This is a genomic window from Niallia sp. FSL W8-0951, from assembly GCF_038006525.1.
Classification (GTDB): Bacteria; Bacillota; Bacilli; order Bacillales; family Cytobacillaceae; genus Niallia; species Niallia circulans.
This window is the reverse complement of the sequence record NZ_JBBOVK010000004.1, coordinates 57672-163739: the sequence shown is the minus strand read 5'-3', so window position 1 is coordinate 163739 and position 106068 is coordinate 57672. Positions and strand designations below refer to the sequence as shown.

The 106068-nt window shown below is 35.1% G+C and carries 100 protein-coding genes, 3 pseudogenes, 1 riboswitch and 2 other annotated features (1 of these 106 cut by a window edge); of the genes and pseudogenes, 40 read left to right on the top strand and 63 right to left on the bottom strand.

Translation table 11 applies throughout. The features are described 5' to 3' along the window. Positions 1-278 precede the first annotated feature (278 nt). Entirely contained in the window at positions 279-947 is a 669-nt protein-coding gene (locus NSS71_RS25245) for a phosphatase PAP2 family protein (RefSeq protein ID WP_095320236.1), read from the bottom strand. 167 nt (positions 948-1114) lie between these two features. Between NSS71_RS25245 and NSS71_RS25240 the strand changes: the two genes are divergently transcribed. Then, positions 1115-2323: a M20 family metallopeptidase gene (locus NSS71_RS25240; protein WP_095320235.1), complete on the top strand. Its 1209-nt coding sequence runs from the start codon at positions 1115-1117 to the stop codon at positions 2321-2323. Between the two features lie 49 nt (positions 2324-2372). Here the strand turns inward: NSS71_RS25240 and NSS71_RS25235 are convergent, their stop codons facing one another. The 3 genes from NSS71_RS25235 to NSS71_RS25225 form a co-directional block, all read right to left on the bottom strand. Next, a complete protein-coding gene (locus tag NSS71_RS25235) occupies positions 2373-3092 on the bottom strand; it encodes an EcsC family protein (protein WP_341152154.1) in 720 nt (239 codons plus the stop codon). 122 nt (positions 3093-3214) lie between these two features. Continuing rightward, a complete protein-coding gene (locus NSS71_RS25230; protein WP_341152153.1) occupies positions 3215-4435 on the bottom strand; it encodes an ABC transporter permease in 1221 nt (406 codons plus the stop codon). Beyond that, on the bottom strand, positions 4428-5168 hold the full coding sequence (locus tag NSS71_RS25225) for an ABC transporter ATP-binding protein (protein WP_047943061.1): 741 nt from the start codon (positions 5166-5168) through the stop codon (positions 4428-4430). The genes NSS71_RS25230 and NSS71_RS25225 overlap by 8 nt, the downstream gene beginning before the upstream one ends. A gap of 698 nt (positions 5169-5866) precedes the next feature. Here NSS71_RS25225 and NSS71_RS25220 point away from each other — a divergent pair. From NSS71_RS25220 to NSS71_RS25195, 6 genes are all read left to right on the top strand, one after another. Continuing rightward, complete coding sequence (locus NSS71_RS25220) at positions 5867-6289, top strand: HIT family protein (RefSeq protein ID WP_061797558.1); 423 nt, start codon at positions 5867-5869, stop codon at positions 6287-6289. A gap of 310 nt (positions 6290-6599) precedes the next feature. Beyond that, positions 6600-7685 (top strand): 3-phosphoserine/phosphohydroxythreonine transaminase, encoded by a 1086-nt coding sequence (serC, locus tag NSS71_RS25215; protein ID WP_341152152.1) that lies wholly within the window; start codon positions 6600-6602, stop codon positions 7683-7685. A 90-nt stretch (positions 7686-7775) separates the two neighbouring features. Then, positions 7776-8126 (top strand): YtxH domain-containing protein, encoded by a 351-nt coding sequence (locus tag NSS71_RS25210; RefSeq protein WP_047943058.1) that lies wholly within the window; start codon positions 7776-7778, stop codon positions 8124-8126. Positions 8127-8597: 471 nt separating this feature from the next. Then, positions 8598-9167, top strand: a complete 570-nt coding sequence (locus NSS71_RS25205) for an HTH-type transcriptional regulator Hpr (protein ID WP_047943056.1) — start codon at positions 8598-8600, stop codon at positions 9165-9167. Positions 9168-9517: 350 nt separating this feature from the next. Then, the gene (locus NSS71_RS25200) at positions 9518-10072 is read left to right on the top strand and encodes a DUF3267 domain-containing protein (RefSeq protein WP_341152151.1); all 555 of its coding nucleotides are present in this window, start codon (positions 9518-9520) and stop codon (positions 10070-10072) included. Between the two features lie 218 nt (positions 10073-10290). After that, complete coding sequence (locus NSS71_RS25195) at positions 10291-10470, top strand: hypothetical protein (RefSeq protein WP_035416273.1); 180 nt, start codon at positions 10291-10293, stop codon at positions 10468-10470. Between the two features lie 104 nt (positions 10471-10574). Here the strand turns inward: NSS71_RS25195 and NSS71_RS25190 are convergent, their stop codons facing one another. The 11 genes from NSS71_RS25190 to NSS71_RS25140 form a co-directional block, all read right to left on the bottom strand. Continuing rightward, entirely contained in the window at positions 10575-10664 is a 90-nt protein-coding gene (locus NSS71_RS25190) for a YjcZ family sporulation protein (protein WP_035416274.1), read from the bottom strand. Between the two features lie 88 nt (positions 10665-10752). Beyond that, entirely contained in the window at positions 10753-10836 is an 84-nt protein-coding gene (locus NSS71_RS25185; protein ID WP_035416275.1) for a YjcZ family sporulation protein, read from the bottom strand. A 702-nt stretch (positions 10837-11538) separates the two neighbouring features. Beyond that, complete coding sequence (locus NSS71_RS25180) at positions 11539-11733, bottom strand: sporulation YhaL family protein (RefSeq protein WP_047943053.1); 195 nt, start codon at positions 11731-11733, stop codon at positions 11539-11541. A gap of 160 nt (positions 11734-11893) precedes the next feature. Continuing rightward, positions 11894-12895 carry a 3'-5' exoribonuclease YhaM gene (gene yhaM / locus NSS71_RS25175; protein ID WP_235850417.1) on the bottom strand — a complete coding sequence of 334 codons (1002 nt, stop codon included), beginning with the start codon at positions 12893-12895 and terminating at the stop codon, positions 11894-11896. Positions 12896-12897: 2 nt separating this feature from the next. Next, on the bottom strand, positions 12898-15894 hold the full coding sequence (locus NSS71_RS25170; protein WP_341152150.1) for an ATP-binding protein: 2997 nt from the start codon (positions 15892-15894) through the stop codon (positions 12898-12900). Between the two features lies 1 nt (position 15895). Next, on the bottom strand, positions 15896-17107 hold the full coding sequence (locus NSS71_RS25165; RefSeq protein WP_144581049.1) for a metallophosphoesterase family protein: 1212 nt from the start codon (positions 17105-17107) through the stop codon (positions 15896-15898). Between the two features lie 130 nt (positions 17108-17237). Then, positions 17238-18485 carry an ABC transporter permease gene (locus NSS71_RS25160; protein ID WP_047943049.1) on the bottom strand — a complete coding sequence of 416 codons (1248 nt, stop codon included), beginning with the start codon at positions 18483-18485 and terminating at the stop codon, positions 17238-17240. Continuing rightward, positions 18478-19377: an ABC transporter ATP-binding protein gene (locus tag NSS71_RS25155; RefSeq protein ID WP_047943048.1), complete on the bottom strand. Its 900-nt coding sequence runs from the start codon at positions 19375-19377 to the stop codon at positions 18478-18480. The genes NSS71_RS25160 and NSS71_RS25155 overlap by 8 nt, the downstream gene beginning before the upstream one ends. A gap of 180 nt (positions 19378-19557) precedes the next feature. Beyond that, positions 19558-20856, bottom strand: a complete 1299-nt coding sequence (locus NSS71_RS25150) for an NCS2 family permease (RefSeq protein ID WP_047943046.1) — start codon at positions 20854-20856, stop codon at positions 19558-19560. 217 nt (positions 20857-21073) lie between these two features. After that, positions 21074-22585, bottom strand: coding sequence for a coproporphyrinogen III oxidase (locus NSS71_RS25145; RefSeq protein WP_341152149.1), 1512 nt, complete (start codon positions 22583-22585; stop codon positions 21074-21076). A gap of 176 nt (positions 22586-22761) precedes the next feature. Beyond that, positions 22762-23628, bottom strand: a complete 867-nt coding sequence (locus NSS71_RS25140; RefSeq protein ID WP_047943043.1) for a Cof-type HAD-IIB family hydrolase — start codon at positions 23626-23628, stop codon at positions 22762-22764. 280 nt (positions 23629-23908) lie between these two features. On the opposite strand from NSS71_RS25140, the gene NSS71_RS25135 reads away from it, so the two are divergent. Then, positions 23909-24109, top strand: coding sequence for an alpha/beta-type small acid-soluble spore protein (locus NSS71_RS25135; protein WP_047943041.1), 201 nt, complete (start codon positions 23909-23911; stop codon positions 24107-24109). A 132-nt stretch (positions 24110-24241) separates the two neighbouring features. Here the strand turns inward: NSS71_RS25135 and NSS71_RS25130 are convergent, their stop codons facing one another. Further along, positions 24242-24598: a YlbF family regulator gene (locus tag NSS71_RS25130; RefSeq protein ID WP_047943039.1), complete on the bottom strand. Its 357-nt coding sequence runs from the start codon at positions 24596-24598 to the stop codon at positions 24242-24244. Positions 24599-24850: 252 nt separating this feature from the next. On the opposite strand from NSS71_RS25130, the gene NSS71_RS25125 reads away from it, so the two are divergent. The 7 genes from NSS71_RS25125 (at position 24851) to NSS71_RS25095 (ending at position 32595) form a co-directional block, all read left to right on the top strand. Continuing rightward, positions 24851-26239: a YheC/YheD family endospore coat-associated protein gene (locus NSS71_RS25125; protein WP_341152148.1), complete on the top strand. Its 1389-nt coding sequence runs from the start codon at positions 24851-24853 to the stop codon at positions 26237-26239. Next, positions 26232-27332 carry a YheC/YheD family endospore coat-associated protein gene (locus NSS71_RS25120; RefSeq protein ID WP_341152147.1) on the top strand — a complete coding sequence of 367 codons (1101 nt, stop codon included), beginning with the start codon at positions 26232-26234 and terminating at the stop codon, positions 27330-27332. The genes NSS71_RS25125 and NSS71_RS25120 overlap by 8 nt, the downstream gene beginning before the upstream one ends. Beyond that, complete coding sequence (locus tag NSS71_RS25115) at positions 27298-28662, top strand: YheC/YheD family endospore coat-associated protein (protein ID WP_047943035.1); 1365 nt, start codon at positions 27298-27300, stop codon at positions 28660-28662. The genes NSS71_RS25120 and NSS71_RS25115 overlap by 35 nt, the downstream gene beginning before the upstream one ends. Further along, the gene (locus tag NSS71_RS25110) at positions 28659-29876 is read left to right on the top strand and encodes a YheC/YheD family endospore coat-associated protein (protein WP_341152146.1); all 1218 of its coding nucleotides are present in this window, start codon (positions 28659-28661) and stop codon (positions 29874-29876) included. Before NSS71_RS25115 ends, NSS71_RS25110 begins: the two co-directional genes overlap by 4 nt. A gap of 11 nt (positions 29877-29887) precedes the next feature. Continuing rightward, positions 29888-30064, top strand: coding sequence for a hypothetical protein (locus tag NSS71_RS25105; RefSeq protein ID WP_162837586.1), 177 nt, complete (start codon positions 29888-29890; stop codon positions 30062-30064). 369 nt (positions 30065-30433) lie between these two features. Continuing rightward, complete coding sequence (locus NSS71_RS25100; RefSeq protein WP_341152145.1) at positions 30434-31336, top strand: PucR family transcriptional regulator; 903 nt, start codon at positions 30434-30436, stop codon at positions 31334-31336. A gap of 161 nt (positions 31337-31497) precedes the next feature. Next, positions 31498-32595 carry an ABC transporter ATP-binding protein gene (locus NSS71_RS25095; RefSeq protein WP_061797584.1) on the top strand — a complete coding sequence of 366 codons (1098 nt, stop codon included), beginning with the start codon at positions 31498-31500 and terminating at the stop codon, positions 32593-32595. Positions 32596-32660: 65 nt separating this feature from the next. Here the strand turns inward: NSS71_RS25095 and NSS71_RS25765 are convergent, their stop codons facing one another. Beyond that, positions 32661-33110 (bottom strand): hypothetical protein, encoded by a 450-nt coding sequence (locus NSS71_RS25765; protein WP_369989585.1) that lies wholly within the window; start codon positions 33108-33110, stop codon positions 32661-32663. 114 nt (positions 33111-33224) lie between these two features. Between NSS71_RS25765 and NSS71_RS25085 the strand changes: the two genes are divergently transcribed. Then, a complete protein-coding gene (locus tag NSS71_RS25085; RefSeq protein WP_031535675.1) occupies positions 33225-33428 on the top strand; it encodes an alpha/beta-type small acid-soluble spore protein in 204 nt (67 codons plus the stop codon). A gap of 52 nt (positions 33429-33480) precedes the next feature. Here the strand turns inward: NSS71_RS25085 and NSS71_RS25080 are convergent, their stop codons facing one another. From NSS71_RS25080 to NSS71_RS25060, 5 genes are all read right to left on the bottom strand, one after another. Continuing rightward, positions 33481-34236 (bottom strand): alpha/beta hydrolase, encoded by a 756-nt coding sequence (locus NSS71_RS25080; RefSeq protein WP_341152144.1) that lies wholly within the window; start codon positions 34234-34236, stop codon positions 33481-33483. A gap of 10 nt (positions 34237-34246) precedes the next feature. Next, positions 34247-35281: a FecCD family ABC transporter permease gene (locus NSS71_RS25075; RefSeq protein ID WP_047943029.1), complete on the bottom strand. Its 1035-nt coding sequence runs from the start codon at positions 35279-35281 to the stop codon at positions 34247-34249. Continuing rightward, positions 35265-36287 (bottom strand): FecCD family ABC transporter permease, encoded by a 1023-nt coding sequence (locus NSS71_RS25070; RefSeq protein ID WP_047943141.1) that lies wholly within the window; start codon positions 36285-36287, stop codon positions 35265-35267. Before NSS71_RS25070 ends, NSS71_RS25075 begins: the two co-directional genes overlap by 17 nt. Positions 36288-36377: 90 nt before the next feature. Further along, positions 36378-37334 carry an iron-hydroxamate ABC transporter substrate-binding protein gene (locus NSS71_RS25065; RefSeq protein ID WP_341152143.1) on the bottom strand — a complete coding sequence of 319 codons (957 nt, stop codon included), beginning with the start codon at positions 37332-37334 and terminating at the stop codon, positions 36378-36380. A gap of 103 nt (positions 37335-37437) precedes the next feature. Continuing rightward, the gene (locus NSS71_RS25060) at positions 37438-39057 is read right to left on the bottom strand and encodes an AraC family transcriptional regulator (protein WP_341152142.1); all 1620 of its coding nucleotides are present in this window, start codon (positions 39055-39057) and stop codon (positions 37438-37440) included. A 127-nt stretch (positions 39058-39184) separates the two neighbouring features. Between NSS71_RS25060 and NSS71_RS25055 the strand changes: the two genes are divergently transcribed. Then, the gene (locus tag NSS71_RS25055; protein ID WP_341152156.1) at positions 39185-39994 is read left to right on the top strand and encodes an alpha/beta hydrolase; all 810 of its coding nucleotides are present in this window, start codon (positions 39185-39187) and stop codon (positions 39992-39994) included. 431 nt (positions 39995-40425) lie between these two features. Here NSS71_RS25055 and NSS71_RS25050 read toward each other — a convergent pair whose 3' ends face one another. The 5 genes from NSS71_RS25050 to NSS71_RS25030 form a co-directional block, all read right to left on the bottom strand. Further along, positions 40426-42438, bottom strand: coding sequence for an ABC transporter ATP-binding protein (locus NSS71_RS25050; protein ID WP_095320223.1), 2013 nt, complete (start codon positions 42436-42438; stop codon positions 40426-40428). Next, positions 42435-44195, bottom strand: coding sequence for an ABC transporter ATP-binding protein (locus NSS71_RS25045; protein WP_341152141.1), 1761 nt, complete (start codon positions 44193-44195; stop codon positions 42435-42437). The genes NSS71_RS25050 and NSS71_RS25045 overlap by 4 nt, the downstream gene beginning before the upstream one ends. Before the next feature lie 419 nt (positions 44196-44614). Then, positions 44615-45904 (bottom strand): MFS transporter, encoded by a 1290-nt coding sequence (locus NSS71_RS25040; protein ID WP_095321607.1) that lies wholly within the window; start codon positions 45902-45904, stop codon positions 44615-44617. Positions 45905-46395: 491 nt separating this feature from the next. Next, on the bottom strand, positions 46396-46848 hold the full coding sequence (locus tag NSS71_RS25035; protein ID WP_047943022.1) for a helix-turn-helix transcriptional regulator: 453 nt from the start codon (positions 46846-46848) through the stop codon (positions 46396-46398). A 237-nt stretch (positions 46849-47085) separates the two neighbouring features. Further along, entirely contained in the window at positions 47086-48384 is a 1299-nt protein-coding gene (locus tag NSS71_RS25030) for a methyl-accepting chemotaxis protein (protein ID WP_161798423.1), read from the bottom strand. A 311-nt stretch (positions 48385-48695) separates the two neighbouring features. On the opposite strand from NSS71_RS25030, the gene NSS71_RS25025 reads away from it, so the two are divergent. From NSS71_RS25025 to NSS71_RS25015, 3 genes are all read left to right on the top strand, one after another. Continuing rightward, positions 48696-49244, top strand: a complete 549-nt coding sequence (locus NSS71_RS25025; protein ID WP_061797621.1) for a GNAT family N-acetyltransferase — start codon at positions 48696-48698, stop codon at positions 49242-49244. Positions 49245-49542: 298 nt separating this feature from the next. Then, positions 49543-50880: a hemolysin family protein gene (locus NSS71_RS25020; protein WP_235850416.1), complete on the top strand. Its 1338-nt coding sequence runs from the start codon at positions 49543-49545 to the stop codon at positions 50878-50880. Between the two features lie 497 nt (positions 50881-51377). Continuing rightward, a complete protein-coding gene (locus NSS71_RS25015; protein ID WP_095321604.1) occupies positions 51378-52754 on the top strand; it encodes a hemolysin family protein in 1377 nt (458 codons plus the stop codon). A 267-nt stretch (positions 52755-53021) separates the two neighbouring features. On the opposite strand, the gene NSS71_RS25010 is transcribed toward NSS71_RS25015, so the two are convergent. Next, positions 53022-53720 carry a response regulator transcription factor gene (locus tag NSS71_RS25010; protein ID WP_061797625.1) on the bottom strand — a complete coding sequence of 233 codons (699 nt, stop codon included), beginning with the start codon at positions 53718-53720 and terminating at the stop codon, positions 53022-53024. 232 nt (positions 53721-53952) lie between these two features. Between NSS71_RS25010 and corA the strand changes: the two genes are divergently transcribed. The 5 genes from corA (at position 53953) to NSS71_RS24985 (ending at position 58792) form a co-directional block, all read left to right on the top strand. After that, complete coding sequence (gene corA / locus NSS71_RS25005; RefSeq protein ID WP_061797628.1) at positions 53953-54900, top strand: magnesium/cobalt transporter CorA; 948 nt, start codon at positions 53953-53955, stop codon at positions 54898-54900. A gap of 175 nt (positions 54901-55075) precedes the next feature. Then, positions 55076-55921 carry a YitT family protein gene (locus tag NSS71_RS25000; RefSeq protein ID WP_369989488.1) on the top strand — a complete coding sequence of 282 codons (846 nt, stop codon included), beginning with the start codon at positions 55076-55078 and terminating at the stop codon, positions 55919-55921. Between the two features lie 196 nt (positions 55922-56117). After that, on the top strand, positions 56118-56912 hold the full coding sequence (locus NSS71_RS24995; protein WP_144581061.1) for an SGNH/GDSL hydrolase family protein: 795 nt from the start codon (positions 56118-56120) through the stop codon (positions 56910-56912). Then, positions 56905-57819, top strand: coding sequence for an ABC transporter ATP-binding protein (locus tag NSS71_RS24990; RefSeq protein ID WP_095321602.1), 915 nt, complete (start codon positions 56905-56907; stop codon positions 57817-57819). The genes NSS71_RS24995 and NSS71_RS24990 overlap by 8 nt, the downstream gene beginning before the upstream one ends. After that, the gene (locus NSS71_RS24985; RefSeq protein ID WP_061797640.1) at positions 57812-58792 is read left to right on the top strand and encodes an ABC transporter permease; all 981 of its coding nucleotides are present in this window, start codon (positions 57812-57814) and stop codon (positions 58790-58792) included. The genes NSS71_RS24990 and NSS71_RS24985 overlap by 8 nt, the downstream gene beginning before the upstream one ends. 624 nt (positions 58793-59416) lie before the next feature. Here the strand turns inward: NSS71_RS24985 and NSS71_RS24980 are convergent. From NSS71_RS24980 to NSS71_RS24935, 10 genes and pseudogenes are all read right to left on the bottom strand, one after another. Beyond that, positions 59417-59797: a DUF4279 domain-containing protein gene (locus tag NSS71_RS24980; protein ID WP_341152140.1), complete on the bottom strand. Its 381-nt coding sequence runs from the start codon at positions 59795-59797 to the stop codon at positions 59417-59419. 221 nt (positions 59798-60018) lie between these two features. Further along, positions 60019-60408 (bottom strand): tautomerase family protein, encoded by a 390-nt coding sequence (locus NSS71_RS24975; RefSeq protein WP_095320220.1) that lies wholly within the window; start codon positions 60406-60408, stop codon positions 60019-60021. Between the two features lie 177 nt (positions 60409-60585). After that, positions 60586-61161 (bottom strand): hypothetical protein, encoded by a 576-nt coding sequence (locus NSS71_RS24970; RefSeq protein WP_369989489.1) that lies wholly within the window; start codon positions 61159-61161, stop codon positions 60586-60588. Between the two features lie 233 nt (positions 61162-61394). Continuing rightward, positions 61395-61778 (bottom strand): VOC family protein, encoded by a 384-nt coding sequence (locus NSS71_RS24965; protein WP_061797659.1) that lies wholly within the window; start codon positions 61776-61778, stop codon positions 61395-61397. 213 nt (positions 61779-61991) lie between these two features. Continuing rightward, a complete protein-coding gene (locus tag NSS71_RS24960) occupies positions 61992-62168 on the bottom strand; it encodes a hypothetical protein (RefSeq protein WP_235850110.1) in 177 nt (58 codons plus the stop codon). A gap of 11 nt (positions 62169-62179) precedes the next feature. Beyond that, positions 62180-62719: a DinB family protein gene (locus tag NSS71_RS24955; protein ID WP_061797662.1), complete on the bottom strand. Its 540-nt coding sequence runs from the start codon at positions 62717-62719 to the stop codon at positions 62180-62182. A 67-nt stretch (positions 62720-62786) separates the two neighbouring features. Continuing rightward, positions 62787-63734 (bottom strand): helix-turn-helix transcriptional regulator, encoded by a 948-nt coding sequence (locus NSS71_RS24950; RefSeq protein ID WP_095320212.1) that lies wholly within the window; start codon positions 63732-63734, stop codon positions 62787-62789. A gap of 401 nt (positions 63735-64135) precedes the next feature. Further along, positions 64136-65140, bottom strand: coding sequence for a DUF3231 family protein (locus NSS71_RS24945; protein WP_144581063.1), 1005 nt, complete (start codon positions 65138-65140; stop codon positions 64136-64138). Between the two features lie 793 nt (positions 65141-65933). Then, positions 65934-66296: a hypothetical protein gene (locus tag NSS71_RS24940; protein WP_341152139.1), complete on the bottom strand. Its 363-nt coding sequence runs from the start codon at positions 66294-66296 to the stop codon at positions 65934-65936. A 99-nt stretch (positions 66297-66395) separates the two neighbouring features. Continuing rightward, positions 66396-66625, bottom strand: a pseudogene (locus tag NSS71_RS24935) (hypothetical protein); the annotation flags it as partial. Between NSS71_RS24935 and NSS71_RS24930 the strand changes: the two are divergent. The 4 genes and pseudogenes from NSS71_RS24930 to NSS71_RS24915 all read left to right on the top strand — a co-directional run. Next, positions 66617-67166 (top strand): annotated as a pseudogene (locus NSS71_RS24930) (substrate-binding domain-containing protein); the annotation flags it as partial. The pseudogenes NSS71_RS24935 and NSS71_RS24930 overlap by 9 nt on opposite strands. 812 nt (positions 67167-67978) lie before the next feature. Next, positions 67979-69271: an ABC transporter substrate-binding protein gene (locus tag NSS71_RS24925; RefSeq protein ID WP_061797686.1), complete on the top strand. Its 1293-nt coding sequence runs from the start codon at positions 67979-67981 to the stop codon at positions 69269-69271. 169 nt (positions 69272-69440) lie between these two features. Further along, the gene (locus tag NSS71_RS24920) at positions 69441-70340 is read left to right on the top strand and encodes a carbohydrate ABC transporter permease (protein WP_186440713.1); all 900 of its coding nucleotides are present in this window, start codon (positions 69441-69443) and stop codon (positions 70338-70340) included. Continuing rightward, on the top strand, positions 70337-71206 hold the full coding sequence (locus tag NSS71_RS24915) for a carbohydrate ABC transporter permease (RefSeq protein ID WP_095258751.1): 870 nt from the start codon (positions 70337-70339) through the stop codon (positions 71204-71206). The genes NSS71_RS24920 and NSS71_RS24915 overlap by 4 nt, the downstream gene beginning before the upstream one ends. 142 nt (positions 71207-71348) lie before the next feature. Here NSS71_RS24915 and NSS71_RS24910 read toward each other — a convergent pair whose 3' ends face one another. The 8 genes and pseudogenes from NSS71_RS24910 to NSS71_RS24875 all read right to left on the bottom strand — a co-directional run bounded on the left by NSS71_RS24910 (position 71349) and on the right by NSS71_RS24875 (position 77497). Then, positions 71349-71762, bottom strand: a complete 414-nt coding sequence (locus NSS71_RS24910) for a YvaD family protein (RefSeq protein ID WP_061797694.1) — start codon at positions 71760-71762, stop codon at positions 71349-71351. Positions 71763-71906: 144 nt separating this feature from the next. Continuing rightward, positions 71907-72263 (bottom strand): DMT family transporter, encoded by a 357-nt coding sequence (locus NSS71_RS24905; protein WP_095258769.1) that lies wholly within the window; start codon positions 72261-72263, stop codon positions 71907-71909. 1 nt (position 72264) lies between these two features. Continuing rightward, entirely contained in the window at positions 72265-72819 is a 555-nt protein-coding gene (locus tag NSS71_RS24900) for a TetR/AcrR family transcriptional regulator (protein ID WP_095258749.1), read from the bottom strand. Between the two features lie 174 nt (positions 72820-72993). After that, positions 72994-73170 (bottom strand): annotated as a pseudogene (locus NSS71_RS24895) (cysteine hydrolase); the annotation flags it as partial. Positions 73171-73381: 211 nt separating this feature from the next. Continuing rightward, positions 73382-74179, bottom strand: coding sequence for an aminoglycoside adenylyltransferase domain-containing protein (locus NSS71_RS24890; protein WP_336045393.1), 798 nt, complete (start codon positions 74177-74179; stop codon positions 73382-73384). Positions 74180-74424: 245 nt separating this feature from the next. Then, the gene (locus NSS71_RS24885) at positions 74425-75720 is read right to left on the bottom strand and encodes an NCS2 family permease (RefSeq protein ID WP_341152138.1); all 1296 of its coding nucleotides are present in this window, start codon (positions 75718-75720) and stop codon (positions 74425-74427) included. A 148-nt stretch (positions 75721-75868) separates the two neighbouring features. Continuing rightward, a riboswitch (purine riboswitch) is annotated at positions 75869-75970 on the bottom strand. A 165-nt stretch (positions 75971-76135) separates the two neighbouring features. Further along, positions 76136-76468, bottom strand: a complete 333-nt coding sequence (locus NSS71_RS24880; protein WP_047942740.1) for a DUF3889 domain-containing protein — start codon at positions 76466-76468, stop codon at positions 76136-76138. Between the two features lie 24 nt (positions 76469-76492). After that, a complete protein-coding gene (locus NSS71_RS24875; protein WP_341152137.1) occupies positions 76493-77497 on the bottom strand; it encodes a M14 family zinc carboxypeptidase in 1005 nt (334 codons plus the stop codon). A gap of 205 nt (positions 77498-77702) precedes the next feature. Between NSS71_RS24875 and NSS71_RS24870 the strand changes: the two genes are divergently transcribed. Further along, on the top strand, positions 77703-77948 hold the full coding sequence (locus NSS71_RS24870) for a YhdB family protein (protein ID WP_061797721.1): 246 nt from the start codon (positions 77703-77705) through the stop codon (positions 77946-77948). A 78-nt stretch (positions 77949-78026) separates the two neighbouring features. On the opposite strand, the gene NSS71_RS24865 is transcribed toward NSS71_RS24870, so the two are convergent. Further along, on the bottom strand, positions 78027-79565 hold the full coding sequence (locus NSS71_RS24865) for a bifunctional GNAT family N-acetyltransferase/carbon-nitrogen hydrolase family protein (protein ID WP_095258745.1): 1539 nt from the start codon (positions 79563-79565) through the stop codon (positions 78027-78029). 213 nt (positions 79566-79778) lie between these two features. On the opposite strand from NSS71_RS24865, the gene NSS71_RS24860 reads away from it, so the two are divergent. After that, positions 79779-80225, top strand: a complete 447-nt coding sequence (locus tag NSS71_RS24860; protein WP_095258744.1) for a disulfide oxidoreductase — start codon at positions 79779-79781, stop codon at positions 80223-80225. Then, complete coding sequence (locus tag NSS71_RS24855) at positions 80222-80695, top strand: thioredoxin family protein (RefSeq protein ID WP_341152136.1); 474 nt, start codon at positions 80222-80224, stop codon at positions 80693-80695. The genes NSS71_RS24860 and NSS71_RS24855 overlap by 4 nt, the downstream gene beginning before the upstream one ends. A 101-nt stretch (positions 80696-80796) precedes the next feature. On the opposite strand, the gene NSS71_RS24850 is transcribed toward NSS71_RS24855, so the two are convergent. After that, entirely contained in the window at positions 80797-81204 is a 408-nt protein-coding gene (locus tag NSS71_RS24850; RefSeq protein WP_144581069.1) for a DUF5365 family protein, read from the bottom strand. A 173-nt stretch (positions 81205-81377) separates the two neighbouring features. Here NSS71_RS24850 and NSS71_RS24845 point away from each other — a divergent pair, with 173 nt between their 5' ends. After that, positions 81378-82301 carry an RluA family pseudouridine synthase gene (locus NSS71_RS24845; RefSeq protein ID WP_061797734.1) on the top strand — a complete coding sequence of 308 codons (924 nt, stop codon included), beginning with the start codon at positions 81378-81380 and terminating at the stop codon, positions 82299-82301. A gap of 66 nt (positions 82302-82367) precedes the next feature. On the opposite strand, the gene NSS71_RS24840 is transcribed toward NSS71_RS24845, so the two are convergent. From NSS71_RS24840 to NSS71_RS24825, 4 genes are all read right to left on the bottom strand, one after another. Next, a complete protein-coding gene (locus NSS71_RS24840; RefSeq protein ID WP_061797736.1) occupies positions 82368-82622 on the bottom strand; it encodes a GlsB/YeaQ/YmgE family stress response membrane protein in 255 nt (84 codons plus the stop codon). A 257-nt stretch (positions 82623-82879) separates the two neighbouring features. Beyond that, positions 82880-83710 (bottom strand): aldo/keto reductase, encoded by an 831-nt coding sequence (locus NSS71_RS24835; RefSeq protein WP_341152135.1) that lies wholly within the window; start codon positions 83708-83710, stop codon positions 82880-82882. Between the two features lie 110 nt (positions 83711-83820). Beyond that, complete coding sequence (locus NSS71_RS24830) at positions 83821-84660, bottom strand: SDR family oxidoreductase (RefSeq protein WP_047942883.1); 840 nt, start codon at positions 84658-84660, stop codon at positions 83821-83823. Between the two features lie 28 nt (positions 84661-84688). Then, complete coding sequence (locus tag NSS71_RS24825) at positions 84689-84847, bottom strand: hypothetical protein (RefSeq protein WP_161798399.1); 159 nt, start codon at positions 84845-84847, stop codon at positions 84689-84691. A 388-nt stretch (positions 84848-85235) separates the two neighbouring features. On the opposite strand from NSS71_RS24825, the gene NSS71_RS24820 reads away from it, so the two are divergent. The 3 genes from NSS71_RS24820 to NSS71_RS24810 all read left to right on the top strand — a co-directional run bounded on the left by NSS71_RS24820 (position 85236) and on the right by NSS71_RS24810 (position 87702). Further along, positions 85236-85853 (top strand): DUF47 domain-containing protein, encoded by a 618-nt coding sequence (locus NSS71_RS24820; protein ID WP_047942753.1) that lies wholly within the window; start codon positions 85236-85238, stop codon positions 85851-85853. A gap of 14 nt (positions 85854-85867) precedes the next feature. Next, on the top strand, positions 85868-86866 hold the full coding sequence (locus tag NSS71_RS24815) for an inorganic phosphate transporter (protein WP_047942755.1): 999 nt from the start codon (positions 85868-85870) through the stop codon (positions 86864-86866). A 224-nt stretch (positions 86867-87090) separates the two neighbouring features. Next, positions 87091-87702, top strand: coding sequence for a Type 1 glutamine amidotransferase-like domain-containing protein (locus NSS71_RS24810; RefSeq protein ID WP_341152134.1), 612 nt, complete (start codon positions 87091-87093; stop codon positions 87700-87702). A gap of 29 nt (positions 87703-87731) precedes the next feature. Here the strand turns inward: NSS71_RS24810 and NSS71_RS24805 are convergent, their stop codons facing one another. Further along, positions 87732-88700: an IS1595 family transposase gene (locus NSS71_RS24805; protein ID WP_341152155.1), complete on the bottom strand. Its 969-nt coding sequence runs from the start codon at positions 88698-88700 to the stop codon at positions 87732-87734. Between the two features lie 325 nt (positions 88701-89025). Here NSS71_RS24805 and NSS71_RS24800 point away from each other — a divergent pair, with 325 nt between their 5' ends. Continuing rightward, positions 89026-89607 carry a YitT family protein gene (locus NSS71_RS24800; RefSeq protein WP_095258741.1) on the top strand — a complete coding sequence of 194 codons (582 nt, stop codon included), beginning with the start codon at positions 89026-89028 and terminating at the stop codon, positions 89605-89607. Between the two features lie 39 nt (positions 89608-89646). On the opposite strand, the gene NSS71_RS24795 is transcribed toward NSS71_RS24800, so the two are convergent. The 9 genes from NSS71_RS24795 to NSS71_RS24755 form a co-directional block, all read right to left on the bottom strand. Next, positions 89647-92508, bottom strand: coding sequence for an ATP-binding protein (locus tag NSS71_RS24795; RefSeq protein WP_341152133.1), 2862 nt, complete (start codon positions 92506-92508; stop codon positions 89647-89649). Further along, complete coding sequence (locus NSS71_RS24790) at positions 92498-92863, bottom strand: response regulator transcription factor (protein WP_095320217.1); 366 nt, start codon at positions 92861-92863, stop codon at positions 92498-92500. The genes NSS71_RS24795 and NSS71_RS24790 overlap by 11 nt, the downstream gene beginning before the upstream one ends. A gap of 3 nt (positions 92864-92866) precedes the next feature. Beyond that, positions 92867-96112 (bottom strand): hypothetical protein, encoded by a 3246-nt coding sequence (locus NSS71_RS24785; RefSeq protein ID WP_341152132.1) that lies wholly within the window; start codon positions 96110-96112, stop codon positions 92867-92869. Beyond that, on the bottom strand, positions 96109-97521 hold the full coding sequence (locus NSS71_RS24780; RefSeq protein ID WP_341152131.1) for a glycosyltransferase family 2 protein: 1413 nt from the start codon (positions 97519-97521) through the stop codon (positions 96109-96111). Before NSS71_RS24780 ends, NSS71_RS24785 begins: the two co-directional genes overlap by 4 nt. 1 nt (position 97522) lies before the next feature. Continuing rightward, the gene (locus tag NSS71_RS24775; protein ID WP_341152130.1) at positions 97523-98560 is read right to left on the bottom strand and encodes a HEAT repeat domain-containing protein; all 1038 of its coding nucleotides are present in this window, start codon (positions 98558-98560) and stop codon (positions 97523-97525) included. A 1-nt stretch (position 98561) separates the two neighbouring features. Further along, a complete protein-coding gene (locus NSS71_RS24770) occupies positions 98562-100175 on the bottom strand; it encodes a response regulator (protein WP_341152129.1) in 1614 nt (537 codons plus the stop codon). Positions 100176-100467: 292 nt separating this feature from the next. After that, entirely contained in the window at positions 100468-101283 is an 816-nt protein-coding gene (proC, locus tag NSS71_RS24765; protein ID WP_082138350.1) for a pyrroline-5-carboxylate reductase, read from the bottom strand. Between the two features lie 91 nt (positions 101284-101374). After that, positions 101375-101692, bottom strand: coding sequence for a hypothetical protein (locus tag NSS71_RS24760; RefSeq protein WP_047942765.1), 318 nt, complete (start codon positions 101690-101692; stop codon positions 101375-101377). Between the two features lie 33 nt (positions 101693-101725). Beyond that, positions 101726-101947, bottom strand: coding sequence for a helix-turn-helix transcriptional regulator (locus NSS71_RS24755; protein WP_047942767.1), 222 nt, complete (start codon positions 101945-101947; stop codon positions 101726-101728). 169 nt (positions 101948-102116) lie between these two features. Here NSS71_RS24755 and NSS71_RS24750 point away from each other — a divergent pair, with 169 nt between their 5' ends. Continuing rightward, positions 102117-102506, top strand: coding sequence for a helix-turn-helix domain-containing protein (locus NSS71_RS24750; RefSeq protein WP_095258735.1), 390 nt, complete (start codon positions 102117-102119; stop codon positions 102504-102506). Positions 102507-102579: 73 nt separating this feature from the next. After that, positions 102580-103002 (top strand): DUF4395 domain-containing protein, encoded by a 423-nt coding sequence (locus tag NSS71_RS24745; protein WP_047942769.1) that lies wholly within the window; start codon positions 102580-102582, stop codon positions 103000-103002. Between the two features lie 42 nt (positions 103003-103044). On the opposite strand, the gene thrS is transcribed toward NSS71_RS24745, so the two are convergent. Then, a complete protein-coding gene (gene thrS / locus NSS71_RS24740; RefSeq protein WP_061797767.1) occupies positions 103045-104964 on the bottom strand; it encodes a threonine--tRNA ligase in 1920 nt (639 codons plus the stop codon). A gap of 42 nt (positions 104965-105006) precedes the next feature. Beyond that, positions 105007-105234: a binding site (T-box leader), on the bottom strand. Positions 105235-105271: 37 nt separating this feature from the next. Next, positions 105272-105500 (bottom strand) — a binding site (T-box leader). Positions 105501-105724: 224 nt separating this feature from the next. Here thrS and NSS71_RS24735 point away from each other — a divergent pair. Continuing rightward, positions 105725-106068: the beginning of a fatty acid desaturase gene (locus NSS71_RS24735; RefSeq protein ID WP_061797771.1), read on the top strand. It continues 688 nt past the right edge of the window; 344 of the gene's 1032 nt are visible here — the first part of the coding sequence; the start codon lies at positions 105725-105727; the stop codon falls past the right edge of the window.

Sequence of the window (106068 nt, the reverse complement as noted above, 5' to 3'; positions counted from 1 at the left end):
TTAGTCCCTTGGGCATTAATCCCGGCTGCTGCAATCTGTAATGTCGATCCATTTGAATTAGCAAGGAGAAATCTTCTTCCAGTCTGTATCGGCTTAGTAGTGACTACTATTTTTGCCATGTTCCTCATCTAACTAGCGATAGTCAGTTAAAAATTATTTTTACTGGCAAACCCAAATAATTATACGAAGATACTAATGTATGGTTCGTATATTGTTTGGGTTTTAAACCTTTTTAAAAGGAAGTTCCATGAAATTTTCTATAACTTCTTTATCATCCATTAGCTACTTAGTTTTGTTCCTGCTCCTTTTTGTTTATGAAATCGATCATAAAATGTTTCATAGAAACCTACCCATACAAACAGCCAGATCCCTCCTAATAAATAACCACCAATAACATCTGTTGGATAGTGGGCCTCTAAAGCAATTCTACTTATGCCAATTAGCAAAATGAATACAAAAGCAATAACTGCCAAAATCAGCTTTCCTGCATTCCCTTTTATTTCTTTCGCTAGAATATGTGCAATAAACAAATAAAGAAGTAATCCTACCATTGCATGCCCGCTAGGAAAACTAAAACTGTCTGTCTCTAATGCTTCAGCAGCTATGGGTCTAGGTCTTGCCACTAAATCTTTCACCCACTTATTCAGTTCATTTCCTAGTCCAACACAAAAGACAAATGCTGCAATTCCTACAAAATCTTTCTTTTTCCACCAAAGAAAAAGAATAAATAGGAAAGCGATAATTCCAATGCCTATTTTATCTGCAATGGATGATATGCCTTCCCAAAAAGGAATAAAACTAGCTGGAAACAATGTATGTATAAACTGGGTTAGTTCTGTATCAAATGCTAATATTGCTTGTCCATTTACAGCTAGGATTAGCAGGATAAACAATAAGAATGACAGGATTATTAATCCCCAAGCCATTTTTGATTTTCTAATATCCATAATTCCTCCTAAATGAATTTCATTTTAACCTTATTTTAACAACATCTCTCTTATAAGGATAGGCATAATCTTTACGATACATAATAGTTTATCCGCTTTTCACCTCTCTTCTTTATTACTACATGCTATAATAAAAATATTCTAAATAGTCAAACGAGGTGGAAGATATGCTACAAATTATATGGGAACAACTAGATAACTATTATAATGAAATGGTTAAAATACGGAGATACCTTCATCAATACCCTGAATTATCATTCAAAGAGGTTAAAACAGCTCAATATATCATCTCTTTCTATGAAAAATTAGGAATTCAAGTTACAGGAAACGTCGGAGGTAATGGAGTAGTCGCAAAAATATCAGGGGGAAAACCTGGAAAAACAGTTGCGCTCCGTGCTGATTTTGACGCTCTTCCAATCCAAGATGAAAAAGATGTTGCTTATAAGTCAAAGGTTTCAGGTGTCATGCACGCCTGTGGTCATGATGGGCATACTGCAACCTTATTAATACTTGCTAAAGTAATAAATGAGTTTAAAGAAGAATTAGCAGGGAATTTTGTTTTTATTCACCAGCATGCTGAAGAATCAAATCCAGGTGGAGCAAAAGCGATGATTGAAGCAGGCTGCCTGGAAAATGTGGAGGCTATATTTGGCACTCATTTATGGGCGACACTTCCCACAGGGACTATTACCTATAAAGCAGGACCCATGATGGCAGCAGCAGATGAATTTAAAATTAAAATCCAAGGTCAAGGGGGACATGGAGCACAGCCGCACAAAACGAAGGATTCTCTTGTTACCGCATCTCAACTGGTCCTTAACCTTCAACAAATTGTCAGCAGAAAAGTAAATCCTATCCACCATGCTGTTTTAACAGTAGGCTACCTTGAATCTGGTAATGCTTTTAATGTGATTGCTGACACAGCGATCCTAGGGGGAACAGTCCGGACGTTTGATAAAGAAACGCAATTACTTATAAAGGAAGAGCTGGAGAGAGTAATAAAAGGCACGTGCTATACAGCAAATAGTACATATGAATATGAATACGATGACGGCTATCCAGCAGTCGTTAATCACCCTGAGGAAACTTCCTTTTTAGCACATTGTGCGGAAAAGGTCCCAGGAGTGATCGTTCTAGAGGGAGAACCTGAATTAACTGGCGAGGACTTCTCTTATTATCTGCAGCATGTAAAAGGTACCTTTTTCTTTACAGGAGCAATGCCTGATACAAATGGTCCGACTTATCCGCACCACCATCCTAAATTTGATATTAATGAAAAGGCTATGCTTATTGCCGCAAAAACATTAGGTTCTGCTGCTATTACTTATAATATTTCCTTAAGCGCAGCAAAGGCTAGTACTAACTTAAATTCATAAAATTTATAAAAAAAAGGAAGAGATTCTAAACACACGAATCTTTCCTTTTTCATTTGTTTTGTTCCTGAAAATAACGCCAGCGATAAACATTCTTAGCTGCTTCTCCCAATTGATCCATTAAATTATAATTAGCGTAGGCACCCACAGCTGCCCCAATCCCCGGCACCAATTGCAGCATTTTTACAAAATCAATAAAATCGCGATATTCCTGCTGTAGATCCTGCCAATTAAGGCTAGCAACTCTCTGCTTTTCTTCTTCCCAATTCTCTATTATCTCTAAAACTTCTCTTCGTTTTCCTTCACTTGAAAAAGCTAACTGAAAGATATAGAGCAAATAGATTCTTTCTTCCACTTGAGCCGTATCGTAACCATATGTGGCTGCGGCTTCCATTAAAAAGTTCATTTTAATGGAAAGCAATAAGGGAAAATCAGCCAATCCAAGCAATATCCCACCAGCCCCCGTTCCGGCACCTTCTACAACAGCAACCTTTTGAAATTGACTTATTTTTTTGGTTAACTCTTCATCTTTTCCTTGCAAAGAACGGAAGATAGGTGGATTTTTTTTCTTGATAATATTGCTGCCGGCAAGTGTTGCTTGAATCATCTGTTTAATTGCTTCCGTAAGGGTCTGATGAACTTTATCTGGTATATAAGAATTTATTTTATTTTGCGCTTTTTTGGATACTCTATTTAAAATAGAAGACCGTTTTTGGATTTTCCGTTTCCACTCTTCTACTTCTTTTAACGCTCTTTGTTCATATTCATTCATTTATCTTCCTCCTTGCTTATGCTTACGTTCCATAAAAAAAATAGTTCCTGATTTTTTGAAGTTAATTATTAAAAAAGGAGCTTCCCTTCTAATACACACTAAGGTTTAAGCTCCTCTTCTATTTATCCCTTTTTTACTTTTTTATTTATATAAAACGAAGTAAAGAAGATAATAAAAACAATATTAACTACTAAAGAAATCAAAGCATACATCCAATCTCCTTTTAAAGCAATAATTAGAGACAAAATGATTCCTTGGCAACTTAAAATCACAGCTAAGATTTGTTTAAATGATTTTTCTCTAGCAGAGGCTGCCACTGGATAAATTGTAATCCACAATTTATTATCATAGGCATTCCAAAGCGGCAGCAGCTGCAAGCCTGTTAAGAAAACAAATAATACACTTATGAATACTTGTCCAGGTCCAAAAGATAAGAAAAAGATAAAAATTCCACTTATCAATGTTAGCCGAACCGTTAAGCCGAAATAATCTCCTGCACGGACATAGGTTCTCCAGTATAAATGCGTAAATACCTTTTCTCTCGCAAAAGAAACGCGGCTGAATAATACATCTAGAAAACGTCTTCGTTTTATACGATTTCTTAACTTCGGTACCTCTGTAAACATATTGGCAAAGCGATAAAAAGAGGCTAGTCTTTTTTCATCTTGTTCAATTAAATATTCCCATTTTACGCCTTTATTGCTTGTCGCTTTCTGAAAGTATATAAGCAAGAAAGCCATAATTAGAAGAAGAGCAAGAATAAATAACGGAGACGAGTCAGCAAATAATAAATACAAAATAGCTAAATTAATCAAGAATCGTACAACACTATCTATATGATGATAACGCACATTTACATAGTATTGTATTTGCCAGCGAATCAGCAAATTAGCTCCTTTACTTATCAATAACACAATAAGTAGATACCAAAAGCGACTAAAATCACCACCGTGTACTTTTGCATATAACGGCATCAAGGCAGCAAGAATGATGACAAGCAAGTAGCCTTGAAGGACAAAACTAATCATCATGGATTGGAGAAAATACCTTTTCATTTTGGTTTCTACTGCAATTAAAAAGATCCGGTCAGCATCCTTTAAAAAAGTATAGGTTGGACTATTTGTCATAAAAAGAGTAAGGATAATGCTCATAATAAGCGCAACAGGGAAGTCATTCGAAATCGTTTTTAACCATGCTTGATAATAGAAGGCTCCAGTCCCTAGTAAAAAAACTAAAACGATGACAACATGGCCATTAAGAATATACTTTAAATATTGACTATATTCTTTCGCTGTCTGCCCAGCTCTCTCTCTCCATAACTGCTTCTCATTAAATTCAAACATGTTCTTCTTCCTTTGTAAGATAGATATAAATATCATCCAATGTTGCAGCTGGCATGTTAAAGGCTGTCCTTAATTCTTCCATGGTTCCTTGACTCTTTATTTGGCCTTCATGAATAATAATAATCCGATCACAATATCTTTCGGCTGTAGCAAGAATGTGTGTAGACATTAGAATCCCCGCTCCCCCATCCTTCATTTTCTTTAGTTGATCTAATAACGATTGAATCCCAAGAGGATCTAATCCGACAAATGGTTCATCCACTATATAGAGAGAGGGTTCCACTAGAAAAGCACACATAATCATTACCTTCTGCTTCATTCCTTTCGAAAAATGGGCCGGAAACCACTTTAGTCTTTTTTCCATCCGAAATTCTTTTAATAATATTTCCATCCGCTTTTGATAATCAGATTCTGACAAGCCGTATGCCATGGCAGTAATTCTTAAATGTTCTTCTAATGTTAATTCATCATATAAAATAGGCGTTTCAGGTACAAAGGTAAATTCCTTTCGATATGCCTCTTTATCGCCTTCAAACGTCTTGCCATTAATAAGGATTTCTCCTTTATGCGGCTCCATCAATCCAATGATATGACGAATAGTTGTACTTTTTCCAGCACCATTTAATCCGATTAAGCCAACCATTTCATTCGCATGAATAGAAAAGGAAATATCCTTTAAGACAGGATTCCGTGTATACCCTCCAGTAACATTCTTTATTTCTAACAACGCCATCTATTGTACCTCCAATATGTATTATCTATAGTTTAACAACATTCTTCCTTAAATAAAAATGATTGCACAGAAAAATTTTCATTTTCTTCGTATATAAAATCTTGTTCAGGATATTCTATTTATTGAAGGGGAGCACCAAAGAAATATTGCAGTATAACTCCAATATTAAATGAGGTGTTTGCAAAAGATTCTATACAGATTCTTTAAAAAAGCTTCCATTCGTTTATAAAAGGGGATGTTTGCCTTGCATAAGCAAGTTAGGAACAGAAGATCAGTAACACCAAGCTGCTTCATTACGAAAACAGCCTAATTCATTTCCACTTTGAAATGAGGTGTTTGTCGCAGACAGTCATCCATTCTTTATACATTTTTGACATATAAAGACATTTTAAGGGGATGGTTCGTTTGAACAATGATCGATTTCTCTAAAGCTTAACACAATTCATTTTTTAAATGAGGTGTTTATCAAAGAGAAGAACCCTAAATAACGTTAAATAGAAGTTCTCTCCTTCATTAGAGGGTGTCCTTAAAAGGTATTCTTATTATGTATATCCATAGTAAAGAGGTTTATTCAAACTTCTCGCTTGGACAATCCATATAAGAGGATCCTTTCCAAGGCACCCTCTTCCCTTTTGTTGTTCAATAAAATAGTTCCTGTGTTAAAATATTGATAATACATAATGAAGGAAGGTATTTTTATGAGTGATTGTATTTTTTGCAAAATAATTGCTGGAGAAATTCCGTCTAAAAAAGTTTTTGAAAATGAACATGTAATGGCATTCTTAGATATTAGCCAAGTTACTAAAGGACATACATTGGTGATACCAAAACAACATGTAAAGGATGTCTATGAATTAACTCCTGAAATTGCAAGCAATCTATTTGAAGTTGTGCCAAGTATTGCTTCTGCCATTAAAGAAGCTTATGCACCAATTGGTTTAAATCTCCTTAACAACAATGGTGAAAAAGCCGGACAATCTGTTTTCCATTATCATATGCACCTTATTCCACGTTATGGAAAAGGAGATGGTTTTGGAGCTGTTTGGAAAACAAATTTTGATGGATATTCAAATGAAGAGCTGACAGAGATTGCAGAAAAAATTAATTCTAAAGTAAGATAAGTCCATTAGCTTATTTTCTTGAAAAAACTTTCTAAAAAAATTCATATTTTCAAAAGCTATTTAATAATAGTTTCGTTTTTTATTGGAATACCGCTTCCTTCCTTAAAAAACAACTACGAAGATTCTAGTATCTGGAAGGAAATATTTTTCTAATAGCATGAAAAAACAAAGCATCTTTTTGAAAAATTCTCACTTTTTCAAAAAGGTGTTTTTTTCATCTGTACAAATCAGCTGAATTTGTTAGTATAAGGGTAATCTTTTTGTCTTTAACGCTTTACTATTTGAAAAGTTAATTTAGGAGGAAAGAACGTTGAAAAGAGCATATAACTTTAATGCAGGTCCTGCCGCTTTACCAGAATGGGTTTTACACGAGGCAAAGGAGCATTGGTTAAATTTTAATGATACAGGTATGTCTTTAATGGAATTAAGTCACCGCAGCAAAGATTATGAAGCTGTACATAATGAAGCAAAGGAACTACTTACATCTCTGCTTTCTATACCAGATAATTACGAAATTCTTTTTTTACAAGGTGGAGCAAGTCTTCAATTTACAATGATACCAATGAACTTGCTTCCTAAAAGTCAAACAGCTTATTACGCTCTCACTGGAGTATGGTCAGAAAAAGCCATGAAGGAAGCCTCCAAGCTCGGTAATACGGCCATTTCAACTTCAAGTAAAAACGATAATTATACCTATATCCCTGACCATGAACAGATTAACATACCAGATGATGCAGCATATCTCCATATCACAAGCAACAATACCATTTTTGGCACCCAATGGAGCAGCTTTCCAAGCAATTTATCTGTCCCTTTAATTGCGGACATGTCGAGTGATATTTTAAGCACACCAATTGATGTTTCACAATTTGGAGTTATTTATGCTGGCGCCCAAAAAAACCTTGGCCCCTCTGGAGTAACTGTAGTGATCATTCGAAAAGATTTAATCAAAGAAGATCCTGCTTTGCCAACCATGTTAAGTTATCATACACACGCTAAAAATAATTCTTTATTCAATACCCCGCCAACTTTGGGGATATACCTTTTATCCCTTGTTCTAAAATGGGTAGAGAAACAAGGTGGAGTGGAAGGTATTGCTGCCATCAATAACGAAAAAGCAAAACATTTATATGAAGTAATCGATCAAAGCAATGGTTTTTATCGCGGCCATGCAGAAAAAACAAGTCGTTCTAAAATGAATGTTACTTTTACTTTGCAGTCAGAAGATCTTACAAAAGATTTCTTAAGAGAAGCAAAGGAAGCAGGATTTGTTGGTCTAAACGGGCATCGCTCTGTGGGCGGCTGCCGAGCTTCTATTTATAATGCCGTTCCCCTCGAACATGTAATAGCATTAAGTACATTTATGAAGGATTTTCAGCTCAAGTATCAACAATAAAAAGACTTTAGCTCTATTGAATTCCCTTTACAATAGTAATGATGGCTTGAATACGTTATAATGATGGAAAAAAGAGCGAGGTGTAAGCAAATGAGTGCAAAATCATTCTTATCAGGATTTTTAATTGGAGGAATCGCAGCCGGAATCACTACCTTATTAACTACTCCTTACTCGGGTAAAGAAGTAAGAAAAGCCTGCAGTGATAATGGAAAAGCTTTTCTTCAACATATTCAAGAATTAAAGTTAGATTTAAATGAGATAAAAGACTCTATTAAAACAGCTACAGTAGAAGGTAAAACGGTATTTAGTACTTTTATTGAAGATCTTAAGCTTTCTTTGGAAACATGGCGGGAAGAAGTAAAACCACATCAAGAAATACTTCAAAAAGAACTAGATGGGCTACAATCCACGATTAATGAGTTAGAAAATGATTTAAAATAATTTAATCGCTTTTACTATACAGAAAAGCTAAGAAAAAAGGAGGAATTCTAACATGAATTTCCTCTTTTTTTCTATTCGCTCATGTCCTTTCTTTTCATGTTATATTTTTTAACACATTGATGTTAATTCTTATTCGCATATAATTTTTCATCACTCATTTTTTTGTTTTTTCTTTTTTAACTTTTACATCTCTTTTATTATAATTTAATTTTTTATTCACTTTTTTTGGGATCTTTCCCTCCTCCATTTGTTTCCTATTTGTCTCTAATTCTTATTTTATCCTTTCATTTTTGAGAGAAAATGTATAGACAACTTCTGAATTTTTATTTCTGATATTACATTTTTATGCAATAAAGCGCTTACTTAAAAGAAAAAATCTTATTTCTAAAAATTTTGTTAATTTTTATCTTTATTAATTTTTGTTTTATTGGCATAATGTTTATAGATAACAGAAAAGTAGGTGAATTTTGGATGGATGAAAGTCAGATTTCAATGAAGGACGCTTTACTCTTCACACAAAGAATTGGACAACTTAGTAAAGCATTATGGAAGGCGATTGAGAAGGACTGGCAAAATTGGATTAAACCATACGATTTAAACATTAATGAACACCATATACTCTGGATTGCTTATCAGCTAAATGGCGCTTCTATTTCAGATGTAGCAAATTTCGGTGTAATGCATGTCTCAACTGCATTTAATTTTTCGAAGAAATTAGAAGAAAGAGGACTACTAGAATTCTCGAAAAAAGAAAATGATAAGAGAAATACGTATATTTGCCTTACGGACAAAGGGAAAAAAGTGTTTGTTCAAATTATGGAAGAATACAATCCAAGCAACAGTTCAGCTCTATCCGCCTCCTTACCAATCAAGAATTTATATGGAAAGTTTCCGGAGCTTTTAGACATAATGACTATCGTTAAACATATTTATGGGGACAATTTCATTGAAATTTTTGAGAAATCCTTTACTAATCTTGACGATATTTTGGAAGAGGATGAAGGACATTTAAAGCAAAAAGAACCAGTATTTACTAAATAGAGATAATATTAAATTGGGGAATAGGACTCCAGGTTTGGGACAATCTAGACCGGTGGTAAAAAAGATAAGAAGGCAGATTGCTTTCTTATCTTTTTTTCGGAAAATTCAAACAAAAATACATAGAGAATAGGTTTTCTTCTTCTTAGAATTACTAAATATAAAAAATGTCATAAATTTGTATAAAGAGACTATTGATTTTTTACTCTATTCATCGTAAAGTAGCAAGGTGAGTTCGCTTGATTAAAACGCAAGATAAGGCAAAGAAAAGATATTCTTCCAATTATTAGTTATTCAAGCAAGAACGTATCATCACAAGTAACTAAAAATTTCTCCCTATGGAGGGTATTAACATGAACTGTTGGAAGACTGTCCACTTCCATAAAAAATATGGAACTCAGCGCCTATTTATTTTGTCTACTATGACAATGATTGGTTGTTTTCTGTTTCTATATGTACCAATTATAAGCTATTTTGCACATAACAAACTTTCTGACGATTACTTTTTACTATTTATGGCAATGTTTTTACTTATGTATCCATTACACAAGCTGCTTCATTTATTACCTATGCTTCATTTAGGCGATAAAATAAAAAAAACTTGGACTAAGCATTTGCAAATTTTACCAATTCTTCACATTCAAGTTAAAGAACCAATTGGTAAAATGCATTTTCTCTTTGCTTTAATTATTCCATTTGTTATCATTAGTGGAGTATTATTTCTATCTTGTTTCCTTTTTACAAGTTATGTTCATTATTTTTTAATGCTTTTCGCTTATCATACAGGGATTTGTGTTCCTGACTTTATTCGCATAAAAAATCTATGGCATTCTCCGCGCTCTTGTTATGTAGAAGAAAATGAGGATGGATTTGAGATATTAATAAATAATGTTAGTGAATTATCGTAAAAGAAGTCTATTATTGTTTTGTCGCTCATATAATGATATAAAACTAGATGGAATGTTGATTATTCTTTCTTATCGATAGATTATAAGGAGTCATCTAAGTTCTTTCCAGAACAAAATCTCCAAGTTTATATCAAAAAAGTTTATAATACTATCTTTTTATCCTTTTATTTGATAATGTAAATAACATACAATAAATTCCGCTTATAAGGAGGGAATCAATGATGATCTCCATTTTTATTATTTTAGCTATTTTTATTTTATATAATATTAATAGACTTACAAATGCTTTGTGTTTACAAAAAGAAATTCCTGAAGAAAAGCAGCCAAAAGTTTTTCGTACAATAAATGTTCTTATTACGATTCTTTTGATTTCTTCCTATGTAGATATTCTTTTTTAACAAACTCTATTTTCATTAATTAGAGCTATGTAGAAAAGAAGCAGTGTGTAGATGGTAAGTAACCAACTATCGTACTGCTTCTTTTTATATTCCTTCAGGTCAACTTATAGCCAAGCTGCTCCGATGATTACTAATAAGATGAATAGTACTACTAATAAAGCAAAGCCTCCACCGTAAACTCCTCCACCAGACATGAAGATTCCTCCTCTCTTTATCGTTCCAGTTGTTTTTTGGCGCATCTAGGCAACCCCCTAGTAAGATTGCCGTTTATACGCTTATAGCTTACAGCCATGCAGCGCCAACGATAACTAATAAGATAAACAATACAACGATTAAAGCAAAACCTCCGCCGTAAACGTTACCCATAGTAACACCTCCTTTAAGGTTGCTACCATTTGTTCATTCATTTCATGGTGTTTCGGTTTTTCTTCTTTCTTTTATTTAATAGCTTAAGAGTCCTTTTATACATGCCTCATAATGTTTGCTCCTATAAATCACACTAAGGCCCTATTGGTCACATCTTAAGAAGCTAGTTCTAAATAAAAGACATTGCTGTTAGGAACATTATTATGAATAGTCCACCCTTCTTACTGTCTTTTTTCTCTATAAACCGTAACAACCTTCTGAATTTGCTAAGAGCGAATTCTTTAGAGCTCTTTTTCAGGCTCAATTTATCATATGTATTTGCCCTAATTTCGGAACAGGACATATACCCATTTTTTATAGGGATAGAAAGGGCAAGAAAATAGGGTTTAGATTTTAGATTACCCGCAAAAAAAAACAAAGGATCGTATCTACAAAATCCCTCCTAAATGAACCCCTGGTTAGGAACGAATCTTATACATGTCATCCTTTGTGATATTAAATAAGTAACCCTTCAGGCCTTATTCCCACCTATCATCTTCTAATTTCCATAAGATGTCCTTATTAACTTCGACCAAGTCTTACAAGATCAAAGCAACTACTTTCTACACATAATCTGAATTTTTTGGAGATCTCCAGCCGCTTTCCCTAAAAGGATGCACCAATCTTCTCTATTTCAATAATTCTAAAATATCTACGTGCCATTTAATTTTCATATACTCTTTCTTCCCTATCTCTACGTTTTTTCTCTTCTTCTAACCTTTTCATATATACCTCTCCTTCTCGTTCAATTATTTCATTTTCTGCTGCTCTATCCTCTTTCCCGGTTTTAACCGCCATAAAGGCACTAATCGCTATTCCTCCTAATACAAGAACAACCCAAAGTGGAATTCCTAGCATTGAAAATTTCCCCTTTCTAGTAATTTCTATCTTTTATTTCATCCTATGCTAGGAAAACTAGATTATTCCCTTGAACCTAATTTATCTAGCTGGAAGTTAACTATATTAGAATCTCCCAACACAAAAAAGGAAGAGAACCCATGGGAACTCCTCCTTAGTTTTATTTATGGAATGTCGGCTTATAGAAAGAACGATTTTCTAACGGAAATACTCTTTCCGTAAATTCACCTGGTTTCACTCTATCTAACACACGATCTAGCATATTCATTTTGGCGTCTAAATTGTCAATATAGTGTAAGATTTCTGCTTCTTTAATTAACGGCGCTTTCGGGCTTCCCCATTCAGGTTTCCCATGATGGGATAATACTAAGTGTTGAAGTATTACTACTTCTTCTCCTCTTATCCCTAATTCATCTGCTGCTTTTCCTATTTCATTAATCATAATAGAAATATGTCCAAGCAAATTCCCTTCCAAAGTATAAGAAGTAGAAATCGGACCAGATAATTCAATTACTTTGCCTAGATCATGAAGAATGATCCCTCCATATAGCAAATCTTTATCCAAGCTCGGATAAAGAGAGGCAATCGCCTTCGCCAAATCAAGCATACTAACAACGTGATAAGCTAATCCAGAAACAAATTCATGATGATTTTTCGTTGCTGCTGGATATTGCAAAAACGCTTCTTGATGCTTCTTTACTAAATGTCTTGTTATTCTTTGTATATTAGGATTCTGCATTTCAAAAATGTAATGTGTAATTTTACTTAACATTTCATCTGTTGTTAAGGGCGCTGTTTCAAGGAAATCAGCCAATCGAATGCCCTCTTCTCCTGATGCCACCTTAATTTGGCGAATTCTTAATTGCAGTTTTCCACGATAACTTTGAATATCTCCATTCACTTTAACAATCGTTTCCGGGCGATAGCTTTGCTCATCCATTTCTGTAGCATCCCAAAGCTTTGCTTCAATTTCTCCACTTTTATCTTGAAAAATAAGCGTCATAAACGGTTTTCCGTTACTTGCAATAGCCTTTGTTGCATTCTTTATTAATAAATAAGATTCAAATTGCTCCCCAACTTCATACTGAAGTACTCCTTTTTTCTCCAACTCACTCTCTCCTTTATCTTTCTCTTTATTTAGTATAGCACGAAGTCCTTCCATCTTTATAAGCTTGTTTCTCTTTCCTCTGCTGGTAATACATGCAAGCTTTCATCGGGAAAATATTTTAGTAGATGACGGTGACAAGTAAAGAAAATCAGCTGATTTTCTTTACATTTCTGCAGTAATTGAATTACTTTTTCTGTACGTTTTTCATCAAAATTAACGAAGCTGTCATCAATAATAAACGGAAAACAAAAGCTTTTATAAAATGTTTGCGCCAAAGCAATGCGAATGGATAAGTAAAGCTGTTCGGTCGTTCCCTGGCTTAATTCCTTCGCTTCATAAAAAAGATGATGCTGACTCTCTACTAAGAACCCAGCTCCTTCTTCCTTTGGAACTATCCGAATATATTTCCCTTCCGTTAGAAAAGCAAGATTTTCCTCTGCCTGTTGCAGCATAGCAGGCAGCTGTTTTTGTTTATATTGTTCAACGGTTTTCGCTAACAGTTGTTTGGCTACAGCAAATTTTGCCCATTCTTTCACATCTTCCTTGAACTCCGACTGAGCTTGTTTAAAGGAATGCAATAAATCTGTATATGTCCCTCCGCCTTCAATTCTAGAAATGGTAAAGTTAATTGCAGCTGCCTCTTCTACGAGTTCCTGTAAGCGAGATGCTAATTTATCCATTTTCGTTTTCTTTTCCTCTAATTGCAGCTCGGGATTTAGAATTTGTTGATACAATGAAATATGTTCTTTTGATATATTAGTCATTTCTAATTGAACATTAATCGCAGCAAGTCTTTCTTTATATTTAGCTCTCTCCGTTTCCAAGATGGCTTTTTCACGAAATGCCTCTTCATCCGCAACACCTGCAAGGGAAAATAAAGCAGTCTTTTCTTCTGCATAGCGATTATACTCTGTTTGATATTTATCCAGATTCTCTGATAGGTCTGTTTGCTTTGTCCGTAATGCTTCTTTTCGATCCGTTTTCTTTTTTTCTTCCTTTAGTGCCGTTTTTAAACGGTAGCACATATTAGCAATGGTATCTTTCTCATCTTCCATAAACTGTTTGAAGAAATTGCTGATTTTGCTAATAATTTCCTCACGCTCTCGATGAATCTCATCCAGTTCTTGATGATAAGAGTTTCTTTCTCTATCCTTTCCTTTCCATTCTTCAATTAATAAAAAGGCATCATATATTTGTTGTGTCGCAAGTTCATATGGAATTTTAAGTTCATCGGCCAATTGTCTTAACAACTTCTGATGGGAAAGAAAATCCCCTTCCCACTTTTCAAATCCCTCTAATACTCTCTCATAACTTTCATTTTGCTGCTCTAATTTAAATTGGAGCTGTGTGAATTTCTCTCTTCTCGTTGTATCCTCTTCAAGCCTCTGAGCTTCATAACGAGAAATGCCTTGTCCTTTTTCAAAGCTTTCGACCAACTGAGCCCGTTCTTCCTTAATAAGCACTAATCTCTTCTCTTTTTTGCTGATTTCGTTTTTAGCCAATTTTCTTCCAGACAGGAAAAATAACACATAAACAACACATACAACGATGCAAATAACGGTTATGAACCATTGCTCAAAAAACAAAGCTCCCGCTCCAGCCAGTAGAAGAAACAGCGTTAAAACACTAGTTATCATTGTATTATGCTTCAAGCGTTTCTCTTCTAACTTCCTCTGATCTTCCAATTGATTTATTTCTCTAGAAAGTAACTCTGCCTTTTCCTTGTTCCAGCTATATTGATTTTCTGTTTTTATACGTTCTTCTAATCTAGCTCTTTCTTCTTTTGGCAAGAGCTTCTGCTTATTCTCCTTTACTGCCTCTTCTAAAGATTCTAAAGCTGTTTGCTCATCCTTCAGCCGCTCGTCAAGCTCTTCTTTCTGCTCTTTTAATCTCCGTTGCTTAGAGGCTGCTTGTGCACATTGCTCTTTTATAAAGATGCTTGTATTACTTTCCCTCAATAATATTTCTTCTTCAATCGGTAGATGCAACTTACTCTTTAAACTATCAATATCTTCTTCTATCTTATTAACTTGATTTTCAACTTGCGTCTGCCGATTTTGTAATTGTTCATACACGGGGAACTTTTCTACGGCAAGTAAGATATTATTTTCAGCGATAAGAAGTTCTTCCTGTATAGGAATGCTTGCTATTTCTTTTTCCATTTCTTCCATCCGTGCTTCTATATGCCGGATTTCAGCTTCTACAGAAAGCAATTTCTCCTTCAATGCTTCCCATCTAATTAATCCATTTTGAGGAAACTTGAAGTCCTTGTAAGCAGCTAATTTTTGCTCTAACAATTCCTGCTCGCGGACCATTCCCCTAATTTTCATCCATTCTTCCAATAACCATTTTTCATGCTCTTCTTTTTTTAAATCTGCTTCTGTCAGCTGTCTTTCTTGTTCTATCTTTCTTTTCTTTGCAAGTAATTGTTCATATTGATTATTATCCTTCTCTGCACTTTTTAATTGGCTATGCTTATCTCGTAAAACTTGCAGTTTTTCATTAAGGACAGGCTTCTTCCCGCTAGGCTTATAGCGTATATCTAGTTCTTTCTGAAGCTCATTTTCTACTTTCAATAAGCGGTCAGAGCCAACAGCACCAGTGGAAAACAAAAATCGTCCCAGCTCTTCTCCTCTTAATTGCTGGACATTTTGCAATCCGTGTAAATTAAAAGAGAAGATTGATTGATAGAGAGCTTTATCGATTCCTGCTAATAGTTCATCTAAAAGCTCCTCTTGTCCTCTTCTCCCATCCTCTAAAGTAACTGTCACGTCCCCTGTAGCTTTTCCTTTTACGCGTTCGATTGTTGTTAGTCCGAATTCTGGAAAATAGATGTCTAATTTCCCGCCATATTTATGCTGCAGCTTTGGCTCATAGCGTAATTCTGTTTGCTGTTTTGTTGGGAAGCCGAATAAGATGCTATGAATAAAACTCATAATGGTCGATTTTCCTGCCTCATTTTCTCCATAAAACACATGGATGGGGGAGTTAATGGAAAACGTTATATTTTCTAGCTTTCCATATCCGTAAATCGTTATTTTCTTTAATTCCACATTAGCTGCCTCCCCTCTTCACAAGCATTGTCAGCAGTAAATCTTCTGCCTCTTCTGCTAATTCTTGTTTTTCTTCAGCTGTAAGCTCTTCTAAAAAGCGATGGGCCTTTGAATGCTGAAATAAAGGTGCAACTGCTTCATTCACTAGTTCGAAATCTTTTGTTACAGCAAATAATTCTTCATAAAATGCCGATTCCCTTAACAAATTCTCTTTTAACCATTCTATATTTTCCTGTACTTTTATCGAGTTAATCCAGACAAAGAAGTCTGCCTCTATCTCCTCTTGCTGAAGGATCTCCAATAAATCAGAAGCTAGAAAAGAGTCTTGTAAGCGCAGTTGCTCTATCTCTAGTGAAATAATGTAAGAATATTTCCTATCTCCTATTGCATCCATTTCTTTCCGACAGAGCTTGTATAAATCATCAAAGGTATGGACAGAGCTGGCATCTATTTTCACATTCTTCCAAATCACTTCTGATGTTGGGATAAATTCTAAGCTGGCATCCCCATCGCTTAGTTCCACATAGTAGCATCCCTTTACTTCTGTTTCCTTTTTATGTCTTCCTTGTATGTTTCCTGGATAGACAATCGGGGGAACAGACTCTAACAATTCCCGTTTATGGATATGTCCCAATGCCCAATAATCCATTTTTTTAGCAAGCAAATCCCTCACTTGAAAAGGAGCATAGGCACTGTGTTCAGTCGATCCCTCTAAATTGCCATGCAAAATCCCTATATGAAAATGCGCCTCATCGCTTCGTTCGTATTCATCAATTCTTCGCTCTTTAATATGTCTTGTTTCATAACTAAACCCATAGAGATTCGCCGATAAATTATTTTTCACATATTTTTTTACTGTTACCATTGATGGAAAAACATGAACATTAGGAGGCAATTCTATTTGTACCCAGCTTCCATTTAAGTGATCATGATTTCCATGTATCAGATACACTTCTATTTGCTCTTCCTCTAAGCGAAGCATTTCATTTCGAAAGCGAATTTGCGCTTTTATACTTCTATCTTCCCCATCATATATATCTCCGGCAATAATTATAAAGTCTACTTTTTTGCTGATGGCTGCATCAATAACCTTTTTAAATGCAGTAAACGTACTTTCTTTTAGTTTGTTATGTATTGTTGTAGGCAAATTCTTCAATCCAACCATGGGGCTGTCTAAATGTAAATCTGCACAATGTATAAAGGATATTCCCATACTCTCACGTCCTAAAACTATTTGCTTCTATTCTACCATGCTAAAAATACGAATGCACGTTCTTATCCTTATTTGCTGCTTGTTTTTGGATAATAAAAAATGCCCCACTTATTATGAGGCATTTTCCGAATTATTCTTTTTTCGTTAGCTGCAGGGCTTTTTTAATATCTTTATAAGAGTTAGATTTTCCGTACATAAGAACTCCGCCTTTATATACTCTTGCACCAAAAATAGCAAGAATCATAATGGTTGCCACTAAAACAACAATTCCTAAAATAGGTTCCCAAACTGGCAAATTCAGCATTCCTACTCTCATAAACATAAGCATTGGTGTAAAGAATGGGATATAAGAAGTAATTGTTACAAAAGTGGTATCAGGTGCGCTTAATCCGAACATCGCAATCATAAATCCGGCCACAATTAATAATGTCATTGGCGTTATCATTTGCTGCACATCTTCAATTCTACTTACAAGCGAACCTAGCAATGCAGCCAGAGTGGCATATAGGAAATAACCTAAAATAAAGAAGATAGCTGCATAAATAATGGTGCTTACTGGCACCTCGCTAAATCCGAGAAATCCTTCCACCGAACCTAGGCTTTCATTGCGAGTTAATGAAAAATAACCTACAAGCATCAATATCGCCAGCTGTGTTAAGCTTAATAATCCGATTCCAAGAATTTTGGCAAACATATGCTTAATTGGAGATACACTTGAAATTAAGATTTCCATTACTCGGGATGATTTTTCAGTCGCCACTTCTGTCGCTATCATATTGGCATATAGGATAACGGCAAAATATATTAAAAATAAGAGAACATAGACTAACCCTCTAGCCTGGTTTAATTCTTCTTCTGTCTTTGCATCTTTCTCAAGAGCAATTTTTTCAAAAGCAACAGGTTCATTCAATTTCGTAAGCTGCTCATTCGTTAAATTGAGTTGATTCGCTGCTAATTGACTTTTAACCATTTGAATACTGTTGGTAATATTATCAGAAATAGTTGTTTCTGCAATATCCATTGTATAATAAGTCGCTATAGGTAATTTACTTTCATCCATATCCACTATCAGTAAGCCACTATACTTTCCTTCTTCTACTTCTTGTTTAGCTGCTTCTTCACTGTCCTTATAAGCAACTAATTTTAAATCTTCATTTAACGTCTCTGTCGCCTCTTGAATTGCTGGTAATAAAGAATTGCTTTGATCAATTACGGCTACTTCCGTCTTTCCTTCATCACTAGAAAAAGTATCGATAATGGTAGTAATATTTGTTAGTGCAACCACAAATATTAAAGTAATAGCCGTTGTAATTAGAAATGATTTCGTTTTGAACTTACTTAAAAAGGTATGAAATAAGATAACCCAAAAACTATTCAAGAGAAGCACCTACCTTTTCGATAAAAATATCATTTAAAGAAGGCTCTTCTAATGCAAATTTGCGAATAAAGCCTTTTCCAACTATATCATTTAAGATTCGCTCCGCAACTTCTTCTCCTTCAATTTGCAGAGAAACACCTTCTGCTGTTTCTTTTAATTTTAATACGCCTGGATAGCGAATTAAATGTGTCAAATCAAAATCTGCATGTATGGTTACATTCTTCTTCCCAAAGCTCCTCTTAATATCCTTAAGCGAGCCATGAACAACAGGCTTTCCTTTATGCATGATACATAGATGCTGGCATAATTCCTCGACATGCTCCATCCGGTGACTAGAGAAAACAATACTTGTTCCTTTATTTTTCAAATCTACTACAGCACTTTTTAACTGCTCCACATTTACTGGGTCTAACCCACTGAATGGCTCATCTAAAATTAGTAGTTTAGGCTTATGTAAAACAGCACTAATAAATTGAATTTTTTGTTGGTTTCCTTTGGAGAGCTCCTCAACTTTTTTATCCATGTATTCAGGAACCTTAAAGCGGTTTAGCCAATATTCTAGCTCACTTAATGCTGCTTTTTTTTCCATGCCTCTAAGTCTCGCTAGATAGATAAGCTGATCTCGTACTTTTAGTTTTGGATATAGACCTCGCTCTTCCGGCAGATATCCAATATATGGACTTGTTGAGTAATTAATCGGCTTACCATCCCAAGTTATTTGTCCTGCTGTACTTTCTAATATTCCTAAAATCATGCGAAAAGTTGTCGTCTTTCCTGCTCCATTTCCTCCAAGAAAGCCGAACATTTCATTTTCAGGAATCGAAATAGATAAATCATCTACTGCTGTGAACGAACCAAATTTTTTTGTCACGTTTCTTAGCTCTAATGACACAAAATCCCCTCCTCACTCTTTTATACGAATAGAACAGTAAAAGGTTTCAATGAATATTGGCTATTATTTGTAGGAAATACAAAATGCTTAAACATTTAGTGGAATAGAACGGAGTTATGTTGATTTTCATAAAAAAAGCTGCTGTTTACTCCATTGAGTCTCTAGCAGCAGCTTTTTTCTTTAATGTGGTAAAAACACTAATTGATAAAGGAATAATACGGCAAATACGTAAACGAGTGGATGAACCGTCTTTCCCTTTCCTTTTACTAGCTTTAATAATGGATAAGAGATAAATCCAAGAGCAATTCCTGTTGCGATGCTTGATGTAAGCGGCATGCTTAGGATGACTATAAAGGCTGGGAATGCTTCATCAAACTCTGACCATTTCACATCACTTATTGCCCCCATCATCAAGCTTCCTACAATTATTAGGGCTGGAGCTGTAATAGCAGATAAACCAGAAATGCTGCTCACTAAAGGAGCAAAAAAGGCAGAAATAATAAATAAAACCGCAATTGTAACACCAGTTAAACCAGTACGGCCGCCTGCTGCAACACCTGATGTCGATTCAATAAAAGCAGTGGTTGGGCTTGTCCCAAACATTGCGCCAACAGATGTTCCAAGTGAATCAGCAAGAAGTGCCTGCCTTGCTTTTGGAAGCTTATTATTTTTTATTAATCCAGCTTGCTCAGCCACCCCAATCATCGTACCAGTGGTATCAAAAATCGTTACCAATAAAAAGGAGAAAACGACAGCGTACAATCCATGTTGAATAACATCGCCAAATGCTGAAATTGGATTGCTAATGATAAGGCCTTCTGGTAAATGCGGGCTTGCCATAATTCCATTTTCAAAGGATAAGTAACCAGTAAAGTAAGCGATAATGCTTGTTACAATCATCCCAATAAATAACGCACCTTTCATATTCAGACTAAACAGAACAATCGTAATAGCTAAACCAATAAGGGCGATTATAACAGTGGGAGACTGAAGATCTCCTAGTCCAACTAGATTTTCTGGATTGGCAACAATAATTCCCGTTTGTCTCAACCCGATAAATGCTATAAATAAACCAATACCAGCTGTTATTCCATGTTTCAAATTATCTGGAATAGCTTGAATTAACTTTTCTCTAAATGATGTTAATGACAAGATAACAAAAATAATACCGGCAACAAATACTGCAGACAGTGCTACCGTATAATCGACGTTATTATTTCCAACAACCGAAAAAGCAAAGTATGCGTTTAACCCCATACCCGGTGCAATAGCAATAGGATAGTTTGCAAATAAAGCCATCCACAATGTCCCGATAGTAGCTGCTATGATGGTTGCTAGGAATACTTGGTCAAATGGAATTCCTGCTTCTTTTAAAATTCCTGGATTGACTACTACTATGTAAACCATTGTTAAGAAAGTTGTGAATCCAGCCATTAACTCTGTTTTCACAGTTGTATTATTTTCCTTTAACTTAAACATGAAAGAACCTCCAAAAAACGAACATTTAAAAACAACATTATCTATGTTATTCGTTTTTACTGCAAAAAGCAACTATTTTTCTCGATCGAAAAATGGCAATTTAGTGAAATACCTTTATTAGTTTGACACCAGTCTTTCTTTTCCATACGAAAATAAACCACAGAAACAAAAAAAATCTACCAGAACGGAAATAGTTCTAATAGATTTTTAATGATCCTTATTTAGATGCTTCTAATGAATAATGTTCATTTAACAAAGCAATTTTTTTATCTGTATATTCCACGAAACTTTCATTATATGTTTTAGGATGCTTGGGATTAGAGAATTGGGTAATCTTCCCCGTAACAGGATGAATAAACTTGCTGGACGCTCCACAGCCTACACCAATAACCGTCTGCAGTTCTTCCATCATCATAATATTATAGATACTTTCCTGGTTTTTCTTCGAATAGCCGACATTCTCTAAATTTCCTAGAATATTTTTCTGACGGTATAAATAGTAAGGAACATAATCATGTTTCTCTGTCCATTCTTCCGCCATCTTCATCATTTCCTGAATTTCCTCTCTATCTGCTACCTTGTATCTGGATTTATTACGCGTCATTTCAGACGCACGTTTAAATGACAGGGTATGAACAGTCAGTGATTCAGGCATTAACTCTTCTGTTTTATCAAGAGAATATTGAAATTCCTCCACACCTTCACCTGGAAGTCCAATAATTAAATCCATATTAATATTATTCATGCCATGCTTACGTGCTAAATGATATTTATCAATTGTTTCTTCTACTGTATGATGCCTGCCAATCGCTTTTAAGGTTTGTTGTGTATACGATTGGGGATTAATACTAATTCGATCGATATTGTATTTTTTTAACACTTCCAGTTTATCTGGCGTAATCGTATCCGGTCTGCCTGCTTCAACCGTGATTTCACGAATGTTTTCTACATTTGGAAAAGAATCATGCATACGCTCATAAAGCATGTCCATTTCTTCGGCTGAAATACTTGTTGGTGTCCCTCCACCATAATAGACGGTTGTTATATTAATATTTTTTTCTTTCAGCCAGTCCCCTATCTTTTCCATTTCATAATGAAGACCGCCTAAAAAGGAGGAAACAGAGCCTTGTCGTCCATTAATGGCATACGCTGGGAACGTACAGTAAGCACATTTTGTCGGACAAAACGGAATTCCAATATAGATGCTTACTTCTTTTTTCAAATCATATAAATCAGGAATCACTGCTAGTTGGCGATCAATGATTTTCTGCATGAGCTCGATTTTTTCATCGGACATTAAATATTCCTCACGAAGAGATTGATGCGCCTCTTCTATCGGTGTTTGCTTTTGCATATGACGATGAAGAAGTTTTGTTGGGCGAATGCCCGTTAAAATCCCCCATTTCTGCACCATACCTGTATACTCTTGCAGCATTAATAAATAACTTTTGGAAATGGCTTTTTTCATTTGCTTAAATATTTCTTTATCCGTTAATTGACTAAGATCTGCATGGCCGTTACATATAGTTTCTTCTTTTAATTCCTTGAGCTTGCCTTTTACGATAAATTCATGTCCAATAATTTCTGTTTCGAACTCAACATGAAGGTCTGCCTTTTCTTCTGGTTCCCTATAAAGCACCTTTGTATCTTCAAAAAACAAATTGCCTATGTGCTCTAACGGCCTAATATAACGTTCATCTGTTAACCCTTTTATATATATTTGTTTCATCGTTATTTTTCAACTCACCTTTTATTCTGAAATATTATCATGCTTTATTTAACCAATTATACTGTAGTGTAAAAAAAATAACTAGAAAGGTCAAAAGACTTTCTGTTAGCTATTCGAAAAAAGGGAACAGGAGAAGTCTCCGTATGACTTCTCCTCTATAAAAATATAAATAATAGCTATTTTATAATATTCATCTTGCGCAAAAAATCAATGGGATGCTGTTTACGGAAATGTTCCTTGACCATATAAGCAACCCCTTCTTGATCATTAGATCTCGTTACCCAGTCAGCCGCAATTTTCAACTGATTTGGAGCATTTCCCATTGCCACACCAAGACCTACTGCTTCAATTACCTCTAAATCGTCTAAGCCGTCTCCTATGGCAACCATTTCGCTGCTCTTTATTCCAAGCTTCTCCCCTAAAAGTAACAACCCGCTTCGTTTCGATACACCAGCTGGTAAAATATCTAGACGCAGCTCATTATGTTGAACAATATGGATATTGTCAAACATCTTTTCAAGCACTTCTTTTGCATCCTGGCAGTCTTTTTTCTCTTCAAAATAAACTTCCATTTTGGGCGGACTTACTGGTTCTTCTAATAAAACATCACTTAAAACATCGACAAATTGGTGGGAATAAAAGACTGGATCTCCAGACGACAAGACCGTTTTTGCAAGCATGTTATGATGGAGTTTTGATTTGTTAGCTAGTGAGAATTTTTCATGCACTAAACGAATTTGGCATATGAATCCTTCTAAGAATCGGACAATATCTGATGTAAGGTCTTCTGCGATTCGTTTAACAAAAATAGTATCATCTTCATGATTGGCCACTAATGCTCCTTCGTGTGCCACGATGTAACTATTTAATTTCAACGCTTTTGCCACCTTTTTCGCAGAGGGCAAGCTCCTTGCGGTTACAAGCGTTACATAAATTCCCTTTTGCTGTACATATTCAATCGCCTCTTTCGTCGCTTTTGTTAAGCGCCCATTTGATTGAAGGAGAGTACCATCGATATTTAAAGCTAGTAAGCGATATATCATAAATTTCCCCCATTTCTTCGATGTATTGTCTTTATATATCATTTATGTAGAAAACAAGCATAATAGAACTTTTGAGGGAAGATTAAACAAAAGATGTATGGATTTATTCTAGTAAGATTTTGCAATGTGAGGGTTGGTTGTTAGATAGTAAAATCTAATCCATTCTGGTATCCATCTCTATGGAAAAAATTTCTTTTTACTTTTTTGAATAAAATAGGTCATTTTTTTTAAAATAATAAACGTAACACAAATTAAATTACTCAAGGAGGAAACATTCATCATGGCAAATAACAATTCAAATCAATTATTAGTTCCTGGAGTATCTCAAGCATTGGATCAAATGAAATATGAAATTGCATCAGAGTTTGGAGTAAACCTTGGAGCTGAAACTACTTCACGCGCTAACGGTTCTGTTGGTGGCGAAATCACTAAAAGATTAGTACAAATGGCTGAGCAACAACTTGGCGGCAGCAGATTCTAAGTAATAATTAAATAAATTTGGCTAATGGAGGACGGCGCCATGCCGTCCTCTTGTTTTATAAAAATAGCAAAAAGAAACGTCATCCCGCTACAAAAAAAAACCCCTACTAAAAGTAGAGGAGTTTTGCCAGTATTATTGTTGTTGAGCAGGACCATAAAGCTCTTCTAATGGTTTCATGATGATTTGGTTCAATTCACCAATTAATACGCTCATACGTTGTTCTGCTTCCATCAGTTTCGAAATACTTTCGTGTTGTTGAACAAGTGCTACTGTTTTTTGGGCTTGTTCTACTTCTTCTTGTGTAATTTCCTGACCAGACATTTGCTTTTGCTGAAGCTGTAATTGAATATTACGGAAATTATCAAACATTGCTTTCGCAGAAGGATCTCCATTTACCGTATCATACATCTTTTTCAATTCTGTATATTCATCACTTTGACGAATCGCTTTCTCTAAAGCATTAGCAGGATCATGTAAATTTACTGCCATTTAAACAACTCCTTTTCATTAACAATTGACTCCACTATAACAAACTATGCATCATAATACCAGAAATACCTCTATTTCAGAAATTCAAGAAAGCTTCTAAAAACTTATATAAGCTGTTCTTCCCATCTAATCGATAAATCTTTTTCCTATGTCTTTCACAACTCTGCTCATCTTTCATAAGATATATCAGCACCAAAATAGGCGAATATCCGTATTGCCTCTTCATAACTTGAAAACAAATGGGGAATCTGGATGACTCTGAAATTTTTGCAACTAACAAAAAAAGATGATTTTCAAAAAACACTAAAAGGATTATCTATTGCAATCAGTCCCTCTTTATTAAAATTTTTACAAGTGGATCTCCATGATGCCGTTTATGTATGTATAGCTAAAATGCTTATTCCAGTAAATGTACAAACACATTCTCTTGAAAAACAAGATATTGTTTTTAGTACAGATTTAGAAAAAAACTGGCCCATTCCTAAAGAAATCAACACCTATCTTCTGCCCTATTATCACAAGAATCAAATAATCCATTTAGGCCCTGTTATTGGTATATTAACAGACGTGAACGACGATAAAGAGGATATTTCTTTTCCTGCTATTCAACATCTATGCAAGGAATTGACGGAAGAATTAACGCAAATAGGCGGATTCTTTTATCTGTTCGGATTACAGCATGTTCAAGATGATTTCGTTCACGGTTATTTTTTTGCTAATAACACCTGGTCTAAACAACTATTCCCTTATCCGAATGTTGTTTATAATCGCCTTCATTCGCGAAAGGCAGAGGCAAGTACTTCTTTTTTGAAGCTCAAAAAAATATTAGAAGACAAAGAAATTCCTATTTTTAATAGTAAATTTTTTTCAAAGGATGAAACATATCAACTTCTCGTTAAAGATGCAGCAGCTGCTCTCCATTTACCGGTAACGGAGCCTTTAACTGCTGAAAACTTACACTTTATGCTAAAGCATTTTCCAGTTCTCTATGTGAAACCTGTTCATGGAAGCCAAGGCAGAAATATCATTCATATTGAGTCCATTAACAATAATTCTATTGCTACCATTTCTTCTGGAAAAAAGAAAGGAAAAAGCCAGCTTTTCACGGAAGAAAAAAAACTCTGGAAATGGCTAGAACGCTATAGTAAGAGAAGATCCTATATTTGCCAGCAAGGAATAGACTTTCAAAAATGGCAAGGGCGCGCCCTTGACTTTCGTATTCTTTGCCACAAAAACTACCAAGGGAACTGGACGATAACATCTACCGTTGCTAGGATTGCCCAAAAGAATGCAATTGTTGCCAATCTTGCCCAAGGCGCAGAGATGAAGCCTGCAAAAGCTGTGTTAAATGAATTGCTGCATACAGAAAATGCAGAACAAAAATTAGAGGAATTAAAAATATTAGCAATCAAAATTGCCAATCTCCTCAATAAAAATACAGATGGATACTTAGGTGAACTTGGAATTGACATCGGTATGGATAAACAGGGACACTTATGGATCATTGAGGTAAACTCTAAACCTTCTAAGAAATTAGAGGAACATATTGAAAAAACAAGGCCATCCACAAAAGCTTTACTTGAATATTTTATTACACTTTCCTTTTCCCCTTGTTTAAAGGAGCTATCAGACGATGAATAATTTCGGGATCATGTCATTATCCCTCGACCATGAAAATCATTACATTCACCAAATCGCAAAATATGGAAGGGATTTCGGATTTACTATTTATCATTTTGTCCCTTCTACTTATCATCCCTTTACACATACCGTAAAAGGAAAACAATATATACCAGATTCAGATAGTTGGATAGAAGCAGAATTTCCAGTTCCTTCTATTCTATATGATCGCTGCTTTTATCATGATGATTCACATTCCATTCAATGCAAAAATATTATTCAGTGGCTGAAAAAACAGCCAACAATTACCTTTCTCGGCAATGGATTGCCAAACAAATGGAAACTATACCAAATATTATGCGAGTCAGAACTTTCTGCATATATTCCTGAAACTTTTCTCTTACAATCAGCCAAACAAATAAATTTTCAACCCTTAAATCCCGTCATTATTAAACCAATAAATGGTTCTCAAGGAAATGGACTTTATTTTATTAGAAAGCAAAATAATGAAATCTTAGTTAGAACAGATAAAAAAGAAAAAACAATAGAAAAAATATTTTCGGATCAGGTGACTTTTAATAAATGGCTTGACCAGCTTTTAAATAGAAACGCTTATATCATGCAGGCACATCTTCCCCTTGCTAACAAAGAAGACCAGCCATTTGATATTCGTGCTTTTCTGCAAAAAAATCCAAACGAAGAATGGAACATTATCGAAAAAGGAGTCCGCATTGGCGAAAAAGGAAGAATTATTTCTAATTTAAGTGCTGGTGCGTCGATTTTCCCATTTGAAGATTGGTTTCAAACTGCTCACTTTCCATTAAAAGGCTTTCTTAAACAAGAGATGGAGGAAATTCTTACTCTCCTTCCTTCTATTTTAGAAAATTCCTTCTCTGCATTATTTGAGATTGGCGTAGATATTGGCATTTCACCAAATGGGTCGTTATGGATTCTTGATGTAAATTCAAAACCAGGGAGAAAGGTAATCATGACAGCATATCCACATCTATGTGAAAAGCTATATAAAGCCCCAATCCTTTATGCTGCTAAACTTGCTGATGAAAAAAGGAGGAATCGAGATGAAGAAACTATATCCTATCGAAATAATCTCTAACAGCGAACATACTGTCTACTTACCAACGGACTTTGAAACAAATAAAAATTTGAAAATGATTGCATTTGGAGCCGTCAGCAAAGAAGCCACTATAAAAAAACATAAAAAATCAAAAAATATGATAGGCATTAGTTCCGATCTTTTTAAAGATTTACTACTGCCTTCCAGCAGTTCAAATGTGCACTTATTTTCAGATGACGAAACCATCTATATTGGACCACTCGTAGGCATATTCACTTCAGGCTTTTCAACAATTAAAGTTCGCCCAATCGGAGATCGTTCGATTCTATTTTCTAAACTTCTTTCTGTCCAAAAAACAGTTGGAGTCATTGCTTTCCTATTTGGAGAGCAGCATATTAATTGGGAAACAGGAACGATTCATGGACTATTTTATGAAGATGGCTGGAAATCAGTAGAGGTTCCTTTTCCTAATGTCGTTTATGACCGTATCCCAAATCGCCGAATTGAAAATCTCCACCGAATCCAGACCGTTAAAACCCGATTACAGAAAGAATATTCTATATCCTGGTATAATCCTGGCTTCTTTAACAAGCTCGATATTTATGAACGGCTTCTTCAGGATGACAGTATTTCCGATTATTTGCCTGAAACCCATGCACTCACTAATTTTTCTGTCATTGAAAGAATGCTGAGCAACTTTGGCAATGTTTATATCAAGCCTAAAAATGGAAGCCTTGGTAAGGGAATCTACCAAATACTATTTGATAAAAAGGATGGCTGCTATTATACTCGCTTTAAAGATGAGGAGCAGGGCAATCGCTTGATGAAATTTGATCATTTAGAAGGATTAATGAATCACTTATTTGAAAATCAGAATTTATCTCATTATATCGTTCAACAAGGTATTCACTTAATTCGTTCAGAAAAAAAATCAGTTGATTTCCGTGTGCATACCAATAAAAATAAAGATGGCAAATGGGAAATGACGGCAATGGCCGCAAAAATTGCAGGCACCGGCAGTGTTACCACTCATCTTAATAATGGTGGTACGGTTAAAGCAATCGAGGAATTAACCAATACAGATCTTAATTGCGAAGAAATAAGCAATAAACTATCTAAGGCTTCCTTGCAAATAAGTAAGGCCCTGGAAAAACAAATGGAAGGATACATCGGAGAAATCGGCTTTGATTTAGGATTGGACCGAAAAGGACGCGTATGGTTATTCGAAGCCAATGCAAAGCCGGGAAGAAGTATTTTTAAGCACCCTTCTCTTAGAAAATTCGATTTAGAAACACGCAGAAAATCACTCGAATACGCAGTCTTCCTAATGGATCAAAGTATTAAAAGTCTTGAGGATATCTACCAATGAATATTTATTATGATTCCGAAAAAGAATGTTGGTACACAGCCTCGCGGGACACTTACTTTTTTGGGACATCTAACATGCGCTTAGCTACTTCAAAGCCAGCTGCCAACCATGCAGCTTTCCCAATTGTCCCACACGAAAATAAGGTTGGTCCATTAATCGGAATTATGATTGCAAGAAATAAGCATAATAAATTAATTGGAAATGGAGAGCTCTTTAAACAGCTACAGGAAAAACTTCAACAACATGCAGGAGGAATTATCGTTATCTTTCCTCCTGAAAACTTACAGATAGAAAAACTAACGGGATATATATTTTGTTCCAGCAGAAACAGTTGGATAAAAGCGATTACTCCGTTACCAAACATCGTTTATAATCGTGTTCCTTTTCGAAAAACAGAGAAGCAGGAACCCTTTCAGACAGCCGTATCTTTATTGAAAGAACAAGAAATCCCCTTTTTTAACGCTTCATTTATTAATAAATGGGAGCTTCATCAATTATTTCGTGATTCTCCCTTATTAAAAGAGCATTTGCCTAAAACCATTCTTTTAAAGCAGAAGGAAGACTTTGCTGATTTTCTGCTTACGTATAAAAATATTTATTTAAAACCAGTAGAAGGCTTTAAGGGGAAAAATATTTACCGTATCAGATTAAAACAAAACGATTCTATCCATGTCAGTACAACCGAGGAGACCAAATACTACTCTACTTTAAATCAAGTCTGGGAACAGTATCAGCAAGATTGGCTCCAAAGACAGTACTTGCTCCAAGAAGAAATTGACGGAGCTTTATACAATGGAAATCGCTATGATTTTCGCCTATTAGTTACCTTTGAAGAAAATCACTATGTCCTTACTGGGGTGGGGGTGAGACAATCAACCCAGCAGAATGTTACAACCCATATACCTTCCGGCGGAAAATTACTTTCCTATCAGGAAGTACAACAAAAAGAGCATGACTTATTTTTCCAAAAAATAGTTGATCACTGTGGAATCTTGTTAACTCAAAAATATGGTTTTACCGGAGAATTTTCCATCGACGCCTGTGTTGATAAGAATGGCCGGTATTATCTTTTCGAGATTAATGCCAAACCAATGTTATTTGACGAAAAAGAAATTGAAGAAAAACGATGCCAGCAGCTAATAAAGCTTTTTTATTCATTAACTAATTTCCCCTTTCAGAATAAATCGCAGGAGATGACCCATCCTAAAACTTAGGAGGGATTATCATGAAAAAAGCTAAAAAAGATCTCGCATACGAGGGAAAAGAAAAAGCTTATTTAGATATTGATCGAATCATAAATGAAGGGTTAGCAGGTGGAGCAGTAATAAATAGAGAAAATAACACAAATATGGAGGAAGCAAGAGAACTACCGGAAGAAGAACCCCCTCATCTAATCGAATAAACTGTTTAGGCATCCCCTCCTTTCGCTTATTATTGGCAAAGGGGATGCTTTTTTGCTTTCATTCGATTGATTTAAAGATTTTGTCAGCTAATGTAACGGATTTTCCAGCCAGATTTTTGTTTTATCACCCAAATCTGTGGGCTTTTCAGCCAAACTTTTGGTTTATCAGCCAAAACACCGGACTTTTCAGCCAAACTTTTATTTTATCAGCCAAAACCCCACTCTTTTCAGCCAAACTCCCCTTTTATCAGCCAAAACACCACTCTTTTCAGCCAAACTTCCTCACCATAAACCATCATCATCACTTGCCCCTTTTCTATAAAACGGTATAGAATAAAATTATGAAAAAATTTCGGAGGGATCCATCTATTGAAGCATAAATTATTAGCCTATTATAAACATAGTTTGGAGCAAGCAGCCCCCCCCTCACCATCACAGCTTTCCGATTACTATTGGTTCAAGGTTGATTTTCAAGATGATTGGATTGGGATTCAAAAACGGGAGATTGATGGCTCTCAGCTAGAATTATTGAAAGCTTGCTATGATTTTTTCCAACCAGATGAAACTCTAGAAAAGGAAGAATATGCTTGGAATCAATATCTATATTTTAACGGAGAACAGCCCTCTTTCAAAAATATGGAGACAGTACGTTTTATCCAGTTTCATATTAAAGGTGATACGGCTTCTATTGAAAGAAAATTAATTGAATCGGCATTTGATGGTTTTATTCATGAAAATAGTCTTATTATTTGGAACGGCTCCAATGAAGGGGCTGTAATAGAGCAAAATGCACAATATTTAGAGGAGGAAGATTTCACCGCTCTTGCACAAGCATTGCAATCCGATTTCTTTTTTTCCATTTGCTTTTACATGGGAAAAGAGCTGAAACTTAATAGTTCTATTCCGGTTATTTTTGGACAAGAACGAAACTTATTTTCAAAGGGTTTAGCATTTATGCCGAAATCCACCGTTCTTAGCTTAGAAACGATTCTTCCTAACCTGTTAATCAGCAGACTGAAGGAAGACGAACTTGATTTATTTAAAGAATGGTTTTCCATTTTTGAAGAAGACAAAGAATTACTGCTTACCATCAAAACATTTATTGAAAACAATGGACACAGCACTAATACAGCAAAACAATTGTTTATCCATCGCAATACCTTACAATACCGACTTGATAAGTTTACAGAAAAAACAGGTTTGAACCTAAAGAATTATCATTCCTATATCACCACCTATCTTGCCTGCCTATTCTACACTAGCGGGAAGTAGCTCATAAAGCCATTATTGGCTTTTTTTATGGAGAAATTTCTATACAAGTTCTTAGGCATTTTGCTCAAAACTCTGTAAGCGTTTTTCATGCATTTCGCCAATTTGAAAACGGTATCAAAAATGGTAAAGTAGAATTATCAAATTGGTAGGGGGAAAACAAAATGGCAGAACTAGTGTTAAAGAATATTTATAAAATCTATGATGAAAAAGTAGAAGCGGTTAAAGATTTTAATTTACACATTCAGGATAAAGAATTTATCGTATTTGTTGGTCCTTCTGGTTGCGGTAAGTCTACAACTCTACGTATGATTGCTGGTCTTGAAGATATTTCAAAAGGTGATTTCTATATTGATGAGTTACGTGTGAATGATGTTGCACCAAAAGATCGTGATATCGCGATGGTTTTCCAAAACTACGCTCTATACCCACATATGACAGTTTATGATAATATGGCATTTGGTTTAAAGCTTCGTAAATTCCCTAAAGCGGAAATTGAAGAAAGAGTAAATAACGCTGCAAGAATTTTAGGATTAGAAGAATATTTAAAAAGAAAACCAAAAGCATTATCCGGTGGACAACGTCAAAGGGTTGCACTAGGCCGTGCTATTGTTCGTGATGCAAAAGTATTCTTAATGGATGAGCCATTATCAAACTTAGATGCTAAATTACGTGTGCAAATGCGTGCTGAAATTTCAAAGCTTCACCAAAGACTGCAAACTACTACTATTTATGTAACGCATGACCAAACAGAAGCAATGACAATGGCTTCAAGACTTGTTGTTATGAAGGACGGAGTTATCCAACAAGTTGGTGCTCCAAAAGAAGTCTATGAAAAACCTGAAAATGTTTTCGTTGGCGGATTCATTGGTTCACCAGCAATGAACTTCTTTGAAGGAAAAGTAGTAGACAATAAATTAGTACTCGGCGATAATGCTTTCATTATTCCAGAAGGAAAATTAAAGACATTACGTGAACAAAATTATATCGGTAAAGAAGTTATTTTTGGTATCCGACCAGAAGATATTCATGATGAATTGGTATTCTTAAATAGTTCAGAAAATACAAGTTTTGATGCGAAAGTAGAAGTGTTTGAATTAACAGGTGCAGAAAGTCTTGTATATTCTACTCTTTCTGGAAAGGAATTTGTTGCTCGCTTAGATTCTAGAGCAGACCTTCAAGCTGGTCAATCTGTAAAATTAGCACTTGATATGAATAAAGGTCACTTCTTTGATAAAGAAACAGAACTTCGTATTCGTTAATAAAAAAAGTTAAATTCAAAGCTTACCTTGCTGATGCATGGTAAGCTTTTATTAATGGTTAGCCTCTATTCCTGGATAAACAATACCTCTTCTTGTCCACATTGTGGACAAAGCACAAGATGGGGACATAAATGTGATGATAAATCCTGATAGCCGTTTTCTAGCTTCATTTGATCAATCGGCATATAGGCACTATAGTCATCATAATAATCCATCACTCTGCCCTTGTCTTCTATGCGATAACCACAATTAGAGCAGGTTCTTTCTAAACTTTCCAAGCCATTACAGATAGGACAAATGGAGCCCATTTCAAATCCACCTCTCTTGATTCCGCCCCTAAAATCATCTTTTTTATGCGTTAAATTTATTCTTACCTTTAGTTTCTCTATTGATTTAGAAACTATCCAGCAGGAATAAAAGGAATTAATTTCCTTGATTTTTTCTAGAATAAGATAATGAAATCCAACCATAATAATAGTACAAGCAGCAACCAAGGTAAGAGCAAACATAAGCATCTATCACTTTCCATGATTATTGGGTTATACCTAGTGGTAGTAAGATATATCTTACAGACTGGTGCAATTCCAGTTAACCCAACCAAAAAAACAACTAGAAGGAGCTGGAACACAATGGCAAACAACAATTCTTCAAATCAACTTTTAGTACCAGGAGTATCTCAAGCTCTAGACCAAATGAAATACGAAATTGCATCTGAATTTGGTGTAAACCTTGGTGCAGAAACAACTTCTCGCGCTAACGGATCTGTTGGTGGAGAAATCACAAAACGCTTAGTACAAATGGCTGAAAAGCAACTAGGTGGATTTCAAGGCTAATTGAAAATTTAATATAATGGCTAGAGCCCTCCTAATTTTAGGGGGGCTTGCTTTATTTAGTGTATAACCACTTTATCGCATGGAGAAATTGTTGAATAAAGTACTCTCTTTTATGATCCGCATTTTCTCCCAGAATAAATTGATATTGTTCCTTTGGCAGTTTTTTAAAAAATACTTCATTTACCAGCAAAACATTTTCGACCATATACCTTTGGATATTCCCCTTGCTCTTTCCCTCGTCCTCACCAACATACAAAAAAACATTACTCTCCTTCTGCATCTCATTTTTTTGTACATAGGAAAGGCTGTGCGGATACCATAGTGACGGGGAAAGGAGCCCAAATTTAGAAAAATAGTCAGCAAAGTCATACATGGCATATAAAGAAATCAGCCCTCCTAAGGAGGCTCCTATCATTCCTGTGTTTTGTCGATCTGCTTTTGTTTGAAACATTGTATCAATATATGGTTTAATCGTTTGCGTAACAAAGGATAAATAGGCTTTTCCTTCCCCCTTAAATGGAGGCAAAGTGGGATTAAGACTAGGTGAATACCAAGGCGTATACTCATTAAGCCTCTCCTTTGGTTCAATTCCTACAAGTATTACTTCCTCTGCTATATCTAAAGAGAATAATTCTTCTAATTCATGTAAGATAGGATGAAAAAGATTTCCTCCATCATGAATGTAGATTACTGGAAAACTACTTGATAATTTATTATAAGAAGGTGGCAGGTAGATACTCAAAGTTCGAGTTTGTATCTGGACCTCCCTTAACGTTCCCCTCATTTTCCTACTTCTGTGACCATCCATTTATCTACCTCTACACTTTAGCTTTTACTAATAAATAAACAAAATAAGGTGCGCCAATTATACTTAAAATTATCCCAGCTGAAATTTCTGCAGGTGCGACAATTGTTCTGCCGATAAAATCTGCTATTAACATGAAGAGGCTGCCAATTAACCCACAAACTATCATAGAATTTCGATGTTTTAATCCAACTAACAGTCTTGCCATATGTGGAGACATTAGTCCAATAAAACCTATGCTCCCTGAAACAGACACACATGCTCCAATCATGCCAACAGCACATAATAATAATAGCCATTTTTCTTTTTCCACTTTTACTCCTAAACCAATCATTACTGTTTCTTGCAATTGAAATAAATCAAGCGAGTACGCCTTTCGAATAATAAATGGAATGATTAGTAAAAACCATGGTAACATTGCAAGAATAAATAACCAATTGGCATTATAAATACTTCCAGTCAGCCATACTGCTGCCATTTCAAAATCCTGTGCTTTCATTTTTAAGGACATATACATGGCCAAAGAACCAAATCCAGAATTTATGGCTATTCCAGTTAAAATGAGTTTTTGCGAGTTCAGTCTTTCTCTATCTTTTGCTAATAAAAAAATAACAAATGCAGCAATAAATCCTCCAACTAAGCCAATAAGCGGCATACTTAACACAATCCATAAGCTATCCTTATTAAGATTAAGCACTCCTTGAAAGAAAAACATATAGGCAACAATCGCAGCTCCGGCTCCACTGTTAATTCCTAATATTCCAGGATCCGCAAGACCATTTTTCGTTATACTCTGCAGGATAGAACCTGCAATCCCCAATCCGAAGCCAACAAAAATGGCCAAAATAATTCTAGGCAGACGGAACTCAAATATAACTAGATCCGTATTAGCATCAGGATGATAACGAAAAATACTCCTTCCTATATCTTGAAAAGAAAGAATATATTCTCCTTTGGATAAACTAATGATCATGATGATGAGACATAAAGCAATTAATACATAGATCGATACATAGGTTCTTTTTCTTTCATTATCCACGTTGAGTATTCCCTCCTCCCTTTGTCTTTATTAAATACAAGAAGAAAGGAACACCTAAGAAGGCTGTTACGATTCCAATTGGCGATTCAAAAGGGTAATTAATGAAGCGACTGAGAGTATCACATATAACGAGAAATATGGCCCCTATAATTCCAGAGCATGGAATTATTTTTCGATAGTCAACTCCAACTATCATTCTTGTAATATGGGGAATAATTAAACCGACGAAACCTATTTTTCCCGCCAGCGAAACAGAGATCCCCGTCATCACTACAACTGCTGTCATCGTTAAAAGTTGAATAATGAATGTTTTCTGACCAAGGGATGTAGCAATTTCTTTTCCTAACGATAAAATAGCAATCGATTTGGAAAGCGATAATGCCAAAACAATTCCAATAATGGCTATAGGAAAGCAAATAAGCAATAGATCATTATTAAGCTGGTGCAAGCGGGCATTATACCAGAAGCTCATATTTTGGGATACTTGAAAATAGGAGGCAATGGCAGAAGATAAACTGCTTAAAAAAGATCCAAAAACGGTGCCTATAATAGCAAGTCTTAAAGGAGAAAAACCATTCTTCACAACGGAAGCTAAACCTAAAACTAAGAAAACACCTAAGGCAGATCCGAGAAAAGAAAAAGCAACCATTTGAAAGGAGTTCAATCCTGGAAAAAATACAAAAGCAAGTGTTATCATAAATGCTGCACCATCCGAAACTCCCATTATGGACGGCGATGCTAAATAATTCCTTGTCATTCCCTGCATCATAGCTCCGGACATTGCCAAAAGGCCGCCTATTAATAATGTTCCTGCTGCTCTAGGAAATCTGGCTGTCCGGATAATGGTATGCTCCACATTTTCTGCATCAAAATTAAAAAAGGCATCAAAGACTTCCTTTAATGAAATATTCATTGTCCCTAACGAAATAGATAAAAGAATAACTGCAATACATAAAAAAGGCGCACTATATATAATCGCATATGCTCTTACTGTCTCTTTATCCAAATTTGACATCACCTGATCGAATGAACCTCCTTTCAAAAAAAGACCCCCACCAAGATGGAGAAATGAGGTGGGGATAATTCCGTTTCCTTGTTCGCTCTCTTATTTAAATAAATCGGCAAAAGCTTTAAGAAAAGTTGTTTTACTCCATGCAGTTCCCCCAGCTGCCAATGGATCGACTACATTTTCATACACTTGATTATTTTTAACAGCATCAAGGCTCTTCCAAATAGAATTATTCTCTAAATCAGCTAATGCTGTTGGACTATCGGTGTTTTCTGTTTCCTCAAACTGAATAAATAAGTAATCTGGATTCATTTCCGCTAATTTCTCTAATGAAATCATTTCCTGTGCTTTTGCTTTTTTTACTTCTTCAGGAACATCAAGGCCAAGGTCTCCATATAGAACGGGGTTAAAATATACCGTTTCAGGATAAATATATAAGCTGCCTCCTCTTAATCTCAGCATAACAACTTTTTTCTCAGCCAGCTTATCTTGAATGCCTTCTTTTGTCTCTGTAACGTTTTTTTCATAATCCGCAATGATTGTTTCTGCCTTTTCTGTTTTATTTGTCAATTGCCCTAGTAATATTAAATTATCTTTCCAGTTTGTTGAAATGTGAGAAACAGGAATCATTGGTGCAACTTTATTTAGGTTGTCCGCCACCTCTGGTTGAAATTTACTTGTGCCCAGAATAACATCTGGTTTTAGCTGCAAGAGCTTTTCTACACTTGGCTGCATTTTTTCGCCAATTTGCTCTGCTTCCGACATCGAGTCGCCTAGATAAGCAGGGAATTTTCCAGCTGTTGCAATGGCACCTGCTGGTTTAATCCCCAGCATCGCTGCATCTTCCATCGCTTCTTGGCTTGCTGTTACAATTGTCTCCACTTTTGCAGGAATTTCGTATTTTTCCCCTAAATAGGTAACCTCTTGAGTCTTACTTTGTCCGTCCCCTTTACTATCTTTTATCGATGAAGATGTATTTTTTTCTCCCGTTTGACTACAAGCTGTTAATAATAAAAAAGCCGCTAGGAAAATAAAAAATAAATTCTTTTTCATATACTCTCTTTCCTTTCTCTATATAACCCTAATTGAGATTGATAACCTTTATCAATTAGAATTATACTGAAAAAAGCTCTGATTATAACATGGATAATTTCCGCTAATATGCTTGTACTTTTTCCTTTTCTATCATCAGCTCTCGGAGATTATCAAGAACTCTTAAATGGGAACTTGCAGAATACTCATTCCATGGATCTGAATGGATAAAAGCAACTTTCCTATTTTTAACTGCTGCTATACAATTCCATTCTATTGAGCATTTCAATTTGTCCCAAGCGTCAATTGTCTCCATATCCTGGCGAATATTAACAAATAAATAAGTTGGATTTAAGCTTACTAAGTCAGAAAGTGTAATGGCTTCGCTTAATTGAATATCTTCTTCAGGCTGTGCTGACGTAAATCCTAAATCTTTATACACAAGCTCAATAGCTGTTCTAGAACGATTGAGGACTATTGTATTTTTAAATAGGCTTACTACTAACACAGCTTCGTTCTGCAATGATTCCTTCAATAACTTTCTTGTTTCCTTTACTTTATCTTCATATATTTTTAAAAAGTTTTCTGCGTCTGTTTCGCAATTAATATAGGTCGCTATTTCTAACAATTGGTTTTTCCAACTGCTATTTTTGAATGAATAATAATAGACTGGTGCAATTTTTTCGAGTTCCTGCTTCTCTTCAGCTGATATGTCATCCTTCGCGATTATTTTATCTAGTTTCACTGCAGACAGTTTTTGTATGTTGTTTTCCCATTCTGAATGAATCTTGTAGGTATTTAAATGGATAAGAATATCATCTCGAAAATTCTGATAATAATAATTGGTCCATTTAGGATGCAGTGGAGCTGCATAGGGAATTATCTGAAGTGCAAGTAAATGACCGGTAGTCGAAAAATCATAAGATGCAATCTTCACCTCTCGCTTCTTCCTATAAATCGTTGGCGGTATTCCAACGATTTTTTTGAACACTCTACTTAAATAAAATTCATCCGCATAACCAACGCTTGCTGCAATTACTCGCAAGCTATTCGATGTTTTGATTAGTAATTCTTTTGCCCCGCGTATACGGATTTCTGTTAAAAAATCCTGCACACCTATTCCATACTCTTTTTTAAAAAGCTGGGAGTAGTATTTAGGGCTTAGCCCCGCTCTTTTTGCTAATAAAGCGGTAGAAATCGCATCAGCATAATGCTTCTCCATATATCTTTTGGTCTCTTCTATCGCAATCATTGTATCTTTTGGAATTTTTTGCTGTTGATTGGTCACAAAATAATGAAAAATCATCGAACGTTTTGCCTTTTTTAGAAAATGATTATTTATTGATTCATCTTGTTCTAATTTGAACAGGTCCTCCATTATAAGCTGAATTGTGTCAGCTGACTGAAAAACAAATGATTTCAAGATACTTTTCTCATTCTTTAACACTACTTTTGTATATGTATCCCTATTTATCGCTTTCTTTTGATACAATTGAAATGGCAGCAAATAATAGTCAGCACTGCAAGTTTTTTTAAATTGAAGTTGATAGGTGCTATCCGCTGGAATAAATAAAAGATCCCCTTTACTGAAGAGAAACTTATCGATATCAATCGATAGCATCCCTTCTCCCCTATTAATATAAATAAATAGATAACTAGTTGATAAAACCCGCTCTATCTTCTTGTCATATAATCGTTCTATACGGCCATAGTTTATTTCCATACTCTCCCAGTTATGAATCATCTCATTTTCCTCTCTTGTTATTTTCTTTATTTATATGTATAATATATTTACCTAATTAATATTGATAATCATTATCACTTATTTTACCAAATTATTGCATAGAAAGAAATAGGTGGCGATATTCTTGATGAAATGGAAAGAAAGCTTTTATATTCCCAATACAGAAATTTGGACATATTCTATTGATGAGACAAAAAAATATAAACTCTTTGTCTATATCCCAAATATCCCCGTTCCTGAAGATGGATTTCCTGTCCTCTATCTTTTGGACGGCAACGCTAATTTTGGTAGTTATGTAGAAGCGGTACGCTTGCAGACTAGAACACGAGAAAAAACCGGATTACATCCTGCTGTTATCATTGGTATAGGCTATGAAACTATTGAACCTTATAGTGAGGAAAGATATTTCGACTTTACTTTTCATGCAGACCAGACACAGCTTCCTAAAAATCCAACTGGCACACAATGGCCTCCTCTTGGCGGCGGCAGACAATTTCTTTCCTTTATCGAACAGAAATTAAAGCCATTAGTAGCGCAAAACATTCCAATAAACACAAAAAAGCAAATGATTGCTGGTCATTCACTCGGAGGTCTTTTTGTTCTTTATACACTCTTCACCGTCCCTTCTTCGTTTCAATATTATCTGGCAAGCAGCCCATCCATCCATTGGAACGAAGAGCAGCTATTAAAAGAGCTAGACTTCTTTCCCAAAAGGCTAAACAATCTAGACACAAATAAATTGCTGCTTACCGTTGGAGAAAAAGAGAAATCACATTTTACACAAATGCATCAAAAGGCAATTACTCTCTCTGAGAAATTGCAGTATTATCATTCTCCTTCCTTCCAGCATATTTTTCATGAATTTAAAGAAGAAGATCATCTTACTGTATTACTGCCATTAATCAATAAAACGATACGTTTTATAAATGATAAATGAATTTTACTAAAAAAGGTTTTAAAGCAATCAGGTGGGCTAATCCCTTTTTTGGAGGTTAAATCGGATAGAAGAGATGGAGGCGTTGTTATTATCAAAATAAAAATGGACTTAAATGCGGAAGAAGTGAATGCTCAGAAGGTACAGACTTTATAGCCTTTAAAACAAACAAAATGTCTATAAATAGCGCAAATAAAATTTATACCATTTTGTTTAAACTGTGGGGAAGTCAATTTAATCCGTTTTGATCTCGCTATTTTTATAAAAATAGCATACTAAGTTAAGGAAGTCTTCCCATAACTAAAAAATGGTACTAGCGTTTGCAAAATAATAGAATAGTTAAAGTTTACAGCAAAAAACACCCGAGGCTTGCCATATAAAACGAATGCGGCAAATCTCGGGTGTTCCTATTTCTCCACAATAATTAACTTTTCCTAACTTACTAAACTTGCCCCTTGCTGCAACTGATACATCTGATAATACTTGCCCTTTCTTGCCATTAATTCGTCATGGTTCCCTTTTTCTACTATCTCCCCATGATCAAGGACAAGTATTTGATCCGCATTGCGAATCGTTGATAAACGATGGGCTATAATAAAAGTCGTTCTGCCTTCTTTTAGGACTTCCATTGCATGTTGAATTATTTGTTCTGTTTCTGTATCAATACTGCTTGTTGCTTCATCTAGAATTAGGATTGCTGGATCAAAGGCCAGAGCTCTTGCAAAGGAAATGAGCTGTCTTTGTCCGCTGGATAAAGTACTTCCCTTTTCTATCACAGGCTCATCATATCCTTTTTCTAAATGCTTTAATACTCTATCTGCTCCAACATCCTTCAATGCTTTCTCCACAGCTTCTCGTGAAATAGAAGGATCGTTTAAGGTTACATTGGACGCGATAGTTCCTGTAAATAGAAAAGGATCTTGGAGAACAATTCCCATATATTTACGAAGATCTTGCTTTGAAAATGACATAATATCTTTTCCATCTATCTTAATCTTTCCTGATTGAATATCATAAAAACGGAATAAAAGATTCATAATCGAGCTTTTTCCAGATCCCGTATGACCAACCAATGCAACTGTTTCACCTTGTTTTGCTTCAAAGGAAATATTCTTTAACACATAGTCGTTATCTTTATAGGCAAAGTTAACTTGATCAAAGGTGACATTTCCTTTATATCTTTCTAATGTAACATCTTTCACATCTATTCCATCTTCATCCAATAATTCAAATACTCGTTCCCCTGCAACAAGTGCTTGTTCTAAATTGGCCAATTGATTGACAATACCTTGTACTGGCTGGAATAATCGGTTTATATAATCAACAAAGGCATAGAGCATTCCAAGAGAAAGTGCTGTAGCTGCTGATAAAGACTGACCAGCAACATACCAGATGAAAACAACAAATACGATGTTTCTTAACACGTTCACTAAGTTATGGGAAGTAAGACTGTTTAATCGAAGCATCTTATTTTGATAGCGAAAATGCTCGTTATTTAAATTCTCAAATTCTTTTCTCGTTTGTTTTTCTTTGCTAAACGCCTGAATGATATGCATCCCTTGAATAGATTCATTAACCATTCCATTAATATCACTAATTTTCGCTCGAATAACATGATTGTATCGGGAAGCAAATTTGCGATATCCGATCATCCATATATATAAAATCGGCAGTAAAATTAAACATATTGCCGCAAGTGGTGGATTTAAGATAAATAAGGCAATATAGATTCCAATAATATTAATTCCACTAGAGAAGAAGTTGGATAGGACTGTTACATATAGTTCCCTAATTGCTTCTGTATCGTTTGTTACTCTAGCAACTACTTTACCTGCAGGAAGATTATCGAAATATTTGATAGGCAACCGCTGAATTTGGGCAAATACATCTTCGCGCATTTTCTGAATAATTCGGTTGGCTGACTTTTGTAATAAATAGTGCTGGCCATATTGGAAAATGGCAGAAATAATGACTAATCCAAAATAAAAAGATAACAGCTTTAAAATAGGCGTAATCTCGGGTTTATAGAAATCAAATACTTCCGCATTTGATAACAGCGTGGCAGGATATGTTTCTACGTCTGTCCCTTTTCTTATAGTCAATGTTCCGTCATGAAACTCGCGACTTCCATCAAATGAAATCTTCCCTTCCACAAAAAGAAATTGTCTTCCCACTTGGAGGATTCTTACTTCTGCAAGCTTTTCTTCATCGGAATCAAGATACGCTGCTTTTTTGTAGAAATTCCCCTTATATTTTACTGCCTCTTTTGTTGATTCTGTTTGATACCATTGTGATTCAATCCCCGTTATATGATCATCAATTACCTTTTTAGCAACAAATGGACCAGCCAGATCGGCGATAACAGCAATTGTCAGCATGATTAACGCAGCAATAATAATACCTTTGAATTTTAATGCATATTGAAATAATCGTTTACCAGTAGTCATGCTTTCACCTCCGCTTCATCTGCCTCCACTTTTGTCTGTTGCGTTATATATTGTTCCTTATACCAGCCATTTTGTTTCATTAACTCCTCATGTGTTCCATGTTCTGCAATATGGCCATCTTCCATCACAATAATATGATCGGCATGCTGAACAGCAGTCATTCGATGAGTTGAAATAATCGTTGTTTTTGCTTGTCGTTCTTTCTTTATATTCGTGATAATTTTTTGTTCTGTTTTTGCATCTACCGCTGATAAAGAATCATCTAGAATGAGAATTTCTGGTTTACGGATAAGTGCTCTCGCAATCGATATCCGCTGCTTTTGTCCCCCAGACAAAGCTACTCCTTTTTCCCCTACAAGTGTTTCTAACCCCTCTGGAAGCATTTCGATATCCTGGTCAAAAGAGGCAAGACGAATTGCTTCTTCTAATTCTCCTTCAGCAGCACCTTCTTTTCCAAATAAGATATTTTCTCTCACTGTTTTTGAAAAAAGGACATGATCTTGGGGAACATAGCCAATCCAGCCTCTTAATGTATGCAAATCAATGGAATCAATGCTATTCCCATTAATCACCAGCTTCCCTTCCCCTTTCGGATATTCTCGAAGCAGCTGTTTAATTATCGTTGTCTTTCCACTACCTGTTTTCCCAACAATCCCAACTGTTTCTCCTCTTCTAATGGTCAAATAGATGTCACGAAGATTCTCTTGTTTAGACGATGGATATTGAAATTGCACATCTTTGAACTGAATAATTTCAGGAACTTCTTCTGTCTTTCCATTCTCCGGATTACTTACATCCGCCTTGTAACTCAATGTTTCCTGGACCCGATCTAAAGAAGCGTTGCCTCGCTGTATAATATTCATTAATTCACCAACAGCGAACATTGGCCAAACAATCATTCCTAAATAAACATTGAATGTAACAAGCTGCCCAATTGTCAACTGCTGTTGAAACACTAAGTAAGCACCATATCCAAGTCCAATTAGATAGCTTAAACCAACAAGAATTCGAACAGTTGGATCAAATAAAGAATCTATTTTAGCCACATGTAAATTCTTCTTATAGACATCTTCTGTGAAATGATGGAATTGTTTTTGTTCTTCTTTTTCCAAAACATAAGCACGGATTACTCGGACTCCTGAAATAGACTGAAGAACACTATCATTCATATCACCAAATGCATCCTGTGCTTCCATAAAGCGTTTATGGATTCTCTCCCCATATATTTGCATGATAATGGCCATAATAGGCAGTGGAAGAATTGCTGCCAATGTTAATTTCCAGCTTACGGTAATCACCATTGTAATTAAAATCGTCAGCATAAAAATCGTAGAATCAACCAATGTCAAAATTCCAAATCCTGCTGTAACGGAAACAGCCTTTAAATCATTGGTTGCTCTGGCCATTAGATCGCCTGTTTTATTTTTTTCAAAAAAAGTTGGCGTCATCTTAAATAGATGATTCATAAATTTACTTCTTAACTTCAATTCTAAAATATTGGCTCCACCAAATAGCTTATACATCCAAAAATAAGTGATAATATACGTACTTATGGTGATCCCTGCCACCCCAAGTATATAGACCAATGTCTTATTGCTCGTTAATGATCCAATCGTTAGTTCATCAATAAACATGCCGAGGATTCTTGGCGGTAACACTTCTATAAACCCTACAAAAATTAAAAGAATAATAGCTATTGTATAACTCTTCCAATGTTCTTTAAAAAACCATTTTAATTTAAAAAATATCGAAAACATTCACTCATCCCCTGTCTCTCTTCATCTGCAACTAGCCACTTTCTAAATCCTTTAATGCCTTTCTTGCTTCTTTGATCATAACAATCATTACCTTCTCCTCCTTTATTTTTTGAAAACAAATGTTGATCACCCAATTAAGAATTTTTCCACAAAAAAAGAGACAGACCGCAACCATGCGATCTATCTCTTTTATGACAGAAAACTACACAGGCTACCTATATGGCAACCATCTACATCCGCACTAAAATGATCGAAAAGAAAGCAGAAGGTTACCGACATATGAAGTTATAAATACATCATGTCTATTTAGTCTTCTCATCGGTAACTCCTCCTTTCTCTACATTTATTTTCCAATATAATTGAGATTAACATGTAGATTTTATAATGTCAATTGCCATTATTCCGAAAATTAAAGATTTTTAATAATTTAATTGAACTTCTTCTTTTCCAGCTATTGCGTCTTTTGCCTCCTTTTCTTTTGCTAATTTAGGTAATACTAGGCTGTAATAAAAACCGACTAAAAGAAAGCAAGCACCGACAAACCAGTATATTATTTCAATAGAAAACCATTTAGGATAACCAATAGAGATAAGTCCTAATGTAATAGACTGTGACAGCATCATTAACGGGGTTATCCACCCTTGAACTCTTCCCATCATCTTCGGCTCAATAATCGTCGGCATCCAGCCTCCTATTGCAATATTAATCAGCGGAAGCCCCAGTGCTAAGAAGAAACAGATGGTTAAGAAGACTAAGATATTCGGTGAATAAGATGCCAAAATAGTCATTATGGCAATATAAAATGCGCCAGTGATAATCAACTTATACAATTTAACCGTCTGTGCAAGAAGAGAGGAAAGGAAACTTCCAATCATAACCCCTGCTCCAAAGACAATTCCAAAATAAATCGATACTTGTTCGTAATTATCAGGTGCTAGTTTATATTTCAAAATAAAGACCTGCATGACGCTAAATCCACCATTGACCACTCCAAAGGCAATAAATCCATATATTAATGCCATCAATAACTTATTGGTCAATATATATTTTAAGCCAATCATAAAGTCACTCCATATAAAGCGAATATTTAATTCCTTTAAAGTATGACTGCCATTAGGCTTTCGAACAGTTTCATCCAGCTTCATTGATTTAATAAGCAATCCGCTAATAGTTAAGGTTGCTACATCCACTAAGATTGCGCCATAAATGCCTAGTGTCCAATAAACAAATATTCCAATCGCATTACCAAATAACATAAAGATACTATTCACTAATTGATTTAATCCTGCTGCGGTTGTAAAATCATCTTTTTTTAATACGCCTTGCAGAATACCTTGTTCCGCTGGGAAAAAGAATTTTTGAACGGCACTTCTTAAAAACAACATCATAAAAATAAGTGGCATCCAGCCAATAAGAACTGCCCCCAACACAAATAGTGACAATACAGCTGCAATCATCTCACAATAATAGGCAATCTTTTGGCGGTCCATCCGATCTGCTACAACTCCGACTAAAAAAAACACGGCTAAAGTTGGCAAAGAAAACATTAATTCAGTCACTGTTGCATAAGCAGGCTGCTCAGAAAAACGATCGAGAATATAAAACATAAAAGCCGTTAAACCAATAACACTGCCCATTTGGGAAGTGACATTGGCAATAAAGAGTCTAGTAAAGCTCGTATTTTTGAATATTTCTGCAAATTTCTTCATCTATTATCCCTCATCCTTTAGTTGATGAGTTCATTTTAGCTTTCTTCCTTTGGAATAAGAACATTCATCTGATGGTTTCTTCGTCGGTCTACAGACGGAAAGAAATTCCATTATAAAGGCTGATGCCCCTCCATTTCAGTAAGGAAGTGAGGGTTCTCTTCCGATGAAAAATAGAGATTGCTCTGTTGTTACTTATTAACTATATCAGCAGGATGGGAGGCTCTTTGCTCTCACTGTTCTCTTCTTTCTTTGTTCTGCTTTCTTTCGGTACAGTGACCCGTCCTCTTTTCTCTTTTCTCTTTTCCCTTTTCCCTTGACTTCTCTTCCTCTCGGGCTCAAAGAACGCTTCTGTCCCCTTAGCAAGTAGCAAGCAAAACTTGCACGGACATATACCTTTTCTCCAAAACAAATAGGCTGTCCCTAAATTAATCTTGAATTGGTCAGTCATTCAAGATTAATTTAAAAACAGCCTATATCTTATTTCACGGTGCTTATTCGCCTAAAAGTTCATTAAAACGATCCTTTGATTCTTTTTCGTCAAAGCTAGAAAAAATCCGGAAATGATCTTCGTCAATAATACGAAAATGCTGACTAATGATATTCTGCTGCAGAATAAATCCGTTCTTTTTTTCTACTTCTCTCCACCATACTTTTCCGCCCAATGTTTTCTCTTTTCGGTAATCCATTCCATCACGAGCAACGGTCTCCAACACCTCTAAAGGTTCATTACCAAATAAGAAGCGAACTGTTTCAGTTTCTCTAAAGAGTGCGCAAACCGCTACTACAGTAGACCAGCCAGCATATAGCCTACCTTTCTCAATTTGCACTAACGTCTTTTTTGACAAGCCAATAACCTCTGCCATCTTATCTTGGGTATATCCCGCTTCTGTGCGTATTAATCTCATCTTTTCTGATACACTCTCAATAATTTCTTCTCTAGTCAAAGTTTCTTCATTCCCTTATTAGTTATGTGTAATTTTACACCATATTTACTATATTATAAGCTTCCTTTAGACAAATTTCAATTTAAAACTATTTGTTATTTAAAATTTATTTTTATTCTCCAACTTTATTTGACTAAATATTTGCTTTACTTCCTAAAAAAGGAACTAGTAATGGCAGAAGCGAAATAAAAATAAAAAAAGCCTATGTTCTCCATGAAAACAAGGCTTTCCTATTTATTATTTTGCTAGATTGTATTGTGTTAGCGAATCCTTTAATTCCTCGTTACTGCTCTTCATTATTTCTGCTGTTTTTGCCACATTTCCAATAGCAGAAGTTTGTTCATCTGTACTAGAAGCAATTTGTTCCACTGCCGCTGCAACTGACTCTGATACTTCTGATACTTTTGCAATAGAGCTAGAAATATGATTATTTTGCTCTACAACTCGGTTTAGCTCTACTGTCATTTCTTTCACTGCCTCAATACTATTTACTACAGCCCTAGCAATTGCTGTAAATTCTTTTTCTGTATCCTTTACGGCAGTATCTAATTCAGCGGTTTGATTAGTTGTTTCATAAATGGACATAACCGTGCTTTCCATTTCTTTCTCGATATTTTGAATCATATCTTGAATCTGTTTAGTAGCCGAATTTGTCTCTTCTGCTAAATTACGAACTTCATTGGCAACAACTGAGAAGCCTTTTCCATGCTCACCGGCTCTAGCAGCTTCAATGCTTGCATTTAAAGCAAGCAGGTTTGTTTGTTCTGCTATTCTATTAATTGTAGAAGTAATTTTAGAGATATCTAAGACTTTTTGATATAAGCCACTAATTCCAATACTTACTTCATTCGTTGATTTGCTAGCATTTTCATTACAAATTTTTAAAGTATTAATAGTCTTTTGTCCATTATGTGATGCTTCTTGAGCATTTTCAGTTGCTTTCTTAATGATTTGATTTTTCCCTTCCATATTATCGATGGAATTGGTTAAGCTATCTATCTCTCTTTTCACTTCTTCTAATTCGGAAGCCTGGCTAACAGCTCCCTCAGCAATTTCAGCCATTGCTCTACCAATTTCTTCGGCACTAGCCAATGTTTCTTCAGCAATTACAGATACATCACTAGCTTGACTTATTCCAGTTTCATTTACATTTTTCAAGCTTGAAACAAGGAAGGCAAACTTTTCTTGCAATTCGCTAATAGAACGATTCAGCTGGCCAATTTCATCTTTCGATTTATCATTGAATTCAACAGATAAATCACCATGTGCCAACCTATGTACCTTGTCATTAAGACGGGATATGGCTTTTAATTTCCCCTTCATTAGCACATTAAAAACCAGTGCGCTTAATATAGTAAGAATAATTACTGAAGCTACTATGATTAAATAATCGCTATAAGTGAAGGATAACAAGCCTTGCAAATTTTCGTTTTTAGCAATAAAAAACCCGCTAAAAGCACTAATACAAGTAGTAATAAGGAGAAGCACATTAAACCCAATAAGCGATTTCCCTTTAAAATTATCTTTCTTTTTCATTCGTAACATCCTCTCTTCCGCCGTCCATAATAAGGAGCCATTTCCTAGCAACACCTTTAAATATCCTTAAAACGCTTTCACATATAATAACTTTGTTCTCTCTCTATGTCTTTAATATCGGTAATTTTTACCCATTTTTTAGCCTTTATTTGTAATTCTTTTATAAATTTTTTTACAGAAATAAAAATAGGAGAAATGCCTAATTTTTTTTTCATTCACGTAAGAATCGGAAAGTTTACGAGCCAAATTTTTTTCTAAGCATAAAATACAACGATATCTCCTTCTTAGAAAATTAGAAAGGATGACTGATGTTGTTTAATATATTTGTAGATCAACAGATTAAATTACGTTTATTAGAGCGGACGGACTCTCATGAACTATTTCAATTAGTGAATAAAAATAGGAAGTATTTAAGAAAATGGCTTCCATGGGTGGATCAAATAACTTCTCCTTATCAATATCAAACAATCATTCCCATATGGAATCAACTTTTCACAGAGCAAACAGAACTAAATGCAGGTATTTTTTTTAATAGCAGATTAGTAGGAATGGTTACATTACAACAAATTGATTGGGCAAGCCGCAAAGCTAGCATCGGCTATTTTTTAGCTGAAGATGCACAAGGGCATGGCATTATGACAAAATGTGTTGTTGCTATCTTAAATTATGCGTTTTACTATTTAAAGCTAAACAGAATCGAAATACAATGTGGGGTAAAAAATAGCAAAAGCCAAGCAATTCCTGAGAAACTTTCCTTTAAAAAAGAAGGAATTATCAGAGATGGCGAATTTCTTTATGACCATTTCCATGACCTATATTCCTATAGCATGCTGGCCAGAGAATGGGCAGCCAAATATTAGATTTCTATTCCACATGTACACGAGAAGAAAGAATTTTTTATCTGCAGGACGTATTTCTCATCTTACTGGAGGTTTATGCACTTAACTACTTTACGGGCAAATTTCGCTAACACACATTTTCTATTTTAGCCGTTTTATTGCCCGTTAAGAGTGGAATAATAACAAAGAATCGCTTGAATCCTCTTCCTCTCTTTATCTTCCACGATTTTATTTTATGTAAGAAAAGGTATAATATAAGAAAATAGAAGTTTTAGGATACAAAAAGATTGTAAACTAATACTGCCTTGAGAACAAAAGAATGGTGATGAACGAAATAATGATTGGAATGCAACTACTATTAATTGTCATACTAACTGCTTTTTCTGCTTTTTTTGTAGCAACAGAATTTTCTATTGTTCGTGTGCGACCTGCAAGAATTGAGCAACTTGCAGAGGAAGGCCACAAAAATGCGCGTACTGTAAAAAAAATCATTGAAAATATTGATGCTTATCTTTCGGCTTGCCAATTAGGAATTACTATTACGTCTTTAGGATTAGGATGGTTGGGACAACCTACTATTTTAAAATTGATTCAGCCTTTAATGAATGAGTTGGCTGTACCAGCTGCTCTATCACAAGGTTTAGCCTTTGTTTTATCTTTTTCTATTATTACATATATTAATGTAGTGATTGGAGAGCTCTTTCCGAAGTCTGTTGCTATTATCCTTACAGAGAAGGTCTCTTTATTAGTGAGTAAACCATTAATCTGGTTTTATAACATTATGTATCCTTTTATATGGATTCTCAACAAATCATCTAGACAAGTAGCGAAGTTATGGGGAATTACCAATCCTACAACCAATAGTGACGCCTTGTCAGAAGAAGAACTGCAGATTGTACTAAAGGAAAGTTATAATAATGGGGAAATTAGTTTATCTGAATACAACTATGTTAATCGTATTTTTGCTTTTGATAACCGGCTAGCAAATGAAATTATGATTCCAAGAACAGAAATGGTTACTTTATCAGACCATTTATCCATTGATGAAGCAATAAATATCATTCAAAAAGAACGCTATACGAGGTATCCACTTACCAAAAATGATGATAAAGACAGCATTATTGGCTTTATCCATATTAAACAATTACTAACGGACTGGTTAAAAAATGAAGGTTATGAAAATAAATCATTATTGGAGTATGCACAACCGATTATTCATATAATCGAAACAACTCCAATTCAAGCTGTTTTCTTAAAGATGCAGAAGGAAAGAACGTCTATTGCCATTCTTCATGATGAATTCGGTGGAACAGCTGGTCTAATTTCCGCGGAAGATATCTTAGAAGAAATCGTTGGCGAGATTAGAGATGAATTTGACGAAGAGGAAACGCCTCTTATTCAAAAAATTAATGATCATCACTATATTCTTGATTCCAAGCTTCCCCTGACAGAGGTAAACGAGGTTTTATCGCTATCAATCGATCGAGAAGATATTCATACACTTGGTGGATGGATTTTATATCAAAATCCGAATTTAAAAAAAGGGGAAACAATCGAATATAATGGCTACTTATTCAAGATTGATAAAATGATTCGACAGCATATTTTTAGCTTTGATGTTCAAAAAATACCTGCACCCTTAGCAGAAAATAAATAAATTTTGTACGATGAGCCGTTTTATGTGTAAGAACGGTTCATCGTACTATTTTTGTTCCCTCTTCTTTCATATCTTGGATATAAGACAATTAACATGAAATTTCTCTTTTCTCATATATTTATTTTATAGACAGAAAATTAAAAAAGTAATCGTTATCAAGTTTGACTGGATAGTTTGGCTTACCGTATAATAATTAGTAAAACTAAACAATTGCGAGGTGGTATAATGGGATTGTTTATCTAAATAAAGAAACTTCATACAGCTTCTTTCATACAAACGTTTATTATACTAGCTTCCGCATCGAACCTGCTTTATAAATGTAATTTTTTTATAAAATATACATCACTGGTGCATCCTCATGGCTGGAAAAACTGTGATTATGTGTAGAAAATAAAGAACTTTATTACTAGATTGTACTCGATAGAGATTTCGCTCATTTCAATCTGAATTAATCAGGAGGTGACTCCTTACTCGGTAAACGAGATAAGGAAATTTATTTGGACATATTTAACTTGGTTATAATAGCCATTTTAATTGCTTTGACTGCTTTTTTTGTAGCTTCAGAGTTTGCTATTATTAGAGTTCGTAGTTCAAGGATTAATCAGCTTATAGAGGAAGGTCATAAAAATGCCCTTTCTGCCAAAAAGGTTACTAGCAATCTCGATGAATACTTATCTGCCTGCCAATTAGGGATAACTGTTACAGCGCTCGGTATTGGTTGGATTGGCGAAGAAACAGTTCAGCACGTTTTAGCACCATTACTACAAATTATCCATGTTCCTGATACAGCAATAACCGTCTTATCCTTCTCTTTAGCATTCGCCTTCATTACTTTTTTACATGTAGTAGTTGGTGAACTTGCTCCCAAAACATTCGCCATTCATAAGGCAGAACAAATTACTTTATGGGCAGCAAAACCATTAATCCTATTTTATAAACTGCTTTATCCCTTTATATGGACTTTGAATGGCTCTTCTAGAATTATTACAAGAATGTTTGGAATAAAGGCTGCTTCTGAGCATGAGTTAGCACATACAGAAGAAGAACTTCGTATTATTGTCTCTGAAAGTTATAAAAATGGTGAAATCAACCAATCGGAGTTTAAATATGTAAATAATATTTTTGATTTTGATGATCGAATAGCTAAAGAAATTATGGTACCACGAACAGAAATTGCTTCTCTTGAACAATCAAGTACATTAGAGGAGTTGCTTAACCTTATCCAAAAAGAGCAATTTACTCGATATCCAATTACAGATGGGGATAAAGATCATATTATCGGCATGATTAATGTAAAAGAAATCATGACAGAGTTACTTAAATCAAGAGATCTAACGACTAAAACATTAAAGCCATATATAAGGCCTGTCATCCGTGTAATTGAAACCTATCCTATTCAAGATCTATTGTTAAAAATGCAAAAAGATCGTATTCATATGGCCATCTTAATGGATGAATATGGTGGAACATCTGGATTAGTTACAGTAGAAGATATTATTGAGGAAATTGTTGGCGATATATGGGATGAATTTGATCAGGAAGAGGTCCCTACTGTACGCATTATAAAGGAAAATCATTATATCTTGGATGCTAAGGTGTTAATAAATGAAGTAAATGCTTTACTGCAAATAGACATAAACGATGAAGTCATCGATACATTAGGCGGCTGGATTCTCACTTCTAATTACGAAGCGTCAGAAGGAGACACAGTTATGTTCAAATCTTACGCTTTTAAAATTGTGGAAATGGAAGACCATCATATTAAATACGTCGAAGTAAAAAAATTATCCAATGTTCCGGTACAGCAAACAAAGCATATTACGGTGCAGCAATCCATTCCCTCTCCTTCATCTGAGGCTGAGATTGTGTCCTAAAACATTTAATACCAACTTAAATAGAGGGTGGGACATAAGTATTTCAATCAAATATACCCCCGAACAATTATACGTACACACTAAAAAATACTCGTATAATTGTTCGGGGGTTAATTAAATTTAAGAACGAAGGTTTGTGGTGATCACCGCAGCCTGAATACACTTCGCTTTCGATAGGGTGCTCGTTAAGGCTATGTTCTCCTTCTAAGAGATTTCATTCAATGGCCGTAGCTGATTGAAGCAGAATGGAAATAAATTTTCTCTTCTTTAGTCATTCACCATTGACTCATCAAATTTATAACCTACACCCCAAATAGTATGAATAAAAGGTTGTTCCTTTGTGCCAATCTTATTTCTTAACCGTTTGATATGGACATCTACCGTTCTCTCATCCCCATAGAACTGATAGCCCCACACTCGATCTAATAGCTGTTCCCTTGTGAAAACTTGTTTTGGATTACTGATTAAATAATAGAGTAGATCAAATTCTTTCGGTGTTAAATTAGTCATTACTTTATTATTATAGATGACTTCTCTTGTTTCCTTGCTTATTTTAAAATGCTCTGTTGTAAGAAACTTGTCTTCAACCTGGTTCGTTGTTTCTTTTTGGTATCTTCTCGTTACCGCTTTAATTCTTGCCATCAATGTCAACGGGCTGAATGGTTTTGTTACGTAATCATCTGCCCCCATCTCCAGGCCAAGCACTTGATCTGATTCGCTGTCTTTTGCAGTAAGCATAATAATCGGAACAGAACTAACTTCTCTAATCTTACGGCAAATCGTAACGCCTTCCATTCCTGGCAGCATCCAATCAATAATGATAATATCCCAGTTTTGATTTTCTAGGAAAAAGTCTAAAGCTTCTTTTCCATTGTGAATAAAATTCCCTTCATATCCTTCTTTTAAGAAAAACATTTCCAGCATGGAGCAAACACTCTCATTATCTTCGATTACAAGTATTTTCATCCTAACACTTCCTATTTTCTAGCATTCCTTCTTTGCTACTTATTATAGCAGATGTAATGTGCAAGTTTCATTTCCAGCTAGTGAAAAGGAAGAAAAATAGTGTCTTTATTTGAAACAACCAAAACTCTAAACGATTCATCCAATATTTCTGCATAAAAAGTTTTTTAATTGTAGTAAACTAATAAAATGAACTATCCTAGTTAATAACACCACCTATAAAGGAGTTATTGATATGATTCATTCTCTCGCTATAAATAAAGAGAAGCAGCTACTCACTAATCTTTCCGTTGAAGAGCTAGTTGCAGGTGATTATGAATGGTTTTGGGTTGACTTTGATCAGCCAATCGATGAAGAAATTGAAAAATTACATCATCCTTTTAATTTTCACCCCTTATCTATTGAAGATTGTCTTCATAATTTACAAAGGCCTAAAATTGATTATTTTGAAACCTATACCTTTTTTGTCACTCATTGTTTAAATCCTAAAACAGTGAAGAAGGACGAGCTTAATATTTTTTTGGGGAAAAATTTTATCGTTACTTTCCATCATCATGCCTCTGTGGAAGTCAATGCCGTAAAAGAAATGTTACTAAAAGAGGAAACTGCAGCATGGACACAATACACGGTTCTTTATCAGCTACTCGATCACCTTGTAGATAATTATTTTCCTATTGTCTATGAAATTGAGGATTCTCTCGCAGAAATCGATGAGAATCCTACTAATAAAACGATGGAAGCATTGCTGGATGAATTATTTTCTACTAGGCACCAGCTGCTTTCCTTGCGACATACAGTCGTCCCAATGAAAGATTTATTACATCAAATGATTAATACGGAAAAACTGGCTGCTCTCTTAATGAAAAGAGAATATTATTCTGATATCTATGACCATTTATTAAAAATCAGTGAATTAATTGAATCCAATCGTGAATTAACAACAGACATAAGGGATAGTTATCTATCCTATAATTCTCATCATTCCAATCGAATTATGCAAATCCTTACTGTTATTACAACTATTTTTATGCCACTAAGTTTCTTAGCAGGCTTATATGGGATGAACTTTTTAAATATGCCGGAGCTGCACTGGCAATATGGATACTTCCTTCTATTATTTGTTATGGCCAGCATAGGAGTGGGCATGTTTATATTGTTCAAAAGAAAAGGATGGTTTAAATAATATTCTGTTATTAAATGCAGAGCATTGATTAGCTATATTTCAAAACTATTATGATAAAATAGAATTATCACTATTTTCACCATATAGGATTATTACATAGAATTTGGGGGGATTAACGATGGAGTCATCAAATTTTCAAACAGAGGCTATCCTAGAAAAACCACAGCATAAGATTATGCCGAAAAGAGTTTTAGCAAAGAGAATAATTTTCATTATTATCGGCAGTATTTTAATGGGAATAGGCATTGAGGAGTTTCTTGTTCCTAATAAAATACTAGATGGAGGAATTGTCGGAATTTCTATCATTCTCTCCCATTTATCTGGCGCGAAATTAGGCTATTTTATCTTTTTACTTAATATTCCCTTCTTCTATATCGGCTACAAGCAAATTGGCAAGACCTTTACTCTTTCCACTATGCTAGGTATCACAGTCCTTTCTCTTACTACAATTTTATTACACGATGTACCTGTATTTACATCTGATTTACTTCTCGCAACGGTATTTGGCGGTATTATCCTCGGCATTGGCGTGGGAATTGTCCTCCGTTTCGGCGGCTCCCTTGATGGAACAGAGGTATTAGCTCTCCTTTTCAGTAAAAAAAGCCCCTTTTCTGTTGGCGAAATCATTATGTTTTTTAACGTCTTCATCTTTATTAGTGCTGGATTTGTTTTCTCGTGGAATCGAGCAATGTATTCACTAATTGCCTATTTTATTGCTTTTAAGGTCATTGATATTGTTATAGCTGGTCTGGATGAATCAAAATCAGTCTGGATTATTAGCGATCATTCAGAAATCATCGGAGAAACGATATTAGCAAGGCTTGGGCGCGGCGTTACATATCTAAAGGGGGAAGGTGCCTATACTGGTGACACGAAAAAAGTCATTTTCTGTGTGATTAACCGTCTCGAAGAAGCAAAACTTAAAACAATTATTGAAGAGTTGGACCCTGCTGCCTTTCTTGCCGTTGCCAACATCTCGGAAGTTCGCGGAGGCAGGTTTAAGAAAAAAGATATTCATTAATATTTTTCTCTTTGTTATTGCCTAAAAAGCTAAACATTTTTTAGGCTCCCTCTTTCTACGCAATCTTCCTTCTATGGGCACTTTGGAACCTTCCAAATAACTCTATACTTAGTCAGGAAAATAGAAAATCAAAACTATTCCTAGGTTTATTTCTCTTCTTTTTTGTGAAAAATTTCATTTGATAGGAGGTTATGATTTGCGGAAAAACATAACATTATCGATTATAATCGGCTCAAGCTTTGTTTGTTTACTTTGGCTAATTGGCTTAGGCTGGGTATTAATCGACTATAACATTCAGCCTGAAAGAAGCGCCAAAATAGCTAGTGAAGAGAAAATAAAAGAAATGGAGAAAGATGGCATACGCCTTTTAGCTCTAGGTGATTCCCTTACCCGTGGAACCGGCGATGATACTGGGAAGGGTTATGTTGGTTATCTTTCTGATGCTCTAGAAGAAAAAACAGAGGAAGATATCACTATTACCAACTATGGGATCAAAGGATTAACGACCGATAAATTGGCCGAACAAGTAAAAGAAGACGAAGTACAAAGACAAATAACTCATGCTGATCTTCTCTTTATAACAATTGGCGGGAACGATCTTTTTCAAGGGGGAGAATCCTTATCTGAACTCAATGAAGATTCTATAAACAAATTAATGAAAGCTTATTCCAAACAATTGCAGGCGGTACTTACATCGATTCGATCCATTAATAAAGACACCCCCATCTATTTAATGGGCTTATATAATCCTTTTAATGATTTAGACAATAGTGCTTTAACTTCCCAGGTAGTCCGCACTTGGAATAATGCGACTGCTGAAATATGTGCTAATTATCCGCAAACTATTTTTGTTCCAACCTATGATATTTTTCAGCAGAATGTTCAGCAATATTTATATTCTGACCATTTCCATCCAAATAAAAAGGGCTATCAGCTGATGGCTGAACGGGTAGCATCCCTTATTTCCTGGGAGGTAAATGACAATGAGTGACATTACGTTATCAGTTTCGCATTTAACGAAAAAAATCGGAAAGCGGGCTATTATTAAAGACATTAGCTTTGAATTAAAAAGCGGAGAAGTATTTGGTTTTCTTGGACCAAATGGTGCTGGGAAAACAACAACCATCCGGATGCTTGTTGGATTAATCAAACCTACCTCTGGTCAAATATCCATTTGCGGCTATGATGTCAAAAAAGATTTTGCCAAAGCAATGGAGCGCTTAGGCTGTATTGTGGAAAATCCAGAGCTTTATCCTTATTTGACCGGATGGGAAAACTTAAAATACTTTGCCCGAATGTTGACAAATGCAGATGATAAGCGAATAACAGAAGTTGTGGAATTAGTAGGATTAACGGAACGCATTCATGACAAAGTTAAAACATATTCCCTAGGAATGCGCCAGCGTCTTGGAATTGGACAGGCATTATTAAGCAGGCCGAAAGTTTTGATACTAGATGAACCAACCAATGGATTAGACCCTTCTGGTATAAGAGAAATGAGGCAGTTCATTCGTTTTCTGGCAAAAGAAGAAGGTCTAAGTGTATTAGTATCCAGCCATTTATTAAGTGAGATTCAGCTCTTATGTGATCGTGTATCCATTATTTTAGACGGAAAAATTATCCATACTGAATCAGTACATACTTTACTGACGCAAAAGGAAAAATTAATTTGGCGATTTACCCCGTTAGAAAAGGGAATAGAAATCTTGAATAAACTTGCTCCATCTGTCACAGTCCAGGAAGAAATGGTGATTACCCCCTACATAGAAGAAGAAGTTTCTATGTGGAGCCGTTCATTGATGGAAGCCAATGTCGATATAAAAGAAATGAATCGGCAAATCCCTTCTCTTGAGCATCTATTCTTAGAGCTGACAGGAGGTGATTCTGCCGGTGAATAAACTCATCTATAATGAAATGCTAAAGCTTGTGAAAAGTAAGCGATTATTGGTTGTAACGATTATTATCGGAATAATGATCACGATGTTCACCTACGCACAGCATCGTGAAATGGAAAACGTCAAAAAAAGAATTGGCGATACAGACTGGCGTGTCACCCTGCAGCAATCAATTGTCGATATGCAAAACAGAATCGGTTCAAGTGGGATTTCCGAAGAATTCCGCTCCCAGTTAAAAGTTCGCATCGACCAAAGTCAGTATTATCTCGATCATAACATCAACCCGCAAGATCCAGGTGCTCCCACCTTTTTGCGCGTGTTTCTCGATAATTCCATTCAGCTGCTTCTACCGTTAATGGTAATGATTATTTCAGCTGATATGGTTTCTTCAGAAAAAAGTTTAGGAACCATTAAGCTGCTGCTGACAAGACCGGTACGGCGTTGGAAAATTCTTTTAAGCAAATATATTACGCTTATTCTCTCGGTCTCCTTTATCTTACTTATGTTCGGGCTATTTTCTTATCTTATTTCCGGATTATTCTTTGGATATACAGGGTGGACCGCACCAATGCTAACTGGATTTACCGTGGAGGCTGGTGAATTAAATACTGCCAATGTCCATTTAGTCCCGCAATGGCAATACATTCTCATGATTTTTGGACTCGGCTGGTTTGTGTCTGTTGTCGTAGGGACACTTTCCTTTATGTTCTCTGTCCTTATTAAAAGTACAGCTGCAGGAATGGGCGCTATGCTCGCATTCTTGATTTCTGGTACTATCATTAGTTCGATCGCTTCTTCATGGGAATCAGCCAAATACTTTTTCATGGTAAACTTGCGTCTAACAGATTATCTCCAAGGGAATATACCGCCAATAGAAGGCATGTCTCTGCCATTTTCCCTGATGGTACTATCTATTTGGGGATTAGCAGGGATTATTATCTCCTTCCTTGTCTTTACGAGAAGGGATGTTTACTAAAGTTTAATGTTGTTATACGCATAAAAACGGAACTTCCCATTTTGGGAGAAGTTCCGTTTTTGCTTATATACTTTCAGCTTGTTTGAGTAACGCACCCTTTCGTATTATAAGGTCAGCCAGAGAATTCTGGTTGACTATTTTTTATTCAATTTATAGATTGATAGTAGCCGGGGAAGAACGGACGCACCCGTGGGACTTGATCCCGACAACTAAACTGTTCTCCTAGCTGGTTTAGTTGAATAAGAACTCATTCCTTGACCATTAGATTTTAAATAACAATTTGATTAAGTATTAGCCCTAAAATTAAAAACCCAACAATAAAAGCACCTATATGAATTAAAATCTTATATCTCAACTTAATTTTTAATAAGAAATATAACTTAAAGACGAAATAAATTATTATCAAATCAATAGGTGTCTTTATCAGTGAAACAATTAATTTATTATTGATATGGAACTGTTCATAAATAAAGTCCTTAAAAAAATAATTATTTGCTATACCAATCATAGAAAAAACGACTTGATAAACAAAAAATTTAAAAAGGTTCATACAATTCCAACTCCCCTATAAATAGCGTTAATCCCTTCTTTAATTAATCCACCATTACTTCAATAAGGGATTATTCAAATGCCCTTGTAAGGGTTAACATACAAATCAATATCAAATTCAGCTCTAATACTATTTGCGAATTCAATTTGTTCATTATCAAGTTGTAAACCTGGCGTTTCCCCATTTTCCATAATTATTAATATTGAGAAATTACATTCCAGATTATACTTGGATTTTAACTGATTAATAATAGTTGCTTTATTTTTTAATGGTCCTATAATCTGGTCCAGTTGTTCTTTTACATCATAGGATTCTTGATAGTCCGTACCGAATTTCCAAGCGGTTTCTTTTCGAAATTGGACTTTAGTTGAAACAACATTTGGATTATATTTTTTTGCTATGACTTCACCCTTTTTATAGGATTTAGTTGGTTTATTTCCCAGTATCTCAGTCACATTGTAATTGGAAAGTTATCTCCGTATAAACTAAAATAAACCTTAACCTGAGTTTTATCCAAGTGAAAATCCCCCATTGAGTCCGATTTTCCATAAAATGATTATGCAATTCATTATTGAACTATCCTTCCCCGTTAGCCCCATAACAAAAAAGGAACGCCGCAGCGAATCTTTTTGTGCTCAGCACTCGTTCGTTGAGCAATCAGCTGACCACCTTATTTTCAAATATTAACTTTATAATTTAGTGTAAGTTCATCACCTGGTAATCCCCTAATTCCCCAATTATGTTTAGGGGTTTCATATATGGTGATTTCCACATCCTGAGAGGTTATGTTTAACTCGTTTTTAATTCGTTTGAACAGTAAATTAATCAACTTCTTCTTACTTTCTATTGTCCTACCTTCAAATATACTTATTTCAATTATGGTATAATCCTCTGTTCTTCCGTCCGCAAATAAAAAATCATCTTTATCCATAGGAAAGAAGCGATGAAACCTCTTTTCTGATGGATACTGAAATGCATCCATAACACAAGAATGTATTACCTCAGATAATTGTTTTTTAATTGGGTTTAAACTTTCTTTGAGACCAAACACTCTAATTTGTGCCATTCTCGATTCATCCTTCCTTATCTACTCTAAACTCATCTGACTTAATTAAAAGATATTCAATAAACTTTATAAAAGTCCTTCTTCAACTATCCTGCTCCTTTAATACCTTAATAGATAAAAGTGCATTCATCCTTCTTGAATCAATGCAACAGTTAGCTAAAGAACTAGTGTATTATCTTATCTCTTTAAAGTCCCTATCCAAACATCACCCTTGTCGAGACTATATTGCAGGAAACTCCCATCTTCATCTTTAATTCTTACGGCATCATAGGCTTTTCCCTTAATCCTTGATACTTCTTTTTCGGTTAAAGCCCCTTCTTCTAACCATTCATTTAAGTCATTTTCATCGTAATAATCACTCTCTATATGCAAATCCCATTCAAATTGTTCTAACTTGTCTCTCAAAGAATGAAATTTATCAAATGGAAACCCCTTATTTTCTTGCCTTCTTTTGAAGGTTTCATCATAAAAATCAAGACAATTTCTATATGCGACAACAATTTGTGAATTAATAAAATGAGGGTCATAAAGCCAGAGTTTCAAATAAAAGTCTTCATCTTCTTTTTTCATTTTTTGATGCCACTCTAGGTAAACTTCGATCATTGCATCAAGTAAAAGGCTTTTATACCAATTAGGAGGATTTCTTCGTTCTAATTTATAAAAAGGATTAATCCATAATTTTTCGTATTGTCTTTGATAATTCCTTAAGTAGTCCATATCTAAATTCATTGCATTTTGCTTCCATCTTTCGATTTTTCTTTTATGTCTTTTCCAACCTCGTATTTTCTTCTTTTTTGAAAAATAAAACACTTGTACACTTCCTTTATTGATTTATATAACTCAATGATACCTTATCTTCTTGTTTAACTAACCTCCCTCAATAAAAAATGCGATACCCCTGTCCTAAAATTAAGACAGGGGTCATAAAGTTGTTGTTAAATTGTTTAGAAAAAACACATTATTGGATAATATATTCTATCATAAAGTTACTCCTGCATTATCTGAATAAGGTTGCCGCATGTATCGTCGAAAACAGCTATTGTTACTTCGCCCATTTTTTTCGGCTCCATTGTAAACTTCACGCCGTTTTCCAATAATCGTTCATACTCTTTACGAATATCTGCCACGCCAAACATTGTTACCGGGATGCCTTCGGTAAACAGTTTCTTTTGATACTCTTTAGCTGCTGGATGGTTATTAGGTTCGAGCAAAAGCTCGGTACCTTCTTTGTCTTCGGGAGAAACAAGCGTTATCCACCTATATTCTCCTGCTGGAACGTCATGCTTTTTTACAAAGCCCAAGGTTTCTGAATAAAACTCAAGTGCCTTGTCTTGATCTTGTACGAATATACTGGTAACAATGATTTTCATATTTCTTTGCCTCCTTTGATATTGAAATGTATGTTGCTCTAGTCTCATTAACTATTTATATTATACTATTAAGAGCGAATAATAAAGTCAGCTCAATTTTTGGGAGAAACAATGGTTCTCTCTACAATAAACCTGAACCTATAGTTACATAAAAAATATTCATTTGCAGTTAGTGTACACTTGTAAATTCCTTCTTTTACTCTGCTTCTTACATTAGATATCAATAAATGTAATATAGCAGCCAATCACCTGCAGACATTTGACGCAAAAGTGATTGGCTGCCATACCGTGACACAGCTTTGCAAACCCACCTTCTATGGCTAAATTTTTATAAGAGGCGGATTCAACACCAATCCAATATCTGCTATTCTGACTTGTTAGATCCGCCATGACTCAATCCCCTACTCCTCAAATGCTAAACTCGTTTTCAACCGATCTAGTTGTAAGAAATGATGTCTGTAATGCATTACAATCAACAAAAACCACTCCTGTGCGTTTAATGCACCAAATGCCGGATGAAGCATCTTATTACTTACGACCGATTGATGTAAGATTGACTCCATATTCCTCATCCGTTCTACAACCCTATGAAGCCCATCTACCAGGTACTCCATGCTCTCAGGTGGTTGCGGAGTATAATTCGGCGAAGCAGGGACCTTAATACGAACGGCAGGAAATTGTTCTATTTTAAACACTGCCTTCCCCTGCTCCGTTTTTTCCATCGCTGGATTCAATGTCGATTCGCTGCCATCTAAACATTGCTCGGCATTATGCAGATGAATAAAAGCTGATTGAATTAAATGTACATACATCTGTCCAATGGACCAATCATCCTCGTTCAACTTTCTATTTAATTTCTCCATATTAAATTTTTTTAGTTCTGCCAAATATCTTTCTACTGTAATTTCAAATGACTTCAAAACTTCCTTTGTACTACTCATCCTTCTAGCAACTCCTCATCATTTTGATATATTCATAGTATAAAAAAACACTACTGACAGGTGTATGTCAGTAGTGTTCTAAAATTTTTCTCGCTACTTCTCGAACCTTGTGACGCAAAGATTTCGGTTCAATCACCTCAATATCTCCGCCAAAGCCAAGTAAAAAATGCAATATTTCCTCCGGATATCGAACACGAAATTGAAAGATAACCTCCTTCTCCCGCTCTTCAATGGTATCAATATAAAAATTAACTGCCTCTATAATCTTGTCGGCGATTTCTGGGATTGCCCTAATTAAGATTTTTTCATCTCGATTGTCAGGTGGCCGATAGCTGCTTAGGTCAAAATTATTTGGTAAAAGAAATCGTTCCTCCAACACAGAAAGTTCGGTCATCCGTGACAAGCGAAAATGACGTATATCTTGTCTCAAATCACAGTGTGCGATTAATATCCAATTTCCATGGACTAGTGTTAATCCATATGGAGAAACCTTACGCTTATTTTTCCGCTTCCCATCATTTCCTGGCATATTTTTGATATACACAAAACTGATTTTGCATTGTTTCAATATTGCGTCACGAACTTGATTAAGATAAGTTCTTACCCTATCTTCAGTTGATGGTTCACCTACATGAAGCAGTCGCATGGTTTCCCGAACAAGTGTTGACTGGTTGCGAACTGATTCCGATAAAGTAGCCTCGATTTTTCTTTTAGCAGTCTTAGCATAAATACCGTAATCAGTATCCAACCTTTGTTCAATAAAATCAGCTCCCATGAGCAGAGATACTGCCTCTTCTGCTGTAAAACTAACCGGGGGCAGAAAATATCCTTCCATTAAGGAATAACCCAGACCAGGAGCGCCTAAAATCGGAACCCCAGCCTCACTTAGTGCTTGAATGTCCCTATATATCGTACGCACACTTGTCTCAAATTGAGAAGCTAAATCTTCTGCCCTCAGCGTTTTGCTTCGCTGTAATTCAAGCGTGATTGCAAGCTGCCGCTCGGTTTTGTTCATTTTTTGCTGTCCTCCACAGTTTATCTTTCAAAAATCTATTAATTCAATCAAAGTTCCCGCCCAATAGTTGAATAGCAGCATGCAGATTTCTAAAAAAGGATCCACTTTGCAATGTATACGCGCTAAATGCTTCGATTTGTTGCCTCGTAACGATTCTAAATTTCGCTATCCAACTAAAATTCCCCATAGCAACTCTCTGGTTTCCATCCATGTTCACCAATTCTTAATCTAACAAATATTCTTCAGCAGAATTAATCATCTCTATCCTCAATTTGCAGATTTATTTCTTATAATATCATAAAAAGTTTTGTACTAAATGCCCCGTTAGTCCAATAAGGAAAAATGATGCAGCTTACATTAACAAAAGCGTTGTTGAACTGAGATCAACAACGCTCCTGGTTTTAATATCCCCCTAATTCTTTTCTATTTGGGGCATGTGGTGGTTCCTCCATCCATCCCCTGTCCATTAAAATATCAGCCCCATCCTTTCCAAACTTCAAAATTTCAGGAATTAATTTCAAATATTCAGTAGACAGGTCAATTCGTGATGTGATAGATAATGCATGCCCAATATAGGTCAACCCTTGCGTATTAAGCGTGGTTACAAGGTTCATAATTAACCTTTCCGAAAATGGAGATATAGTAGAGGTTGAAACTTCGGTATTAATCATGATAGTGCCAAGTAAATCATCTTTAATTAAGGCATCATTCAGAAAGCGTATTTGTTTTTTAGCTAACTCTTTTCCTTTAATTAAATAATTTTTTATCTCTTTATCTTTTACAACTTGAATAAAAGCTGTGAGTAAGATTAAACCAAAATAGTTCCTTTCAATGTTAAAAAACATTTCAGAAATTTCAAGTACATTTAGTGGTCGTTTTGGTTCAATAAATTTAGATAATAGGCCTTCTTTAGTAACAAACTCGGCTGAATCAGGATATGGAATCATTGTTGGTCTATCATATATTCCTTTAGATAGCATCAGATCAACTGATTTATTATAAAGGTCTAATGAAGAAGTCAAACAATTAGAGAAAAAAGTTCTAATATCTTCTCTTGCAACATTAGAAAGCTGAATACTATAGTTCATTAAACCTATCCGACTCATTCCATAGATATAGCTTACTGAAAATAAATCAAAAAACAAAGGTGGTGCTGTGAGGTCAAGATCATCATCTGAAAATCCCTTTGGAATAGGAAAACCTTCACTTTTAAATATACTTTCTATTTCTTCTATATGTTTATTAGATATATCTAAAGTTAGTTGAATTAGAGGGTTAACATCTGTATAGTTCGAATGATGTAAGAAATGCTTTGTAAGACAGATGGATAAACTATCGGATATATAAGTTCCCCACAAACCTGCAATTTCAGTTGATGATAAGCCTACTGAATGTCTTGGCTCCATTGAAAATCTCCTTTTACAATAATATTTTTTCTAATTTAAGTATGCTCAGTACAAAGGTATATATACCGTGAAATCGAGTTGCCCTAACATTATTCCTGCTCCGCCCAACTATACACTTCTTTCAAACCCTTTCAAATAATAAGTATTAATCATGTAAATAAGCTGAATAATAACAGTATAACTATTGATTTAAAGGCCGTTTCTTTCTTCCGCATGTAAAGGCAACAGCCCTCTCAGTTTACAAATGGTTATGGAGATTCATCCCTTCAAAATTATGGCTTTCGACCCCCTCCTAACTTTCTATGTTTAAAGACTAAAGTACTTTAATCCTCCCAGATTCGCTACAAGCGAATGGCTCGTTCTTTCTTGGCAGGAATCCCACCCGCTATATGGATACGACGAACAAATTAAATGCATAATTTGTTCAACATTTTCTTGATTACTATCCGTCTTTATAAAATGAACTGGCTTTGGGTAATTAAAGTTTATCTTTTCTTTCCCCTTAAAATATGAATTTATCGAGTATTTTTGATCAAATTTAATTATAAGGATATACATAAAAGAACTATTTCAGAATGAATAGTGCAGATAAAGCCAAAACTGTTCACATGATAAACGATACCAATAAAATGAGATAAATGGGTGGGAACAGTAACTTTATCCTACCAGGAGAAGTTTTTTTTATTACCTCGATTAAGCTCTCTGGAACCATAAAAAAGTGCTTTCCTTCTTTCAGGAAAGCACCCGTTAGCACAATAACAAAAGTATTTTTAATCAAAAATAAAAAATCGATTTATTTTAGACGGTTCTCCAAGGATTCGATTGCTAGTTTAATTGCAGCGAAGCGACGCTTATTTAATGTTTCTTGGGAACTACCTTCCTTCGCTTTTGCTATCTGTTTTTCTATTGATGGCATAATCCCCTGTAAAATATCTTTAGACGCCAAAATATTCTCTTTATCATAGAGAAAATCTCCCCTACCCCATGCGTCTTTGAGGCTCTCCAATCCTATCTTTATGGAATTTCGTCTCTTTTTAACAATGGTTGTATTTGCACCTTTTTCTGTCATAGTATTATAGGCGTTTGAAAGTTTGTTTAAAGTTGATTCCAAGGATTTAATGGACAAATCTTGAATTTCTTGGCTAATATTTCTCATCTGCAAACCTCCTTTGTCTTTTCATTGGTAATCTATTTTGCAGAAAAAACGATAAACAATTCCTAGCCATATATTTTAACAAAGAATCATATAGAAAACTTATTCCTTTTTACTTTGTGCCAACAAACATTTTAAGTTATCATCAATAAATTTATTATTAGCTTTATTTATTCCACGCCCCGCAAAATGTCCCCAGACGGAATTAATAGGATAAAATTCAGAATAGGTATAAGCTTTGCCTCGTATGCGTTATCTGCAGAAGTACAGAAAAGTTCTGTGCGTCCTGGCATAACTAACGTAAGCGCTTTAATACTTTTGAGCGTCTCCTCTTCCGTTACGTTTCAAATCTAGAGCTTAAACAAACGCTCTTTGATGGAACTGCAGATATAGTTTTTATGCTCGACGAACCCATTCTTTCCACAGGGCTTGAAGTAGAGCTTTTAATAGAAGAAACCTTTCGATTTTTTGCAGCACGTGATTATCCTCTTGCAAAAATACTGTCCTGCCGGAAGAAGATTTTCACGGAGAAGTATTTCTGGTTAATGAAAAAGGGTGTATCTATCGAACTATGTTTGATCAGTCTTTTGAGAAAAAAGGTATTGATACTGTTACTTATTTAGAATTTCAAAACGCTGAAGCGATTAAACAATGTGCCATTACAGGAATTGGTATTGCCTTCCTCCTGAAATAACAGTCGAAGCTGAAGTTGAACGGGGTGACTTTATTGCTCTTCCATAGCAAAATCCAGACTTACATGTTTATACCCAAATGTTATGGCATAAAGACAAATGGCTTTCACCTATTATATTATCTTTCATAGAAGCAGCAAAAGAAGTATTAGCTATAAAGGCTATTAATAAGAGCATATGAGCGCTTGATTCTTATAAAAAATTCTTTCTGCCAAAAAAAGGCATCTTGGTTTATTAACTAGATGCCTTACCTTATCCTGATTCATAAAATAGAAGTTTCACTTATTCTCCTCCCTTCACCCCCATGATTTTAAATAGATGTATTCATGTTCTCCTATACTATGATTTAACTCTTTATCTCTTAACTGGTAACATAAGATTTAAATAAGCTTAAGGTTGGTCATAATCATTTAGAAGAACTTCTAATAAGGTAATTGGTTGTTTTATCCAGCATTTGTCCATATTTCTCCTCTAATTCTTTTGGTAATAACTTTCCTTTAATTCTATAAACCCAATGTCCACATTAAATGCCTCAGTAATTGAGCAGAACTGTTCAATTTTCGATAGAACCTTTATATTCTAACTCCTCCTGCTTCATACCCGCCACAATCGATTTAAGTCTTTGAAAATTACTTTCTACCATGGAGGAAAACATTCCAACAATAGGCTCCATTTGAGCATTACTCTTTAAATCTACTACCCTATTAAACGCTCCCTTTTATTACAATATTTCCTTTCAATATACGCAAACTTAAAAGAATTTCCATTAAGTATTCCTCTAAGATTCTAGACTGTGAAAAGGTTTTCCTCCCCTAATGAAAGCTGGAACACCTTATTTCTATGAACTCCCGCACATTTTCAATAGCAGCTCCCTTAGTATAGTGAATATATAAAATGCAGGGGGATCTAAAATAGACGGTTATATGTTTAATAGATAATGATAAGGGTATTTTATAAATTGCGGTAACTAACTTACTTACTGGAGGAAAAATTATGAAAAAAAGTATTTCTTTTTTTATAGTAATGATGATGATAATCGGAATTCTTTCTGGTTGTTCCAGCAAGGATTCCAGTGCAAGTGGGAAAACACAGGACGGAAAGACTGTAGTTAATTTTTGGAGTTTCTGGGGATCGGAAACACGAAGACCCATTATCGAGAAAATCGTAAAGGATTTCAATGAATCACAAGATAAAATTCTAGTAAAACATACTTACTTGCCATGGGGAGACATCTGGACGAAAAATTTAGCTTCCGTTGCTGCCGGTAGTCCAGCTGATGTCATCATAAATGATATTAATACAGTTGCCCAAAGAGCAGAGAATCAACAAGTAGAGGAAATCACGGAATATGTGGATGATAATTTCCAAAAGCAGTTCTATCCACATTTATGGAACGCAGTTGTACATAAAGATAAGGTTTATGGAGTGCCCTTTAATACAGATACTAGACTCTTATTCTATAATAAAAAAGCTTTTGAAGAAGCAGGTCTTGATCCTAATCAACCACCTTCCACATGGACAGAACTAGAAGAATATGCAGAAAAATTAGATAAAAAACAAGGAAATACATATGAAAGAATTGGCTTTTACCCATTGTGGGGAAGTACAGGACCCTCCTCGTGGATGACTAATGCAGACAATGGTACAGGCTATATGAATAATGGAGAGCTAGCAATCCATACTCCAAGAAAAATAGCCGCTTTAGAATGGCTGCTACAATGGAAAAATCGTCTAGGGGATAAAACAGTTCAAGCATTCCAAGCGGAGTTTGGGAGTGAACAATCAAATCCCTTTATAGCGGGTAAAGTTGCTATGTGGATGGATGTTGGTACATTCTATACCCAAATTCGTGACTATGGTAAGGACTTAGAGGTGGGAGTAGCAGCTATCCCCTCATTTGAAGAAGGAGAAGGGCATTGGGCCGAAGGTGGAGGATTTGTTGCTGAAATTCCAAAAGGCTCCAAGCATCCTAAGGAAGCGATGGAATTTATAAAATATTTAACAGGTTCAGAAGCACAAACGTATTGGGCTGAAAAGAATTTTGACAATGTGGCAAATATTAAGGGTGCAGAAACAGCAGCCACTCATTTAACAGGGATGGAAAAGGAAATATATAATGCAATGGTCAAAAATCTGGAAGTAACGAATATATACCCAACACCTGTTGAATATCCTGATTATCAAAATACAATCAACCCGATTATCGATAATGTAATGCTGGAAAAAACTACCCCAGAAAAAGGGCTTAAACAGGCCGAGGAGCAAGTCAAAAAGCTGAAGCAATAATACGTAAGAGAAGGGATAGTAATTCCTTCTCTTCTCTATATTTGAAAAGGGACAATGAAGAAAAATCATCAATAAAGGAGAAGAAAACTTTATGACGGGAAAAACAGAAATAGGCATCTCCAAAAATTTAGAATCACCGAAAAAGAAACGACCTATAAAAACGGCAAAAATGACAAGAGCAAGAAAAAATAATGTGATTGGCTATCTCTTTATCAGCCCGTGGATTATCGGATTCATCGGACTAATGCTGGGTCCTATGCTCTTTTCTTTCTATGCAAGTTTTACTGACTACAATATAACATCGAAAATGAATTTTATTGGCCTAGCAAACTATAAACAGATGTTTACAGTAGACGACATGTTTTGGACATCATTATGGAATACTTTATATTATGTACTTTTTTCTGTGCCGATAACCACAGCAGGAGCCTTGCTGCTCGCAGTTTTGCTTAATCAGAAGGTTAAGGGAATGAAAATTTTTCGCACCATTTTTTATTTACCTGCAGTACTTTCAGGTGTAGCGGTTTATTTTTTATGGATGCAATTGCTAAGCCCCTCCACTGGAATGGTCAATACCATGTTAAGCTGGGTTGGAATAGAGGGACCTGCTTGGCTGTTTGATCCTAAATGGACAAAGCCTGCATTAATACTCATGAAGATATGGAGCGTAGGTGGAGGCATGCTTCTGTATTTAGCTAGTTTACAGGGGGTATCGAAAAATTTGTATGAAGCTGCCGAAATAGATGGTGCTAATATATTTCAAAAGTTTTTTCATATCACCTTGCCCATGGTTTCTCCGGTAATTTTTTTTGATTTAGTAACAAGCACAATCGGTTCTTTTCAAATTTTCCAGGAAGCATACGTAATGTCGGAATCAGGAAATGGCGGACCAGCAAATTCACTCTTATTCTATAATTTACATATGTGGAATAATGCCTTTAAAACATTTGATATGGGATATGCCTCTGGAATGGCATGGATATTATTCGTTATTATCATGATTCTTACTATATTTCAGCTAAAAATCAGTAAACGCTGGGTTCATTATGAAGGAGGAAATGATAAATGAAATCTATAAGCACTTCTAAATTATCCAAACAAAAATCTTCGTCCATAAAGCTTAGAAAGCTATTCGTTCTTTTCTTATTATTAACTGGAAGTATCATTATTTTATCACCTTTATTTTGGATGATATCGACATCACTAAAATCTCCAGCCGAAATAGCTCAATATCCTCCATCCTTGATACCGAAAGAATTTCATTTTTCTAATTACATAGAAGCATGGAAAACAGCTGCCTTTACAAGATGGACAATGAATACTTTATTTATTGCTGTTTTCGTCATGATTGGAAATGTATTAGTAAATTCATTAATCGCATATGGTTTTGCAAAAATCCCTTTTAAAGGAAAGAATATCTTGTTTGTTCTAGTTATTTCAACAATGCTGATCCCTGGTTTTGTCACATTAGTACCGCAGTATATTTTATTTTCTAAATTAGGTTGGCTGAACACTTATTTACCATTAATAGTACCAGCCTTTTTAGGGAGCGCGTTTTTCATTTTTCTATTACGACAGTTTACTGCCTCTATCCCTGATGAGCTAATTGAAGCAGCAATGCTGGATGGAGCCAGTCACTTGCAAATTTGGTGGAAAATTATTTTACCATTAACTAGACCAGCCTTAATAACAGTAGCTATTTTTTCCTTCAATGGAGCCTGGAACGATTTATTAGGACCATTGCTATACATAAATGACGAGAATTTATACACCTTACAAATCGGCCTGACAACTTTCAAAGGAACAGTACAGACACAATGGCATTATTTAATGTCCATGTCCGTAATGGTTTTATTGCCCGTGTTATTATTATTTTTCTTCTTTCAACGCTATTTTATCGAAGGCTCCAATATTTCTTCGAGCAGAAAAGGTTAATATTGATAAAAGTACCATCCGGTGAACGGGTGGTACTTTTTTATGGATTTCTTCACTCTCCATATATAATTTATTCTTTTGAAGAAATTTTTTTAAAATCAATGTGATTAAACAAATCTTGTTGCCGGTAATAATTACAGATCTACTTTACAGCCAACTCTTTAGAAGTTGATTTGTCACTTTTAATAAAAAAGGGAATAAAAAACAGTGGGTAAATCATTAAATACAAATTTACTGCCCACCAGCTTAAATCAAACTCTAAACTAAATCCCCAAAATGCAATAGCCTGCAAACCCGAACAAAAGGTCAGCACTAATGAAATTAAGGCATACGGCTTCCATTTTGCGCTTGTTTTCTTATATAAGTATAAGCTATAGAGACCTGTTGCTGAGATGAAAATATCTAAAGGCAAAAACGACCAGTTCCAAGCAATAATAATGGGATTATCATAATCCTTAAAGGCCCAGTCTATAGGAATAAGACTGAAATATGTAATAATCCAATAAATGATAAAGCCTATATCTGTGATGAGAAAAAAAGGCTTTAAATATTTCATTAACAAAATCCTTTCTTATTTTAATATTTCTTTACTGCTGAAATAAGAACAAATGTAGTCATAGATACAATAAAGAATTAAAAGAGTATTCATCCCTACAGGTAATAGAAGTAAAATAGCATAAAATTTAAATAACTAGTATGACTACTCGCTCATCTGAGATTTGTGATCAGATGCTTCACTATGATCGACAGTAAAGTTAAGAGTTACAACGCCGATAATAATAAGACAAATCGCAATAATTTTCACAAGACTTAAACTCTCATTAAAATAATATACTCCAATAATTGAAATAATTAGGATTCCTATACCTGACCAGATTGCATAAGCCACAGAGATTTCGATCGTCTTTAATGCCAAAGTTAAAAATACTAAACTGTTTAGATAGAAGAATATTAATAAAATACTTGGTAATAACTTTGTAAAGCCTTCAGATAATTTCATACTTGTTGTACCAGCAACCTCAAATACTATTGCCAAACATAAATATAGCCAAGAAATATTAATCACCATCCTTATATTTCGAAATGCCATTCAACAATATATCCATAACTGCTTCTAATTTTTCTTTAATTGTTAATGAGCTTTGCGAAGCATAAATTTGATTAATAGCACCTAGATACAATTCAATAAAGATATCTAGATTAATATCTCGAAGGTTTCCTTGTTCTATCCCTTGCTTCATCAAAGTAAGAACAGTTGACCATTCTTCTCTTAGGAAAATATCCAATTTCTCCCATTGCTGAAAATGATGCTTTTTTAAGTCGGACAATAAGCGAATATCCATAATCCCGAACTCTTCAGGAGTACTACAAAGGATAAGTTTAATCTTATCTAACACATTTGTATTCTCATCCATAACTATCTCTTGTTCATTTTGCTTTATACTATGAATAAGTTTTTCGATAATCTCATCAACAATCTGATCTTTTGAAGAAAAGTATTGATAAATTGTTCGTTTGCTTGTTCCTAAATTAGCAGCTAACTCACTCACTGTAAAACTAAATCCTTTTACTTGAATCAATCTAATTGTTTCATCAATAATTCTATTATGCAAAAACGGACCTCCTACCAATACGAATGAAACTCATTCGGTTTTATCGGTACCAGTATAATATAATATCTAAATTTGCACAATAGTTTTTGTTATAAAATGTAATAATGACAGATACTCGAACTTATTTCCGGAATGAGAGAAGCTGCATTATAATAGAGATAACTGACAAGATTTTCATCTAAATGAATCATGAAGTGGATGAAACAGGTCCTCCATTGAATTTCTGACAACTGAAAAGTGTTCCACATTGTAATGTCCATGAAGAGTTGTATTATGGTGCTTGATGATTTGTTCTTCATTTATTACGTCATTGCCCAAAGTAGAGTGTCCATCACCTACTAACGTTACGTCAAAAGTAGCTTGACAAACCATATCGAGAGAAACCGTCTTCATATAATTCCGTTTTATCACTCTGCTTTCCTTGTATTAATAATTGTCCAAACAGAACTAAACAAATTCTTTTAGCATCCCCCCTATTTTTACAATAAGTAAAAAGAAACCATTTTGAAGAGTCGTTAATCAAAATGGTTTCTTTTCAAGCAATCTCCCATATAAACATTCGTTAGTTTAATAGTTTTTGAACCTTATCGGCAATATAATCTCTTAATGAGACAAGTTCGTCTTTCTCAAAAGTATTAGTAACATTTCCATTTTCATAAGAATCGACGACTTTACTAATGGTGATCCTTACATCCTTTGAGAATGTTTTAAGCCCCCAATTACCAGCTTCTTGCTTGGAGGAAACGACTCCTTCTTTAAGAAACCAAAATACTCTTATTAAATTTAACGAACAATAAATGGGGTCTTTTGCGATATTTTCCAAACAATCGTAATAGTCACCTAGTATGGAAGATGTATAATCTGCGCTTGGAACTAAAGGAAATACTTCCTTTATAGGTTTACCTTCTACACATATGCCTCTTTGATAAGTAATCGTTAAATGAGCTGCTAAATCGGCATCTGAATGAATATCACCATTTATATACTGATAGGTACCATTTAACAAATCTCTTTCGAAGCGTTCTCTCCAAAACTCACTATAATGAAAGTCAAATACACATGGATGCTGCCAATGCCGTAATTGACCCGTATTTAGAAAACTTATTTCAATGGGATATGGAGAATTGGAATAACCTAATAAGAACCGCGCTAATTTTCTTTTATCTTCTACTTCTAATGATTGATGCGTAATAACCAAAACATCCACATCGCTGCTTTTAGGATTAAATCCTCCCATAGCCAAAGAACCATGTATATAAAAACCAAGGTAATTGTCTTTTATAATTTCCTTCATACTTTTATTTAGATGAAAGACAAAATCCTTCACTTCAGAAGAACATGTTTTCCAAACATCCCCCATCTTTCTCCCCCCTGTTCTTACTCCGTTACCAATATGCTTATTTGTTAAAAATAGTAATTTTAGTTAATATTAATACTAACTATCGCCAATGTAAACATTCACAACTACCATATTGCTGTTCTCTGAGGAAATAAGAACATCGTACAAAAAAAAGATAGATAGAGCGAATGCCTTCCACTCTTCTATCCTTTTTCTTTCAATGCATATACTGTATGATATTTTATCATCCTTAACTACTAAAAGCTTCACACGATAAAAGCAAAGTATAAAATGAATAACAAGCAAAGTACATACATAATTGGATGAACTTCTTTATAACGCTTTTGTGCTACTAAACATATTGGATAAAAAATAAATCCTAATCCAATCCCGATTGCCACACTAGAAGTAAGAGGCATCATAATAATTGTTAAAAAGGATGGAATGACAATTTCTAACTTCGTCCAGTCTATTCTCCTAATTTCCATTGCCATTAATGCCCCTACCACAATTAATGCAGCAGCTGTAACTTCTACTGAAATCACGGCAACAAGTGGGGAAAAGAACAATGCAATTACAAAGCAAGCTGCAATGACGACAGACGTAAAACCTGTTCTTCCTCCGACAGCAATACCTGCAGAAGATTCCACACTCGTAGCTGGTGTCGATGTACCTAAAATAGCTCCAATAGCACCTGCAGCAGAATCAGCAAGCAACCCTTTACCGATATTAGGAATCTTATTATCCTTCATCATTCCTGCTTGGCTAGTTAAGGCAATTAATGCACCTGCAGTATCAAAGAAGGCAACAATTAAAAAGGTAAAGATAACTGTTAGTATTTCTGGCGTAAAAATCTTATCTAAATGAGAAAACACAACACCAAATGTTGGTTTAAGGCTTGGTATATCTCCAACAAGCGAAGAGGGAACTTCTATTAATCCAAAAATCATTCCCACAATCGTAGTAATGACCATTCCATAAAAAATCCCGCCGTTAATGCCGCGTACTAACATAACAATTGTAATAACAAGACCTATAATTGCCAGCAGAGTCATAGGGGACGTTAAATCACCAATCGAGACAAATGTATCTGGATTACCAATAATAATTCCACCATTTTTCAACCCAATAAACGTAATGAAAAATCCAATTCCAGCAGCGATTGCATGTTTTAAACTCGCTGGAATGATATTAATGATCTTCTCGCGGATTTTCATTAAACTTAATAACATAAAAATGATTCCTGCAACAAAAACACCAGTTAAAGCGACCTGCCATTCTATTCCCATTCCTATACATACAGAAAAAGTGAAGAACGAATTCAGGCCCATACTAGGTGCAATTGCGATTGGAAAGTTAGCAAGTAAACCTATAAGTAATGTTCCGATGATTGCAGTGAGCGCTGTTGCTGTGAATACAGCCCCGCTATCCATCCCAGATTGGCTTAAGATAATTGGATTTACAACTAATATATACGCTATAGACAGGAAAGTGGTTATTCCTGCAAGTGTTTCCTGCGCATAAGAAGTGTTCCGTTCTGCAAATTTAAAAAAGTCTCTCATGTTGTCGTCTCCTATTTGCTAAATTATAGATCGATAGGGAGTGATTCTAAGATTAGTTTTACCACTAATTCATTTTATTTTCCCCTTAATAAAAAAAACTTTGACCCTTATTTGGTCAAAGCTTTTCTACAAAACGGAATAAAAATGTTATAAAATTTCCATTCCTTGTAGACAAGCTATTTATTGGTAGCTGGTAGAAACTTTCAAGCCATATTCTTGAATTTATACAAGGTTCTATCTATTCTTTTAAAAAAACAATAGGAGAATAATAACAAGTTTAAATTATTATGTCAATAGTATAAATTGGAATAGGATTGTCTAGTAACAAATCAAAGTACTGAGAAGATTGAATGTAAAAAGAATTAAAGGAAAATAATTCGGAAAAAGCCATAAAAAAAGACCATTTCGGTCTTTTTTATGGCTTTGCTTCTTCTACTACTAATGAGATGAATTTATCATTTTTTGTATTATGATTCACCGTAACAATAACTGTTTTTTCCTTTCCACCCTCTTTTACGAGAAATTGAAAGGAATCTTGTTCTTCTTGCGGAGATATTTTTTTACGCCCTAAATATTTATAATCAGTTACAGACTCTTCTGGATAATCTGCCTTTACTACAGCAATTGCAACAGACCCAAATTTCTTATAATCTAACTCCTGGACAGCTAAATGATGCGATGGAAACATAAATGCCATAACTAATACTGATATACTAACAATAAGAACGGATAAAGATTTAGTCTTCATATTTACCTCCAATGTTTTTTCTTATTATGAATCTCCCAGCATTTTTTTATGTATCGCATCTATTTTTTTTGCTTCCTCAATCAGCGTTCTGGGAATGGTTTTATTTCTGGCCCATTCTTTAGAAAAGTTTGTCAAGGAAGGGTGGCGCTCATCTACCAATGGACATATTTCAATTGTATATGCGGGTAAATGATAGGTCGTAATAAACCAATCTGTAAATCCGCCCCCTACGGCATCTTTCGGAGGAATCCCAATCTTGTACCCAGTTTCCTTTGCGAGAACTTCTGCAATCATCCGATCTCTGTTCTCATTCGCCCCATTATTATATTGCCAAAAAATCTCCTGACCAGAAGAATGGTAGGCAACTGCAATGGTTGGTTTTATTTTTTCTGTTAACTTGACTATGGCTTGTACCTCTTGTGCTTCAAATGGAGCTTTCCCTTTATAATTTTTATAAAAAGGTTCTTTTTTGGAATCCTTTATATACTCCCATCCAGCAGGATATTGTCGATTTAGATCCACTCCTAGCCCATTACTTTTCCAACGCGTAAAATCATTTAGGCCGCCATTCATCTTCTTTATTTTTCTTTTCGAGAAAAACGGAAATTTGTTGATTTTCCCCTGTTGAATGGTGACTCCATCTGGATTGATCATCGGTACAATCCAAATCGAATAGGAACCAAGAAAATTGTCTCCATTCTTTATTGTCCTTGCAATATCCTCTGCCATTTTCATGGTTAATAAAGAAGTAATCCATTCCCTTCCATGATGTGCACCTGACAAAAGGATACTTTTCTTTCCTGTCCCTATTTGGATCGCATAAATTTTCCGGCCAAATTCTGATTTCCCAATCGCATGGACTTGGAGCTGTTTCTTATATTTACTTTTTAAAATCCAGACATCGTCTTGAAAGTTTTCATATGTATACACTTCACTCGCATCTACAACTGATTTCGCGTAGGACTCCTTTGTATTTACACAAAGAAAGACTGAAATTGCAGTTAAAATAATAATAAGTCGCCTTTTCATAATAACCCCTTTTTTCTTTATATTGTGGATATGCAGAAGTCCTTATTCATATTGCGTTGAATTTATCTTCAATGAAGCCATAAGAATTTATACAGGTAAAAATAGAAAATCCTTTGAAATCAATATAGCCAACTTTTAGTGGGTAACATTCTTACCTTTATCCATATAATATAATCATCTCCTTCCCACAAAAGGAGGCATTAAGATGAACAAAACAGATTATGATCGAGCCCTATACTATACTCATCGATCAGAGTGGGATAATCTTCTCATATTGATGGTAAGAACCCATGATAACTTTCTCTCAAAAAAAATTGAACAATTTCTGCATGCCTACAACTTTGAACATGATTATTCTGTCATAGAAAAACATTTATATTCCTTATTACGCTACATCGATCACGCCAACGATTTAGCCGAAGAAGAATGGATTCACACAACTACCATGTAATAGATAGAATCCCACCAAAAAACCACGACTCTTCTGTCGTGGTTTTTACCTTTTCATTCATATTACATCTATGATTGATTACTTTTTATATTCAATTCGGTATACATCAAAGCGTCTATCTTTTAATTGGCGGACTGTTCCTCTTTGTCGCTGTCTTCTTAGTATTTCTAAATCTACATCCCCGATCATAACCATTTCTATATTAGGGTTTGTTTCCCCAACAATCCCATCTCGGGCAAATTCAAAATCAGATGGCGCAAAGATAGCCGATTGGGCATATTGAATATCCATATTTTCTGTTTGCGGTAAATTCCCGACAGTCCCAGCAATCACCGTGTAAACCTGGTTTTCTACAGCTCGAGCTTGTGCACAATAGCGTACACGTAAATAGCCTTGACGATCTTCTGTACAAAACGGGGTAAAAATAATTTTTGCCCCCATATCTGTTGCAATCCGGGCTAGTTCTGGAAATTCAATATCATAGCAAATTTGAATCGCAATTTTCCCACAATCTGTATCAAAAACCCTAATGGCATCTCCTCGTCTTATTCCCCACCATTTCCGCTCATTCGGCGTTATATGTAATTTATATTGTTTTTCAATCGTACCATCACGTCTAAAAAGATAAGCAATATTATAAATTTCTTCATCATCTTCTTTTACAAAATGAGAACCACCGATAATATTAATATTATATCGAATCGCTAAATTAGTAAAAAGCTCAATATACTGCTCTGTGTATTCTGTAACCTTTCTAATAGCCGTACTTGGAACACGTTCATCCAAAAACGACATTAATTGCGATGTAAGCAATTCAGGGAACACAACAAAATCCGATTCCGCATTGGAAGCTACATCTGTATAATACTCTACTTGATTGGCAAAATCCTCAAAGCTCTTTATTTGTCTCATCTTATATTGAACAACGCAAATTCGCACAGGATAGCTGCTTTTGAAAAAACGTTTGGATTTTGGCATGTATTCCACATTGTTCCATTCCATAATCGTTGCATAGCTTTTCGACTGTGCATCATCTGGTAAGTAATTAGGGTTAATCCGCATTAACGTGAAACCATTTAGTAATTGAAAGGACAGTACTGGATCATATATTTTATGATGCAAAACTTCTTGAACATATTCTCTTGCTGTCATTTGATCTTCATATTTATAATAATTTGGAATTCTGCCGCCAATGATTATACTTTGTAAATTTAACTGACGCACTAACTCTTTTCTTGCTTCATAAAGACGATGTCCTATTTTCATTCTTCGGTATTCTGGATCTACCATGACTTCAATTCCATAAAGATTATAGCCATGGGGGTTATGATTTGTGATATATCCGCCGTCTGTCACTTCATCCCACGTATGGCGGGCATCATATTCGTCAAAATTTATAATTAAGCTAGAGCATGATCCAATAATTTCCCCATCATATTCTGCAACAAATTGTCCCTCTTGGAAAATCTCAATATGGCTTCTTAATTGATCCTTTGTCCAAGGATCCATGCCTGGAAAGCACTCCGCTTGAAGCTTCATGATTTTATCAATATCCTGGTATTCTGTGTTTCGGATAATGAGTTTTTTTTCAAATTTCGATAAATCCAATTTTGGCATATTATTTTACTCCCTTTATGTATGATCTTCTTAACCCATACTCTTACATTTTATTTACTATTTCTACATTTCCCCATTTTTTTTAGATATAATCTCTCTCCTTTTGGAATTCTAGTTTGTTTACATCAATTCCGTTTACCTTTATACTTTTTCTATAGTGAAAATATTCCTATCAATTTTTAGAATTCAATAAACACAATAAAGGAGAATCGTATGAAAGAAGAAACAAAGCAAAAGGACTCCCGGGAAAACATTTTATATTTAGCATGGATTGCAGCTGTCCTCAGTATGTTTGGCAGTCTCTACTTTTCCGAAATTAGAGACTTTATTCCATGCACTTTGTGTTGGTATCAGCGGATCTTAATGTACCCGTTTGTGATTATTTTAGGAATTGCGGTAATCCGAAAAGATTATAAAATCAGCTTTTATACCATGATTCTTTCTGGGATTGGCGCATGTATTTCCATTTATCACTACTCCATCCAAAAGTTAGCTAGCATCTTTGAAACATCATCAGCCTGCGGACCAGTTTCTTGCACAGGTGAATACATAAATTGGTTAGGATTTATCACGATCCCTTTTATGGCACTAATTGGATTTATTATTATCTTTACTTGCAGCATTATTATTTGGAAAAAAACAAAGGAGATGAATCAATGAAAAAAATTCTGTATTTTCTGGTCTTTATTATTATTTTATTTGCTGGGGTAGCTTTTCTATCTCATATGAAAAAGGAAAAAGCTGTGGAAGGCAATCTCTATAAGAAAGCAGATTTGAGGCCAGCTACAGTCGAATTATTAGATAATCCGAATTACCAAAATATCATCCTTCCTGATGAACTCGAGGAAAAATTAAAAACAGAGGAAGACGTGACAGTTTATTTCTTTAGCTCTGAATGTCAATATTGCTTAAAAACTACTCCTGAATTAATGCCGCTTGCAAAAGAATTAAATGTATCTATTGATCAATATAATTTATTGGAATTTCAAGAAGGCTGGGATAAATACAATATCGAATCAACTCCAACCATTGTTCAATACAAAAATGGAAAAGAAGTAAGCAGAACTATCGGCTACAACGAACCTGCAGTCTTTAAACAATGGCTCGAAAAATATAGTGTAAAAAAATAAAGTCGTTAAAAATTGTATCCAAAAAGGCCATCGTCTTTCAATTGACTGTGATGGCCTTTTGTCTTTCCTAAAAGAATAAGGAATAGGAAAATTAGAAAAAATTATAGTAAGTATGAATTGTTCGCCTCTGCATACATACTAAAATTCGCTTGATCGCAGGAATCCCCGTTGCTGCTGGATTTAAAATTATCTAAATCGAATGGAAAGAATATGTCCAATTCCTCGAGAATATGGACATTTTTTGCAAAAAGATGTTTATATTTATGCTTATTCTCTGGATCTTCCAATATATTCACAAGGGTTTGAAGACTGGCAATTACTTGATAAGCTGTTTTTAATGTGCTTAATAACTGTGCTTTTTCCGGAGTAATAGTTAGAACCTTTAAGCGCTCGAATTGATTAATTTCCTCATCTGAAAAATAGAAAGGAAAAACCTTTGAATAAAAGGTTTGAATCAACTCATCAATTCTTTCCTCTTGGGTTTGGGTTGATGCAAAAACGACTTTCATAAAACGAAACACCCTCTTTATTTCTATAAATTTACACAACCTATCTGTTACCCATAGTCTAACATATCCCTAAAAACCATTTCTGTGGTAATTAAAACCATGATATGATAACTAAGTTATATTTAAGACACTTTTATTATTCATTCTTATAAAAAACAAAGGAGATTTTATGTATGTTATTTGAAAGAAAGGGTGACTGGCTTTTCCTTAAAATCCCTTTACAATGGGAAGGATTATCAATTGAGGAGTTCTTTTCGCGAGTATTACTAGCTTCGAAAAAGCAGATTCATTTGTTTAAAATGGAGAAAAAAGTTCAATTAAATAACCAAAATGTACCATGGAATTCCCTACTTAAGCAGGAAGATATTTTAAAAATTAAGCTCTTTCAGCAGCAGCCAAATGACATTATTCCAACCTATATGGATCTCACTATTCTTTATGAAGATGATTTCCTTTTAGTCGTAAATAAACCTGATTCCATCGATACCCACCCTCATTCTTCTGAAGATACTTCTTCCTTATTAAATGGTGTGGCCTATTATTTATTATTAAGTGGAGAAGAAAGACAATTAAAGCATATCCACCGATTGGATCGGGATACTACCGGCTGTATACTTTTTGCTAAACACGATTTAGTTGCTAACATGCTTGATTATCTTTTAAGAGAAAGAAAAATTAAAAGAACGTATATCGCTCTTATTGAGGGATTTTTAGCACAGAAAAAAGGAACGATTAATAAGCCGATTGGGAAGGATCGACATCATGGCAGCCGTAGAAGAATTTCAGAGACAGGACAGCAGGCAATCACCCATTTTAAACGAATCAAGCGGCTGCCCTTCGATGATTTAACGCTTATCTCTTGTACTTTAGACACTGGCAGAACACATCAGATTAGAGTCCATTTAAGCTCCATAAATCATCCTCTTGCTGGAGACAAACTTTATGGCGGAAAACCTATGTTCCATCGACAAGCACTTCATGCGGCGAAAATCCAATTCACCCATCCTATCTCTCAGGAACAAATTACAGTCTTTGCTCCACCATTAGACACCCCGCCGATTTTCCCTGATGAAGATTGGGAATCGTTATTAAGTTGAAGGATATGTTTTCAACAAAAAAAAAGGAAATGGCTTAAAAAAGCTCATTTCCTTTTTTCTCTATCTTTATGTTGTTTTACGCATTCCACGCATAATCAAGCTTAGAATAAATACTAGCACGACAGCGCCGATAATGCTCGGAATAATGGCGAAATCAGCAATGGATGGACCCCAATCTCCTAAAATTAATGATCCTAACCAAGCTCCAACAAAACCGGCAATAATATTACCAATAACTCCGCCAGGAATATCCTTACCAGTAATTAATCCTGCTAACCATCCTATAATACCACCTATTATTAATGACCATAAAAATCCCATATTTAACACTCCTTTTCTTATAGTGTTGATAGTTTTCAATGAGATAGTGAAAAACATGCTGCAGCTATGATTTTCCCGTACGGTTTATTTTCACTATCTGCTTGTACTTATATTTACCACCCTTTGAGTCTTTTAAACATATCTATTACATTCATTGTTTTAAAAAGATTCATTCAAGTGCTTCCTAACAAAAAATCTGCGCCTAATTAATTAGGCGCAGACCTTTTGTTTGTTCCGTTTTATAGTCCTTAAATTTATTAAAATAATAATTTATCTGGATTACTGCCAAGTCTTTCATTCATATTTAAGCGATCGATTTGATCCATTTCCACTAAGCTTAGTTGAAAATCAAATATCTCTGCATTTTCTTTGATTCTTTCTGGATGAACAGACTTTGGAATAATAATATTTCCATGTTGCAGATGCCAGCGCAAAATAACTTGAACAGGAGTTTTTTCATGTTTTTTTGCAATATAATTAAGTGTCGGTTCATTTACTAACCGACCTTTGGCAATTGGCGACCATGCTTCCACTTTTATATCTTTCTTCTTACAATATTCTCTTACGCTCTCTTGGGAAAGTCTTGGATGTAATTCGATCTGGTTAACAGTTGGCTTCTCATTTGCATTAGCAAGTAAATGATCTAAATGATGTTCATGAAAATTACTTACACCAATTGCTCTAACTAATCCTTCTTCATATAATTTCTCAAGTGCTTTCCATGTTTCCACATATTTATCTTTTCCCGGCCAATGAATTAAATATAAATCTAGGTAGTCTAAATCTAATTTTTTCAAACTCGTTTCAAATGCTCTTAAAGTGGAATCAAATCCTTGATCATCATTCCATACTTTAGTAGTAACAAATACCTCCTGTCTTTGGATAGCGCTTTCTTTTATCGCTCTGCCTACTCCTTCTTCATTCTTATAAATGGCAGCAGTATCAATAGAACGATAACCAAGATCCAAAGCAGTTTTTACTGTATGGAAAACGGTGTCTCCCTCTTCTACTTTAAAAACACCAATTCCTAATTGTGGTATTTCTACTCCATTATGCAGCTTCACTTTCTGTTCGATGCTATTGACCAAACAAAACACCTCCAAAAATCAGAATTATCCATATAATAACACTTATTGGAATACTTCTCTATAAATATGAATTAATCCTTTTAAAAAATCGCCTGCTTCCTAATATATTTTTATTTTAAAATAAATAGAACGATTTTCTCCCACCATTTCCATGGCACAATATGCTTAAAAAGAATTGTACCTTTTGTTCCTTTTCCGACTATATAACGCAGTCTTGGATGCTTTTTCTTTGCGATGGAAACTATCTTTTCAGCCACTACCCTTGGATCTCCATTTTTTTTACTGCTATTATGTAAATATGTATCGAGCTGTTTCATATAAGAAGAATAAGGAGAAGAAGGCAAGGTAGATTTTTCAGCAATTTGCTTCCCTGTTGTCCAAATATTTGTTTGAAAAGAACCAGGCTCTACCAGAACGACTGGAATAGAAAAAGGAGCTAACTCTAATCTTAGGGCCTCACTCCATCCTTCTAATGCAAATTTAGAGGAAACATATGGAGATAGGCCTGGAAATCCAATTTCGCCACTTATGCTGCTTATATTAATAATCATTCCTCTCCGCTGCATCCTCATAAGCGGAAGAATAGATTGCGTTACACGAATGGCTCCCAAAAAATTTGTATCCATCTGTCGTTGATATTCACCGATCGATATCTCCTCTGAAAAACCCGCTCCCGCATAGCCAGCGTTATTTATCAGTAAGTCAACTTGGCCTATTTTCTGTACATATAAACTTAAGTTTTCTACAGATTGGTCTGAAGTAATATCTAAAGAAACTATGTCTATATTAGAAATTATCCCCATTCTTGTTGCTTCCTCTACTAATTGCCCACTTTTATTCGTATCTCTCATCGATGCTATAACTGTATAGTTCGCTTTTGCAAATTCTAGTGTCATCCATTTCCCAAATCCACTATTCGCTCCAGTTATTAGTACTACTTTTTTTTCCACTTTTCCCCCTTTTCCTGCCACATATTATTCATATTCCCTTCTTAACATGGACATTATATTGATTGGTTGTTCGTGTTAACACTTCTCGTTGTAATTCTTCTATTCTTAAAGCCTTTTGATTGTATAGAGTGGATTGGGCATAATCTCCCCCACCTAATAAGAAATCTGCTTTCTTCTCGATAATCATATTGTTCGTTCCTTAAGTCCATTGTAATATATAGAACTAGTTTATGGGATCCTGTTCTCTTCCCATAAGCCAACTTTCTCCAATAAAAATTTCATCCATTAACAGTGGCTCTCCCTTCTTTTTTGGACATTCTACTCTTACTTTATTATCATAAATAGAATTGGACACAATATAGGATGGAGATATGGAAAAACACTCCATTCCCTGGAGAAAAATATTAAATCCGTGCAAATATTGTAAAAAAGTAATGTAGTTTTCTTAAAACTTTGTAAAGCAAATATTAAGTTTTTGTAAATTTCGTTTCAAAATACTATGCTATTCGACAACTTTCCTATAAAATATGTAAGGCTTAGTCATAATTTGTTATATATTAATGGAGGTAACCATAATGGTTTTTAAAAAACAAGATAAGTTTGCTGTTATGTTAAAAAATATTGCTTCAAATTTAAAAGAAGGAGCAGACTTTTTTGCTGACTATAAACTAACAAATGTTAGCGATTTAAAAACTTTTTCTGAAACAATGAAGGAAATTGAAACAAAAGGTGATACATATGTTCATGAAGTTATCACAGAATTAAATAAAGCCTTTATTACGCCGATTGAAAGAGAAGACATTCTAGCTCTTACAATGAGTATGGATGATGTTTTAGACGGTCTTGAGAGTACTTCTGCACTTTTCGAAATGTACAATATCATTAGTGCAGATGAATATATGCTTCGTTTTGTGGAAGAAATCAAAAACTGTGCAGTAGAAATTGATAAAGCAGTAGATCTGCTTACAACTAAAAAATTACCTAAAATTAGAGAGTATGCAATTAGAATTAAAGATCACGAATCAAAATGTGATGGCATTTTACGTCAATCGATTAAAAACCTTTTCTCTGTAGAAAAAGATCCGATTCGTATTATCCAATATAAAGAAGTGTATGAAAATCTTGAGGATATCGCTGATTACTGTCAAAGTGTTGCCAACACACTTGAAAGTATCATTATGAAGAACGCATAAGGAGTCTTTTTCCAATGAATACATTATTAATACTTACAATTTTAATCGTTGTCTTTGCCCTAGCATTTGATTTTATTAATGGCTTTCATGACACAGCCAATTCCATTGCTACTGCAGTATCAACAAAAGCACTAAAACCGAAGCATGCCATTATTATGGCAGCATGTATGAACTTTATTGGTGCGATGACCTTTACTGGTGTGGCAAAGACAATTACAAAAGGAATCGTAGATCCTTTTCAATTAACAAATGGTTCTCTCGTTATCCTTGCAGCATTGATTTCTGCTATCATCTGGAATTTAGTCACTTGGTATTTTGGAATTCCAAGTAGTTCTTCCCATGCAATTATTGGATCAATCGCTGGAGCAGCAATTGCTTCTTCTGGTTTCTCCTCTCTTAATTACACTGGGTTTATTAAAATCATTGAGGCATTGATTCTTTCGCCTATCATCGCTTTTATTGTTGGATTTACCATTTACTCCATTTTTAAATTCTTTTTTAGGGATTTAAATTTAACAAAAACAAATAGACGTTTCCGCTATTTCCAAATATTCACTGCAGCATTGCAGTCTTATACGCATGGTACAAATGATGCTCAAAAAGCCATGGGGATTATTACGATGGCTTTATTAGCTAATAATTATGTTTCAACAAGCGAGGTGCCATTTTGGGTACAATTTGCCTGTGCTACTGCAATGGGACTAGGGACTTCTGTAGGTGGTTGGAGAATTATCAAAACCGTTGGTGGAAATATTATGAAAATTCGACCAGTAAATGGGGTAGCTGCTGATTTATCAGGAGCTATGATCATTTTCGGATCCACCTTAATTCACCTTCCAGTTAGTACAACCCATGTTATCTCTTCTTCTATTCTCGGTGTTGGTTCTGCACATCGTTTAAAAGGAGTTAAATGGGGAACAGCACAACGAATGATTATTACCTGGGTTATTACATTGCCAATTTCAGCAAGTATCGCTGCAATTTGTTACTATATCCTGCATTTCTTTTTTTAAGTAGAAGGATTATCATATACGGCTTAATAAATAAGGCCATAAGAAAAACATCTTCACCCAATTGGGTAAAGATGTTTTTCTTATTTTAAAGGGTAGCCAATCTTTTTTTAACGCTGTTTTCGTTAAGATTGTTGTTTTTAGGTGAAAATTCCTGATTTCCTATTTTTCTGTTAAAATAAGGATATATCTAATACGAAATAGAGAATAGAATGGGGTTGATTATATTGAAATTGCTATTAACCTCTAACGGTTTTTACAATGATGCTATTAAAGAGCAATTTTTAAAACTCATTAACGGCGAACCAAACGAACTGGACGTTGCTATTATCACAACTGCATCGCCGCAAAAGGATAAAAATAGATTTGCTCAGAAGGCGAAAGAGGACTTTAAGGATATGGGGTTTCAAAACATAGATTTCATTGATATAGAGTTTGATAACCCGAAAAGTCTTGCACATAAAGATGTCATATACATCAATGGTGGAAATCCATTTAACTTATTATTCCATACTAAACAGAGTGGGGCAGATAGTATCCTACGAGAGTTAGTTACCAAAAATGTTGTTATTGTAGGTGTAAGTGCTGGTGCTGTTATACTTGGTCCAAACATTAAAGTCGTTCATTTCTTCACACCGCAAATGAATGCACTAAATACTAAGGATTTTTCTGCATTAGACCTAACGGACAAACTTGTTTTTCCTCACTATGACCGAGAAGATTTGTTCAAGGATAGTACAAGCAAGACAATTGAAGATAGACTAAAAGAATTTGAAATCCTTGAAGGATGCGAAGTTACGAGATTAAAGGATGATGAATATATCACAGTAGAAAAGTAATTTATTGACCTCGAATTAGAGGTCTTTTATTATGCACTTCTTCTAAACATCTCAACTGTCGTATAGTTTGATTTATGGACAGCACTAAATAAAAGTTGCTTCACTCGTTCTTTGCGAGCCACCTTTGTGCTTTGTTCAAGGTATCTGAACCAAAACAGGTAGTTATCAAGATATTTGGTTGCCACACCTTGAAAACGGTCCATAAATTGTTTTAGTCGTTTGTGATAAGCATTAACGTGTTGAATATGGAAGATAGATTTTTTCACATAAATCCCTTTCCGCAAATTCACCATTTCGTGCTGTAATCCCTTATCTTCGGCAAACTTTTTATAGTTCGTAGCTGCATCTGAACATAACAAAGCAGAGGTGTCGATAAAGGCACCTAATACCTTATCTATATCTGTTGATTTAATACACCCTTTTCCAGCCATTTGAGAGATGACTTGTCCATTTCGATCTTGTGCTACAAGAACACAGACCTGTTCCTTTGAGATACCTCGTTTTGTTGCGACACCGCCACGCTTACGAGGGTTTCTATGAGTAATAGACTTCTTCCCTTTGTCACTTTCCAAGAAAAAGGTTTCATCGCTTTCAACAATCCCTTTTAAAGTTTGATTACCTAATGAACGGAGAGCATTCAAGATTTTATGTCGCCAGTAAAAAGCCGTAGAAATATGGATTTCTAAAGTATCAGAGATTTTAGGTAGCGTATAGCCTTCTACCATCATTTCAAAATATTTAACCCATTTATGAGGGTATCGAGAACCTGCCAACGGAGTATTGGTCATATCGTTAAAGGTCTTCCCACAGTCCTTGCACAAATATCGTTGCCTCGCACGATATTTGCCATTCTTCTTGACCGATACGCTTCCACAAAGGAGGCAAGCCAAACCGCCAGAAAAACGAGTTTCACGAATATCTTTTAGCATCTTCGCAATATCTTCTCGTTCTTCAGGGAATAAGTCTTGTTTCATTGCTTCGTAGCTTTTTGTGTGTATTTTATGATGAGCTTGTGCACATTCTTTGGTTGAACACCACTTTTTCTTACAGCCGAGCGCATTCTGGCTTTCCTTCCCTTTATGAACACCGCTTTTCCTTGCAGCAAATAAATGCTCGCAATCTTCTGTTACTTAATTTCGCTAAATCACCAGTTTATAGAATTTAATAGCAAAAATAGTACTTTTACCTATCTTACTTCTAACTTCAATAGCCCACTTGCTCGATCAATTTTCATCCTCCTAAGTTCAATTATGTTCTTCTATGTTTATACTCTTACACATATGTATAAGAAGAATGGACAAGGAATAGATAGGATGATGTTTAATGATAGAAAAAATAGCGGCGATATTTGTCGGGAGCTTATTAATAGGCATGGGGGTAAATGGATTTTTAGTCCCTCATCATCTGTTAGATGGGGGCATAATTGGAATCGGCCTTATTTTGCACTATCACTACGAGGTTCCGACAGGTCTGTCTATGATTCTTTTAAGCATTCCCTTATATATACTGGTGTGGTTTTATAATAGGGAGTACTTTTTTTATGGCATAATTGGCTTCCTTGCTTCTTCCATCTCAATTGATTTCCTATCTTTTTTACGTGATTTATTTTCATTGAAACTTGTATTAAGTGCGATTTTGGGTGGAGTGATTATCGGCGTAGGGATTGGCCTCATGCTTCGATTTGAGACCAGCACTGGAGGGACGGATCTCCTTGCCCAAGTCCTGTCAAAGATACTTTCTATTCAGGTAGGTCTCATCATTTTTCTAATAGATGGAATCGTTTTAGCCAGCGGCTATAAAATAATTGGGCTGACAACTTTTTCAGCTTCTTTCTTAACTATTTTCTGTGTGGCTGTGTTTACGACTTTATTATCCAAAAACTCCCCTATAAGGAAGGAGAGGTAGCTATTACCTCTCCTTCCACTTGACTTTAAATGCGACTTTTCACTCTTTATCTTGTTCTGGTATCAATACTTGGCCCACTTTCCCCATCTTTAATAAGGTTTGCATAATCGTTTTAGAAAGTTGGCTAGTTTGGTATGGTTTTACGAGATAATCCATCGCTCCTCGTGATAATCCCTTTTCTTTTTCATCTAATGCAGATGATACGATAACCGGAATATTTCTGAGTTTTTCTGATTCTTTGATATGATTCAAGATTCTCCAACCATCAAAATTTTCATCTTCGAGCATGATATCAAGCACCACTGCATCTGTCGGGAGCTTTTCTAACATTTGCATTGCCTCTTGACCATTTTTATAATACACAACTTGGAAGCCGTTATCTTGCAATTCATGAACAATTAATTCTCCCAGGCTAATATCATCTTCTATCACCATGATCGAGTAAGTTTGCTTATTTTCTATAGATACTTCTTCAGAAGCCTCCATTTTATGGACAAGGGGGAAAATAAGTGTAAACGTACTTCCCTTCCCATAATCTGATTCTACTGCCACTTGGCCATCATGGGCAATCATGATTTCTTGAACAATAGACAGTCCAAGGCCCGTACCACCAATCTTTCTTCGGTCCGTATTATCTACTCGATAAAACTTAGTAAATAATTTACTGATCTCCGCTTTTGGGATTCCTAGGCCTTCATCTTTAAACGATACTCGCAGCTGCCCGTTCTCTTTATAAATATTAATCTCTATTGTCCCTCCATCGGGGGAATACTTAATAGCATTACTTAGAAGATTCGCCAGCACTTGTTCAATCTTCGCTTTATCACCAATAATCATGGTTTCCTCTATCAACTGATTTATTTCGATTCGATGAGAACTAGTATTAATGGATAGTTTTTCCTTGACTCTCTCTACTATTGGCATTAAATCAATGTACTTCTTCTCATAGGTTTGCTTTCCTGCTTCCATTCGTTGAATATCTAGGAAATCATTTATTAAGGAGGTCAGCCTCTTTGCTTCACCATATATTGTTTGTAAGTACTTTTTCTGCTTTTCCACTTTTAATTCTCGATTTATCATTAATTCTGTAAATCCAAGTATGCTTGCTAACGGTGTTCGCAGCTCATGACTCACTGTGCTTACGAACTCAGACTTCATTCTATCCACTTCATATTCTTTTGTTATATCCCTATAAACAAGGATGGTGCCGAACTTAGTGTTTCCTCTATAAAGTTCCTCCGCATAGATATTAATTACTCGTCCATCTTTCATAAAGGCACTATAGGAATCCGTCTGTTTTTCCTTAATGGATGCTTCTATATATTGAAGCAACCCTTCTTCATCCATAAAATGAGCTGTTAATGGCTGCTTCCATTCATCCCATCTACAGCCAGGATAAAATATTGTTTCCTTTGTGTCCCCAATCATTTCTTCAAGCTTTTCATTCACGAATATTATTTCACCTATTCCACATACTACCTGAATACCCTCTTGAATGGTATTTAAGATATCGTAGTTTAATACACGATCATTTTCTGTTTGCTCAAATAATTCAATTTTATCTAAAGAAATACTTATTTGTTTTGCCAACGCAATAAATTCTTCCTTATCAAACACCGAGTAAGGATCGCTAAAACGACTCAGCATCATCACTGCTGTTATTTCATCATCCGAATTATAGACAGGAATATACAAATCATGTGTAAATCCTTTTTCAAGGTGATAGCCTTTTTCGGCCAATACCATTTCTCTTGAAATAATAAATGGGTCTTTCTCTTTTTTTAGTCGATCGAGCATTCCTTGCCATACATAATTTTTAAATTGCTCTGCTCCTTCTTCGACAATTCCGTAGGATGCATATGCTTGATCCTTTAATAGTAAGATAATTCCTCTGTCTGCCTGTAGAATTGCTGCTAGATGGGTAATAATACTCTCTAATACTTCATTTTTATCTAATGAATTCGAAATGCTATTAATTAATTCATTTCTTCGCCTTAATGATTCCCTATTTGCTCTAACTGTCTCTAAGACCTCTTCTAATTCTATTTGTTGTGCATGCAGTTCATCCTGCTGTGCAAGTAATTCCTCATTTTGCGCCAATAAGTTTTGTTCTTTATCTTGAACACTTTGATACATTTGATAAAAAGCAGCAGAGAGTTTCCCTATCTCATCAGCTCGCTTGGTGTCTATCTTTATCTGTGCATCATTTCCTTTCGCAATTTCATTTGCCGCAACTGATAAATCGGCTAACGGTTTGCCAATTTTTTTTAATCCAGCCCGCCCTATAAAATAAATAACCATCATAATGAAAATAATATAGACAAGAAAGCTGATTTGAAAAATGATGATATTTTTATCTAGTTCATTTACCAAATTATTCAGTTCATTCGTCATCGATTGTAAATAGTTATGTAACGAACCCTTTATATGACTAATTCGATCTGCTCCCCCATCATCTGAGAGTTTCACCACTTTGTCGATTTCTCCTTCATCAAAGTAGTTTAATGCTTTGGGGAGGATATCCTGAAAATAATAAGAATGAAAATTTGCTATCTCTTCTACTAACACTGCATCTTCATCTGTTGTAGCAACAGCTTTTAGCTGTTGAATCAATTCATTTGTCTTGGCATCCATTTTTAAAGCGGATGAACGCATATCGGGATTATTAAACGCGAAGTATCCTCTTGCTTCTGATAAAGCATTTTCTAGCATATCTTGTAATTCTCTAGTGATTGATATTTTTTCAAGGATCACTTCCCTTTCTTCTGCATAGCGATCATTCAATTGCTTTTGACTGAGTGCAAGGAAGGCACAGCCCATAAGGAAAAGCAAACTAAAAAAAAACAGTAAAGCTACAAACTGTCTTGATATGCTTTTACCAAAATAATCTTTAATTTTCATTCAATATTTCTCCTACTTTGTCTAATAAAGCAAGCGGGCTAAATGGCTTTGCCATAAAATAATCTGCTCCTGCTCCCATAATTTCATGTTGCTCACTCGCTTGGCTTTTGGCAGAGAGCATCATAATTTTAAGATGCTCTCTCTCTTTATCTGCTCTTACTTTTTCAATGACTTCTAAGCCGGTCATAATTGGCATCATATAATCAAGGATTAGTAAATCATATTGGTTCTCTTGAATTAACTGAAATGCTTCTTCTCCATCTTGTGCTTCATCCACGATGTACTCATCTTCCAATGTATCAACTATCAACATTCTTAATACTTCTTCATCTTCTGCTAATAAAATTCTTTTCACCATTTAATCCCCCAAATTTATTTCTAAAAAGGCATCCTTTAAGTGGTAATACGATGCCCTTAGCCGTTCATGGTAAGCTGGCATCTCCCATTCGTCCCACGTGTACCATTTAGCATCAGCAGCTAGGATTTCATTATATCTATTAAGCTTAGGGAAGGAAGAGATTATTTCCTCCTCTTTTTCCATTACCGCTGCTATTTGGATTCCCTTAGCCTGTACACTTTCCTCTAATCCCTTTTGCCATAAATCAGCCATTATCTCTTTCCGGCTCGGGTCTTTCATATTCAACAAGGCCCAAGGTATCCGGACTTCAATCGTTTTTTTATCTTTGCTCACGCTTATATCGGTTAAGCTATTAAATTCTTTACTAGCAGGATTTCCATTGCCAAATAGAAGATGTCCAGTTACATAAGATTGAAATGGAATTTTAGTATCTGGGAGCTCTAATTTCTTATTTAAGGTCAGTCGAATAGGATGAAATACTCCATTATCCTTTTTCTTTGCATAAGCTTCTTCTTTGATCATATGCAAAATGGATCCATAATGATAATGGAAGGAATCATAATAACTATCAACTAATATTTGCGAATTGTGTTCATTCGCTATTTTAACAAGAAAGTCAACGCCAAACGTTGATTTAATTGTTTTGTTTTTAAGTGCAATTGTTTTTTGGCCTTGCTTCTCAATGGTATTAAACAATAGATAGGTTGTATCTGTTTGTAAGTCTATTGGCTGGTGATAATCAATTCTCAAGTTGACCTGCTGTTCATCACTTGTTACATATATAGACTCTATTCCTTTTTGTTCCCTTCTATCTTCATACAAAGGAGAAATGCCGAGTTTTTCCCAGTCCTTTTTCTTTCCATCTATATAAATGGGCGACTCATATTTTCCAGGATCAAAGCTGAGTAAGCCAAAATGCTGTTCATTTGTTTGTAGATTGGACCAATATGGTCTTCTATCAGGATTATCATAATCCATCGTATTCCATGTTCGCTTGAACCATTCATCCTGCCAAGCAAATAGTAGCCCACCTGCATAATTTTCATCGACAATCATTTGAAACATTTCTTTATCGAAATTTCCTTGTTCTTGTTCGGAAAGAAACCCTTGTGTCATTCCATTTACATTCTCATGCGTTTTTCCTCTCGATGCGGGTACACCAAATTCAGCAATTAGAACTGGCATATCATGTGCTTCTCTTAACTCCTGTAAATAAGCTCCATAATTACTCTGCTTCCCTTGTTTATTTATATAGCCTTTATATGCAGGCTCATAGTTTAAGAAATCTGGATAATACGGATAGACATGATAGGAAGCAAGGAATCCCGCATGAAAATTCTCTGTCGTCTTTATATGATTGGGATTTACGATGGCCATATCTTCTTTTGGATCCGGCTCATAACGATGTTTAAGCAAGTCCGTTGTTACCCAATTGGTAAAGCTCATTGTATGCTGCCAGTCATATTTATCAACCTCATATTTCACTGTTTCATCCATCTTCTGTGCAAGCCAACTTTCAAAAGGAGAAGCATCTTTTGTTTCAAAGTAAGTGCCATCATATGAAGCTATGCTTTTATGTTTCTCATTTGTGTTCTGTACTACCTCTGGATCCCATTCGATTCCGATCATAATGCCCAATACATATTTTGATATATCATATGTATACTCGCCGGAAGCATGGCCAGGGGCAGCAGCTATAGATGCATTCCCATGAATGATATCTATCATATTCTTCAATTCTCGATTAAAATCATTATCCACTTCATTCGCGTAAGCATCCTGTTTTTCTAGGAGAGTCTCTTCATTAATCCATGCACCATGAAAAAGATATAAAGGTTCCTCTGCCAACTGATTATACTCATACAATGCTTGATAGAAAGCGGGCGGATGCAAGGTATACACTCTAATCGCATTTGCATGCATAGCGCCAATATCTTTAAACCAGCGTAAATATTCATCCTTCGTTATGGCCGTTTCTCCTGGAAAAGTTCCTGGCTTTGCTATCCCCATATTAACTCCTTTAACAAGGAGATTTGTCCACTTATTGTCTTTCAACACCTGAATATACGTATCATCTGTTTTCGTATTTATCTTCAAATGATTCACAGTTGTTGTTTCCACATTACTTGCATGATCAGCGGAATGTAAACCATTCTTTAGAATCCCTTTCATAATAGGTACATAACTGTTCCAATAAAAGGAATGGCGATAAGTAATAGATCTTTTCCACGTATCAAACCCGACTGTTTTATAAAGTGCTGGTACCTCTGCTTCATCTGCATAGTCACCTGCAAAATAATAAGACGTGTATTGTTTATTCTTGTATTGAATGACTGCTGGAAACTGACTAGGTAAGCCATATTCGGTTAAGACTGCTTTCCCTTTTTCATTTACTGGAAGTGTATACGTAGCAAGAATATCGGTCTCATCCTTTGCAGCAACTATATCAAACCAATAACCATAATTCGATTTAATAGGCTGATTGAACAAATCCTTTCCTTTATCAGTAGTCGAAAATTGAAGGGCTCCGCTAACAAGCTCTTGATCTGACAATACAATTAGATGATCATCGCTATTAATCAAGATTAACCCTGATCCTTTAAATGACCACTTGTGATCATAGATTTGTTCATATCTTTCTTTGACCCATATAGGAACTTCATTGCTTTCCATGTCAGAAAAATATCTTCCTATCCATCCACTCCATGAAAGATGGAGAAGATTTGTTATTTTTTCGCGGGCTTGATCACTAGTTGGAGCTGCAAAGGTATTAAATTCAGCAATTAATGTTTTATTGGTGTTTTGAAACAAAGCTGACTCTACCCTTTCAACATCTTCTAACGCTAATCCGCCTTCCATCTGCTTCGAAACTTTCTCAACGCTATTCATTCTGGAAGCTTCTTCCTTATCTACTCCATATTGATCTGTCATATAGATCACATCATAGGAGGATAAATCTTTTGGCAGATGAGTTAATTGCTTGTGTTTTTCTTTCAAAGGATTAACTCCTACATAATCACGTTCTTTGCTATAAGGAGCTTGATTGCTTTTTACATATTTCTGATTATTCAACACCCATATTAATCCCGCATGTTCCTGATAGGAAGAATCCGGCACTGTTTTATCCATAATTAAGACATTTAATTCCTTTGAATGCTTTAACTGCCAAAGCCAAAAAGGACTTGTTAAAAGTCCTACACCAAAGAGAATAAGTAAAAAGAAAATAATCGATTTATTCCATTTCATTCGGATACTCCTTTACGGCTCATTTCTCCCCAACTTTTATCGCTTCTTATTAATTGCCAAATGCCTTCACATCGCCAAAAAACAGTTAACGGGCGGTACCAAAAAGATTCTGTCAGCGAATAGAAGAACAAAGAAATGATGTGGGAAACTTTCGGATATTTGCGCAAACTCCATTCTTCTAATAACACTGCTGCCATTGAAAAAATAGAGCCATAAATACAGGACAGTAATAAAATTAAGATGGCAAATTCTAAATATACTCCACCAAAAAACAAAGCAATAATCGTATAAACATATCCTAAAAATTCGACAATAGGGCCCAAAAATTCAATTAGCCAGAAGTATGGAAAAGATATTAGTCCGATATTTCCATATTTCGGGTTAAAGGTTAGCTTTCTATGATTCCATAGACTTTCATATAATCCCCGATGCCACCTTCTTCGCTGTCTTCTTAAAAACGTTATTTCTTCCGGAACTTCTGTCCAGCAAACTGGGTCTGGAACATAAACGATTTTCTTTTTTTCCTTTGTCTCTTTTAATAATCGATGGATTCGCACTACGAGCTCCATATCTTCGCCGACTGTATTCGTTTGATAGCCCCCAGCCTTTAGGACCCATTTTTTTGAAAAAACACCAAAAGCCCCAGAAATAATTAATAATAAATTATGTCTGCTTAATCCAATTCTCCCCATCAAAAAAGCTCTCAAATATTCGATTATTTGCATAATAACCAAGGGATTGCGAGACAATCCTATCTCGAGAACTTGTCCGTTTTTTATCTTACATCCATTAGCAATACGAATACTTCCACTTGAGGCTATCACTTCTTCATCACTATCCATAATAGGCTTCATTACCTTTAAAAAGGCATCTCTTTCTAAGACCGAATCACCATCTAATGAACAAATATAAGGAAAATGAGAAAAGTTCAGTCCTGCATTTAAAGCATCTGCTTTTCCGCCATTTTCTTTATCGATTAAATATAATTTAGGGAGCAGCTTCGATTGATAAATGCCTTTAATAGGCTTTGTCGTAAGTTGTTTCCTGACAACCTTTTCTATATGAACCATCTCATATTGTTCTATCATTTTCTGCAGCGTATAGTCCTTTGATCCATCATTGACAACAATGATTTCAAATTGAGGATAATTAATGCTCAACAAGGACCGTACACTTGGAATGATCCCAGCTTCTTCATTATAAGCTGGAACAATGATAGATACTGGTTTCGTATACCATTCATTTGAAACATCATCAAATGTATCTTCTCTATTTAATTTATATTCCTTTCGTAGCTGAAGCATGGAAATGAAAAGAATAACAGAATAAAACAATATAATAATTATCATATAAACAGCAATAAACGTGGCAAAGATTTGTACAGCAATTGACCACCATTGATAAACCATGCTAATAAACTCCTTTATTTAACCATTCTCTGGCCATATCCTTGGCAAACTTATCCTCTGATTGGTTAACGACTTCAAATAAAACTTCTCTGCCTTTTTTAAAGCTTATGATGGATTCAGCTGCTTGAGATCGCACCCACCAAGAAGAATCATGAAGAAGCTTTACTAACAAAGGAATATATTTATCGAGGCTACTACTCGTTCCTAATAGTTTGGCAACCATCATTCTCTCCTGCCAAACTTCAGAATCTGCCAAGAAAACGTAATCTTCTATATTTCTCACATAGCCAATTGAAGCTATTGCCTTCAAAGCTCTTAATCTGACCTCTTCCTCATACTTCGCGAAAACACTCTCTATAAATTGGACGTACTCTACCTTCTTTTTCATGCTTATTACGTCTAAGATTGCTAATTGTAACGCTTCTCGACAATAATAAAAAGGCTGAATAAACTTCCTAAAACTCTCAGGCTTTAAACGCAGCAGTATACTTCGGTAATTCTTTTCCGTAAGTTCTTCATCCTTATTTATGAGGCTCCAAATGTTTTCAGATTGAAAGGCAGCTAAAATCCGATAAATCTGGATTTTCTCTTCTTTATGACAATTTCTTTTGGATAATCGACTAATCACCTGGTGTTCGATTTCCTTCATATGAAAACCTTCTATTTTATATAGGACATTCATCCGTTTACTCCAATATCTAGACTTTATTTCTTTCCTATATTTATCTATCAAGTAAAACTCAGCAAGTTCAAGCAGCCGTTCTTCCTCCTGTTCTCCCTCTATTCTCTCAGAAAAATCAGTGAGAACCTGTTCTATTGCCTGCTTGTCTATTCTTGTTTGCTTTATATCCTTCAATCTTTCCTTTCCCTCCCGAAGATAGGAAAAGATTGGTCCAATCAGCTGTTTTTTTCGCTCATTAATTTGGTTATCTTGTCTATTCTCTATTATTTTTCTAATGACTAAATAAGTTAATAAGCATAATAGCGTAGCAAATAGGATAATACTAATTATTTGTAATACTCTTATCTCTTGTTCCAAATTAAATCATCCTCATAATTAACCTTGTTATTCTTGCCTGTAACTCTTTAATACTGAATGGTTTTGTAACATAATCATCTGCACCTAACCGTAATGCTTCAGCAATATCATGTTCACTTTTTCTGCCAGTCAACATTAAAATATGAGCATTATGCTGATAAGACGTCTTTTTAACAATTTGCAGGAGCTCGAGTCCATCCATTACAGGCATCATTCCATCCAAGATGAGAAAATGCATCCCATTCTCTTTTAATCGCTTGGATTCTAAAAATTGCATCCCATCTTCATATTCTGCGACATTTATGGTAAGGTTATTTATTTCGATGGAATCCAATATATTTTTTAAAATAGAACGAATGAAGGAATCATCATCAACAATCGAAATATTTAATAATTTTTTATTTGATGCTTCCTTCCTTTTATTAGCGCTTCGAATACAAGCACGTCCATCTTCCTTGGCTAAATAAAGCGCCTCATCTGCCTTCTCAATTGCTTTATTTAATGGTATGTCATTTGAAGTGACTTCAAATACACCAGCAGAAAAGGTCAAAGAAAATTTGCCACCATTTTCTTCGAATTCTATTCCTGAAAAACGCTTAAGCATCCTGTTTAATACATCGATAACTTCAGATTCTCCCGCTCGTTGAAAAAGAATGACAAACTCTTCGCCACCAAAACGAAAAAGTGTATCTGTGGTTCTAATATTTGTTTTCAAGAATTGGGCAAAAGCTTTTAATACCTTATCGCCTACAACGTGACCATATGTATCATTGACTCGTTTAAAATAATCAATATCTACAATAGCAATGGTACCAGAAGTTTTGGTCCGAGCTGTATCACTAATAAAACGAGTATAAGAATCCTTTAAAAACTTGCGATTATATACTTCTGTTAATTCATCAATTAATACAGACTGGTCAAAGATTTTCTTTCGCTCGATATGTCTCTCAATTCGAATCAGAAATTCTTCTATATCAAGCGGCTTTTCCATATAATCATCTGCGCCCTTCTTATATGCAGCTATTCTCTTTTCTCTTGAATTATCAATACTACATATAACCTTTGGAACAAATGAGTGCTTCGTATGCATCTGAATATCATCTAGGATATCTAAACCGGTTTTAAATGGCAGGTTCATATCAATAATGATACAATCTGGCTGCATACTGTAAAATTGCTCAATCGCATTCTCCGCATTAGAATTTGCTATTACCATCCAGCCTTTACGCTCCATCATTTCCTTTAAGAAAATCAATAAAGAAACATCGTCATCAATTAGCTGAATAAGCGGTACTTCAATATCTCTAAAGTCAGGAATTTTATTAATATCTTCGTGAAAATGCTCGTACTCTTCACAAATATCAAGTAATTCACTTAAAAAATTCTTTAGCTCGGATTGTGCCCAGTCTCCTTCTCTTTCTTCCACCTTTGTCATTAATCCCGAAACTAAATGAAATAACAAATCCAAATCTAATGTACCAGAAGTGCCTTTAATCGCATGCAATAACCTATAAACTTCCTCATTTTTAATGATCTCTGCTGCTTGTTTATTTAACAATTCATTTAACTGCTGTGTCATTCTTGTAATAAATATTGCCTTATATTTATCCAACACTATAAATCCTCCCGACTACTTTAACCAAATCATTAAGACTGTTTTGATATTTTTCCCGACATATAAAAATTAATCATAAACATTTCATCCTAAATATTAGGAAAACCAAAAGACTGCGCACAAAAAAACAGACCAAAAAACTGGTCTGATTACTACAATAAATATAACATTTCGATAGATGTGTATAATTAAATTACATTTTTCTTCATTATTAATTTTTTCTTTTATATTATATAAAAAGAAAACAAAATATAATAGAGAAACATTTCCTAATTTTTACTTTTATTACTTGTTAATTTTCCTTCTTCATTCTGCGATTTTTACGATCACAGCTTTCCATTGCTGCCAAAATTGTCCCTCTAAATTGATTTTGTTCCAATGCAGTAATTGCTTCAATTGTCGCTCCACCAGGTGTGCATACTTCATCTTTCAATATTCCTGGATGCTTACCTGTTTCTAAGACCATTTTTGCTGCTCCTAAAACAGATTGAGCAGCTAACTTGTAAGCTTTCTCTCTCGGTATTCCACTGCGAACGCCACCATCTGCCAATGCTTCAATAAACATATAGACATAGGCTGGGGAAGAACCGCTAATCGCAGGAATATAATCCATTAAGCTTTCTTCCACGACTTCCACTTGCCCAAATGCTGTAAACATTTCTATTATAAAAGCAATTTCCGGCTCTGTAACTCTTTCATTTGCACAAAATACAGTCATCCCTTCTCCTACAAGAGAAGGAGTATTTGGCATGGAGCGGATAACCTTTGCATTTTTTGATAACTGTGATTCTATGTATGCCATCTCAATTCCAGCTGCGATTGTAACAATGATTGTTTCATTCTTCACATAGGAGAGAATTTCTTGTAAGACCTCTCCATATAAATGTGGCTTTACTGCAACAATAAGTACATCTGCAAAGCTTGCTACTTTTTTATTATCTAATGTCGTTTCTATTTGAAAGGTTTCCCTTACCATTTGCGCGCTTTCCGCAGATTTCGTACTAGCCAAAATATCCTCTCTACTCAAAAAAGAAGACTGCAGCATTCCATTTACCATTGCTTGAGCCATTTTTCCACAGCCAATGAAACCAACTTTTCTTTTTTCCACTCTGATCTTCCTCTCATGTTTGTCCTTTTACTCTTACATAGTATGAGAAGAAAATCAACAAATCTATCTAAGCTGTTTAGTGTTTAGAATATTAGCACATCATTTTCGGACCATTTTTTCTTTGATAATACTGCTTAATTTGATCAATTCTGATTGCTTCTTCCATACATAAATTCCCTTTATCTGAATGAAAAGACAATAAACTAATACCATATTCGATTAAGGAAACAAGAATAATCTCCATTTCCATTCCATCCAGTCTCAAAATACTGTCATTACTGGTTGTGACTTTTTCCTTTACCATTTCTAAAATGAATAGAATTCCTCTGGATGCATTTCGTATACTAAAATCCAATGCTTCTTTTATTAATAAAAGATTTTCCTCGGTTACGTATATTTGCTCCTTCACTTTAAGCCTCCTAATTCACTTGAAATTCTATCCTTATCTCGAACATCCTTTAACCTCTATATAATCTGGAAGAAAAATCTCATCTGGTGTTTTGGAAAAAATACTAGATATCTGTACTGCTTGCTCATAAGATAATCCTCGTTTGCCATTTTCTATTTGCCAATAATAAGACTTTGTAATTCCTAACTTATCAGCCATCATCTGATAGGTATAGCCATATTGCTTTCTTATGATACGCAGCTTATTCCGATGCATTTTTTACACCTCATCTTCCCCATTCTCATTTTTTTCCTTATTAAAATTATACGGTAAACAAGTGGTTTACTTCAATATATAATTCCGAATTTGTTAACAAAAATTCATTATTTACTGTTAGCTAAACGTTAACTTATAATAGAAGTAACGAAATTAGGAGCTGGTTTAGATGAATTTTCCAGAAAGATTGAGACAATTGCGGAAATCTGCCAACATTTCTCAACAAACGCTTGGGAATGCAATGAATGTAACAAAAGTATCTATCTCAGGATACGAAACAGGTAATCGCAAACCTGATACAGACACCTTACAAAAATTAGCAGATTATTTTGATGTAAGCACTGATTACCTCCTAGGACGATCAGAAGCAAAGGAAACTAGAGCTAGCTATCATAGTAAAGTATCGGATAATAGTATGACGAGCGAAGAAGCAGAGCTGCTAACTCAATTGCAGAATTACCCGACCCTATATAACCATCTTATTAACAACCCTGAAAAGACAGTTTCACAGTTATATAGGATCTGGCGTTTCTTGGAGGACGAAAAGCAAAATAAATAAGAGCTTCTTAACTTAACAAATTTCTTATAAGAGCGTATAATATACATAATTCTTATAAGAAAGGTTGGTTTTGATGACTAATCTGCTCAAAACAATTCCAGTACCATTAGTCCGAACAAATCAATGGACTATTTTTCTATCTGTATTACTTAGCTTAGTTTTTCAGCAATACTGGATCATGCTAATTCCACTTCTCGCAGGGCTCTGTGGATTATTATTCCAATGGAATCCTATTATGAAAACAGCGAGTATATTTCTTAAAAAACCCATGAGAGAATATCATCAAGAGGATTGGGAGCAGCAGCAATTTAACCAAATAATTGCTGTAATATGCTTGGCAATAGGTTCCCTTTCCTTTTTCTTAGATTGGAATGTTCTTGGCTATATCTTTTCTATTATGGTCGGACTTTCTTCGATTATTGCCATACTTGGTTTTTGTATTGGCTGCTTTATCCGGTTTCAATGGAAAAAATATCAGTATAATCGGAGCTTATAACACGAAAGGGATTCAATCAAAATCGATTGAATCCCTTTCGTGTTATAAGCTTCTTTCTTTTATCTGCTTTCCGATCATTTGTTTAAATGCTTCTAAAGAAACTCCTTTTGACTGCTCTTCTCCATATTTTCTCACATTTACAGCATTTTGTTCTTTTTCTTTATCCCCTAATACAAGCAAATAGGGAATCTTTTGCATTTGTCCTGCACGGATCTTATATCCTAATTTTTCATTGCTGTCGTCTATCTTTACTCTTACTCCTGCTTCTTTTAAAACTGATTGAACTTCTAGACAATAATTTAGATGAACATTGGATACCGGAATAATTTCCACCTGTATTGGAGCAAGCCAAACAGGAAAGGCGCCTGCAAAATGTTCAATTAGTATGCCAAAGAATCGATCAAGCGACCCATAGATAGCACGGTGAATAACAACTGGACAGACTTTTTCATTGTTTTCGTTAATATAAGCTAAGTTAAAGAGCTTCGGCATTTGAAAGTCAAGCTGAATTGTTGCACATTGATGGCTTCTTTTTAAAGCATCCTTTATATGAAAATCAATTTTCGGACCATAAAATGCACCATCGCCTTCATTAAGAATATAATCTATTTCTAGCTGTTCTAAAACATTTCTTAATGCTCCCTCTGCTAATTCCCAAATGTCATCCCCATCGAGCGAATCATCCGGTCTAGTAGAGAGCTCTACAGTGTATGCAAATCCAAAAGTACGGTAAACTTTATCGACCAATTGAAAAATGCTTTTAATCTCTGCTTCTATTTGGTCTTCTCTTACAAATAAATGGGCATCATCCTGGCAAAACGTACGAACACGTAACATTCCGTTTAGTGCACCACTATATTCATGACGATGTACCTGCCCAAATTCTGATAAGCGAATCGGCAAATCGCGATAGGAATAGAGACTATTTTTGAAGATAAGCATATGTCCTGGACAATTCATTGGCTTTAACGCAAATTTTTGTTCATCCACTTCGGAAAAGTACATGTTTTCATGATAATGATCCCAGTGGCCAGACTGCTTCCACATTCGCTCATTCATCATCAAAGGAGTTCTTACTTCTTCGTAATCCGCCCCGCCTTGAAGCTCTCTTGAAAATTGTTCTAATTCATTGCGGATGATTTGTCCTTTTGGTAAATAAAACGGCATGCCAGGTGCTTCTTCTGAGAACATAAACAGCTCCAATTGCTTTCCTAGCTTCCGATGATCTCGTTTTGCTGCTTCTTCAATCATTTCTAAGTACTCTGCTAATTGCTGTTGACTGGAAAAGGCAACACCGTACACACGCTGCAATACTTCCCTATCACTATCCCCTCGCCAGTAAGCACCAGATACACGCATTAATTTAAAAGCTTTAATAAAACCAGTCGAAGGGAGATGAGTTCCACGACATAAATCAATAAACTCTCCTTGCTGATAAAGGGAAATCGATTCATTGCTTGGTATAGTCTCTAAGAGCTCCAATTTAAATATCTCTTCTTTCTCTTCAAAAAGCTGTTGCGCTTCCTCGAACGATACTTCTTTGCGAGTAAAAGGAAGGTTTTCCTTGATAATTTTCTTCATCTCTTTTTCAATGGCTTGCAAATCATGGGAAGTTAAACTGTGAGCGAGTTTCATATCATAATAAAAACCATCCTCTACCACTGGTCCAATTGCTAACTGTACATTGGGATACAATCGTTTTATCGCTTGTGCCATGACGTGGGCACTGGAATGGCGCATAATGGATACACCTTCTTCCGAATCTATTGTAATGATAGCTAAATGTACATCCTCTTCTATTTGATGGCTCATATCTACAAACCATTCGTCATTGATCTTTGCTCCAACTGCTTTCTTCTTTAAGCTAACACTAATAGACTCCGCAATTTCTGCGACTGTGCTTCCTTTTGGATATTCCTTCTTACTCCCATCTGCTAATACTACCTTAATCATTTTGTTCACTCCTTATCATTTTTTGGTACAAAAAAAACACTCGTCCCTATTGAAAGGGACGAGTGTTTTCACCCGTGGTTCCACCCAAATTCCCATAAAAAAACACAGTGATTTTCTTATGGCTTGGTGCAGTAACGCTGCATACACGATATTGACTACTTCTCGTTCACCAATATAGCTCAAAGGTGGTAAATTATTTTCCTTTGCTAGGAAGCTCACACCTATCCTTCCCTCTCTGATAACAGTAAAAATAATTCATGTCCTTTTCATCGCATATTATGAAATTGTAAAAACAAAAAACGCACTCATCCCTAATGAAAGGGACGAGTGCGTTTACCCGTGGTTCCACCCAAATTCCCATGAAAAATACACAGTGTTGTTCATGGCTTGGTACAATAACGTTTGCATCTACGGTATTGGATACTATCAATTCCCCAATACGGCTCAAAGGTGGTAAGATACTTATTCTGCGTTAGGAAGTTTTCAGCAATTCTTCCCTCTCTGGAAACCGAAATAGTAGCTCATGTCCTTATCAAAGCTTTTTATAATCAATTTTTTTTAATATTCTATTACAAAGTAAAAAATTATGCAACCTTATTTTTTATTTTATTTATCTCTTTATGCTTTCTTCTTTCAATTACAAGACTTTTTGAAGCGAGAAAAATCGCTATATGACAAATGTCATATAGCAAGCATGACATGTATGTCTGCCAATTTAATTGATACATAATTATACTATAGATATCCATTAAGAGAAGGGAAATTAAAAATGAATATAAAAAACTTAAAACAATTAAGAACTGCTGTAGCGCCATTTGAGAAATCCACTGTAAGAATTAGTGTCTGGCAGCTTGCCAACACCATTTTACCCTTTGTTTTACTTTGGTTTGCTGCATTTAAAAGCTTAAGTATTTCTTATCTGTTAACCCTTGTGTTCGCCATAGCCGCCGCAGGATTTTTAGTAAGGATTTTTATCATTTTTCACGATTGCTGCCACTTTTCTTTCTTTAAAAACCGTAAAGCTAATAAGGTTTTAGGAACAATTACTGGAATCTTAACCTTATTCCCCTATAGCAAATGGCAGCATAGCCATTCTATTCATCACGCAACAAG

Coding starts and splice junctions, on each gene's coding strand:
- NSS71_RS25245 (WP_095320236.1), bottom strand. CDS start 947: ATGGATATTAGAAAATCAAAAATGGCTTGGGGATTAATAATCCTGTCA.
- NSS71_RS25240 (WP_095320235.1), top strand. CDS start 1,115: ATGCTACAAATTATATGGGAACAACTAGATAACTATTATAATGAAATG.
- NSS71_RS25235 (WP_341152154.1), bottom strand. CDS start 3,092: ATGAATGAATATGAACAAAGAGCGTTAAAAGAAGTAGAAGAGTGGAAA.
- NSS71_RS25230 (WP_341152153.1), bottom strand. CDS start 4,435: ATGTTTGAATTTAATGAGAAGCAGTTATGGAGAGAGAGAGCTGGGCAG.
- NSS71_RS25225 (WP_047943061.1), bottom strand. CDS start 5,168: ATGGCGTTGTTAGAAATAAAGAATGTTACTGGAGGGTATACACGGAAT.
- NSS71_RS25220 (WP_061797558.1), top strand. CDS start 5,867: ATGAGTGATTGTATTTTTTGCAAAATAATTGCTGGAGAAATTCCGTCT.
- NSS71_RS25210 (WP_047943058.1), top strand. CDS start 7,776: ATGAGTGCAAAATCATTCTTATCAGGATTTTTAATTGGAGGAATCGCA.
- NSS71_RS25205 (WP_047943056.1), top strand. CDS start 8,598: ATGGATGAAAGTCAGATTTCAATGAAGGACGCTTTACTCTTCACACAA.
- NSS71_RS25200 (WP_341152151.1), top strand. CDS start 9,518: ATGAACTGTTGGAAGACTGTCCACTTCCATAAAAAATATGGAACTCAG.
- NSS71_RS25195 (WP_035416273.1), top strand. CDS start 10,291: ATGATGATCTCCATTTTTATTATTTTAGCTATTTTTATTTTATATAAT.
- NSS71_RS25190 (WP_035416274.1), bottom strand. CDS start 10,664: ATGTCTGGTGGAGGAGTTTACGGTGGAGGCTTTGCTTTATTAGTAGTA.
- NSS71_RS25185 (WP_035416275.1), bottom strand. CDS start 10,836: ATGGGTAACGTTTACGGCGGAGGTTTTGCTTTAATCGTTGTATTGTTT.
- NSS71_RS25180 (WP_047943053.1), bottom strand. CDS start 11,733: ATGCTAGGAATTCCACTTTGGGTTGTTCTTGTATTAGGAGGAATAGCG.
- yhaM (WP_235850417.1), bottom strand. CDS start 12,895: ATGGAAGGACTTCGTGCTATACTAAATAAAGAGAAAGATAAAGGAGAG.
- NSS71_RS25165 (WP_144581049.1), bottom strand. CDS start 17,107: ATGGGAATATCCTTTATACATTGTGCAGATTTACATTTAGACAGCCCC.
- NSS71_RS25150 (WP_047943046.1), bottom strand. CDS start 20,856: ATGTTTAAGTTAAAGGAAAATAATACAACTGTGAAAACAGAGTTAATG.
- NSS71_RS25145 (WP_341152149.1), bottom strand. CDS start 22,585: ATGAAACAAATATATATAAAAGGGTTAACAGATGAACGTTATATTAGG.
- NSS71_RS25140 (WP_047943043.1), bottom strand. CDS start 23,628: ATGATATATCGCTTACTAGCTTTAAATATCGATGGTACTCTCCTTCAA.
- NSS71_RS25135 (WP_047943041.1), top strand. CDS start 23,909: ATGGCAAATAACAATTCAAATCAATTATTAGTTCCTGGAGTATCTCAA.
- NSS71_RS25130 (WP_047943039.1), bottom strand. CDS start 24,598: ATGGCAGTAAATTTACATGATCCTGCTAATGCTTTAGAGAAAGCGATT.
- NSS71_RS25125 (WP_341152148.1), top strand. CDS start 24,851: ATGACTCTGAAATTTTTGCAACTAACAAAAAAAGATGATTTTCAAAAA.
- NSS71_RS25120 (WP_341152147.1), top strand. CDS start 26,232: ATGAATAATTTCGGGATCATGTCATTATCCCTCGACCATGAAAATCAT.
- NSS71_RS25115 (WP_047943035.1), top strand. CDS start 27,298: ATGAAGAAACTATATCCTATCGAAATAATCTCTAACAGCGAACATACT.
- NSS71_RS25110 (WP_341152146.1), top strand. CDS start 28,659: ATGAATATTTATTATGATTCCGAAAAAGAATGTTGGTACACAGCCTCG.
- NSS71_RS25105 (WP_162837586.1), top strand. CDS start 29,888: ATGAAAAAAGCTAAAAAAGATCTCGCATACGAGGGAAAAGAAAAAGCT.
- NSS71_RS25095 (WP_061797584.1), top strand. CDS start 31,498: ATGGCAGAACTAGTGTTAAAGAATATTTATAAAATCTATGATGAAAAA.
- NSS71_RS25765 (WP_369989585.1), bottom strand. CDS start 33,110: ATGCTTATGTTTGCTCTTACCTTGGTTGCTGCTTGTACTATTATTATG.
- NSS71_RS25085 (WP_031535675.1), top strand. CDS start 33,225: ATGGCAAACAACAATTCTTCAAATCAACTTTTAGTACCAGGAGTATCT.
- NSS71_RS25080 (WP_341152144.1), bottom strand. CDS start 34,236: ATGGATGGTCACAGAAGTAGGAAAATGAGGGGAACGTTAAGGGAGGTC.
- NSS71_RS25070 (WP_047943141.1), bottom strand. CDS start 36,287: ATGTCAAATTTGGATAAAGAGACAGTAAGAGCATATGCGATTATATAT.
- NSS71_RS25065 (WP_341152143.1), bottom strand. CDS start 37,334: ATGAAAAAGAATTTATTTTTTATTTTCCTAGCGGCTTTTTTATTATTA.
- NSS71_RS25060 (WP_341152142.1), bottom strand. CDS start 39,057: ATGATTCATAACTGGGAGAGTATGGAAATAAACTATGGCCGTATAGAA.
- NSS71_RS25055 (WP_341152156.1), top strand. CDS start 39,185: ATGAAATGGAAAGAAAGCTTTTATATTCCCAATACAGAAATTTGGACA.
- NSS71_RS25050 (WP_095320223.1), bottom strand. CDS start 42,438: ATGACTACTGGTAAACGATTATTTCAATATGCATTAAAATTCAAAGGT.
- NSS71_RS25045 (WP_341152141.1), bottom strand. CDS start 44,195: ATGTTTTCGATATTTTTTAAATTAAAATGGTTTTTTAAAGAACATTGG.
- NSS71_RS25040 (WP_095321607.1), bottom strand. CDS start 45,904: ATGAAGAAATTTGCAGAAATATTCAAAAATACGAGCTTTACTAGACTC.
- NSS71_RS25030 (WP_161798423.1), bottom strand. CDS start 48,384: ATGAAAAAGAAAGATAATTTTAAAGGGAAATCGCTTATTGGGTTTAAT.
- NSS71_RS25020 (WP_235850416.1), top strand. CDS start 49,543: ATGGTGATGAACGAAATAATGATTGGAATGCAACTACTATTAATTGTC.
- NSS71_RS25010 (WP_061797625.1), bottom strand. CDS start 53,720: ATGAAAATACTTGTAATCGAAGATAATGAGAGTGTTTGCTCCATGCTG.
- corA (WP_061797628.1), top strand. CDS start 53,953: ATGATTCATTCTCTCGCTATAAATAAAGAGAAGCAGCTACTCACTAAT.
- NSS71_RS25000 (WP_369989488.1), top strand. CDS start 55,076: ATGCCGAAAAGAGTTTTAGCAAAGAGAATAATTTTCATTATTATCGGC.
- NSS71_RS24990 (WP_095321602.1), top strand. CDS start 56,905: ATGAGTGACATTACGTTATCAGTTTCGCATTTAACGAAAAAAATCGGA.
- NSS71_RS24975 (WP_095320220.1), bottom strand. CDS start 60,408: ATGGCACAAATTAGAGTGTTTGGTCTCAAAGAAAGTTTAAACCCAATT.
- NSS71_RS24965 (WP_061797659.1), bottom strand. CDS start 61,778: ATGAAAATCATTGTTACCAGTATATTCGTACAAGATCAAGACAAGGCA.
- NSS71_RS24960 (WP_235850110.1), bottom strand. CDS start 62,168: ATGGCGGATCTAACAAGTCAGAATAGCAGATATTGGATTGGTGTTGAA.
- NSS71_RS24955 (WP_061797662.1), bottom strand. CDS start 62,719: ATGAGTAGTACAAAGGAAGTTTTGAAGTCATTTGAAATTACAGTAGAA.
- NSS71_RS24950 (WP_095320212.1), bottom strand. CDS start 63,734: ATGAACAAAACCGAGCGGCAGCTTGCAATCACGCTTGAATTACAGCGA.
- NSS71_RS24945 (WP_144581063.1), bottom strand. CDS start 65,140: ATGGAGCCAAGACATTCAGTAGGCTTATCATCAACTGAAATTGCAGGT.
- NSS71_RS24940 (WP_341152139.1), bottom strand. CDS start 66,296: ATGAGAAATATTAGCCAAGAAATTCAAGATTTGTCCATTAAATCCTTG.
- NSS71_RS24925 (WP_061797686.1), top strand. CDS start 67,979: ATGAAAAAAAGTATTTCTTTTTTTATAGTAATGATGATGATAATCGGA.
- NSS71_RS24920 (WP_186440713.1), top strand. CDS start 69,441: ATGACAAGAGCAAGAAAAAATAATGTGATTGGCTATCTCTTTATCAGC.
- NSS71_RS24915 (WP_095258751.1), top strand. CDS start 70,337: ATGAAATCTATAAGCACTTCTAAATTATCCAAACAAAAATCTTCGTCC.
- NSS71_RS24910 (WP_061797694.1), bottom strand. CDS start 71,762: ATGAAATATTTAAAGCCTTTTTTTCTCATCACAGATATAGGCTTTATC.
- NSS71_RS24890 (WP_336045393.1), bottom strand. CDS start 74,179: ATGGGGGATGTTTGGAAAACATGTTCTTCTGAAGTGAAGGATTTTGTC.
- NSS71_RS24885 (WP_341152138.1), bottom strand. CDS start 75,720: ATGAGAGACTTTTTTAAATTTGCAGAACGGAACACTTCTTATGCGCAG.
- NSS71_RS24880 (WP_047942740.1), bottom strand. CDS start 76,468: ATGAAGACTAAATCTTTATCCGTTCTTATTGTTAGTATATCAGTATTA.
- NSS71_RS24875 (WP_341152137.1), bottom strand. CDS start 77,497: ATGAAAAGGCGACTTATTATTATTTTAACTGCAATTTCAGTCTTTCTT.
- NSS71_RS24870 (WP_061797721.1), top strand. CDS start 77,703: ATGAACAAAACAGATTATGATCGAGCCCTATACTATACTCATCGATCA.
- NSS71_RS24865 (WP_095258745.1), bottom strand. CDS start 79,565: ATGCCAAAATTGGATTTATCGAAATTTGAAAAAAAACTCATTATCCGA.
- NSS71_RS24860 (WP_095258744.1), top strand. CDS start 79,779: ATGAAAGAAGAAACAAAGCAAAAGGACTCCCGGGAAAACATTTTATAT.
- NSS71_RS24855 (WP_341152136.1), top strand. CDS start 80,222: ATGAAAAAAATTCTGTATTTTCTGGTCTTTATTATTATTTTATTTGCT.
- NSS71_RS24850 (WP_144581069.1), bottom strand. CDS start 81,204: ATGAAAGTCGTTTTTGCATCAACCCAAACCCAAGAGGAAAGAATTGAT.
- NSS71_RS24845 (WP_061797734.1), top strand. CDS start 81,378: ATGTTATTTGAAAGAAAGGGTGACTGGCTTTTCCTTAAAATCCCTTTA.
- NSS71_RS24840 (WP_061797736.1), bottom strand. CDS start 82,622: ATGGGATTTTTATGGTCATTAATAATAGGTGGTATTATAGGATGGTTA.
- NSS71_RS24825 (WP_161798399.1), bottom strand. CDS start 84,847: ATGATTATCGAGAAGAAAGCAGATTTCTTATTAGGTGGGGGAGATTAT.
- NSS71_RS24820 (WP_047942753.1), top strand. CDS start 85,236: ATGGTTTTTAAAAAACAAGATAAGTTTGCTGTTATGTTAAAAAATATT.
- NSS71_RS24815 (WP_047942755.1), top strand. CDS start 85,868: ATGAATACATTATTAATACTTACAATTTTAATCGTTGTCTTTGCCCTA.
- NSS71_RS24800 (WP_095258741.1), top strand. CDS start 89,026: ATGATAGAAAAAATAGCGGCGATATTTGTCGGGAGCTTATTAATAGGC.
- NSS71_RS24795 (WP_341152133.1), bottom strand. CDS start 92,508: ATGAAAATTAAAGATTATTTTGGTAAAAGCATATCAAGACAGTTTGTA.
- NSS71_RS24785 (WP_341152132.1), bottom strand. CDS start 96,112: ATGAAATGGAATAAATCGATTATTTTCTTTTTACTTATTCTCTTTGGT.
- NSS71_RS24780 (WP_341152131.1), bottom strand. CDS start 97,521: ATGGTTTATCAATGGTGGTCAATTGCTGTACAAATCTTTGCCACGTTT.
- NSS71_RS24755 (WP_047942767.1), bottom strand. CDS start 101,947: ATGCATCGGAATAAGCTGCGTATCATAAGAAAGCAATATGGCTATACC.
- NSS71_RS24750 (WP_095258735.1), top strand. CDS start 102,117: ATGAATTTTCCAGAAAGATTGAGACAATTGCGGAAATCTGCCAACATT.
- NSS71_RS24745 (WP_047942769.1), top strand. CDS start 102,580: ATGACTAATCTGCTCAAAACAATTCCAGTACCATTAGTCCGAACAAAT.